Here is a 114872-nt window from a genome sequence, read left to right on the forward strand (position 1 = left end):
CCGCCGAGCCCCGTCCACATGACGTCCCGTCGCACGAAAACCCCTGCCCCACCTCCGCGCCACGCGATGGGTATACTGCGGACAACGGACGGGAGGTCACGATGTTCAGCCCCTTCAAAGACGACCGCGGCGCACCCAAGGCGCTTACCGACATCACCTATGCCGACCTCGAGCAGCTGCGCGATCTCGAAGAGGGCTACGTCCTCGAGTTCAAGCGGAGCTACTCCCCCACTGTTGCCAAGAAGATCCCCAAGATCATCGCCTCGTTCGCCAACTCGTCGGGCGGCTGGCTCGTCATCGGCATCGCCGACGACGATCGCAGCCTGTGTCCGGTGCCGCGCCTCGGCGCCGACTACAGCCAGATGATCGGCGAGCTATGCCGGCGCCACGTGAGCCCGACGCCGCGCTTCGACGTGCGATTCGTGACGGACCCGGCCGCCCCGGATCAGGGCGTCATCGTCGTGCAGGTCTTCGAGGGCGATTTCCCTCCGTACGTTGCCGACGGCGTGGTCGACGTGCGCGAGGGGTCCACATCGGGCCCTGCGGTGGGATCGGCCCTCGTCGAACTGTACGGCAAGGCGACGAGGCGGCGCGCCGAGATCGCCGCGTTCTGCCACCGCTCGGTGTTCTACGCCGCCGCGGATACACCGCTGTTCAACCTCTACATGTTCCGTATGGGAAAGCGCGTCTCGGATACGCCGACGCGCGATACCATCAACGAGCATGCGCAGACCATGCGGGCGGCGTTTCGCCGCATGGGGCTCGCCTGTCGCGTCCACCATGCACACGATTCACTCATCTTCAGCGTTCCCACCCGCGACGACCCGCGCATCCCCCACTCGGCCATCGAGCTGTTCGCCGACGAATCGATGAAGCTCTCCGTCCCCGCCATCCTGCTTACGAACGCCGAGCGAGAGCGCATCGTTGCCCGCTTCGCGTTCGAGGACGTTAAGGCCGACGACACCGAGCGCAACCCACCCCAGCGCGCCACGGAGCTGCGCATCATGAGCTCTGCCGACACACTCGCCCGTGTGACCCGCATGGCGTCGATCCTCGACCGCTACGTACGCGGGCGCACGCTCGCCTGGCAGCAGTACGCCGTCGCCTATGAGCTCGAGAACCTCGCCGGCGTGGTGCTGTGGAGCGAGGAGCCGAGCTACCTGGACTACGTCCGCACGCGCGGGCCGCTGTTCTGCGCGACCACCGACTGCCTGTCGCGCGTGCGCTACCTCGACGACGGCGCTCACGATTCGTTCCGCGCGCGGCAGTTCGCCGGCAGCCACTTCTTCGAGGCGTGCGGCCTTCCGCTGGGCTCACCCGACCCGACCGACAGCGCCCTCGTGGAGGCCCTGCTGCGCAGCGCCCACGGAGCCGCCAAGCCGTAACGGCGCGGAAAACGTCTGACCCGATTTCGCGCCGCAACCTGATTTCGCGCCGACGAACGGGCACGCACATGAAAAAGGGGTCGCGGATGCGACCCCTTCGCGGTTCACCATGTGAAAGTCGTCTGGCGTGCTTTCACGCCGGCCGGTGGGTTAGCGCTTGAGACCGCCGCGCTCGTCGATGGCCTCCCAGAAGGCGTCGCGGAAACGCGGGTCCTCGGCAGCCATCAGGGCGTTCGTGGCCACCCAGCCGGAGGGGGTGCCGGTATCGAAGCCCGAGAGCGGATCGATGACGACGGCGTACATGGCCTCGCGCTCGAGGCTGCGCGCCATGGCGTCGGTCAGCTGGACCTCGCCGCCCTTGCCGGGCTGCTGGTCGCCCAGAAGGTCCATGACGAGCGGGCTCAGCAGGTAGCGGCCCACGATGTAGAGGTTCGAGGGCGCCTCGTCGGCGGCGGGCTTCTCCACCAGGCCGGAGATACGCCACACCGCACCGGGCTCGTCGTCGGCGACGTTGTCGGCACCGGGCAGCGAGCCCACACGCTCGCCCCCGATGATGCCGTAGCGCGACACCTCGTCGGGCGCGCACGGGGCGACCGCGATCACGGAAGCGCCGGCATGGGCGGCCGAGACCTCCATCATCTTGGTGCAGATGTCGCGGCTGGGAACGACGTAGTCGCCGAGCAGCACGAGGAAGCTCTCACCGGCGACGGCGTCGGCGGCCGAACGGATCGCGTGACCTAGGCCGCGTGGCTCGTACTGGTAGCGGAAGTCGACGGGCATGTTGCCGGCGTTGGCGACGGCGTCGGCGTAGGCCGCCTTGCCGCGCTCGCGCAGCAGGCCCTCGAGCGAACGATCGGGCTGGAAGTAGCTGAGGAGCTCGGGCTTGCCCGGAGAGGTGACGATGATGACGTCGTCGATGTCCTCCGGCTCGAGCGCCTCCTCGACCACGTACTGGATGACCGGCTTGTCGAGCACCGGCAGCATCTCCTTGGGCGTGCACTTGGTCGAGGGCAAAAAGCGGGTCCCGAGGCCCGCTGCGGGTATGATGGCCTTCATGGTCGGTAACGATTCCTTTCGAAGCGCGGCACCTCGCGAGAAGCGTGCCGGCCGTCATGACGCCGTGCCTTTTATCTGGCGTCCACGGATTCTTGTGCGAGGGTACCCCAAAACCCCAGCCCCGTGCAGACGACATGGAAAACTGCGCCGGAAATGCGCAGACATCGAGCATTTGCCGAGAATCGGTACACGTTTTGTGCACTGCATACCGAAAACGGGCCAGTCCGCACGCGATGATGGGACGAAACGGACAGGCCGCCTCGCCCCATCTCCCATGCGAACGGATGAAAAGCCGGCGGGTAGCCGCGCGCCATCCCCACGCGCACGCTGCAGCCCACGCGCTAGAGCCCGACGTTGCCGCTATTCACGCCCGCCTGCGCGTCGCCGAGTGGCAGCCACTCGACCACGTGCTCGATATACCGGTTCCAAAACGCCCAGTTGTGACCGCCGGGGCCTTCCTCATACGTCACGTCGTACCCCAACGCGCGCAGGCGGCGCAGGGTCTCGAGATTCGCCTCGTACAGGCCGTCGTCCACGCCGCATGCCAGGTAGATCTTGGGGAGCGGTGCGCTGCTCTCGACGAGCTGCTCGGCAAGCCACGTGGGGTCCTTGTCGCTACCCCGCACGGCGTCGGCATCCCCGTACACCGCCTCCGTGAACGCCCGGGACTCGAAGAAGCGCGACACGTCGTCGGTGCGCTCGGCGAACCCGTCGACCAGAAACGCGCCGGAAAGCGACGCGATGCGCCCGAACGTGCCCGCATAGCGAAAGCCGTTGCGAAACGCCCCGTACCCGCCCATCGACAGGCCGCCGATGAAGGTGTCCTCGCGCCGCGTGGACAGCGGGAACATCGCGCGCGTGAGCGCCACGAGCTCCTCGCCGATGAACCGGCCGTAGTAGTCGTGACTCGCGGGCTGGTCGACATAGGCGCGATTGTCGCCCGACGGCATGACCACGGCCAGGTCGCGCTCCTCCGCCCAGCGCTGGATGCACGAGCCGCTCACCCAGTCGGTGTAGTTGCCGAAGATGCCGTGCAGCAGGTAGAGAGTCTTGAAGCCGCCATCAGGCACGTGCGGCGAAAACGCCCCGGTCGCACCGTCGCGCATCAGGGCGTCGGTCTGCTTGTCGACCGGCAGGATCACGTTGACCGGCACGGTGCGCATCAGCGCGCCGGAAAACAGGTTCACGGTGATGAGCGCCATGGCCCCTCCCCTTCAAACGGACGGCGGGCGGACGCCGATCCTCGACATCCGCCCGCCGGACGACGGCTATCCCAGCAGCTCGCGCACCCGCTCGATCTGCTCCGGCGTCGCCTGGAGCGCCGGATCGGAGATCTTGGTCGAGATGGGCAGGCCCTTGACCATCACCGCCGCCTTGATGGACGAGATGAACAGGTCGCACACATCGTAGACCGCCATGAGCCGCGAGATGCGCTCGGCGCAGGCGATAGCACCGGCAAAGTCGCCCGCTTGGTAGGCGGCGTGCATGCGCGCGAACAGCTCCGGCTCCACGTTGGTGAGACCGCACAGCACGCCGTTGCCACCCGACACGCGGTTGACCAGATAGTACTCGTCGAAGCCCGACAGCACGGAGAAGTCGGGGTTCACCGCGCGCACCGCCGCGATGACCTTACGCGTATGGCTGATGGTGTCCACGGTGTCCTTGATGCCGCAGATGTTGGGATACGCGCGGGCGAGATCGGCCACGAGCTCGGGCGACAGGTCGGTACCCGTGCGCGCCGGGAAGTTGTAGAGGACGATCGGCAGGGAGGTCGCCTGCGCGATGGCGCCGAAGTACTCCTTGGCGGTCGCGTCGGTCGGTCCGAAGTAATAGGGGGACACCGCCACGATGCCGTCGGCGCCCGTCTGCTCGGCGAAGCGCGTGAAGTCGAGCACGCGCGCCATCACCGTGTCGCCCACACCGGCGAGCACCTTCATGCGCCCGGCGACGCGCTCGACGGCGAAGGCGAGCGCGGCCTTCTTGTCCTCGAGCGAATACGCGTAGAACTCGCCGATGCTGCCGAACAGCAGCACGCCGTCGATACCCGCGTCGGCCAGATGGTCGAGATGGGCGCCCCACAGCTCGTAGTCGATCTTCCCCTCGTCGTCGGCGATGGTGATCGACGGGCAGTAGATTCCCTCGAACATGTCGTTTCCTCCCTTGGCTATCCGGGACCGCGCGGCCCCGGCGACGATGGACCTACAGCGAAAGGCCGTAGGCGCGCACCGCGTTGTTCATGAAAAAGTCCTCGTCGTCGCCGAACGTATCGCGCAGCAGGCCGAAATGCTCGGCGAACGTGGAGTACAGCTCGACCACCGGCCAGTTGGACGCGTACAGCAGGCGATCGGCGGCAAACGTCTCGCGCACGAAGGCGAGCAGCTCGGCGACGAAACCCGCATCGGCGGTGGGATAGCCCGACACCTTGACGTAAAGGTTGGGCAGCGACGCCATGCGCTCCATCACCGAACACCACGCATCGCTCAGGCACTCGACGTTGCCCAGGTGGTTGAGGATCACCGTCGCCTCCGGCACCTGGGAGAACGACTCGTAGGCGTCCTCGAGCTCGTCGACGCGGTTGCATGACTCGAACGGCTTGCCGGCGGCGGCGAGCGCGCGCAGACCCTCGATGAAGCTCGGCTCCAGGCAACGCCCGCGCGGCTCGGCATCGATATGCAGCGGCTCGCGGATGCCCGTCGCATGCAGCGGCACGCGCATCCACGGGCTCACCTCGCTGCGCAGCATCGCGGCGAGCACGCGCGGCTCATGCGCCATGAGGTCGAAGACGATGCCGTCCTCGGCGACCGGGTCGGCGCAGTCGACCTCCACGTACACGCCGCCGGTGAACTCCACGCCCGGAAGCTCGGCATAGGCGGCGGCCAAATCGTCGAACCGATACGTGTGCGAGATGGTCCCGTCGGTGCCCGTAAGCCACGGCAGACTTTGGGTGACGAGGTCCCAGACATGGAAATGCGAATCGATGACCTTCAGATCGGACATGGGCTCCCCTTCTTCCCTGCGTTCCGCGCCCGGCGTGCCCGCCGCGCGTGGAATCGCCCATCGTGCCGTGGCGCATGCGCGGGCGCAAGCACCCGCACGGCCACCCTTACGTCAGGGCGCGATCCAGGTCGACGTAGCCGCCGTCGACGTTCAGCCACTGCCCCGTGGTGTGCGACGCGCGGTCGGACAACAGGAAGCACACGGTGTCGGCGATCTCCTCGACCGTGGTCATGCGATGGCCCAGCGGGATCTTGTCGGTGATGAGCCGCAGACGCGCCTCCTGCGCCGCCTCGTCGCCGAACGTCTGGATCCACTTGGCGTACAGCGGCGTCCACGCCTCGGCGACGACGATGGCGTTCACGCGCACCTCGTCTTCGGCGAGGGCGGCCGCCCACTCGCGCGTGAGACCCAGGATGGCGCCTTTCGCCGCGGCGTAGGCGCTCGTCTTGCCCTGGCCGGTGAGCGCCACCTTGGACGAGATGTTCACGATGGAGCCCTTCGACTCCTTGAGATACGGCAACGCCTGGTGGACGAGCTCGTAGTAGTGCGTGAGGTTGCCGTGCAGCGAGGCCTCGAAGTCCCGCCAGCTCGTCGTCTCCACATCGAGGTTGTCGTTGCGCCCGGCGTTGTTCACGATGCCGTCGATGCGACCGTACTTGCGGTAGGTCTCCTCGACGATCGGCGCGATCGCGTCGGTGTCCGATAGGTCGATGAAGTGGATGTCGAACGTATCGGTGATCTGGGAGAGCTCGGCGGTGAACTCGTCCTCCACGCCGTCCTTGCGGTTCAGGACGACCGGGATGGCGCCCTCGCGGGCCAGCTGGAAGACGATGCCCTTGCCGATTCCCTTGAATCCTCCCGTGACGATGACGACGTTGCCCTCAAGATGCAGATTCATGTCCATCCCTTCCATCGGATGCGGTGAGCATGGTTGATATGTCAACTATGACACATCGGCGGCCGCTTCGGGCGCACGGTTACATATAGTTGCAGATGTGCGGCAGCGCGGTCTCGGTGTAGCCGAGCGCCTCGGCGCAGGTGGGCTCGCCGCAGCAGACGTCGATGATCCGGTCGATGAAGCGATCGCGCAGCTCGAGCATGCTGTCGGGACCGTAGATCGTGGCACTCGCGTCGAAGTCGGTGTTGTCGGCCATGGTGGCAGCCGTGCGCGGGTTTGCCGTCAGGCGGTAGACCGGCGCGATGGAATTGCCCGTGGGCGTGCCTAAACCGGTGGAGAAGACGACGAGCTGGCAGCCGCCGGCGACGAGCCCCATGACGGAGGAGGGGTCGTTGCCCGGGGTGTCCATGATGACGAGGCCCTCGTGCGCGGCGAGCTGCGCGGCATATGGGTACACCGCCGTGATGGGGCTGTGGCCGCCCTTGTGGATGCAGCCGAGGGACTTCTCCTCGAGCGTGGTGAGGCCGCCGGCCATGTTGCCGGGGCTGGGGTTGCCCTCGCGCATCTCGGCGCCGAACATCTGCACGTAGGCCTCGTAATCGGCGACGATCTTCAGGATCTGCGCCCCGACCTCGGGCGTCGCGGCCCGGCGCGCGAGGATGTGCTCGCCGCCGAACAGCTCGGGCGTCTCGCACAGAACCGAGGTACCGCCCTGGGCGACCAGCCAATCGGAAACCTCGCCGATGAGCGGGTTGGAGCCAAGGCCGCTCGAGGTGTCGGAGCCGCCGCAGTTGGTCCCGAGGACGAGCTCGGAGATCGGGCACTCGACACGGCGCTCGAGGGCGGCCGCGGCGGCGAGCTCGCGTGCGATGCGCGTGCCCTCCTCGACGGCCTTGATGGAACCGCCGACCTGCTGGATGACGAGCGTGCGGACCGGCTTGTCGGTACGGGCGCGGATCGCGTCGACGACCAGGTCGTTTTGACAGCCCTCGCAGCCGAGCGAGACGGCGAGCACCGAGTGGATGTTGGGGTTCGCGGCCATGCCGGCCATCGTGTCGATGGTCACCTGCTGATCGACGTTCACCTGCGAGCAGCCGTTCTGATTGTGGAAGGACACGCAACCCGCAACCGCGTCGGCGATGCGCTCGGTGGTGTCCGAGGCGCAGATGCTCGTGGGCAGGATGAGCACGTGATTGCGGATGCCCACGCGGCCGTCCGAGCGGCGATAGCCCCAAAAGGTGCGGGTGGCATGCGTCTCCATATCGGCGTGCCCGGCGGAGGCGGTATCCTGCAGCGCGGCGTCGGCGTCCTTGAGCTCGTCGGAGCTCGCGCAGTTGTGCGTATGGACGTGGGCGCCCGCGGCGATGTCGCCCGTGGCCACACCGATGTACTCGCCGTACTTCACGACCTTGTCGCCGCGAGCGATATCGGCGCGCGCGATCTTGTGGAACAGCGGGATGTCCTCGACCACGGCGAGCCTGTGCGTGGCACCGTCGGCGGTCACGTACACCGCCTGCGCGCCCGCCTCGAGCGCCTCGATGGCGATGACGACGTTGTCCTTGGGATCGATGAGCACCGCATTCCTCATGGCGTGCCCCTTTCCGGTCGCGGCTCGTTCGTGCCACCCAGTATACGTGGGACCGCCGCAAAATGGGCCGGCGCACCAAATCCCGGCGTGAAATCCGGCCGCGGGTGCGACCCCACGCCCGCGAAGTAAATAAAAACAGGGGCCCGGTTACCCGGACCCCTGTAAAACAGCGGTTATGCTGCGAACTCGAGCAGACGGATCGCCTGCAGGAAGTTACTTGAGGGAGACGGCAGCGCCAGCAGCCTCGAGCTTCTCCTTGGCGGCCTCGGCGTCCTCCTTCTTGACACCCTCGAGAACGGCCTTGGGAGCGCCCTCGACGACCTCCTTGGCCTCCTTGAGGCCAAGGGAGGTGAGCTCACGGACGACCTTGATGACCTGGATCTTGTTGTCGCCGAAGCCCTCGAGCACGACGTCGAACTCGGTCTTCTCCTCCTCGGCAGCGCCAGCGCCACCAGCGGGGGCGGCCACGACGGCAGCCGGAGCGGCGGCGGACACGCCGAAGGTGTCCTCGATAGCCTTGACGAGCTCGGAAGCCTCGAGCAGGGTCATTTCCTTCAGAGCCTCGATGATCTCATCGGTGGTAAGCTTAGCCATTTTAAGCAATCCTTTCGGTTTCCCTGCTATGCAGGGAGATCTTTCTTGCATGGCGCGGGATGCGCCGGACTGGTGCGGGCGTGTGCCCGCGGGCAGGCGACCTTAGGCCGCCTTCTGCTCGGAAACCTGCTGGATCGAGCGAGCGAGACCGCTGGAGACGCCGTTGACGCAAACAGCGATGTCGCGGGCGAAGCCGGAGATAAGGCCGGCGATCTGGCCCAGGAGCTGGTCCTTGGTCGGCAGCTCGGCGATGGCGTTGACCTCCTCGGCGGAGACGGCCTTGCCCTCGGAGATACCGCCCTTGATCTCGAGCACGCCCTTGGACTTCGTCGCGAAGTCCTTGAGGGCCTTGGCAGCCTCGACGGGCTCGTTCTCATAGAACACGTAGGCGACGGGGCCGACGAGGATGTCGTCGATCTCGGGCTGGCCCTGGTTCTTGAGCGCGATGCGAACGAGGTTGTTCTTGTAGACCTTCATCTCGGCACCGGTCTCGCGCAGCGTGTGACGCAGCGTCTCGGCCTGCTTCACGGTGAGGCCGTTGTAGTTGACGACGAACACACCGTTGTTGCTCTCGATGCGGGACTCGATCTCGGCGACCTTGTCGATCTTGTACTGCTGTGGCATGTGGATTACACCTCCTCCTCTTTTTCTCTCGGCACAAACCCGTGCGAAGACGTGACGGGGGCATGTCTTGAGAAAAAGAAGCCCCCGCGCTGCATAGAGCGACGGGGGCGAGAAGACATATCTGCTCGACCACCTCGGCTGGCGGGTTACCCCTTTGAGCCTCGGGGCGCATGTGCGACCCTGCGGCACCGGCTGTCTCTGGCAGCGGATTCGTGCGTGAACCGTATGTAGTATGCACAACGCCGCAGCGCGCGTCAAGCGTCGCGCCCCGCGCACAAACCCTCCACGCCCCAAGAATGTAATAAAACCCCAGGGGTTATATTACATCCAGGAAAACGTCCGCAGTCCCCTCCCAATGCCGCCAGGTGACTCATGTAATAAAACCCCGGGGGTTTTATTACATGCAGGGGACGTCAGGAGACGAATGCCGCCAGGCGACGGAGCGCCTCGTCGAGGTCCCCGTCCGACACGCAAAACGACAGGCGCACATGGCCGGGGGCGCCGAAGCACGATCCGGGCACGAGCCCCACGCCCGCCTCGACGATCGCGCGCTCGCAGAACTCCTCATCGTCCATACCCGTCGCCGTGATATCGGGAAACGCGTAGAACGCGCCGCGCGGGCGACGCGTCGGCAGCCCCATGGCGCGCAGCCCGTCGACCACACGATCGCGACGTCGCCGGTAGATCTCGACCATCGGCGCGGGGTCGCAACCGAGCGCGACCTCGGCGGGCGCCATGCAGAACATCACGGACGACGAGGCGGCGCTCTGGTGCGCCTTGGCGATCTGGGACACCAGCGGTTCGGCCGCCGCGATCCAGCCCATGCGCCACCCCGTCATGGCCCACGGCTTGGAGAAGCTGTCGATCACGACGGTCCGGTCGCGCAGCTCCGGATGACGCGTCGCGAAGCACTCGCACGCGCCGTCGTACACGAGCCGGTTGTACACGTCGTCGCTGATCACGTAGACGCCGAACTCCCCCGCCACGCGCGCGACCGCGTCGAGCGATGCCGCATCGAGCATGCAGCCGGTCGGGTTGTTGGGCGAGTTGATGACGATGGCCTTCGTGGCGGGCGTGACCAGCGCGCGCAAAGCGTCCTCGTCGATCTGGAAATCCCACGGGGAGGTGTCGAGCCGCACGGGGCGGGCGTGGTTCATGCGCGTGACCGCCTCGTAGGACACGAAGGCGGGCACCGGGATGATGACCTCGTCGCCGGGATTCAGCAACGCGAGCAACGTCGACGAGATCGCCTCGGTCGCGCCGAGCGTCACCACGACCTCCTCCGGCGCGAACGCGAGGCCCTGTTCCGCCATGTACCCGGAGATGGCCTCACGCAGCGCGGGCGTGCCCGCATTGGGCGCGTAGTGGGTCTCACCGCGGTCGAGCGCCGCCTTGGCCTCGGCGCGGATCGCCTTGGGCGTATCGAACTCCGGCTCGCCGAGCGCGAGCGAGATGCAGTCGGGCGTCTGCGCCGCCAACGTGCTGATGCGTCGGATGGCGGAGGGTTGCATGGCGACGATGGCCGAGTTGACGGGGCGAGGTGAAGCTGCCATGGCGGACCTCCGGATGCTGCGTGGATCGAAGTGGTGGCGTCTATTGTCTCATGACAGGCGGCGTTGGGCGCGCGAACGGGTCCCTGGCGCCCCATCGTTTCGGATCGGTTACGCACGCGGACGCGCCTGCGGGCATCCGAGCGGCTACAATGACCAGGATGGCCGAGGTTCACATGATGATGAGGGGGAAGATGGACGACACGCTGCGACACGTCGTGCTCGTCGACGCCGACGGCGACGCCGGGGCGGCGCGCCTGCTGCTCGACGACTTCGCCGACGCCCTGTGCGCATATGCGCGCATGGGCGGGGCCGAACCCCCGACCGTCACATGGGCCGATGACGGAACATGCGAGGACGACGCCCTCGATTGCGGGGTCGTCGCGTTCCGCATCCGGGAGGGAACACCCGCATCGCGGCCGACCGACGCGCTGGATATGGTCGGTGCCCCGAACGGCATGCCTTGTTACCTGCTGTGCTGCACCGACGACTTCGATCCGGCAGATGCCCTTCCCTCCGTCACGGCATATGCTCGGGAATGCGAGGCGGCGGGCCTTATCTGTCGTGGCGGCGTCATCGTGGGCGGCGGCGCCCTCGTGCCACGTACCGCCAAAAGCCCCCGCATGGGAACACTGCGCCGGTGGCGCTCGGAGGCGACGGACGCCCTGATCGCCGCCGTTCGCCTGCAATGCGGTGTCGACGAGGCGGCGGCGATCACGCGCGACACGACGCGCCGGCGCGAGCAGGGCTTCATCCTCGCCCGCTGCCCGATCCCCCGCTGGGCCTATCGCCTCTTCCTCCGCTGACGCGTCCCCCACGTCTCGCATGTCCCAAAAGGGGCATGCGGCAATCGAACATCTGTTTGCGTCTGTGGTATGATGATAGGTCACCTAGAGGTGAGTCGAGACGGGAGAGGAGGACCTATGGCGGACGTGCAGCGCATCATCGAGCAGATCCTGAACGCAGAGCGCCTCAAGCGCAGTTCCCATTTCTCCGAACGCGTCTACACGGACGAGCCGATTCTGACGACCGGTCGCCAGATGGCCTCCTACCTGCCCGACCGCTACCGCGAGATGCGCGCGATCTCACGCTGGCAGCCGGACCCCCAGGGCAACAGGGGACGCTGGCTCACGGAAGCGGAGCTGTTCTACCGCCAAGGCGTCTTCATGGAGGACTTCGAGGACGACTGCCCCTATCACGGCACGTTCAAGTCGTTCTTCCCCACCTACAACGCCATGAGCGACCGACAGCTGCGCGGATACTTCACCTGGCGCGCAGCGGTGCGTAAAGGACACATCGAGGAGACGTCCCTCTCCTTCGCCTACGTCTATATCTACGAGCTGCTGTGCGGTATCGGGGTGACGAGCGCCGAGGAGGGTTTCTCCAAGCTGACGACGTTTTGGGAGGCATACCGCGGCTTTGCCCCCGAGATCGACCGGTACCTGCGCGTATGGACCCAAGACTACGTCGTCTACCACGGTCTCGACCCGCAGCTTTTGGCTGATTGGAAAAGCGTCGCCTTCGACCGCAAACTCATCGAACTCCAGCGCCTCACCGACGAGGCCCTCGCGCGTCTCGGGCGCGCGCAAGGCGGCGGCGCCAAACGAAACCACGCCGGCTCACTGCTGCCCCCCGACACCGCATTCGAGGAGCGGCTGCTCGACGCGATCGACGCGCTGTCGACCTACCGCATCGCCGGCTCCAAGCTCTATCGCCACGACCCTGACGGCGTCCGCCACGTCGCCTGCGCCGTCTACGTGCAACTCGCCGCGTACTACCTGCGACAGCGCAAGCACGGCATCATCGAGAGCCTGTTCGGCACGATGTCGGCACTGCCCTACACCATGTTCGCCTCCGCCGTGTTCTTCGAGCGCGCGCGGCACCCCGACACCGTCTTCGAACTCGACGAGATCCATCGTTTCACCTGCGCAAACGGCCTGTGGACGTGCGAGCGCGTACACGGCAACCGCGGACGCAGCGCCAAGATCGGCGACGCGATGCATGCCGTCGACCGCATGTTTCGCGAAGCGGTCGCCTTCGACGCCCCGCTCAAGGACGAGGGCTCTCCCAAGTACCTCAGGCGCATCGTCGAGCGCGAAATCGAAGGCTGGCTTAGCTGGCACAGCGCGCATGCGCCGCGCGTGATCGACATCGACCTGGCGAAACTCTCCGGCATCCGCAGCGCCGCCGCCCAGACGCGCGAGGCGCTGCTGATCGACGAGGAACGCGAAGAGGCGGATGCCGGTACGGACGCGCATGATGAGGTGATTGTCGACGCGGACGAGACCCCGCACGTAGACGGCACCGCGTCCGCACCCGATGCTACGATGGATGCGGCCGACGTCGGTAAGGTCGAGCAGATGGCCACGGCGGCGCCCGACGAGCCGCGCGCGCCCGTCGAGAAGCCGCCCGTCGCCGAGGCACCCGAGGCGCACGGGCCGCTGTCGCCCACCCAAGCCGCCTACGCGCGCGCCCTGCTCGCAGGAGATGCAGCAGCGGCCCGCACGGCAGCGGAGGCGAGCCGCGCGTCGGAGGACATGCTCGTCGATGCGATCAACGAGGCTCTGTTCGACACCCTCGGCGACACCGCGATCGAATTCGGGGCGGACGGCCCGCAGATCGTCGAGGACTACCGGGAAGATGTGGAGGAGCTGCTCGCATGAGTGATATGAACGCAACCGCGCCGCGTGTACCCAAGCGCGTCGCCGCCGTCATCCTGAACTCCCTGAAGGGCGGCGTGGTGCCCCGCATCGGCCTGCCCTACATCACCGTCGGGCGCGAGGTGGAGATCCGGGCGCTGCTCACCGACCTCGATCTCATCGCCGACGGCGGCGCCTCGTTCCGCTTCCTGGTGGGCCGCTACGGCGCGGGCAAGAGCTTTTTGCTGCAAACCATCCGCACACACGCCATGGGCGAGAATTTCGTCGTCGCCGACGCGGACCTGTCGCCCGAACGCCGCCTGCAAGGCGGCCAGGGACAGGGTCTTGCCACCTACCGCGAGCTCATCCGCAACCTCTCCACCAAAACGCGCCCCGAGGGCGGCGCGCTGGGCCTCGTACTCGACCGTTGGGTCACCCGCCTACAGGACGAGGGAGGCGACGGCATCCTCGAGCGCGCCCGCGCGAGCGTCGCCAACCTCGAGGAGCTCGTCCACGGGTTCGATTTCTCGCGGATGCTCATGCGTTATCTGCAGGCGAGCCTCGAGGGGGACGACGAGGTCAAATCGTGCGTCATGCGGTGGCTGCGCGGCGAGTACCGCACCAAGACCGAGGCCCGCACCGACCTGGGGTGTTCCACGGTCATCACCGACGACGACTGGTACGACTACATCAAGCTCATCGCCGCGTTCCTCACAAACGCCGGCTACCGCGGCCTGCTCGTGCTCATCGACGAGCTCGTCAACCTGTACAAGATCCCCAACGCCATCACCCGCCAGTACAACTACGAGAAGATCCTCACCATGTACAACGACACCCTGCAGGGCAAGGCGCATCACCTGGGGATCATCATGGGCGGCACGCCGACCTCCATCGAGGACCGTCGACGCGGCGTGTTTTCCTACGAGGCGCTGCGCAGCCGCCTCACGCAGGGGCGCTTTGCCCGCGAGGACATGCGCGACATGCTGGCGCCCATCATCCGACTGCATCCGCTCACCTACGAGGAGCTGCTCGTCCTCATCGAGAAGCTCGGGCAGATCCATGCCGGTTACTTCGGGTATGAGAACACGATCGGCGACGAGGACCTCGTGGCGTTTCTGAAGATCGAGTTCGGTCGCGTGGGCGCCGACACGCACCTCACCCCGCGCGAGGTGATCCGCGACTTCATCGAGCTGCTCGACATCGCCTACCAAAACCCCGATACCGACATCTCGGCGCTGCTGCGCGACGAGGGTGCCGTGACGGGTGCAGTCGGGGCCCCCGCGACCGACGACGGCGACGCCCCCTTCGCCGAGTTCACGATCTAAGCGGGGACGAAACAGTCGATTTGGTCTACCCAGATCTCTCGATGTTACGAAGTGCGTGTTTGAATCCGGAACCGCTTTGTATACCGCCCCCGCAGCAATTTCTGTACCTGCACTTATAATGCCGGGGCGAGTGCGTCTACTCGGGATTTCCCAAACGAAGCACTCACTTTGCAAATGCGTGACGGAATATGCCGAATCCCGGCACCGCCACGCCGTCTTGCCCCGTCATTCGGATCAAATCAGTCAGACAGCAGTGCCCAAAAGAAACGCGGCCGCCTCCCGATAGGAAGACGGCCGCGTTCGCATCATATCGAAGCGGATGACCCTTACGCCTCGGTATCAGGCGTCAGAGCCTCGTGGGCCTCGGCGACGGCGTCGGACTTGCCGTCCTCGGGGCGCTCGAGCTCGGGGATCCAGTCGATGTAGGCATCGTCCGGCGCGTTCTTGTGCGGCGAGCGCTTGGCGTAGGCCTTCACCATGGCAGCGGTCTTGGTGATGGACTGCAGCGTGCCGGCACCGGCTACGCAACCGCCCGGGCACGCCATGCCCTCGAGCAGGTAGCCGTCGTACTTGCCCTTGATGGCGTCCTTGAGCATCTTGCGGCAGTTGTCCAGACCCTCGGCGTTGGCGATCTTGACGATGCGCGAGGGATCGTCGCGATGGATGGCGTTGACCACGGCGTTGGCCACGCCACCGGCGACGGCGAAGTTACGGCCGTCGGTGGAAGCGACCTCGAAGTCGCTCGAGCCCTCGCCCGCGAGCTTGGTGTAGTCGATGTTCTTGGCCTCCATCATGCCCGCCATCTCCTCGAAGGTGAGCACGAAATCGACCTCGGACTTGACGGACTTGCGCTGGGCCTCGAGCTTCTTGGCCGAGCACGGTCCGACGAACACGATCTTGGCATCGGGATGCTGCTTGCGGATGAGGCGCGCGGTGAGCGTCATGGGCGTGAGGGCCATCGAGATGCAATCGGCATGCTCGGGGAACTCCATCTTGGCCATGACCGACCACGCGGGGCAGCACGAGGTACCCATGAACGGGATCTTCTCGGGGACCTCCTCGAGGAAGTCGCCGGCCTCCTGCACGGCGCACAGGTCGGCGCCGAGCGCGACCTCCTCCATGCCGGAGAAGCCGAGCTCCTTGAAGGCCTGGCGCAGCTTGTCGACGTTGCCCTTGCCGCCGAACTGGCCGACGAAGGCGGGCGCGACCTCGGCGATGACCTCCTTGCCCTCGCGGATGGCGTGGATGACCTGGAAGATCTGGCTCTTGTCGGCGATGGCGCCGAACGGGCAGTTGACCAGGCACTGGCCGCAGGAGACGCACTTGTCGTAGTCGATCTTGGCACGGCCCTGCTCATCGGAGCCGATGGCGTTCATGCCGCAGGCGGCGGCGCAGGGGCGCTCGTAGTGGTGGATGGCCGAATACGGGCACACGGTCGCGCAGCGGCCGCACTTGATGCACTTGGACTGGTCGATGTGAGCCTTGCCGTCAACGAACGAGATGGCGCCCTTGGGGCAGATCTCGCGGCAGGGGTGCGCCATGCAACCCTGGCAGGCGTCGCTCACGCGGTAGACGTTGTCCTCGCACGCGTTGCAGGCGAAATTGATGACGTTGATCAGCGGCGGCTCATAGTAGGTCTCGGGCTTGGCCGCCTCGGCCACGCCCTCGGAGAGCATGGCGGGCTTGTCCACGCCCTGCAGCGGCAGACCCATCGCCAGACGGATGCGCTCGCCCACGACGGCGCGCTCGATGAAGACGCTCTCGCGGTAGGTGGCCACGTCGCCCGGGATGATCTCGTAGGGCAGGTTGTCGACCCAGCCGTAGTCGTCGGTGTCGACGATACCGTCGCCGTCGACGTCGACGCCGCCCTGGTAGGCGATGCGCGCGACCTCTTTGAAGACGGTGCGCCGGATCTTGGTGAGGTTGGTGTCAACCCCGCGCATGGCGTTGCTCATATCGGATTCCCCTCTCGGAGGTTTTTACAGGCTTCACCATTTTATAATCGCCGGCGGCGATTTGTCCGCACTTTGCCGTCTTAAAAATCGAATTGGTGCACAAGACAAACACGCGCCCTCCGAAAGCCCGCGCGCCATGCGTATAATCGGGGGCAGCGACCCGTCTGCCACCCGCCCGATACCCGATTCGACACGCGCGACAGATGTCCGCCATCGTATGTGCGCGCTGTGCGCTCCGTTTTCTTCCGAAAGAAGGCACGCTCATGAAGCACCTGTCCCACCTCTCCGTCCCTCTGAACCGCCGTGCGCTCATCGCGTCCGCCGGCCTCGGTGCGGCGTCGCTCGGCGCCCTGCTCGCCGGCTGCGGCTCCGCACCCGCCGAGAACGGCTCTGCTACCGGCAGCGCACCTGCCGAGGCCGGCAGCGCCGAGACCTCCGAGGGTGTCGAGGTCCATGTCGCCTCGCTCAAGGGCCCGACCTCCATCGGACTCGTCACGTTCATGGACCAGGCCAAGAACCCCGATATGTTCACCAACAGCTACGACTTCCAGATCATGACCGCCGCCGACGAGATCTTGCCCCTGGTCATCAAGGGCGACATCGACATCGCGCTCATCCCGGCAAACGCCGCCTCCGTGCTGTACAACAAGACCGAGCAGGGCATCACCTGCCTGGACATCAACACGCTCGGCGTGCTGTCCGTGGTGACCGGCGACACGTCGGTGACGAGCTTCGAGGACCTCGAGGGCCGTACCGTCTACCTCACCGGCAAGGGGACGACGCCCGAGTACACCATGAACTACCTGCTCGACGCCGCCGGCATCGCCGATTCCGTGACGCTCGAGTTCAAGAGCGAGGCCGCCGAGGTCGTGAGCGTGCTCGCCGCCGACGCCACCGCCGTGGGCGTGCTGCCGCAGCCCTTCGTGACCGCCGCGCTCACCAAGAACGACGCGCTCGGCGCCCCCGTCGACCTCACCGACGTCTGGGCACGGTATGCCGAGGAGGGCAGCCAGCTCGTGACCGGCGTCACCGTGGTGCGCAACGAGTTTTTGGACGAGCATCCGCAGGCCGTGACGGAGTTCGTGGTCTCGCAGGCCGCCTCCGTCGACACCGTGAACGACGACCCCGCGACCGCCGCCCCGCTCGTGGTGGAAGCCGGCATCATCGATGCCGAGCCCGTGGCCGAGAAGGCCATCCCGGCATGCCATCTGGTGTGCATCACGGGCTCCGAGATGCAGGAGGCGCTGTCCGGCTACCTCAAGGTCCTCTACGATGCCGACCCCGCATCCGTGGGCGGCGCCCTGCCCGAGGACCTGTTCTACACCGCCTACGAGGGATAACGATCGCGGCGGCGGGGCGCCACGCGGACGCTCCGCCGCCGCATGCAAATGCGCAAGCACCGACCGCGGAAGGGCCATGGGGGAAACCGAACCGACAACCAAGACGCGCCATCGCCTGACCGGAGCGCTCGCCGTCCTGTTCTGGATCGGCGTCTGGCAGGTGGCGAGCATGGCGATCGCCAGCGAGTTCATCCTCGCCGGCCCGATCGATGCCGCCTGCGCGCTCATACGGCTCATCCCTTCATCCGCCTTCTGGGAGCACGTCGGCTTTTCCACCCTGCGCATCGTGGGCGGCACGGTCGCTAGCTACATCCTCGCGATCGCACTCGCGTCTCTCGCATGGAGGAGCCGGGTGGCGCGCACCCTCGTCTCGCCGGCGCTCTCGGCCATCAAAAGCACACCGGTCGCCTGCGTGGTCGTCGTGCTGCTCATCTGGTTCGGCTCGGTGAACGTCAGCGCGATCGCCGTGTTCCTCATGGCGCTGCCCGGCGTCTACTTCTCGGTGCTCAAGGGATTGGACGAACTCGACCGGCACCTCGTCGAGCTGTTCGACCTCTTTCGTGCGCGGACGGTCGTGCGTCTGTGCGCGCTGATATGGCCGGGCGTGATGCCCTACCTCATCGCCGCGAGCGAGACCGTGCTCTCCATGAGTTGGAAGGCCGGTATCGCCGCGGAGCTCATCGGCGTGCCCGACGGCTCCATCGGCGAGCGAATCTATCAGGCAAAGCTTCTGCTCGAAACGGCCGATCTGTTCGCATGGACGATCGTCGTGGTGGCGCTCGCCTGGGTCTTCGAACGCGCGGTGCTCGCGCTCATGCGCGGCAGCTGGCCCGCGCTGGGCAGGTGGGCGGCGCGGCGCGGCGACGCGGCAGATGCGTCCGCCCCTCGGGACACCCACCTTGCAGCCGAGCACCTCGTCGTCGGCCATCAGGGGCGTGCGGCGTGCCCTGCGCTCGACATGGATATGCACGCCGGAGAGGTTCTTTGCCTCATGGGTCCGTCCGGCGCGGGAAAGACGACGTTGCTCGATACGATCTGCGGCTTGCTGGCCCCGCTCGACGGCAACCTTCGCATTCCCACCGACACGCGCTATGCCGCGGTCTTCCAAGACATCCGGCTGGTGGACGAGCTTTCCGCCATCGAGAACGTCCGCCTGTTCGCCACGACGGACACCGACGCGCGCGCGATGCTCGCCGAGCTTTTGCCCGACGATGTACTCGACAAGCCCGTGCGCGAGCTGTCGGGCGGTCAGCGCCGCCGCGTGGAGCTTGCGCGCGCGTTCGCGGCGCCTGCCGACATCGTGGCGCTCGATGAGCCGTTCGGCGGCCTCGACCGCGCGACGCACGAGACGGTCCTCGCGTTCATCGCCCGGCATCGCGACGAGCGCATCCTCATCGTGAGCACGCATGACGAAGGCGATGCTCTGGCGCTCGGGGCTCCGATCCTGCGCATCGGATAGCGCCGCCACACGACCGACTAGCCGCGTCGCGCTGCTTGCTCATGCCGACGCGGGTCGTACCGCCAAATCGTGTAGCTTTGCGGATGCGCGTAGACGCGCACGGTGCGCCCGGACGGCAAGCGGTGATCTTGGATGCTCCCCTGCTTGAGCACCTGCCAGCCGCTCCGTCCCAGATAGGCGTAACGCTCGCCGTTATCCGACATGTGCACGACCGTGACCGCTTGGCGCGCTTGGCGCTCGAGCCGGTCCAAGAAGCGCACGAGCACCGCGGTATCGAAGGGATTGAACAGGTAGAAGTGCGTGTACGGCGCAAGCGACTCGTCCAGCACGCTGCCGCATCTGACCTCGAACCGCGGATACGCCGATGCCCATGAGGCGGCCTCGCGGGCAAGCTCCGGATCGAGCTCGAGGCCCGTCACGCGCGCCGGGCAGCCGACGTCCACGCAGTAGGCGAGCACGCGCCCGAGCGCGCACCCGACGTCGAGCAGGTGCGACTGGACATCGAGGCCCATTGCGGGCAACAGCTCCTCGAGCACGAAGTAGGGCGTCGCGGTGGGGTCGTGGGCGCCTGCCGAGGCGAGCGTCGTCGCCGCGTCGCATGCAAGCGACCTGCCGCAGATCGCCCGGTCGCGTTCCACGTCGGCGGCGAACAAGTCCATCTTGGCGCGGTCCCCCTCCATGGGCGCACGCAGATTTCCAGCCATGACCCTCCCTCCACGTTCCGTCACCCATCGACGGAAAAGGCGCCCTACATATAGAACATATGTTCTATATTGTGCTATCATACCTCCATCGAGCGGGCGGTGCCCTCCAAATCTCGCAGGGAGATGGGAGGGATCCCATGCTCAGGAACCTCACCTGGCTGCTGCTTGCGGCAGCCGTGCTGCTGGCGCACATGACGATTCTGATGCTCATCGTCAGATAGCCGTTTGTGGGTGAGCCCTGAAAACGGGAACAGCCGCCTGGTGCAAGGCGGCTGTTCTGTGCGGGCTTAACCCACAAAACCCAACTTGCAGGGGCTTGAAACCTTCTGCTCGTACTGAGTATACCCTTTTCGCATCCCTGCGTGCGTGGGTATCACGAGGTGGGAAAATGGTGCCTGTCCCTATTTTCCCACCCGGGAAAATAGGGACAGGCACCATTTTCCCATGTGAGAGGTGTAGGACGAAGGGAGGAACGACGTGGGGGTTTTCGACCGATACGCACCGTTCGTGCAGGACTTCATCTACAGCCATGATTGGGAGAGCCTGCGGTCCATCCAGGTGGCCGCGGCCGACGCAATCTTCAACACCGATGAGAACGTCCTGCTCACCGCGCAAACCGCGTCGGGCAAGACCGAAGCGGCGTTCTTCCCTATCCTCACCCTGTTCGACAAGGATCCGCCCGCAAGCGTCGGCGCGCTGTACATCGGTCCGCTGAAGGCGCTCATCAACGACCAGTTCTACCGCCTCAACGACCTGTGTGAGGAAGCCCACATCCCCGTGTGGCACTGGCATGGGGACGTGGCGGCGTCGCACAAGCGCAAACTGCTCAAAGAACCCTCGGGTATCCTGCAGATCACGCCGGAATCGCTCGAGGCGTTGCTGCTCCACAAGCACGCCGCCGTCGGACGGCTGTTCGGCGATCTGCGCTTCGTGGTCATCGACGAGGTGCATTCGCTGCTGCGCGGCGACCGCGGCGGGCAGACGCTCTGCCTGATCGAACGCCTGTCGCGCATGGCGGGCGTCAACCCGCGCCGCGTCGGCCTTTCCGCCACCATCGGCGACCCCGAGCGGACCGGCGCGTTCCTGTCGGCAGGCACCGGGCGCGGTTGCATCATCCCCCGCTTCGAGGAGCCGCGCCGCACCTGGCGGCTGTCGATGGAGCATTTCTACATCACCGGGCCGCAGGCGACCGAACGCGCCCGCCAGGATGCGTCACCGCTCGAAGCCGAGGTGGTGAGCTGTGAGCGACTCGGCGCCGGTGCGCCCTCGCTCGACGATCTGCTCGCCAACGCCCAGAACCCGAGCTCCGACGCCATGCTGGCAAAACGCGACGCAACCGCGCAAGGGGCGTCGGATGCGCAGGGAACCGCTGCCGGATCTCCCGACGAGATCGGCATACCTCCCGTCACGGAGACGGAACTCATGGTGGCCACCGACACCGCCCCCGCCGATGCGGATCCCGGCCTCGGCTACATCTTCGAGCACACGCGCGGCCGCAAGTGCCTCGTGTTCGTCAACTCGCGCGAGGAGGCCGAGGGCGTCTGCACCATCCTGCGCCAGTATTGCGAGGCGAACCACGAGCCCGACCGCTTCCTCATCCACCACGGCAACCTCTCCGCCTCGTACCGCGAGACCGCCGAGGAGATCATGCGCGACGAGGAGCTCGCGCTCACGACCGTCACGACCGCCACCCTCGAGCTGGGCATCGACATCGGCCGCCTCGAGCGGGCGTTCCAGATCGACGCGCCGTTCACCGTCTCGTCGTTCTTGCAGCGCATGGGGCGCACGGGCAGGCGCGACCTACCACCCGAGATGCACTTCGTCATGCGCGAGGAGCAGCCAGAACCGCGCTCGATGCTCCCCGAGACCATCCCGTGGAAACTGCTGCAGGGCATCGCGCTCGTGCAGCTCTACCGCGAGGACAAATGGGTCGAGCCCCCGCAGCTCGACCGCCTCCCCTACAGCCTGCTCTACCACCAGGTCATGGCGACGCTTGCGAGCTGCGGCGAGCTCACGCCGGCGGAACTTGCCGGCCGCGTGCTCACCCTGTCGTACTTCCACCGTGTGAGCCCCGACGACCTGCGCGTCCTGCTGCGCCACCTCATCGAGACCGACCATATCGAGCAGACCGAGGGCGGCGGTCTCATCGTCGGCATCGCCGGCGAACGCATCACCAACTCGTTCAAGTTCTATGCGGTGTTCCAGGAAAACGAGGAGTTCACGGTGCGTTCCGAATCCGCCGAACTCGGTACCATCGTGAACCCGCCGCCCGCCGGTGAGCGCATCGCCATCGCCGGCCACTGCTGGATCGTGGAGGAGGTGGACTGGAAGCGCCATCTGGTCTACTGCACGCAGGTCAAGGGGCGCGTGCCGGCCTACTTCGGCGACTGCCCGGGAGACATCGACACCCATGTGCTCGAGCGCATGCGGCAAGCCCTCACCGAGAGCTGCGGCTACCCCTATCTCATGGCCAACGCGCGGGCCCGCCTGCGCCAAGCGCGTCACGTGGCGGCCAACGCCCACCTTACCGATCGCCCGCTCATCAACCTGGGCGGCGACACGTGGGCACTGCTGCCCTGGCTGGGAAGCTACGCGTTCTTGGCGCTCGAGCGCCTGCTCAAGATCAAGTGCGCAGGAGAGCTCGGACTGAAGGGCCTCGATCCCTCGCGCCCCTACTTCATGCAATTCCGCATGAAGGCCGATGAATCGACGTTCTACCAAGTGGTCTGCGCCGAAGCGCAGGTCGACTTCGATCCGCTCGATTTGGTGTATCCCGGCGAGGTGCCCTACTTCGACAAATACGACGAGATGCTTCCCGCCGAGCTCGTGCGCAAGGGATTCGCCGAGGGCGTGCTGGATATCGAAGGCATGCGGGAGCGCGTGCGCGAATGGGAGGCGTTCATCTGACGGCATCGGACAGGACGGTCGCCTCCGCTCTGTCCGCAAGCCGGCGCGTACCTAAAGCGTTCCGCGCAGGATATACGCATCCGGATCGTACGCCTCGCCGAGCACCTCCGCCACCAGGTCCTCGCAGTACGCCACGCTGAAATCCCCGCAGCCGTCGGAATAGCGCACGACGTTTTGCTCGGCGAGCTCGTCGGTGTACTCGGACAGCAGGTAAACCCCCATCGAATCGTCCCAGGCACGATGGGTCACCAAAGGCGTCATCGAATACTCGACGACGCGCGAGCCCGCCGAGGTCTTCTCGAACGTCAGCTTGGCCATACCGCCGACCATGCGCGGCTTGTCGACTTGGCTGGAGATGTAGTTCCCGAGCGACCAGAACACGGGGACCTGTTTGCCATCTGCCCCTTCCAGCACCTCGACGGGTTGGATGACATGCGGATGCGTCCCGATGATCGCATCGACGCCCGCATCGAGCAGCACGCCCGCCCATTTGAGCTCGGTCGGATGAGGTTCATGAACGTACTCCTCGCCCCAATGGGGGCATGCCACCACGATGTCGGCTCCCGCCTCGCGTGCTCGCTCGACATCGCCGTCGATGTCGCTCGTCTCGAACACGTTCAGGCACCACGTTTTATCGGATGGCGGATACAGCTCGTTGGTGTAGGCGGTGTAGGAAAGGATCGCGACCTTGATGCCGTTGCGCTCGATGATCTTCGGCGTCCGAGCGACCTTCTCGGTGTCGGCGATACCCGGTACGAGCACCTCGGGATGGTGCTCGCGCCAATACTCCACCGTCCAGCAGATCCCCTCGTAGCCGTGGTCGAGCGCATGGTTGGTCGCGGACACGGCGACATCGACGCCCGCTTTGACCTCGGCATCGCCCAGCTCCTGTGGGCTGTTGAAATACGGGAAGTCCTCAAGTCCGTGCTCGGTGCCGCCCAAGATGGTCTCCTGGTTGACCATGGCGATATCGGCATCGGCGAACTCATCGGCCATATGGGTGAAGAGATGGTCGTAGTTATAGGTTCCGTCTTCACGCTCGCCGCTTTGCCATACGCTCCGATGTATGAGCATGTCGCCAACCATCATGAGCGTCGCCGTCTTGACCGGAGCGGCACTGTCGTAGATGGTCGGCACGTCCGATTTGACAGAGGCGCGGTCGGCATCACTGCCAGATGGAGCAAGGCCCTCGAGTGCGCATCCCGGCAGTGCGGCGACCCCGGCAATCAGCGAACAGGCGAAGGCACGACGCGAGACGGACGGCAGCCATCGACGTCCATCATCGCGGTGCGTCTTATCGGCTTGTCCTCGCCCCATCGCGCGGCTCCTTACCCCGGATACAGCTGTCACCATGATAGCAGCCACCGACTTGCGACCGAACGCAAAGCGGGCGCACGCCGGTTGCCGGCGCGCGCCCGCTCACGGGGGCGCCTTGTGTGTCCTACAGGGCGATCGCCGTCTCGTAGGCGGTCCAGATCGCCTCCATGACGTTGGCGGGACGGATCGCATCGCCGATCAGATGCAGGTGCGCGGCGTCGACCGTCTTGGCAAGCTGATCGTACAGCTCCTGGTTGGCCGTGTACCCGACGCAGGCGACGATGTGGTCGGCCGGAATCTTGTGCATGAGCTTTTCGCCCTGCGGGCCGAGCGCGAACATGCGCTTGGCGCGATTCGCGCAGTTGGGATAGTTCTTCTCGGTCTCCTCGACGTAGGCCACGCCGTCCTCGTACTTCTGCACGACGGCGTTCTTGATGACGCGGACGTGATAGTAGTCGAGCAAGTCCATGAGCATGTTGTAGTTGGCCGCCGCCAGACCGAAGGTATTCAGGATCGTCTCGGTCATCTCGACGATGGTGACGTGCTTGCCCTTGCGGCCCAGGTCGTAGGCGATCTCGCAGCCAGTCAAGCCGCCGCCCACGATGACGACGTCGTCGCCCTCGAACTCGTCGTGCGCCGACAGCGTATCGATCGCATAGGTGACGTTCGGACTGTCGAACCCGGGCGTGTCGAGGTGGCGCTCGGTGGCACCGGTCGCCACGTAGACCTCATCGTAGCCCGCGACCGTATCGGCCGTGGCCTCGGTGTTCAGGTGCACGTTCACGCCCAGATCGACCATCTGCTTCTTGTACCACGCGAGCAGTCTGCGGTCGTCCTCCTTGAAGTCGAGCAATGCCGCCCAGACGAAGACGCCGCCCAGCTCGCCGGTCTTCTCGAACAGGTCGACCGTGTGCCCGCGCAGGGCGCTCACGCGCGCGGCCTCCATGCCGCCCAGGCCGCCGCCCACCACGGCGACGCGCCTGACGGTCTCGGCGGGCGTGATGGCCATGCTCTTCTCGCGGCCGCACGCGGGGTTGACCGCGCAGCTGATGTCCTTGTGCTGGAAGATGCGCGACAGGCATCCCTGATGGCAGGAGATGCACGGACGGATGTCGTCGAGCCTACCCTCGCGGAACTTGTTGGCGATCTCGGGGTCGGCGAGCTGCGGGCGACCCATGCCCATCATGTCGATCTTGCCCTCGGCGATGACCTTCTCGGCAAGATCGGGGTCGTCGAAGCGGCCGGCGCACACCACGGGGATGTCCACGACCTCCTTGACCTTCATGACGTCGTCCAGGTTGCACGCCTTGGGCATGTAGACCGGCGGATGCGGCCAGTACCAGGAGTCGTAGGAACCGTTGTCGCAGTTGAGCATGGCGTAGCCGTAGCTCTCGAGCAGGCGCGCCATCTCGAGGCTCTCCTCCAGATCGCGGCCGACCTCGACGAACTTTTCGCCGGGCAGCGCGCCGCGGTTGAAGTCCTTGACGTAGCTGCGCACGCTGTAGCGCAGCGACACGGGGAAGTCGTCGCCGCACTGCTCGTGGATGGCCTCGACAATCTCGCGGGCAAAGCGCAGGCGGTTCTCCAAGCTGCCGCCGTACTCGTCGGTGCGGCGGTTGTAGAACGAGATGGCGAACTGGTCGAGCAGATAGCCCTCGTGCACGGCGTGGATCTCGACGCCGTCACCGCCGGCGCGCTTGACGAGCGACGCCGCCGTGGCGAAGTTGCGCACGTAGGCGTGGATCTCGTCCTTGGTGATGCCGCGGTTGGTGATGGTGGGATCCCATACGTTCTGGATGGGTGCGGGCGCGGGCAACGTATCGGTGGGTGCATCGCCCTCGAACCACGCCGCGCGGCCGGTCATAGCCGTGAGTTGGATGAAGATGCGCGAACCCTGCTCGTGGATGCCGTTGGTGAGGTAGCTGAGCTTCTCGACGTACTCCTCCGGGAAGTTCACCGGGTTCATGCCGGGCAGCGGGATGATGGGCACAAGACCCGTGATGATAAGGCCCGTGCCGCCCTTGGCGCGCTCGATGTAGTAGTCGGCGCCGTCCTTGGTGTAGGCGCCCGTCTTGAGGTCCATGAGACGCGGTGAGAACACGCCCATGGGCATCATGGCGATGCGGTTGGGCACCTCGACGTTGCCGATCTTGATGGGGCTGAACAGGTTCGGATAGTGAGCTGACATAGGGTCTCCCTTTCCATGCGATGGAATCCGATACCTCGCATGGTACCCGCGCGGTGTGCGTGCCTCTCACGTTTACCGAATTCGGTTTGGTAAACGTGAGAAGCATGGCGGGGAGCGGCTGTGCTCGGGCAGGCATCATGCCTTGCGACGCGTTCCCGCCGTCGTTGCGCTAGGATTGAAGCGATCGGTCTGGTGGTGACCATGATCGGTACGTAACGGACCCGGCGCGGTACAGTCAGGAGATGCGATGGCAGAGACCGGCAAGCGGGCGCTTCAGGCGCGCGAGACCAAGCGCGCGATCTTCAAATGCGCGCTCAACCTGTTTGCGGAGCACCCCTACGAGCAGGTATCGGTCAAGGACATCTGCGATGCGGCGGGAGTTTCCGTCGGAGCGTTCTACCACCACTTCGAGGGCAAGGATAACCTGCTCGACGAGGGTTATCGCGTGTTTGACCAACAGCTCGAGCAAGATTGGGACGCGCGCCAAACGGCGGGAGCCCTCGAGGACATCCATTTTCTCATCGATCATCAGATGCGCTCCATGGAGGCCATGGGCGGATTCGCCGCGGCGCAGTACTTTAAGAACCAGCTCTCGGTCGACCACAGCTACATGCTCGACGCGCACCGCGTGCTGAACATCAAGCTGATCGAGTCGCTGCGGCGCGCCATCGGGGACGGCGTGCTTGCCGGCGACCCCGACACGATCGCCGAGGAGATCCTCTGCGTGACCCGCGGCATCATCTACGACTGGAACCTGCACGGCCACGACTACGACCTCGTTACCCGCGGACGGCACCTGGTGGATATCCTGCTGGAGCATTATCGGGTGGGGTGACGAAGGCGACACGGAACCAGCGCGTCCGAAAGATGGATGTCGACTGGGCCCGCGGTGGGCAATGAACGCTCGGATCAGGATGCGGCTACAAGCTATAGCGCGCCTTCACATCCGCGATAAAGGAGTCCCCGTCGACGTACTCGCCCGCGTCGTACGCTTTCTCCGCATCGTCGAGTTTGGCGAGAAGGCGCTCCTTCAACAGAGCGCGAACTTCTTCGATGCCAAGCGTTCGCTCGCCGGCACGTCTGCGCGCCTCGGCCTCGAGAACTGCTCTGCGCTGTTCCAAATCGCAGCAACAAGTTTCGAGCGCTTCGACTTCCATGTTTGCCGAATCCCCAACACCATGGTGAGGACGCTTGTCGGGCTGTCCTACGAATCCGTTCATCAATCCTCCAGCACCTCGCCCAAGAACTCCCGGTCAAACGGAACGGCATCGGGCCAGGCGTACGCGGCGTCCGAGGCGACCACCAGGTAGTTGTCCTCGCCGGCGAAAAGCTCCTCGGTCACCGGCAGAACCCACGCGTACGCGAACACCGCGGAGAGCGTGGCCACGACGTCGCGCAGAAACGTCACGTCGGTCCCCTCCCCGCGCGAGACGACGTTGGTGATGTAGATGCCGCCCGGCGTCAGGCACGCGCGCGCGGCACGCATCGCCTCGATCGTGGCGAGGCCGCGTACGGGTTCCGCGCCCGAGAAGGTGTCGTTGACGATGAGGTCGTACGTCGTCCCCTCGGCAGCACCGCGCTCGAGCGTCACCCGCCCGTCATCGCACACGAGCTGCAGGCGTGCGCCCACGATGTGCTCGAGCTCGTCGAGGAAGAACAGGCGCCGCGCTAGGCTCGTCACCTCCGGGTCGATCTCCACGACGGTCATCGCAAGATCCGGATGCTCGGTCAGAGCGTACTTCGGCCATGCGTACCCACCGCCACCGAGTGCGAGCACGCGCGAGATACCGTGACCCGAGGCCGCGCGCATCGCATCCTCGACATCGAAGACGACGCTGAAACCCCGCTGATAGGCAAAGACCGGCTCGAAGCGGCGCTCGTCGAGGTAGGTCGCCGACTGGTACACGCCACGCGTGCGCAGGATGCGAGCCAGGGAGCCGTCAGCCAACCGCCGCGTACGGACGAACGCGAACCCGCCCGCCGTGTGCGCGACATGAGGATCGAAGCGCAGGTACACGATCGCGATAACCGACGAGAGCGCGAACAGCAGCGCCATGGCCCATGCCGCCGCCCCGCTCATGCCGCCCACCGTGAACGCGATCGCGATGAAGAGGATCACCACGACGTCGACGACCTCGGTCGGAAGGCCGCCGCCCGCGCGGCGCCGCTCGGATACCTCGCGCTGCGAGATCTGTCTGCCCATTACAGCTCCCTTTGCTGGTAAAGCCCGTGGTCTGCAAACCCAAGATGCCTGTAGTATTCCCGCGTGCCCACCGCGCTGATCACGTTGATGCGCCGATAGCCCGCATCCTGTGCCAGAGAACATGCGCGCTCGATCAGGCGCTTGCCGAGTCCCAGGTGCTGGGCGGCGCGACCGTCGGCGCCAACGCGCGTCGCCATGCCGTAGACGTGCACCTCGCGGATCATCGCCTCGCCCGCAGCCACGGGAAGCTCGGCGGCATGAGCTTCGACGTAGGCTTGCTCGGGCAGCGAGAGACGCAGGAACCCAGCGATGCGACCGTCCGCGCACACCCACTGCAGGAAATGCTCCGTCGTGTTTTCCGTCTTGTACGAGACGGTGTCCAAACGCAGGTCGTTCACGTCGACCGTCCGCATGCCGATCTCGCGGAAGCGGATTTCCTGCACGTCGGGATGGACCGGGGCGCCATCGTCGGTGCGCGACGAGAGCCGCGCTTCGACGAGCTGGCGCAGGTTAGGCTTCTTGTTGCCCGCCACGATGTCGTCGGAGGAGAAGTCGCGGATCATGCGGGAGATACGGCAGAACGCCGGCGTCGCGAGCACATCCTCGACGAGCACATCGAGCAATTCCTCCTCGGAATAGGGTACCCACAAGCCGTCGCGATACCGCTCGGCCAGGCGCGCGCTACCGATCAGCGCGCAGGGGTAGAGCTTCACCTCGTCAGGCTGGTACGCCGGGTCGCGCATCAGACGCGCGTAGTCGCGCTTGTCGTCGGCCGGCGTCGCGCCGAGCAGGTTGGCCATCGCGTGCGCGTGGATCTTGAACCCGAAGGCGCGCAGCAGCGCGAACGCCTCGGCGATACGTTCGATGGAGATCCCGCGCTCGTTGATATCCAAGATGCGCTGGTCGGTACTTTGCACGCCCATCTGGATCTTGGTCGCGCCCAGCCGGCGGATGAGCGTGAGCGTCTCGGGCGTGATGGCGTCCGGGCGCGTCTCCACAACCAGGCCGACGACGCGATGGCGAGCGGTCTCGTTGATGCGTTGCTGGCGCTCCAGCTCCTCGAGGGTCGCCGTCTGGGCGGATGCCGCCCGCTGCCACGCCCCGCTGTGCCCGTACAGTTGCGCAACCGCCCGGTTGTAGCTGCACGAACCGGCATCGACCGCAGCCTGGGCCTCGGCAGATGCCGCCGCGAGCCCGTGCTCGTCGGCCGTGATACCACAGGAGCGATACCACGCGCGACGCTCGACGACCCCCGCCGGCACGTCGGAGGAGCTCGCGAGCACAGCCCCCTTGTCCTCGCCGGGCGCGGCAAGCATGGGATTTGCCGCCACGCCGGAGATGGCGTCGTCGTTCAAGGCGCGGAACAGCTCGGTCACGAACCATATCTGGTAGTCGCGCGGATAGTCGCTCCACGTGCCGCCCAGGATGATGAGCTCGATCTTGTCGGTGGCGTGCCCCATCTGCGAAAGCGCGGTCAGACGGGTCGACACCTGCAGGTAGGGGTCGAAGCAGTTCTGCTCCGCGCGGGCGCAGGCCGGCTCATCGTGCAGGTAGCTTTTGGGCATGCGCACGTCGTTGGGGCAGTACAGGCAATCGCTGCCGCACGGCCAGGGCTTGGTGATGACCGTGATGGTCGCCACGCCCGAGGCGGAACGGCGCGGCTTCATACGGATGGCGCGCAGCAGGGCGCGCTCCAGCTCCGGCGTCACGTTCCAGCTGCGCCAACGCTCGGGCTCCTCGCGCTTGACGCGCTGGTAGAACGGCAGCAACCGGCGCTTGGCGAAGGCGCGCTTGTCGCCGCCGGTGCGCTTGGCCTGCGCATGCACGAGCTTGACGAGCACGGCGTCGTCGACCGTCTCGCCGCGGCGTAGCATCTCGAGTATGTTCACGATGATGTCTTCCATGTAGCGCATTGTACTATGGCGCAGGCGGCAGGACGGCAGCGGGCGGCACGACAGGACCCGTAAAACGGCCAAACAGGCCAGCGCGGGCCCCTGTTGCGCTTGGCAGAAGCCGACATCGCGTTTACGGTTCGGTTTTAGGCGGCACCTCCGAGTATCCGGAAATGCGGCAATGCGCTTACCAGCATGTTTTCCGGACGAAAGGAAGGGTCTACTCGACCAACCCCTTTCAAACCGAACCCTAAACGGGGGTATGGTCCAAGACGCTACAATGAAGCGAAAACCGACTGGCCGAACGGCCCGCATCGTGCCCGAAAGGAGGCGCCGTGGACGCACAGCTCGCCCGCGAGCTCATCGCATGCAACAACGAGTTCTACCGGCACCACGCCGCATCGTTCTCGGCCACCCGCCAGGCACCCTGGCAGGGCTGGGCGCGCGTTGTCGAAGCGGCGCGGGCGCTCACCGAGCCGTCCGACACCCTTCGTGTGCTCGATGTCGCCTGTGGCAACCTGCGTTTCGAGCGATTCCTCGCCGAGCAGATGCCCGCAACCGAGCTCTCGTGTCTTGCCGTGGACGACACACCCGAGCTCGCCGACGACGCATCCGCGATCCGCGGCGTCCGCACGCGCACCGTCGATGTGCTCGAGGCGCTGCTCGACGGGCGCGATCCGCTCGACGGTGCCGGGACGTTCGACCTAACGGCCTGCTTTGGCTTTTTGCATCATGTGCCGGGCGGGAATCTCCGCCGCGCATTGCTCGACACCCTTGTGCGCCACACCTGCGCCGACGGCATCATCGCGCTTTCCCTCTGGCAGTTCATGGACGACCCGCGCCTGGCGCGCAAAGCGCGTGCTGCCGAAGAAGCGATGCGCGAGCAGGGCTTTCCCGTCGACGCACTCGACGCGGACGACCATTTCCTCGGCTGGCAGGACAGCATCCAGCCCGTCCGCTACTGCCATCATTTCAGCGAGACGGAAATCGATGCGCTTTCGGCCCACCTCTCCCAGCGCGGCGCCCGCGAAATCGACCGCTTCTCGGCGGACGGCCGCTCCGGCACGCTCAACCGCTACCTTATCTGCCGGATAGAAGATCCAAGTCGCCTATGATTGCACGTCTCACCGACCCTGCAACCGCCAGTTCCCTGTTCGATGGCTGGAACGAAACCGTAATATGGTCCTGCCTCCAAGGAATCATGGGATGCGTGCTCGCCGACGATCCGACACGGCCACAATCCGCCGCGGCCGTTCTTGGCGACTTCGCCTTTCTCGCTGGAGCCGCGAATCCTGAGCTCATCCGCACCGTCCGCTCACACGGCGAACCCCGCCCCTTGATCCTCGTTCCCCGCGATGCGGCATGGTCCGCGTGCATCGAAGCGGAAATTAAAGGCAACGCCACGCGCATCACCCGGTTTGCCACACGCAAGGATCCGGCGGACCTCGATCGCACCCGCCTGCTCGACCTTGCGCGCGACATCCCTCACGGCATCGTGCTCTCCCCCATCGACGCGCATCTGCATCGGGCATGCGCCGGTGCCGACTGGAGCTGTGACCTCGTGTCGCAGTTTCCCAAGTACGAGGACTTTCAGCACCTCGCCCTGGGTATCGTCGCGGTCGAGAGCGGCGTGCCGGTGGCAGGCGCCTCAACCTACGCACGCTTTCGCGACGGCATCGAAATCGAGGCCGACACGCACCCCGACAGACGACGCCAGGGTCTCGCGCGGGCATGTGCCGCCGCGCTCATCGTCGCCGCGCTGGATCAGGGTCTCTACCCGAGCTGGGACGCCCACACGCGCGCGTCCCTCGCATTGGCCGAGCAGCTCGGATATCGCTTCGACTATGCATACGACGCGTATCTTGTCAGCTCAAGCCGTTAATCGTATACAATCCACGAGCACGAACATCCGATAGCAGGGAACGCCATGGGCCTCACGCATATCCGCACGCCGAAGAACTTCGACCTCGACGAGCGCATCGAGCGCTACGCCGACGCCATCGAACGCAACGCACCCGCCTATGCCGGACGCTGGGCCGAGGCGTGCTGGCAGCTCGATACGGACGCCGCCTGCGGCACCGGCTTTACGCGCGTCCACCTCGACTTGGGCTGCGGCAAGGGTACGTTCATCGCGCAGTGTGCGCGTCGCGATCCCGACACGCTGTTCATCGGCATGGACGTCGAACCCATCTGCATCGCCTACGCCGCACAGCGCATCGTCGAAGAGGGCCTGCGAAACGCCGTCGTCGTGCCGCTCGGGGCACAGGCGCTGCCGCGCATCTTCGGCACGGGCGAGCTCGCGGCCATCACGCTCAACTTCCCCACGCCCCACCCCAAGCGCCACCACGCCGCCAAGCGCTTGGTGAACGTCGACCACCTGCTGCTCTACCGTCCCCTGCTCGCGGCGTCAGGCACCGTGACGCTGCGCACCGACAGCCTGCCGCTCTGGGAGTATGCCAAGGGCCAGTTCGACGCCGCCGGCTACGATACACAGTGGGTGTCGGCGGACGTCCGCCACGAGCACCCCGGCTTTCCCGAAACCGAGTACGAGCAGCGCCTGACCGAGCGCGGCGCCGCCGTGTACGGCATCTGCGCCACGCCGGGGCAAGAGCCCGACGAGACGCGCATCGAGGCGGGACGTGCCGCCGAGCAGAGCCTGATGTGCTACCTGCCCGACGACCTGTCGTCCCTCGACTACGTGCCCCTCGGCATGGAGGCGGCCGTCGAGAACTTCCGCAACCGCGAGCGCAAGGGCAAGGCGCGTATCCCCGGATCGCGCAGCTAGGACATAAAGCCCACGATAGGCCATAATGGGGAGCGGAAACGACAAGACGAGGAGCGTACCCAACGTGACGCAGACACACACCGCACCCATCACCGCATCCGCCAGCTCGTTTGCCGGCGGCACCGGCGAGCTCCAGACGGGCTCGCTCGGAGCCCTCGTCCCCTGCTGGTGGGAGCCCGAGGACGGCAGCGAGCCTGAGCCGTGGCTCACGCCCGACCAGGCCTTCGAGCGCTTCTTCGTATGGGCGGCCGATCAGGGCATCGAGCTGTGGGCGCATCAGGAGGAGGCCCTCATGGACCTCGCCGCCGGCGACCACGTGATCTTGGGCACGCCGACCGGCTCGGGCAAGTCGCTCGTCGCGCTCGGCATGCTGTACATGGCCATCGCGCAGGGCAAACGCGCCTACTACACCGCGCCGATCAAGGCGCTCGTCTCCGAGAAGTTCTTCGACCTGGTCGAGGTGCTCGGCCGCGACAACGTGGGCATGATCACCGGCGACACGCACATCAACACCGCCGCGCCCGTCATCTGCTGCACGGCCGAGATCCTCGCCAACCAGGCCCTGCGCGAAGGCGAGGACTCCGACGTGGGCAGCGTCGCGATGGACGAGTTCCACTACTTCGCCGACCCCGACCGCGGTTGGGCGTGGCAGGTCCCCCTGCTCACCCTGCCGCACGCGCAGTTCATGCTCATGAGCGCCACGCTCGGAGACGTCACCCAGATCGCGGAGGCCCTGCGCGAGCGCACGGGCGCCGAGGTCGACGTCGTCGCCGACGCGCCGCGCCCGGTGCCGCTGTCCTACGAATACGTCAAGACCTCCCTCGAGGGCACCGTGGAGCTCGCATTGCGCCGCGGCGAGGCCCCGCTCTACATCGTCCACTTCTCGCAGGATGCGGCGCTTTCCACGGCAAGCTCGCTGGCGAACTTCGGCGTGGCGAGCAAGGAGCAGCGCGAGGCCATCAAGGAGGCGGCGAAGGGCACCCGCTTCACCACCGCCTTCGGCAAGATCTTGAAGCGCCTGCTCTCGTGCGGTGTGGGCGTGCACCACGCCGGCATGCTGCCGCGCTACCGCCTGCTCGTCGAGAAGCTCGCCCAGCAGGGCCTGCTGCCCGTCATCTGCGGCACCGACACGCTCGGCGTCGGCATCAACGTGCCCATCCACACCGTCGTGCTCACCGCGCTCACCAAGTTCGACGGCCATCGCATGCGCCGCCTGCGCGCCCGCGAGTTCCACCAGATCGCGGGACGTGCCGGCCGCGCGGGCTTCGACACCGAGGGCTGCGTCATCGCCGAGGCACCGGAGCACGAGATCGAGAACGCCAAGCTCGTCGCCAAGGCCGGCGACGACCCCAAGAAGCTGCGCAAGCTCAAGAAGAAAAAGCCGCCCGAGGGCTTCGTCACCTGGAACGAGGGCACCTTCACCAAGCTCATCGAGACGGCGCCCGAGACCCTCAAGCCGCGGTTGCGCATCACACACTCCATGGTGCTCGCCCAGGTGGAACAAGGCGGGGATGCACGTGCCCACGTGGGCGAACTGATCGAGCGCTCCCTGCAGACGCCCGAGGAAAAGCTCGCGCTCGCCACCCGAGCCGACGAGATCTTCGCCACCCTCATCGACAGCGGGGTCGTCGTGCGCGATGAGCTCGAGGACGGCACGCCCGACTACGCGCTCACCGTCGACCTGCCCGACGACTTCGCCTTGGACCAGCCGCTCTCGCCGTTCCTGCTCGCCGCGCTCGAGCTGCTCGATCCGGACAGCGAGACCTACACCTACGACCTGATCTCCATGGTGGAGGCCACGCTCGAGGACCCCAAGCAGGTGCTCCGAGCCCAGGAGCGCGCCGCGCGCGACCGCGCCATGGCCGAGATGAAGGCCGATGGCATCGATTACGAGGAGCGCCTGGAGAAGATCGCCGACGTCACCTACCCCAAGCCGCTCGAGGATCTGCTCGATACCGCCTTTGCCGAGTACTGCACGAAGGTCCCCTGGGCCGCCGACTACGCGCTGTCGCCCAAGTCGGTCCTGCGCGACATGCTCGAGAGCGCCGCGGACTTCAAGGGCTATATCCAAAAGCTGGGCATCGCCCGCTCGGAGGGCATCCTGCTGCGCTACCTTGCCGAGGCGTTCCGCTCGCTCGATCGCACCGTGCCGCTCGAGAAGCGCAACGAGCAGCTCTCGGACATCATCTCATGGCTCGGCTTCATGGTCCGCTCCGTGGACTCGAGCCTCGTGGACGAATGGGAGGCCGCCGGCGACCCCGCCGCGCTGGACGTCGCGCCGCCCACCGCGGCCGACGCCGTGGTGGCCGATCGCCGCGGCTGCACCCTGCTCGTGCGCAACGCCCTGTTCCGTCGCGTGCGTCTGGCTGCCGAGGGCAAGACCGACGAGCTCGGCGCGCTCGACGGCGACTGGGGCATGACCGAGATGCGCTGGGCGCGGGCACTCGAGGCCTACCATGCCGAGCATGAGGAGATCCTGCTCGACGCCGACGCGCGCTCGGCGGCCTTCCTCTCGATCGACGAAGCCGATGAGCAGGCGGAGCATGTCTGGCACGTCCACCAGATCTTCTCGGACGAACAGGGCGACCACGACTTCGGCATCATGGCCGACGTCGACCTCGATGCCACCGCCGAGGAGGGCGAGGCGGTGTTTTGCAACTACCGCGTGGGATTTATCGAGGACCTGCTGGACTCGTAGGTACTCGTCGCCCCGCGCGGGTGGGGATCTGCCGAACGCGTCCGCCCTGCTGGTAGCACGTGCCAGCAGGGCGGACGTTCATGTAGCAGGTGTGAGGACTATCGCCCGAGCTCGACGGTGTAGAGCGGCTTATACGTCGCGCCCGACTGGTCGAGCGTGCTTTTGAACAGCGTAGCGCGCGTAAGCTCGCATGGCTCGGGAAACACCAGCCCGTCGAGTCCGGAGCGCGGGATGCGCGCACGACGCGCGAGCGTGACATGGGGCATAAACGGCTTGTCGTCGAACGAAAGTCCCTGGTCGCGCAGGCGATCGCGCACGCAGGCGGCCGCCTCCATGAGCGCGGGGGCCTGCGCGATACCGAGCCACAGCGTCGCATCGCTCGCGCGACCGAACTTGCCCAGCCCGGTCGCCGCACACGGTATCGGGCAAAGGCCCGAGCACGCCTCATCGAGCGCGTCGATGGCGCGGCGTGCGTCATCCTCGCCGATATCGCCTAAAAACGCGATGGTGATGTGGTAGTTTTCCGCCGGCATAAAGCGCCCGGGCACCGCGGCGGACAGCTGTCGAGCCAACCGAACGGTATCATCGATGAACCGATCCGGCAGCTCGAACGCGACGAACGCCCTCACCGTATCTCCTTGTCCTTTGCGCCCTGTCGTGCGGCACAAAATGGGTTGAAACGAACACGTCCCGATTCAACCCGTTACTCCGCCGCGGCCTCCGCCTTCATCGACTTCGCCTGTCGAAACGCCAGAACATCGGCGAGTTTCACGCTGCGATGATGATTGAGGCCCAAACGGATGCCGGGAAGCTCCCCGCGATCGAGCATGCGCGTCACCGTGCGACGCGAGACGCCGAGGATCTCGGCGGCCTGACCGGTGGTGATCACCGTCTCGCCCGAGGCGTCAGCCGCCGGGGCGACATCATATCCAAGGCCTGCGGCCAGGGTCACGATGAAATCGTATTCTTTGCGACTGAGCTCATGACGTCCACCCTCGGGATCGATTAGGGCGGGTCCCAGATTCTCGGGCATAGCTCCTCCTCGCTCACAAAGCCGACGTCTCGATTGTATGACGCACGACCCTACCGAACAGGTAGACTTCTGCCAACGGGGCAAAGCGGCCACGTGAGCGCGACGAATGTCCCAAAAGGGGCCAGGAGAAAATTGGGACACGGCAGCCAGGCCGCCGTGTCCCCAATCCCATGCGGGAGGCCTTACTCCATGTCGAGGGGCATCTTGTAAGACGGAGCCGGGAAGGCGCGGCTGATGAGCGCGAGATCCTCGTCGGTCAGCTCAATCCGGTCGGCGGCGGCGTTCTCGAGCGTGTGCTCGGGACGCGAACTGCGCGGAATGGCGATCGTGTCACCACCGCGGATGTCCCACGCGAGCACGACCTGCGGAATCGTCGCGTTGTGACGGCGCGCCACCTCGGCGAGCTCCGGCGAGTCGAACAGGCGACCGCGCAGCGTGCCGGCCTGCGCGAGCGGGCAATACGCCATGAGTGCGACGTCGTGGTCGCGCATCCACGGCAGCAGATCGTACTCGATGCCGCGGGACGCGGGATGGTAGAGCACCTGGTTGACCTGGCAGTTGCTACCGCCCGGCACGCGCCAGAGCTCCTCCATCTCGTCGGTGTCCAGGTTCGAGACGCCCCAGGCGCGGATCTTGCCCTCCGCGACGAGCTCCTCCATGCAGGCGACCGTCTCGGCGAGCGGCACGGGGCCCATCCAGTGCAGCAGGTACAGGTCGAGGTAGTCGACCCCCAGGTTATCGAGGGTGTTGTCGCAGCTCTCGAAGATGTCGGGGCGCCCGGCGTTGCTCGGAAGCACCTTGGAGACGATGAACAGCTCCTCGCGGTCGAGCGTCTTGGCAAGCGAGCCGTCCTCGTCGCGCAGCGGGCCGCCCGCAACCGAGGTGCCGTCGAGCGCGTCGCAGATCAGGCGCTCGCTCCGGCCGTTGCCGTACATCTCGGCCGTATCGATGAGCGTCATGCCCGCGCGCACGCCGGCGCGCAGCGCGAGCGCCTCGCGATCGTGCGTGGCACGGCTGTCGCCCAGATACCACGTCCCCTGCCCCAGCGCCGGCACTCGATCGCCGTTCGCCAAGGTGACGGTATGACGCTGCGTGGTAACGAAATCGGACATGGTGGCACTCCTCATCTACCCGGTCGTCCCGTGTGGTTTCCATGCCACAACGTAGCACGGAACGCAACCGCGCACCATGGTTCGCGGAACAGGAGTGCCCGCACCCGCACGCGGGGCTTACGCGAGATAGTCCATGAGCGCCGCAAGCTCCCGCTCGGCATCCGTGCGGCCGATCCGATACGCATGCTCGAGTATCTCGGGGTCGCGCACCACCATGGGCATCTGGACCGACTCGCTCGGACGGATCACGAAGACCTTGCCCGCGCGCTCGAGCCCGGCGAGCTCCTCCTCGCACTTGTTATAGCGAACATGCCGATCGGCAAGGAGCTCCACGAGCTTGGGATAACGGCGAAGCCACACGCGCAGCAGCGGCATCAGGCTGTTGGGCTGCTTGACGAAGCCCGCCGGTTGGGTGAGCACCACGACCGTGCGGTCGTAGCCCTGCTCGAGCATCCAACGGAACGGCACGGAATCGGCCACGCCGCCGTCGAGCAGGCGCCTGCCCTCGAGCTCGACGGGATGCGACACCATGGGGATGGAGGCTGAGGCGCGGATCCACTCGATATCGCCCACATCGCCCGGACCGAGGTCGTGGTAGACCGCCTCGCCGGTGTCGATGTCGGTGGCGACCACCGTGAAGCGCATGGGGTTGGCGGCAAACGTCTCGCTGTCGAACACGTCGAGTTTCCAGGGCAGCTCCCCGTAGGCGAAGTCGCGGCTGAACAGGTCGCCTTTGAAGATCCAGTTGCGCAAGCTGCAGTAACGCGGATCGGCGCAGTACTTCTTGTTGTAGCGCAGCGTGCGCCCGATCTGCAGGGACTTGAAGTTGCAGCCGAACGTGGCGCCCGCCGACACGCCCACGGTCGCATCGGCCGTGATGCCGTGCTCCATCCACACGTCGAGCACGCCCGCCGTGTAGATGCCGCGAAACCCGCCGCCCTCGAGCACCACGCCGACGGTCGGCGTCTCGCCTGCCTTCCGATACCCCATCTGTCCGTCCTTTCCGATATCACGAAGGACAGTATAGCCCCGTGGCGGGCCGGGAGCGCAAAGGGGTGGCCACCGCATCGGCGACCACCCCATGGAAAGCATCTTCGACAAGTCTGCGACAGGTTTGCACCCGGCCCCATCTTGTCGCGACAAGTTTGTACCTGGCACCATCTTGTCGCATTTGGCTATATATTCGCGCGAAGGCGGGCGCGTATGATGGGCTGTATCGTCGGGGCCGCCCGGCGACACCCGCTCGCTTTGCCGGAGGTCCCCATGCCCTTGGAATACGCATCGATCGCGCTCGGCGTCGTCGCCATCCTGCTCGGATTCAGCCCGATCATCCCCACGCAGGTGCTGGGCGTCGTGCTCGGCATCGCGGGCATCGTCGCCTCGCGGCGCGCCCGCAAGGCGGACTACCGCAAGGACCTGCCCGCAACCGTCGGGTTCGTCTGTTCGATCGCCGGCATCGTGGTCAGCGCCGTCACGCCGCTGTTCGCCCTTATCATCGCCGCGGCGCAGGGTGCCATCGGCTAACCCGGGCGACAAGTTTGTACCTGGCACCATCTTGTCGGGGCGAGTTTGCGACAAGTTTGAACCCGGCCCCATCTTGTCCCATCTTGTCGCGACAAGTTTGCACCTGGCACCATCTTGTCGCTTAGCGCGGCAAGACGATGCAGTCGTAGCGGACCGCCTTGCCGGCGACCGTGTGGCTCGGCTTGACGCCGGCGAGCTGTGGGCCCTTCACCGGCCGCTTGATGACGACCTTGCGCGGGCGGGCGGCACGGGCGGCCTCGAGCAAAAGCTCCGGGTCCGCGCACGGTCGCTCCAGGTGATGCAGAAGCTGGAACTTCTTCTTGACGGCGGCGCTTTTGGTCCGCTCGGGAAACATCGGATCGAGATAGACGACGTCGGGGTTCTCCCCCGCTTGCGCCATGCGACGTAGGCCCTCGATGCTGTCGCCCTCCACCAGCCACATGCGGCAGACGATGCCGGCAAGATCCGAGTCGTCCTCGGCACGGCGCAGCGCATCGGCGAGCAGCGCCGCGATCACGCGGTCGCGCTCGAACAGCGTCACGGTAAAACCCGCCGCCGCCAGCAAAAGCGCATCGGCACCCAGACCCGCCGTGGCATCCACCGCCGTCGGCGCGTCGACACCCTTGACCTTGGCCGCACGCACCAGCAGCTCACGGGAGAGGTTCGCGGGCTTCAGGCGCGGCAGCATGTCGCGCAGATCGGCGCACAGCGCCATGGACCCGTCGGTGAGGGTCAGCCCGTCGCCGCCCAGCTCCAAGCGCAGCGGATACGCGGATAGATCGTCGCCCTCGTCCAGCAGCGACACCCCGAGATGCTCGGCAAGCCGCACCGCCGCCCCTCCGTCGGCATCGGCACGCACGACGACCGCGAGCTTGTCGCGAAGCGCGTCTTCCGTCCTGTCGTCCATCGATGCCTCCCGTTCGGTCCTCCACTCCGCAACCATGCGGCCTCCCAGCAAGCATACGACGTGTTTCGCCGCCAACGACGCACCGCATCCATTTTCCACCCCGTTTCCGAGTGGACACTCGTTGGAGTTCGACCGGCCGCACGCTCCTCGCCTATCGCACTGCGGCACAATGGAAGCATCGGGCCGGCGCCCGAGCGCACGCGATCGCGTCAATGCGAGCCGCCCGCGACGAAGCCACCCGGCCCGTCGCACATCATGGACACGAGGAGCAGCTATGTCGAGCAGGAAGCCATCGGCCAAGACCAAGCAGATCGCCGCCTTCAAGGCGCAGTCCGGCGGGCTCGACGACCTGTTCGCGCGCGAGGAACAGCACCGCGAGGACCTCGCCGCCAAACGCGACGAGGCCCTCTATCGCAAAGCGTGTGCGTCCAAGAACCGCTACGCGACCCGCGCCGAGGCCGAGGAGACGATCCGCCTGTGCGAGGCGCACGGCACGCGCGGTCTGCACTGCTACAAATGCGACTACTGCGGCGGTTGGCACCTGACGTCCAAGCCGCAGCGGCGATAACGCGAACGCCGGGGCGGACCGCAAAGCGTCCCGTCCCGGCGTCCTACCGACATCGGCAACCCTGCTCGCCGACGACCGGTCTTCTCGGCACCGACGCCGGCCCCCTGCCGGACGGCATCGGTTCACCTGCTATCGGGTATCAGCCCTCCTGCTTGCCAAACGTCCTGATCGCCGGCGTGGTCGCCAAACCGAGCAGCACGATCACCGCACCCACGGCGTAGGCGATGCGTGTGGACTCGAAGCGGGCCTGAGCTTGGGCCTTGACGAGCGCCTGGCGCTCGACGGGCGACATGGGTATGTCCTTGATCTGCGACTCGAACTCGGCATCGCTGCCCAGATCGATCGTCATGCCTGCGAGCTCCCGCTTGACCGCGGACGACACCGACGGATCCGCATCGACCTTGGCGCGGACCGAGCTCGTGATACCGAACAGCAGGATCGCGCCGAGCAGCGCCACGCCGATCGCCTGGCCGACGTTGCGCATGGTGGTCTGGATGCCGCCGGACTGCGACGCCTCGCGCTCGGGCAGGGCGAGCGCCACGATGTTGCTCGCGTGCGACGACACAGTACCCGCGCCGACGCCCGCCATGAACGCACCGAGGTAGACGCCGAGCGTGCTGCACCCGTCGATGGTGACCGCTAACGCCATGATGCCGAGCGCGAGCGCCATGGCCACATAGCCCGTCTGGATCACGCGGCGCGGGTTGGCGCGCGGCAGCAGCTTGGGGATGCCGAGCGCGAGCGCGAAGGTCGGCACGCCGGTCACGATCGAAATGGTGCCCACGTCGATGGGCGACCAGCCCGCCACGAGCTGCAGGTACGGTGCCATGAGGATGGACTGCGCGCCCATGAAGAAAAACGTGAGGGCATTTGCCACCAGGCCCGCAAGGACTTGAGGCGTCTTGAGGAACGCGCTCGGCAACAGCGCGATGCCGTTTTTACGCTCGACCTCGCCCTCGACGTGCACGAGCAGCGCGAGCACCACCAGGCCGCACGCGATGAGCGGCAGGGCCGGCGAAATGCCGAAGATCGTGAACGGGCAGCCGGACAGCGGGGTGACGAGGCCCCACGACGAGATGCCGGACATGCCGATGAGGAACATGAACAGGCCGGAGGCGGCAAGCGCCACACCCATGCCGTCGAATTTGAGCTTCTCGTCGACCTGATGCGTATCGGGCAGGGTGAGCGAGATGACGAACACCGTCACGAAGTAGACGCCGAGCGTGAGGAAGGTCGCCCGCATGCCCGCGGTCTCCATGACGACGCCCAGGATGAGCGGCAGCACCGCCGACAGGCCGGACGCCGCGCCGATGCAGCCGAACGCCACCATGCGGTTGCGCCCGCGGTAGAGCAGCGGGATCAAACCGAGCACGGACGGGATCATGAAGCTCGCGCCGAATCCGACGAGCACGCGCCCGACCCAGATGAACATCGTCATGTTGGGCGCGAAGGCCAAGGAGACCTCGCCCGCCGCGCACAATAGCGTGCCGATACGGAAGCTCTTCTTCCATCCGATGATGGTGCCGGCAAGGCCGCCGGCGATCATGAACGCGCCGCCGACAAGCGGATAGACCATGTTGGCGAGCTGGATCTCGGAGGTCGTGGCGCCCAGCTCATGCGTGAGCGCCGACGTGGCGAGCGACAGCGCGCCGTTGTCGCCCGTGGCGCCCATCTGGGCGAGGATGAGGATGACGATGGGAAGCACGAGGAACTTCTCGGCTCCCGCCGGCTTGGTATGGCCGGGATGCGCGATGGTTGCTGAATGCATGATCGCTCCTTTGTTCGGTATGCGGCCACCTCCCCCAGCAGGGGCGACATAGCATCTGGCCGGGGGTTCGGCGGCATCGGGATCGAGGGGATGGGGGTATGGTGGGAGGTGGCTAGGCCGCAGGCTCCGCGATGATGGGCGCGGAACCGGAAAGGTCGCAGGCAGCCAACGGGTAGGCGCGGATCTGCGGGTCGTCATAGGTGGCGTGGTAGTACGTGAGGGTCTTCGCGGCAAAGCAGCTCGTGTAGAGTGTCTTTTCGTACGAACCGTCGGCCATGCGGGCACATCCTTCGGGCACGGCCACCGAGCCGAGCGTGCGGAACAGGCGCGTGACGTTGTCCGCCTCGTCCTCCTGCTTGGGATAGTGGCTGTTCACGAAGGCAACCTTGACGAAGCGCGACGGACCGCTGTAGTCGCCCGGCGTCCCTTGCATCCCCAAGCCCGAACCGAAGGGCGTGAGGTCGGCGGCGTCCCACGCGGTATGCGCCGGCGCATCGTCGGACAGCACGAGGTAGTTGCGCAGGTTCTGGCGTTGCCAGCCGAAATCCGGCTCGTTGGTGAGCACGTCGACGTCGTCTTCCCACACGCGCAGACCATCTTCCATGCACTCCACGACGACGCTGCCGGTGGCATCGCCGACGATCCAATGGAGGTTGGCGACCGGCAGCTGCTCGTTGACCGGCTTGGCGACGACCGTCACATCCGCGAGCGCGCGACGGACCTCATCGAGGGTCGAGAAGTTACGGGCGACCCAATACGGGAACTCGTAGGCGGCGACGTTGACGGAACCCTCCACGGGCTCTGCCGCATAGCGCGCCGACTGGGGGAAGTTCAGGCCCGCCACGGCAAGCCCCGCGTCGTTGCCGCAGTCGAAGTACAGCGGGATACCGGCGACGACGATACCCATGCCGATCACGGCATGACCGCGCGCAGGGTCGCCCGGGCGATCGAACGCCGACGGCACGGTCGCGGCAGGGGGCGTCACCACCACCCGCTCGCCATAGCCCTGCGTCCAATCGAGGTTACGGCCAAAGAACATGTTGCCTGCCGTGTCGGTGAAGCGGATGCCCGTGCACATGGGGCGACCCCTTTCCTGCCCGCGCGGCACGTTGCCGCCGACCGGGCACCTGGGTGATAGATACCGCTCTATTACCCATCGGTGTTATAGGGATTTATGAAGGCAGGCTTAAGACCTCTTACGCTTTACAAAAGCGGTCAGTTGGGGACGTGTTCGTTTCAACCCCTCATGGGTCAGTTGGGGACGTGTTCGTTTCAACCCTTTTGACTGTATCCGTTTCGTCCGTCTTACGCACCTTGGCGGCGACAAATGGGCTCTCACTGCACATGCGGGCTTGCAGGCGCGCGCTACGGAGGGGCTCCGAGGCGCCCGTCGCGTTTATGGTTCGGTTTTAGACGGGTCTGTTAAGTATACAAACCTATTCGTACAAGTTTTACCTGCGGTTTTCTCGGTTCAAGACGACTAGCTACTCTGAGATGCCCACCAAAACCGAACCATAAACAGGACTATCGTTTTTCTCACCCTTGAATTGGTGAGAATTGTCCGCTTTGTCCGTCTATCAAACGGGTCCGTTGGGGACGTACGTTGGGGACGTGTTCGTTTCAACCCCTCATGGGTCCGTTGGGGACGTGTTCGTTTCAACCCATTCTTTCGGCTTGCGTATGCGCCGCCGAAAAAGACGGCGGCGATGCCCGCTTTGGACATCGCCGCCGCACCGTTACTTGCCCTTCACCATGGTGAGCGAGATCTTTCCGCGCTCGCGGTCCACGCGCTCGACCCACACCTTCACCGTATCGCCCACGGCCACCACATCGCTCGGATGCTTGACGAAGCGCGTCGAGAGCTTGGAGATGTGCACGAGGCCGTCCTGGTGCACGCCCACGTCCACGAACGCACCGAAGTCGACCACGTTGCGCACGGTACCGGTGAGCTCCATGCCGGGCTGCAGATCGTCGATGGAAAGCGCCGCGCGGCTGAACACGACCTCCGGCGCATCGTCACGCGGGTCGCGGCCGGGCTTTTTAAGCTCGTCGAGGATATCGAACAATGTGAGCAGGCCGCACCCCAGCTCGCCGGCGAGTGCGGAGACGCTGCCCACGCGCTGCTCGATGTCGGGAACACCGCCTGCGGCAAGATCCGTCGGCGCCACGTCGGCGCGGCGCAGCACCTCGCGCGCCACGGCGTAGCTCTCCGGATGCACCGCGGTCGCATCGAGCGGATTGGCGCCACCGGCGATGCGCAAAAAGCCCGCCGCGTTCTGGAACGCCTTGGGACCGAGCTTGGGCACCTCCTTGAGCTGACGGCGGTCGGTAAACGCGCCGTGCTCCTCGCGATAGGCCACGATGTTGTGGGCGACCGTCGGCGTGATGCCCGAGACGTACGCGAGCAGGCTCGCGCTCGCGGTGTTCACGTCCACGCCCACGCGGTTCACGACGTCCTCCACCACGTGCCCGAGCGTGCGCGAAAGCTCCGTCTGGTCAAGGTCGTGCTGATACTGTCCCACACCGATGGACTGCGGCGGGATCTTGACGAGCTCGGCGAGCGGATCCTGCAGACGCCGGCCCAGGCTCATGGCACCGCGCGTGGTCACGTCCAGGTCCGGATACTCGCGGCTTGCGAGCTCGCTCGCGGAATACACGGAGGCACCGGCTTCGTTCACGATGGTGTAGCGCAGCTCAGGCGCCGTTTCCGCGATGAAGCCCGAGACGACCTCTTCCGTCTCGCGGCTCGCCGTGCCGTTGCCGATCACGATGGTGTTGATGCCGTAGCGCTTCACCAGACGCGCCAGCTCGCGCTTCGTACCGGCAACATCGCGGCGCGGCGGCGTGGGGTACACGACACCGTGGTCGAGCAACTTGCCCGTCTCGTCGAGCACGGCCACCTTGCAGCCGGTGCGGTAGCCGGGATCGAGCGAGATGATGCGCGCCCCGCGCACCGGACGGGCGGACAGCAGGCTCTCGAGGTTCTTGGCAAAGACGCGGATCGCCTCGGTCTGCGCACGCACGGTCAGACGGGCACGCAGCTCGCGCTCGAGCGAGGGGGCCATGAGGCGCCTGTAGCCGTCGGCGACCGCGGCGTCGAGCACCGGCGCGAACCCTCCCTGGCGGCGCGGCCACCGGCTTCCCAGACGAGCGACCGCCTCCTGCGCGTCCACGCCCACGCGCACGCGAAGCTTGCCCTCACGCTCGCCGCGGTCGATCGCGAGGATGCGGTGGTTGGGGATCTTTCGCGCCGGCTCGGAGAAGTCGTAGTAGGGCTCGTAGGGCGTCTTCTCGTCGGCATCAACCGCGACGGCGACGATCTCACCCGTATTCTCGGTGAACGAGCGCAGGTCGGCGACGTTCTCCGGGTCCTCGGCCACGGTCTCGGCGACGATGTCCTGCGCGCCGGCGAGCGCCTTCTCCGGCGTGTCGTAGCCGGCTTCCGCCGCCTCGGGCGTCACGAAGGGAGCCGCCGCCTCGAGCGGCGAGCCCTTGGAGGTAACCTGCATGATGATCATGTTCGCGAGCGGCTCGAGCCCCGCCTCGCGCGCCTTCTGCGCGCGCGTCTGGCGCTTCTTGCGGTAGGGTTTGTAGAGGTCCTCCACGCGCTGCAGCTGCGCGGCGGCGCGGATCTCGGCTTCGAGCTCCGGCGTGAGCTTGCCCTGCGCGCCGATGAGCAGGATGACATCCTCTTTGCGCTGCTCGAGATTCCGCAGGTAGGTAAGACGATCGTCGAGCGTGCGCAGCGCGACGTCGTCCATGCCGCCCGTGGCCTCCTTGCGGTAGCGCGCGATGAACGGGATGGTGTTCCCCTCGTCGATGAGCGCGACGGCGGCCTCGACGGCAGCGGGCTTGAGGTTCAGCTCTTGCGCGAGCGCGGCGATGATATCCATGGACGGACTCCGGTTCGGTCGGGTGCAGAAGCCGAATAAGGATACCCGCCCGCCCGGACAAGAGCAAACCCGCATGACGGAACAAATGTAAAATAACCCCAGGGGTTATTTTACATTCCAACCACGCAGAAGGCAGAGGTCCACCGTGAACATCACCTGGAACGCCGCGGACTACGCGAAGAATTTCTCGTTCGTGCCCTCCTATGGCGCGTCGGTCATCGACCTCATCGACATAAAGCCCGGCGCGCGCTGCCTTGATCTGGGCTGCGGCAACGGAACGCTTACCCACGAGCTCGCACAGCGCGGCCTCGATGCGTTCGGCATGGACGCGTCGCCCGACATGGTCGAGCTGGCGCGCCGCAACCATCCCGACCTGAGGTTCATACTCGGCGATGCCACATCCTTCGTGCTCGAGAGTCCGGTCGACGTGGTATTCTCGAACGCAGTGCTCCACTGGATCGACCGTGAACGGCAAGGTGAGGCGCTGGAGCACATCGCATCCGCGTTGGTGCCGGAGGGTCAGTTCGTGTTCGAATGCGGCGGCCGCGGCTGCGGTGGGCGCGTCCATGCCGCACTGGCACAGGCCTTCGAGCGGCACGGCCTTGCCTACGAGCTGCCGTTTTTCTTCCCCACCATCGGCGAATACGCATCGCTCGTCGAGGCAGCGGGCATGCGCATCACCGATGCGGTCCTCTTTGACCGGCCGACCGCACTCGAGGGGACCGACGGCATGGCCGACTGGATCCGCATGTTCGTCAAGCGACCGTTCGAGGGCGTGCCGGCGCCACTCGGCGACGAGATCATCGCCGAGGCGGTCGAGACACTGCGTCCGAACATGCTCCACGGCGACACGTGGTATGTCGACTACGTCCGCCTTCGCATGCGCGCCGTCAAGCACGCCGGCTAAAACAGGCGAACGCACAGAGCAGACCCAGCTGTCGCAGCTCCGCGTCCGAACGCAACTACGGCCCCGCACGCTGCAACACCACAGCAAACCGTCGTCCCGCACGTCGGCGCTATAATGAACGCGTCATCTCGGCATACGACGGGAGGCCGCCACATGTTCCGTATGACCAACCCGCTGCCCTCTTCCGCGATTCCCGCAACGCGCGCAACGGATCATTCGAGCCGGCCCTTCCCCTTTCTTACTACCGCATGCGTGCTGTTCATCTGCGCGGCAGTGGTCGCCCTCACCGGTTGCTCGAACCTCGGCGAGTTCAACGAGCGCGCCATCGTCCGACAAGCGGAGAGCTATTACGCCGAAAAGTATGGCGAGCACGTTGGAGTGGCAGATCTTTGGGAAGACCGCTCCTACCAGCTGTTCGGCTATCGGTCGAGCGGCCAAGCATTCTGCACCATGGAGGACGGTGCCTGCGTGCTCGTGGATTTCGAGGAGGGCGTGGTCGGCGACAACCGGCAGCAGGACGAAATCGTGGCGGCCTATGAAGATCGCTTCCGCAACGCCCTCATGCGCGGAAAACAAGGGCTCGAAGACGCCGGTTGCGATGTCGCGCTCGTACTCGTAAACGGCATCTCGCCCGAAAACGAGGGCTTTTTCGAAGAGAGCATCTCGGTGGAAACCTGGCGGCAGCATGAGGACGCCCCCGAGCAAACAGGCTCGTTCTTCTATGCGCGCTATACGGGCGACGAGCGCTTCTTTGAACAGGAGTCGTCCCGTGTCCATCTGGGAATACCCTCGGTCGAATTCGAGATATCGGGCACGGACGCCGACTACGAGCACGCCTTCCCCACGAACGTCCCCGCCCGTCCGGCCTGGGTCGACCCCATCGACGAGGCGTGCCGATCCCTGCTTCCGCTCACGAACGGCACCCCCGAGACGAAGGTGACCGTCTACCAGAAAGGGTATCGCGATTATGCCCGCATGGAACGTGGGCAGAGCGGGATCCTCGGCGAGCTGAGTCCCTTCGATAACGTCGATGCAGCGGGCAATTGGCTCATCGTCGACTGGGTCTCCTTGGGCAAGGGTATCTACGTCACCTCCGACGAGGCCGGCGTGCGCCTGCGCGCAGACGATGCGACGCTGCATGTAGCCGACAGCTCCTACACCCTCGATGAACTGGTTGAATGCGGCCGCCTTGATGAGCGGGAAAGCCGCACGTACCTGCCCGAGGCCTTTGAAACGTATCGGGTCGAGACCCGTTCCGGCTATTTCGCCTCGCTGCCGGCGCACATCCGTGACAAGGGCTGGTTCAGCGTGAATATCGCTTACGACAACACCGATCCCGAAACGGAACTTGCGCAGCTCGGTATCGATGCCGACGCGCTTACGCCCTCGCTTTATACCGTCAAGATCAACCCCGACGCAGAGGATTCCGAGGACGAGCCTCCCCTCGAGGTGGGCATCATGCGTACCGAGACGTTCCCGAACGGCTTCCAGTACACGAGCACGGCGTTGTTTGAGGATGAACAGCTGATGCTAGCGAGGGCGTAGGCATCGCTGCGCCAACGCCGCAACACCCATGCACATGTAATAAAACCCCTGGGGTTATTTTACACATGGCATGTGTAAAATAACCCCAGGGGTTTTATTACATCATCTGCTATCCAGTGCGAAATCCATTCCGCGGTACACGCGTACGGGATTGCCGCGCTCGAGGTCGGCGTGCGCACGCCATGCAGCATCGCGCTGTCGAGCAGACGCCTCATCCATACGAGCTTGCAAAAGCGGTGCAAGGCGGTGCATGGCCTCCCGCCGGTTCGCGCCCTGCGTGCGCTCGCTCGTGCACGTTACCGTGATCCCACTCGGCTCGTGAATAAGACGCACCCCTGTCTCAACCTTATTGACGTTCTGCCCGCCCGGCCCTCCAGAGTGAAAGCGCTCGAAACGTACATCCTTGGAATCGACTATGATCTCGGGCTTTTCGACCTCGGGAAGGGCACTGCAACCAATGAACCAATTCTTGCGCCTATGGTTTGGCCGAAACGGGCTCTCGCACACCCAAAGGATCGTGCCGCAAAACGCAGAAAGATCCTGCTTGGAAGAAAACGTTATCGACGTAAAACAGTCTTCGTGGCGGGCAGGGTGCGCGTCGACAACCTCTATATCTGGAAACTTCGCTTGCAGAGCCTGGAACACGCCACCAACCGCATAAGCACACTCAAGCGGCCCGCCAATTCCTGACGTTAATTGAAGAATCATGCTTCATCCCGTCACATCCTGTAGTTGTACATCGGCTTTAAGGTATCGATAACATCTACCGTTTCCCCAATAGCGCTACGGATCTGTCCAAGCTCTCGATATGCAAAGGGAGCTTCGTCGAGTGTTTCGGCGGACATCGTGCTACTCCAAATACCACGCATCTCGCGCTTGAATTCAGAAAGCGTATGGCAATCTGCCGCATCGCTCCGCTTGAGAATGCGCCCCGCACCATGAGGGGCGGAGTAGTTCCATGCCTCGTTACCGCGCCCCACGCCCAGAATGATGCCATCGCGCATGTTCGCAGGTATAAGTACGGTTTCTCCCGAGCGCGCAGAAATGGCGCCCTTGCGCAAGATACCGTCGCTTCCAATGAAATTATGGGCGCACGTTATCGTCGTCGAGCCATTCGCCTGAGGCGCCGCCTTCCACTTCATACCCCTCATAATCCGTCGTAACATGGCACGACGGCTCGGCTCGGCGAAGCGACACACAAGGCGCATGTCGGCCAGATACTCGTCGAGCAGATCGCCTTCAAGCCAGACCATCTCTCGCGGCACTTGTACGCCCGCGGCGAAGAGCTTCACCCGTCCCGCCAGCATGTACCAATCGTAGACCTGCGTACCCAAAATGCGACTTCCACTGTGGACCACAAGAAAGACCCTGCCGTCCTGCCCGCGATTCAGTTCGACAAAGTGATTGCCGCCGCCAAGCGTCCCCACAGCGCGAAGTACGCGCTTAACTTGCACATGTTCGCGGCAACATAGACCCTCAAGCAGCTCTTTCGTTTCCAAAATCTCTGTATCGGCGCCCTCTCTCCGCGAATTGCCGGGCAACAGACGCACGTTTTCGCGCACGACCTTATCGAGCCTTGCGAAATCGATACCTCGCTTAACCTTAACCTCGACGGCGGAAATCCCGCAGCCGATGTCGTTGCCCACAAGCGCGGGCAGCACCCTATCTCCTACGGTCATCGTGAGCCCGATCGGCCCCACCTTGCCCGCATGCACATCGGGCATGATGCGAATCCTCGAGCCGGAGCACGCTTCTGTATCGCATATCATCTGGATTTGCGCACGTGCATGGTCGTCGATGACATGCGCGTCACCGCTTACGGTATACACAGTCGCCGCCGCATGGGCGCCCTCTATCTGAATCATCGGCATCCTTTCCAAACTCCGACTTCGCCGCACACGCCCAGCATGCGCCCAAGCAACTCGATATCCACATCCCCGAGGTAAGGCCTCATGCTTATAAAGCCCCTTTCGGAGCGTCTTTCGCAACATGCGTGCATCTGATAGGCGTAGCTTATGGAAGAACATGGGTAAAATTCGTCCCATCAGCTGAGTAAGATGAGGCGTAACGACCTAAACGACATGCCAAGAAATGGAGGCGAGATGTTCGGAATCAAGGGAGCGAACGCCACCGCCACCTGCTACGCCACGCAGATAGAAGATGCCGCCATCGAGCAGATCCGCACCATGTGCGATCAAGAATTCGTGCGCGGCTCGCGTATCGCCATCATGCCCGACGCGCATCCAGGCGCAGGCTGCACCATCGGCACCACCATGACCATCGTCGACAAGGTGGTTCCCAACTTGGTGGGCGTGGACATTGGCTGCGGCATGTACACGGTGAGCCTGGGACGCGAACAACTTGACCTCGCGCGCATCGATGAAGCGTGTCATTTCGTGCCATCGGGCAGGAACATCTGGGACGGGCGCCAGGAGCGCTTCCCTCTTACCGACTTTCGCTGCTACCGGTCACTCAAGGACGCAAAGCGCTTGGGTCGAGCCTTGGGTACACTCGGCGGCGGCAACCACTTCATCGAAATCGACCGAGCACCAGATGGCGAGCAGTTCCTCGTCGTGCATTCCGGCAGCCGAAACCTCGGAACGCAAGTCGCCACGCTGTACCAAAACATCGCCATCGACCTCAACCGCGGCAAAGGCGAGCTCTTCAAGCAGCGCGAAGCGTTGATCGTGCGCTACAAGGCAGAAGGTCGCCGCAGCGAAATCCAACCAGCGCTCAAAGAGCTGAACCGCTCGTTCGAGGCGAAGGAGCTCACCGCACCGGCGGAACTCTGCTGGCTCTACGGCGAATGGCTCGACGACTACCTGCACGACATGGAACTCTGCCAGCAGTTCGCGCGACGCAACCGTGAGCTCATCGCGCGCGTGGTGCTCGAGTGCGCAGGAATCACGCCGGGCGAGTCGTTCCACACCACACACAACTACATCGATACGTCCGAGCGCATCCTGCGCAAGGGCGCTATTGCCGCACACAAGGGCGAGCGCGTGCTCATCCCCATCAACATGCGCGATGGCAGCATCATCGCCACGGGGCGCGGCAATGCGGACTGGAACTGGTCCGCGCCGCACGGTGCGGGACGTCTGTTCTCGCGCACCGAGGCAAAACGGCGGCTGAACATGGAGGACTTCAAAGCCGCCATGGAGGGCATCTACACCACCTCAGTGCGTGAGGGCACACTCGACGAGGCGCCCATGGCGTACAAATCCATCGACGACATCATCGGCCCCATCGCGGATTCCGTGGACATCGAGGCGATCATCAAGCCGATCTACAACTTCAAGGCGTAGGCACCGGAGCTCCCGTGATTCGGCGGCGTACGAGGAAAGCTATAATGCGGCGTAACGGTATCGCTCTAGAGAGGTTGCGTCGCATGAACCCTAAGCAGCCCAAGAAGATGCTCATCCTCGATATCCTCGAGGTGCTGCGCAAGCACTCGGATGCCGATCATCGGCTGAGCCAGCGAGATGTTATCGATCTGCTCGAGCGCGACTTCGGCATGAAAGCAGACCGCAAGGCCATCGCGCGCAACATAGCCGATCTCATCGACGATGGGTACCCGATTGGCTACCGCGAGGTGCCACGTACAACGCGCAATTCCAAGACGGGCGAGGAGCGCACCGCGAATATCGTGACCGATTACTATCTTGAGCACGACTTTACCGATGCGGAACTTCGCCTGCTCATCGACGGCCTTATCTTCTCGCGGCATATCTCCCCCGCCCAACGGCGCGGCCTCATCGATAAGCTTGAGAATCTTTCCAGCAAGTACTTCAAGTCGCACATGACGCACGTGAACGCCATGCCCAAGGACCGCACGGACAACAAGCAGCTCTTCTATACCATCGAGCTGCTCGACGAGGCCATCAGTCGCAAGCGGAAGGTCTCCTTCAAGTACCTCTCCATCGGCACGGACAAGAAGGCGCACCCGCGCTGCCGCCCCGACGGAACCGAGCGCGTCTACGTGTGCACGCCCTACCAGATGGCCGTCAACGAGGGAAAGTACTACCTCATCTGCAACTACGACAAGTACGACGACATCACCAACTACCGGATCGACCGCATCATGGACCTGGAGATCCTTGACGAGCGCGGCAAGCCGTTCAGCTCCCTTGGCAAGGCTGGCGGCAAGAACCTCGACCTCGGCAAGTACATGCGCGAGCACATCCACATGTACGCCGGCGGCACCGCGCGCGTGACGTTTAGGATCGTGCGTCGCATGGCAGGCGACATCGTCGACATCTTTGGCGACGGCGTGCGCTTCTTCAACGAGACGGACGACCACGTGGACGTCGAGGCCTACGTGAACGAGAGCGCCATGGTCCGCTTTGGCCGCAGCAACGCCCCGGACGTGGTGGTGCTGTCGCCGCAGCACCTGGCGGACGAGATTGGCCGGCAACTACATGCGGCTGCGGAGGCGTATGAATTAGAAAAGGAACTGGAGTAGGAGCCATCGTGCTGTGAATCAATTCTCCGCCGCAGCACTATTCTCTTTCTTTATGCAGTCGTGCTATTCTCCGCTTCATCACATACCAATTCAGGGCGGAGAGCGACTTACACGCGTGCCTCTCGAGACCAATGAGGAATTCATCAACGAACTCATCATCACAGAGATCGCGGTGCTCTTTAAAGAAAGTAAGTAACTTGCTGTATGGGATCAAGGTATACTTCGTCCCGCTCACGTGCTCTGAAATAGTAGTTTTTTCATAGTCGGGAACAAACAGGAAAAAGCCAGCATTCTTCGGATGTTCTTTAGACTCATTCTCTACTATTTTTATATAGTTATCGAGCTGTGACTTTGAACCATCAGCACTCAATCCGTTTATTCCGGATCGTATTTTATTTTCAATAACAATGATATTTGTACTGTTTTCGAGCCATAAATCGATATGCTTGTACTCTCTCCTTACTACCCACTCTCCTCCATCTTGCGAGATGCTAGGTCCAAGTACTTCTTTGGCAAACTGGTCAACTACTCCCGTGAAACGAAAGTAATGTGCAAGCAGATTAGAGAACACCAACTCGTCGTACTCCTTGTGAATCACTTCAAGAAACGATTTTCGCGTTAACAGCTCGTCGCCTCCCTTAGCATTGCCTACAGGAAGCATCGATTCATATTGCGGCTTCTCCCAGTTATCCTCGTTTTCGATTATGGAGCGAAGCGTTTCATACCAGTTATTCTGACAAGACGCTAAACCAGTTTCGAGATTGGATTTCGAATAATATCGACGCACTCTTTGAACAAGCTCATGGTTATCAACTTTCCTAGGAAGAGTAAATTCTTCCTTTTTTGGAACGAAATAGTTATCTTCGTCAACAACCCAGATGCGGCCTAGTGATTTGTCAGCTTCGCTTCGATAGGTGTTCCTGCTGAACAAATCTCCGAATGTAATATCTCCAGCTTCAATATTATCGGCAAGAGGAATGGGAAGGATAGGGCCTTTTGCACAGGCAAGCACCTCATACCCCCACTTCCCGAGATAGCGGACAAATAGCACTGCATCTATCTCCTTGTAGCGGGAAATGTCACTCCCATTTGGTATAAACAGATATTTTTTGCCATTAAATGCAGGAAGATAGTTAATCGCTTCATGACCGACGTTTTCGCCTTCATTTAAATATCCGCCTGCAAATAGTTTGCTGACCAAAATTGTTCCATTCGCACTCATAGACCCTCTATTTCTCCTGAGCTGATTCTGGATTCTATTTCCTTAGCGACTCTCACCTGAGCAGCTCGTCATGCGAGCCCGTTCGAGTGAGTACGAGCTGAAGCTCATCCTCGTTGATGCGGTAAATCAAAAGCCAATCGCCCGAGATGTGTAACTCTCGATACCCGTTCCACTCACCCTTGAGTGCGTGATCGCGGTATCGGGTTCTCAGCGCATCCGCATCTTGGGCGACAAGCGTCTGTACCGCTGCCTCGAAGAGGCTCATGTTGTAATGCTTCTTGACCAGCGCCTTGTAGTCGCGCTTGAAGCGCGGGGTACGGAGGATGGACTTAATCATTGAGATCCGCCATGAGGTCTTCGACACTCTCGAACTTCTCGCCTATCCCATGTTCCGCCTCATAGCGCGCCTCGAGGTTCGCCAGACGCTTCTCCGCCTCGCAGAACTCGCGGTAATCGTGAACGCTGATGATGAAGTACGTCGGCTCGCTGTTCTTCAGCACGGTGACGGGGACACCGTCGGCGACCTTCGCAAACTCGGCGCTGGCTCCTCCCCTGCTGAACTTGCTGATGGGAACCATGGTGTCGAGAGGGACGGTAATCTGGCTCATCTGATGCCTCCTATTCACATGTATCTTTTCATGTGAATAGTATACCCAGAGCAGCGCGACATGAGCCATAGATGCTCTCATCAAAATGCGACTCCTCTAGCGTCATACGTCACTCGCCTTGATTACTCAGTAAACAAAGGATTTGAGTCCTTCATCGCAGCCTCGATTCCAAACCTTTCCATGCATGCATCGGAAACAAGAGAGAGGTCATCTCGGAGAATCCGCTGTGTCTCCGCCGGATACCTCACCACTTCATCGCAAAACCTCTTGAAACCCAGCGAACACATTGCCGCAGGCGAAATACTCAGCCCAAAATCCATCTTCCCGCTATCGAAGAACGAATGCTTGAGCTTACACATTTCTCGCTCCATATGCACCCTGGCATCAGAGAACTTCAGTTCAGAGAAAAGGAAGTCGATGTTTGCCTCGGACAGCTGAATCCAATACGGAATCCTAACCGTATCGATGTGCAGGTGCCTGAATAGCGCATCCTGCTCTTCATCCTTAACAATCTTAAACGGCTTTGTGTAGTGGCTGATGTCATCAACCTCAACAATGATTCGCAAGCTCTCTGAGAATGCTGCCGGCTTGACATGCTTTCTTATTTTAAGCACGCCTCCAGCCGACAGCTCTTCTTGGATGGTCTCGGGAATTGGAATGCAGTATCTCCAATCTTTGACGTCTGGAAAGATCGCATATAGGTATTGCGACAGAGGCGAGTGCCGGCGAGAGTCAAAGAATTCGCCACAGAACTTGCGCAGATACTTCCAACGAGCGCTTTCTGCATCTTCGCGAGCGCTCTTCCTTATGTCCTCAAACTTACCCATATCACTTCAGTCCGTCACGTTCGATCAGCCAATCTCTGGCCTGCCAACCAGCGTGAACACGTACACCTCGAGGCTCGGGTTAAGCTTGCCGAGCATGCGGAGAATCTCGTTCAGCGTCGAGCCGGACGTGTTGACGTCATCGACCACCAACACGCTGGCGCCATGCATGTCGCGCAGCTTCTCGTACTGTATAACCTGCTCTTTGTTGAACCCGAGGAAGTTCATGATGTAGGGGCGATACTTCGTCTTGACCGCCTTTGATAGCGAGAAGTACTCCCCTGCGCGGATCGACGGAAGAAGCACTCTCCTTATGTAGCACCTCATCTGGTGATACCTGCTGTCAAAGCCGTGATCGCTCTTGAACGCGTACCGCCGGTCGAACTTCTCCCAATCAAAACCAACCTCCGAAGGCGGTTGCTTCACAAGCTCCAGAGAGACGCCCTCGATCTCATGCGATGTCCATTCGTCAATCTGCTCGACCATCTTATTTACGAGTGGGCTTCGCCCCGAAACGGGATACACGAAGAAGTCGATCGTCGCTAGGTTTACTTGCTCGTTCAGGAGAGCAAGCGGCGCGTTGATGAACTTCCTGAGATAACCCTCTGGGATGACGTTCTGCCCCAATCCCTTGATGTCCTCAAGAAACGCCCGACGGTCCGATGGGCGCGCGTCTGGCTTGAACTCATAGCCAAACCAGTAGGCTCTTCCCTTGAACGTGCCGCGAACGAGCGTCGGCGCTCGAAGGTCAACGACGCTCATGAGGCTCTCGGTGTCCCAATGGTACTGTTTGACACCGTTTTCCACCGTCATGTGCGCAGCGCCGTGATGGCTTCCCGCATCAGCCATAAGTTCACCTTTCACCTGTCTCTTGCCGTACAAAACCGAGCAACTCCCGATAGCCCTTTGACCCGGAGGCGACACCCAAGATGGTGTCGAGAAGATCTCTCGCGGCGGGCCTGAATGCATGCCCTTCCCTACGAAGAAGCACGCCAAGAAGAAGCGCACCGGCACGCTTGTTGCCATCAGTGAACGGATGCTGGGTCACGATCTCAAAACAAAGGCGTGCGATCTTCTCCTCTGGGGTCGGGTAGAGCCCGACGCCGCCGAAGGTCTGCCAGGGTTGTGCGAGCGCTGCGTCAAGCAAGCCTGCATCCCTCAGGCCCATCGAGCCACCAAACCGTTCGATAGCACGCCTATGCAGGGCAAAGGCAATCTCTCTGGAGAACGGCCCCGTCATCTAGCAAGCTCCTCGAAAACGTCCGCATACTCGTCCATGAACTCGTCTGCGTCCTCGATGTAGCCGAAGCCCTTCCCGGCGTCTACGTCGCTCATCGCCCGTCCTTCCCGCAAGTTAAATGAACTCCAAATAGAAAGCTACTGAGGGCTATGGGACAGAAACGACTCATGCTAATCCATACCCTGAGATGTAGTCAGGAAGCCCCCGTACAAAGGAGCAGACATGGATCCGTTCAACCCGGCAACTTTTGCAGAGGGCGTACAGCCCCTCGACGTCCTCGACTTTGTCGACTCCCCCGCTATTCGCACCCACTGGGAGAAAATCGGTTGGAACCCATCTCCCATCGAAGCGTCTTTTATCATCTGGTACAGCCGCAATCGCACGATTGCCGAGAAGCACGCCGCATGGCGCAACCTCATCGAGACCACACCGGACGTCATCTTCCCTAGGCACATGTCGCATCTCAAAGGTGAGAACCTCCATGCGTTCCTTGAGACATACATGCGAGCCCAAGAGCAGCTCCTAAACGACCTTCGCTCGTCGGAGCCTGGAGAGGCGTGTTGTTGGTTCTTCCAAAAGCGCAGGATCAGCAATAGGTACGACGCATACTTGCACCCGTCATTCGAGAGGGCGATCCGCGAGTTGCGCGACTGTATCAACGATAAGGACTGGGGGCTCGACTACGACCGGTTCTTCATCACTAAGCGGCGCTTTGCCGACGACTTCAACGATTGGAGCTGCGACCGCGACGTGAGCGTACTGGTCTCGCCGAATCTGGAGCCCATTGCCTTTGTCTACGAGAACACGTGCCCTCTGACCCAAGAGGAGCATCACATATTTTGGCTTGGTTTTCAGGAGATGTGGTTCAACTTTCCGCTTCCGTTCAAACGGGGCGACATTCTTGTGCGCCGCTCCGGCATCTACTGTGACGAGCGCCGCTTTACCCTGAATCAGGATGCGACGCTCGACCCGACACGGGATGACGATGCGAAGATTCTCAGGCTCCGGAAGGGACACAGCGACCACAGGGACATGCTGGTCCGCGGGCACACGGTTGACGAGAAGAGCGGCGTCGTGCGGTTCCACAACTTCTTTCAAGACCTTCTCTCGCTGGAGCCGTGCGACGGAGAGCTCGAAGGCTTTGAACGGAAGCTTGAGCCGCTGAGTCGCTTTTTCCGTGGGGAGATCGACCTCAAGCGCTGCCTACAGGAGTGCGAGGCGTTGCACGCCCAGGTGCGTGAGGAGCTCGAAGCTAAGCGCAGGAAGGCCCAGCTCAAGGAGGTCCGCCGCATGTACGAGACGCAGTCAGACGAGCTGTGTTATGCCATGTTACCGCTCGAGCTTCTCAACCTTCTCAGATGATTGCCAAGGCGTGGTTGGTCAGGAGACAGACTGAACCAGCCACGCCTCGTACGCCCGCTGCATGACGCGAGCCTTGTCCGTCTTGGAACGCTCATCCTCCTGTTGGGCCAGCGCAAGCTCGTAGAGCTCGCTTTGCTCGAAGGCGCTCGTGTCCCACTGCCCCGCCTGGATGCGCGCCCACACGACGTCAGCGAGCCTTTCAAGGGTGCGCACCTCCTCGTCCGACGCCGTAACGGAGAGCGGAGGATGAAGTTCGCCGGTGTCCTTCTCGGGCTCCACGTAGAAGTCGCCCATGGAGACGACCTCGTAGCCCTCGAACTGGGGCGAGGACTCCACGAGCAGCTTGTAGAACCTCAACTGGCGCTCATAATCATCGGAGACCTTGTAGCTAAAACCGGTCTTGTAGTCGACGATGCGCACCGTCCTTGCGGCATCATCAATGAGCAGCAGGTCAAGGTAGCCAAAGAGCAGGGTTCCTGCAGCGGTTGGAGCAGACAGCTTGGCTTCCGTGACCCTCCTATAGCCCCTTGCGTTCTCAAGGAGCCAGGGTACAAAGCTCGTACAGATTCGCTCGAAGCGCTGCTCGTAGCGAGAGACGTCCGCGGCGGGGAAGTCCATCCAGCGGACCCTCTGGCGATGAGTTGCCATGACCTCGTCCAGTGAGGCTCCCTTTGGTACCATGACCCGATTTACTATGTCCTCCATCATCGCGTGCACGATGTTGCCGAACTCAAGCTGGATCTGAGGAGCCTCAGGCAACCGCAAGACCTGGCGCTCGGGGAACGAAAGACTGTTCGCGCAACCTTCCTTGTAGCAGACAAAGCCATTGAGGGCAGAGGCCGAGAGATGCTTCACATCCTTGTTGGCGTCAAGCAGGGCAACGAGCTCGGGCGTGTCCAGCCGGTAGCTGTCGTGCCACTCGGTTGCGATTGCCACGTCAAGGGCGTGAGGATCCGGGTCGACCTCGCGAGCCTCGACCACGCCTGAGAGCTCACGCACGGTTGACCCGGCGGCGCGATAGAGCTCCAGATGGCGCTTCGCGCGCGTCAGGGCTACGAAGAGAAGGCGCCGTGCATCATCCTCGTCCTTCTCGTCACCAATAAGCAGGTTGGAGGGGTAGAGGCTCCCTCTGTTGGCCCCCTTGTGCCAGGTAGCGTCATCGGCGTCGACAAGATAGACGCAATCGAACTCAAGGCCCTTGGAGCTGTGAGCAGACGTCAGCCGCACAGCTCCGGGGGCATCGAGGCTGACGCTCGCTTCGATGGTCACGCCGTACTTCTGGGCCGATTCGAGCAGAGCCTCAACGTCGGGCAAGCGGAGCGTCCGGCCAAGCCCGCCTGCCTGCGCGAGCTCTCCCTCCACAAAGTCGAGCAGGGCCCGCATGCCGGCGTTGAACTCCGCTGCCGCAAGCGGGTCCTTCTCGCCCAGGCGTCGGTAGTACGCCATCGGGCGCGCTGCCATCCTGAAAAGCAGCTCACGCACCGGTGAGCTCGGTGCTTCCGCTGCCCAAGTCATGAGGCTTTCGTATAGGCCACGGATGCGCTCGTTTTGCGTGTGCTCCATGGCGAGCAGCCAGTCGCCGTGGTGCTCCCTGCGCGCGTTGAGGGCAAAGCGCACCGAGCTCGGGTGGTCGCCACCCAGCTCGGGCGCGCACACGATCTGGGGCAGACAGCTCGCGGCAACCTGCGTCCGCCCCTGCGAGAGCGCGCAGACACAGCGGACCAGTGCGAGCATGGTCTGCATGCGCTCGGATGCAAAGAGGTCCTGCGTCTGACGGTACGAGAAGGGCACATCCTCCGCAACAAGATACGGGATGAGCGCCTTCAGAACGGCATGCTTGGGCGAGATCACCGCGATCGCCTTATCGGGATCATCGCAGGTATTGAGGTAGCCGCCATCGAAGCGCTCGCGGATGTCACGCGCCAGGGCGGCATACTCCTCCGCCTTACTCTGAAAGACGGTCTCGGAGAACTCGGTCTGGTCTCCCCGGGGGCAGTTGGCCCGAATCGCTTTGTCCTCGCTTGCGGCGAGACGGCGCTCAACCTGCACCGCCACCCGCTGGCCAAGTTCGACGATGTCCGGAGTGGAGCGGTAGTTGGTCATGAGCACGACACTCTGCGGGTAGTAGCGATCGACGAACTGGTTGATGCACTCGATGGTCGCGCCCTGGAAGCGCATGATAGCCTGGTCGTCATCGCCCACCGCCATGACGTTGGGGCACGCGAGGCCCTCGCAGAGGAGCTCGACGATTCTCATCTGAGCGCCGTTGGTGTCCTGAAACTCGTCCACCTGGATATAGGTATAGGTGTCCTGAAGCTCCTGACGCAGGTTGTCGTCTTCCTCGACTGCCTTTACAAAGTCGGCGATCATGTCGTCAAAGTCGTAGAGGTGCTGGCTGTCGAGGATTTCCTGGTAGCGCTGGGCAACCGAGCAGGCAGCAAGAAGCCGCTCGCTCTCCTTCCGAATGCGGAGGCGCCTCCCCTCTCTGTTGCTTCCCTCGAAGAACGTCTTCCGGACGCTTGTGTAGCCCGTGGTCTTCCCGTTCTCGTCCACGAGCTCGGTACGTCGCACGGTGTTGCGCAGACTTGTGGTAAAGGGCACGTAGATTCCAGGAGTGATGACTACGGGACGCTTGAGCTCGTCAGGAGCATCCCCGCAGGCACGCTCGATCTCTGCCTCAAAGCGCTCCGCGACGCGCACGCTCGCCGTCATAGCGGCGATGTCGCAAAGCGAGGAGTTTTGCTCAAGCCAATCCACGGCATGGATGTTCTGCTCGGCAATCTTGGAAAGCGTCTCGTAGGAAATACCGCTGCGCTTGACCTTTGAGACAAAGGCGAGCATCTCCCGCGAGAAGTGCGCAACGCCGCCCCTACCGATGCTTGAGAGCGGAGACCCAAACGGCAGCGTCTTGAGCAGTTCGTCCATGACCTCCGCTTGTCGAAGGTTCGTGACGAGCTGGTCGGAGGCGGGACGGGGAAAGCTTTCCGGATGAGCCACACGGATGCTGCTGGCAAACCCGTGGAAGGTGCTCACCTGAATGCCGTACGCGTCTCTGCCGATAAGCTCGATCAGGCGGGAGCGCATGGCATCGGCGCCAGCCTCGGTATACGTGAGGCAGAGGATGTTCTTGGGAGCGGCGTCGCGCTTGATGAGGATGTTGGCCGCCCTCAGGCTCAGAAGCTGCGTCTTGCCCGTACCGGGGCCGGCTATCACCAACAGCGGACCATCCAAGTACTCGACCGCCCGCCGTTGCTCGTCATTCAATCTATCGAGCGCCGTTCGGAGCTCCCGCGTCATCTTCATATGCGCCCCATCCTTCACATGAGCGAACTAGACCACCCGCGCGTCAAGCGACGAAAACGAACAAGCTTGCATCAGCTATCTGGACCATCGAATTATCTCATGAACAACCCGCTTACGAATATGCAAGCTCAGGCCCTGCGCACGGACAGTCTAAGGTTAAGCATGCACCTTATTTGACCCACACCCATGGCTACAGCAGATTAGGTATTACGTCGTGTTGTAATAAAACCCCTGGGGTTATTTTACATGCAAAAGCGGGCGTCCCCGTGCAGGACGCCCGCCCATGGGATGCGATGCTACGTCTAGCGTTTTTCACCTGTTACTTGCGACGCTTTAGGAGCACGCCGGCGCCCAGGGCCAGCACACCGACGAGGGCGACACCGATCACGCCCACCATGACCATGTCGCCGGTGGCGGGAAGGATCTCCTTGTCCTTCGCCCACTTGACGTAGTCGGGATCCTTCTTTCCGCAGACGGTGCAGACGCCGTCCTCGAAATCGTGGCCGGTCGCGGCGATCGTTCCCGTCGCCTTCGCGGAATACTCGACGCCGTCGAGCTTCACCGTTCCCTTATAGAGGCGCTCGCCCGTCTTGGTGCAGGTCGGCTTCGTCTTCACGGTCACCTTCGGCGTCGCCGTCAGCACCTTGGTATGGTCGGCATCGCGCTCGCATGTGAAGGTCGCCACGAACTTCTCGCCGTCCTCGGACCAGCACCACGTCGGCTCGCCCCACTCGTGACCGGAAGCGTCGACCGCCTTGCCCTTCTCGAGCACCTTGTCGCAAAGCTCGCAGACCTTGTCGCCCGTATAGCCCTTCTCGGTGCACGTCGGATCCACCGCGCCCACGGTCGTCACCTTGTGGTCGAGTTTGGAGCCCTTATCGGTACGCGTATCGGTCGCACCGCAACCGTTGTCGCAGGTCGCCGTCTCCGTGCCGTCCTTCGTACACGTCGCATCGTCGTTGGACACGTAAGTCGTGAAGCTGTGCTCCAGCGCGCGGACGACCTTGCCCGTGGCGATCTCGTATCCGCAGATGGAGCACGTCGTATCGCCCGTGTAGCCATCCTTGGTGCACGTGGCGTCCTTCTTGCCTTCGACCACAGTTGTATGCTCGGCATAGTTCAGCTTGGCACCGCACCCGTTTTCACACGCATGCCAATGGCCGTGCTCGTCGCTCGACCATGTGGCCGCGGGAACGTGATCGGTCGCGGGATCGACGGTCTGTTCCTCCGCGATCTCGTCCGTGCCGGCGGCGTCGCGGTAATAGCACCCACAGCCGTCGCAGTACCAGTACGCGATGTTGCCGTCATCGGTGCACGTGGGCGCCTTGGCCTCGACTTCGATCAGCTGGTGGTCGTGTGTCACGGTCAAGGTGGCGACCTCGCTCGTCACGGAACCGCCCTCGCCCGTCACCACGCAACGGAACACGTATCCGTCCATGTCGACGGTCACGCCGGAATACGTGCAGCTCTCGGCGGTGGCACCGTCCAGATTTACCCACGTCGTACCGCCATCGGCACTGTACTGCCACTGATAGCTCAAGCCGGTACCACTGGCCACGATCGAGGCGGTGGCATCCCCGCCAGCCGCGACGGTAACGTCATCCGGCTGCTCCTCGATCGCCGTCGGGACAACGCTCACAGGATCGGGCGTATCGATGCGCTCGGCACCGACGACAGTGCCCGCGCCGGCAATGGTACCCGCAGCGGTCACTGAACCGAGAACCTCCAAGGTCCCTTCGTTCGTCAACGTCACACCCTCGGGAATCGTGAGGATCGTATCTTCCGGCACGGTGAGGGTCTGCCCCTCGCCAACGACCAGATCGCCCGTCAAGGTCGCGTCACCGTGGACGGCACCCGCATCGCCATTGAAAACGATAAGGCCGGAGCCATCTTCATCCGAAGGCGCGATTCCCAGCTCATCCACGATGGCCTGCAGCGCATCGTCGGGCACGGCATCCCGGATAACGAGAAGCCCCTCGCCGTTGTAATGCACGTCGCACTCTTCTTCGCCGGCAGGAATCAACGCACCGGCATCGTCAATCGTCCAGTAGCCGCCCGCCGGTTCCACCGTATCGGTAACCGGAGGATTTCCGGGCTCGTCCCCCACCGCGACCGCCGTCGCGGGTGCACATACGCCGACAGCGAACGCAACCAACGCGAATACCAAGAACCTGCGGAGCTTCACATCCATCTTCATGGTGAACTCCTTCCAGCCTCAGCACCGGACGGCGCACCTTACCCGCTTGTATTGTTCCCCGGAACCCGCATTCCACGCATCGCCCCAGCTTGAGCGGTAGAAGCAGTAGGGCGAACGCATCGCTGCGCACGATACGAAGCTCAAGGCGCGAGCATACCGATTTCGAGCCGACCTCTCGACATCTTGCCGAAGCAGCACGAGTCTCAACGTTATATGGTGCTAAATATTGAAATGTATTTCAATTTCAGTGATACTATCGACTATAATTAAAATGCATTTCAAATTGGAGCTTCCATGCCGTACATCGATCGCCCAACTTACCTCGCAAAGCTCCGCCGATGGCGCGATAGAGACGTCATCAAAGTAATCTCAGGCATCCGCAGGTGCGGCAAGTCGACCCTTATGGAGCTCTGGAAAGAGGAGCTCATCTCGTCAGGCGTGGCTCCGCAACGCATCGTGCACCTCAACCTCGAGCTCTTGGAAAACGAGCACCTGCTTGAGTACCACGCACTGCACGCCGAGGTACTCCAACATATAGTACCTGGTCAAACAACCTATGTCATCATCGATGAGGTCCAAAACGTCCCCTCATTCGAGAAAGCCGTCGACAGTCTCTATGCACGACCGGGAATTGACCTCTACATCACAGGCTCGAATTCCAAGCTCCTTCGAGGGACACTTGCCACACTCCTCTCCGGCCGTTATATAGAAATCGAGATGCTTCCCCTTTCATTTGCCGAGTATCGATTCGCCTTCGGCGATGATGGGCGCAGCCTTATGCGGAGCTGGTCCGATTACCTTCACGACGGCTCGCTCCCCGCTGTAACCGCAATCGCCGGAAACGATGCCCTCGTGCATGACTACCTATCGGGAATCCTCAATACCGTACTGCTAAAGGACGTCGCCGAACGGCTCAACGTTGCCAATGCCGCCAACCTAAACGCCGTCACCGATTTCCTGTTCGATAACATCGGCAACCTCTCCACGCCCAAAGGCATAGCCGACGCCATGACCTCCGCTGGAAACAAGATATCGTCTGCTACCGTCTCCGACTACGTGCAAGGCCTGTGCGCAAGCTACTTATTTTACGAAGTCGCACGTTTCGATCTGCGCGGAAAACGAATCCTCAAGCAAGAGAGGAAATACTATGCTACCGACCTGGGCATGCGTCGTTTATCCTGCTCGGACACGGTACGGGATACAGGACGGATACTCGAGAATGTCGTATATCTCGAACTTCGCAGACGCGAAGGTGAGGTATACGTCGGAAAACTACCGGGGAGCGAAATCGACTTTGTAACGAACGGCCCCTCGGGTAAGGCCTACTACCAGGTGGCAGAATCCGTCGCTGACTCTCGCACGCTCGAGCGCGAGATAGCGCCCCTCGCCGCGCTGCGAGACAACCATCCAAAGTACCTCATCACCCTGGACGACGTGCGGCCCGTCTCGCACGAGGGCATACGCCAGGTATACGCCCTCGACTGGCTGCTCGATCGGTAGGGCTTTCACGGCAAAGGGCGGGCGCCCGTCTCCGAGCGCCCGCCCCGTCGTCAATCGGTTGTACCGCCCTAGCGCCTGCGCCTCATGAGCACGCCCGCGGCGAGCACGGCGGCACCGCCGAGGGCGGGCACTGCCGCGAGGAGCGCGGACGCGTCCCCCGTCGCGGGGATGAGGGAGCCGCCCCCGTCGGCAGCTCCGGGCTGCTCGGGAGTCTCAGGCTCGGCGGGCTGCTCGGGTTCCTCGGACTCGCCAGGATCACCGGGCTCCTCAGGCTCGCCGGGCCGCTCGGGTTCGCCAGGATCACCGGGCTGATCGGGCTCCTCGGGCTCCTCGGTCCCTCCAGGCTGCTCGGGCTCCTGATAGTCCGGGTCCTCCGCTCCGCAGTCGACGCACGTGCCGTCCTCGTAAGTGTGACCGGCGGCGGGAATCTCCACGTACGTCGTGTAGTCGCAGCCCTCACAGGTAACGTACGCCTCCCAGCCGGGCTCGGTGCAGGTGGGCGCCTTGGCGTCGTGGCGCACCAGTTCATGATCCTCGTAACCCGCGACGACGTTCGTGTCATTTGCCGGCATCGTGAAGGTTGTCGTGGCGTCGTGCCGATCCTCGAACTTGCCGCCGCCCGTGTCCACCACGTACCAACCGGTGAAGTGTCCGTAGTCGTCATACTCCTCGGTGGAGATGGTCACCTCGGCACCCTCGGCATACATACCGCCACCCGTGCCGCCCTGGACGCGAAGCTCGTAGAGGGGTGTGGCGGGCTCGATCCGCAGGTAGGTGCTCTTATCCTCAGCGTAGGAATACGAATCGTCCTCAGCGCGTACAACCTCACCTGTCGGCGATGTCGCCCACTGATACCACGCGGGATTGCTGCCGAAGCTGACGCTGCCGCCGTTCTTGGACACGTAGATGGCGCCGTCACCGCCCTTAAGCGTGGTGGTGCCGCCCGTGAACTCGGCCACGCCGTTGGTCATGAGGGCATAGGTGATGTCGGCGTCGTCAGACTGGGAAACGGTCGCGTCCACGGTGCCGCCGCTGATGCGGACGGCGTTGTTGCCGTAGAGTGCACCCATGACGCTCTCATCCGGGTCGGTGGTCACATCGACCGTAACCTTGCCGCCGGAGATGACGAGCTCGTCGCTGGCACCGATATACCAGCCACCCGTGGCATCGATATCGGTCGTTTCACCGGAGATGGTCACGGAGCCGCCAGCGATAGGACGCCCGGTTGCGATGACCTCGATCTGCGAATCCGTGATGGAGAGGTCCTGCTTCGCGTAGATCGCATCGGTACCGGAAACGTTGAGATCGGACTCGCTAATCGAGATACCGCCCCTTTGAGCATTAACGGTCATCTTGCCCGAAAGCACGAGATCCGAGCAGTTCTCGATAACCACGTCCTTGCCGTCGGAGTACAACGCGGCGTTGCCCGCTGTAACCGTCCCCGTCGCGTTATCGAGCTCGACGGTGCCGGCAGCGGCGAGACCGTGCGCCACATTCGTCAACGTGAGCTGGGCACCATCTTTAACCGTAAGGTCACCGGTGGTGTAGGTCGCATAGCTCTCCGGCGCGTTGAGGGTAAGCGAGCCGCCGCTCACCTCGATACCGCCGGCAAGCGCATAGAGCGCATAGCTGTTAGCAGAGGTCGTGGTGACGGTGCTGTTCGTAAACGTCATCGGGCTATCGTTGTCCCAAATGTAGACAGCGATCGTTCCGTCACACGTGGCATTGAGGGTCGAGTTGGTCGCGGTGATCGGCCCCTGCGCGTCGATGGCAAAGTAGTCGCCGATCGAATTGACCGTGAGCGAACTGTCCGTGACGGAGATGCCGTTCTTGCCATAGAACCGCCCCGTCGCCTCCACCTTCGCGCCGTCCTCGATGGAAACCGTCGCTTGACCGCTCACGGCGGTTCGGCCTGCTGCCGTCCCCACGACATCGAGTACGGTACCGTTCCCCGTCACCGTGAGCTGCTGCTGGGAATACACGGTGGCCCCGGCTTCCACGTAAGCGCCCGAACCGATCGTCACCGTACCCGTGTCGGCATGGATGGCGTAATGCCCTTCATCGCCTACCGGCGCATCCGTATCGTTTGTCGTGGCCTCGAGCTTCGTGTTCTCGTCCATCACCTCGACATTCTTCTGTGCCCATACGGCATAGTAGGCATCGACGCCCTCGACCTTCACGTTCACCTGCGCACCGTTCCCGATGGCAACGCTCCCGCCGTTGCTATGGATACCGCCCTCGCCGGAAGTCACGACGAGCTCCGCCCCATCGATGGTGATATCTTCCTGGGACTGCACCGCAGCACAACCCAAAGCGGTTTCCTTGACGGTCAGAGAGCCCTCACCGGTTATGGTAAGCGGAGACCCCCAACGAGCCCAGATGGAGCCACACGAATTTTCCCCCACAAGCTCTATGGTGATCGGACCGACATCGACAGTCTGATCGGTCTCGATGGCAAGTCCAGCTTGATCGGTACCCGTGATCTTCGCGCCGTTAAGTGTGAGTGTCTGCGTCTTCGGGTCGTAAGACACCGTGTTGTCGCCGAGCACATCCGCCGCGTTCTCGCTCGTCACGTCAACACCGCCGACGGACAGACCGTACTCGACCACCGGAGTCTTCCAAGCCGCGCTCGCCGCGCTCTTCGCGCTGGTTTCGCTCGCACGATACTCGTAGTTTTCCTCGGGACCCCAGGCGCGAACGTCGAAGGCGTAGGTAGCGCCGTTTTTCGGCGCGGTAACGACGGACGTGAGCTCGCAGCTGGTATCCGCGATGGTAGTAGAACCCACCTGGCTCGTGCTGCCGTCTGCGGTCGTCTCGTAGAAGGTGACCCGGTACTCCGCAGCGTTCGCGACGGCGTCCCACGAAGCGGTGAACCCGCCGCCCGTCCAGGTGAGGTTGGAGGGCGTAGCGAGCTGCACGAGCTGCCCGGTCGTGTAGAGGTAGCTATAGGTGCCCTCCGCGCGGCCGACCTCCTTCATGGTGTCGTCTTGCTGCTTCTCGTAGTACACGAACGTAACGGGATGGTATCCGTTAAGACCTTCGACACTTCCCGCGATGGCGTAGAACTGCTCCGCAGCCTGGAAGAGGTTCTCGATATCGTAGGAGTACTCCCCGTTCACGGGGGGCATGCACGAATCGTCGCTATTCGGCCCGAACATCAGAGGATAAAGGTCGATCCCGCTGTAATACTCCCCCTCTGCATCCCAGTGCAGCACGCCGTCATCGTCAAGCCACGCATTCGGCGTGAAGTCTTGCGCGAACGCCGTCGCCGGAAGCAACAGTATCGCCGCCAGCAAGCAGGTCAGCACCGCCACGACCCTCTTTCCCATAACCTACCGTCCTTTTCGCCAATCCATTCCGAACGACGGAATACACAGAAACATGTCTGATTTTCAGCGAGAACGGTACCGAGCGCATCACCCTCCCGAAGGGAAAAACGGGCGAGCTCCCTCGTCAGGACAGCATGAATTTGCCCAGATCTTGCCGTCGTGAGATGCCGAGCTTGGTGAGCGAGCGCGAGATGTAGCTCTTCACGGTGTTCACCGAGACGCCCATATGCTGTGCGATCTCTTGGTTCGTCCAGCCGCGCGCGGCGAGCATGGACGCGGCGAACTCCGTGGTGGTGAGGCCGTCTGCCACGTCGTCGCCGGTCGCAGGGTTATGAATGCGGCGCCAGCCGGCGGAAAAGCAATACGTGATCTCGATGATGCGCCTGAAATCCTCCGGCCACCCGGGCTTGATTGCGGCCTCGAGCATGCCGCCGAGAAGCCCGTGATGTTCGCCGAAAGGCTCGATGAGGTCATCCGGCCGCGCGAGCTCCCACGCTGCGAGCAGGTGCTCACGGGCACGTTCGACCTCGCGCAGGCTCATGAGATCCATGACGGCGATGAGGTGCAGGTAGATGGAGGGAATGGGATAGACGTCCTCCTGCGTCATGAGCACGGTCTGGGCGATGCCGAGGCTCTGCGCGTAGTCGCCCGCGAGGTACACGGCATGCGCCTGCACATAGCACGCGAACGCCCGCAGCCCGGGCGGCAGGAGCGGCAGCACGTCCTGCGCATGAGGCAGCCCCTCGGGTGCGGGCAGATGCAGAAGCACGCTCGCAGCCTGGGCGATGAACGCCTCCGCGGCGCGCAGCTGCGGATTCTCGGCGAATGCCGCCACGATCGCGCCGCGCGCCTTCTCGAGCGCATCTCGCGCCCGCTCGATACGGCCGAGCGGCAGGTTCGCGTAGGCGCAGATAAGGCAAGCCGAAAGTCGAGAGTCGAAGTCCTCGCTCTCCAGATAACGCTCCGCCACGGCAACGGCCTTATCGGGCATGCCGCTAAAGTAAGCGTACTCCGCACGAGCGATGTCGCGACGCGACCCTTCCTCGAAGGATTCCACGAACTCCCTGCAATGACCCAACTCGAACGCCGTGTTCATGAGCGGCATGAGGTTCGCGTGCGCACCCCGCGCGCGTCGCGGTCGCTGAGGGGCGGCGGGCCCGACACCGGCGCGGCGCGGATCGTCGGGTTTGCGCGCGTTCACGGGAATCCCCCATGAACCGCCGAACTTCCCGGCGCCCTCGATGCGACCCTCCGCGCACAGCCTCTGTACCAGACGCTCCGTCACGTTCCAGCGGCGCGCGGCCTCCTTCACGCTTATGTACTCCATGCCAGCCCTCGACCCTGCGCAGTTGCGCGCTCCAGCACGATTCCATTCGTTTCGACGAACACTATGGCACAAGACCGGCATCGAGTTCTATTCGTCGGTGCGAACAGTTTCGCACTGATTGGCGTAAGGAAACGTGGGCTCCCACAGGCATGCTCTCACCTATGTAGTGCACTTTTGGCGATCGCGGACGCCCCGTACTTTCGTCTGCTATTTGGCATCCACAGATGCGAAAAGACGTCCACCCTCATTTCACCAATCACATTTGAGCCATTGCAAGCTGCCTGCAGATGTAGCATCCGTTGACATACTCATAATGAATTCTCGCAACAAGGCATCCGATAGAGCCAAGGGACGTTATTTGGCTGTTAACGCACCAATCTTCGCTTTTTTACGAAAATTGGCGCGTTAATAATCTACTCCCTAGCTGCTCTTGGAGCTGCTGGTTCTGAACGACTAGGTTGGCTATCGACTGGTTGAGGGCGGCAACGTCCCTGTCGTGCTTTGTCTCAAGCTCGCCAATCTCGTTCTGCAGCTGGACGGCTACATCTTCGTCCAAGAGTTCCCGCATATCCGTATACCAAGATTCGAAGCTGGAAACTATGGCGTCCAAGTCGAAGCGTAGGTTTATCCAAGGGCAATCGGTAGTTCCCCGCAAGTCCTCACCATTTCGTCGGTGAGGTACTGGGCGTTGGCGGGAACGGTGATCTTTGCCAAGAGCAGGTCGAAGAGTGAGCCTGAGCGGGCGTATAAGGGACTTCCCCGCCCCTCAGCGCCCTCTAGGTACTCAAATAGACGCCGCGCTTCTCGGAGTCGAAGCGGAGGGCTATGTAGTCCACCCGCTCCTCTGCGTTACCGTTGGAAAGGGTGAACTGCTTATTCTCTGTGCTCTGGTAGAAGCGCCCCTTGATAAAAGCGTCACCCGGATTCACGACCACCGCGAATGAGTTCTCGATAGGCTCAACCAGAAGGGCGGTTGAGACGTTCGGGATAATCCCATCACCCCAGAACCCCGAGAACATAGCGGCGAAATCGTCAGAGCTGTAAACCCTGCCTGGGGTTCCGTCCTCGTTCTGCTGCGCGTCCTATAATAACCCCAGCGACTTTTTTACATCGAGAACCGCGACGCGCAGTCGCTTGGCTACCTCGCCACAGGCGTTTTATTCGAAGCCGTATAGGGATACCCGCCCACCCGGACAAGGACAAACCCGCAGGATGGAGGGGCGAGCCATTGGAGTCGGGTCCGTGTGACTCAAACCCCCCTAACGACGCGACGGCCTCCTACGACGTACCGCCCCTCGACGTGCGCATCTTGCGCACGAACACGCTCGAAAACGGCTTTCAGTACATGAACACCACGCCGGACGAAGGTGGGCAGCTGCTGTCGGCAAGGGTAAAAGCGCCCACCCAGCACAACGTTAAATCCAGCCTCGGCCGGCCCATCGAGCCGATCGGACGGTGCCAGCGACCCGTCGTGTCACTTTTCGTAGCACGTCGCGATATCGATGAGGTGGACGTACACGCCGCACACCTTACCTTGGGCGTCGTAGCCGAAGTAGACCGGGTAGACCCCGTCGCCCCAACCGGCGGTAAACGCGGCGAGGTTGCACTCCGTCCCCGGCACGGTCCAGTTGACCCAGTCGCCACCCTCGCGCTGGTAGCGGGGGTGCTCGCGCGCGCTCTCGTCGAGCAAGTCGAAGAACAGGTCGTTGTAGGGATCGATGCTCTCGTCTTCCTCCAAACGCTTCGCCCAATACGCCCGGAACGCCTCCTGGGTGCGGACGTCCGCAATGCACCCCATGCCTGCATCCACGAAGAAGCCGAAGAACGTATCGTCCTCAAGGTCTTCAAGATCCTCGTCGCCCACCGTACCCAGATCGTAGCGAACCGGCCGCTCGTCGCTAATCGCCATCTTGACGCAAGCATAGCGGTCGCCATAGAGCTCGCTCGACACGACGCAGATCGTTACCGTATAGGTTCCGGCGGGAACGGTCTGGAGATACGGGCGGGCATCTTCTAGCTCGACAAGCGGGTCGCAAGCGATGAGCTCTCCCGTGGGAATGGAAACGGAACCGATGTTTAGCACGTCGACCGTCATGCCCCCGATAGCCGTTTCCGTGAAATAGGCTTCGAGGTCGATTGTGCAGGCAAGCCGTTCTTTAACGGATTCGTAGCGGTGCAGCCATTCCGACGTGGGCATAGCAGGCTCCCTTCCATCCCAAGACACAAGCGCTGTACGGGCAAGCTCAAAGCGCGTCTTGATCGCTCGCCCTCGCATGCCCTTTGGTGATGATTCTACCCGGATCGACGTTGCGTTCGATGTACGTCCAGAACGCTTCGCTTCCCCGCATGAGCGCCTCGACGGACACGCGGCGACGCCCCGCCCACACGGTCATCTTGGCGAGCGCGCCCGTGCTGCTGTTCGGGTTCACGCGACGCACGACCCTCGTGATGTCGGCAACTTCGAACTGCCACGCGCGGCCGAAGCACGGACGGACGGTCACCACACCCTGGCGCACGACGACCCGGAACCGCGGCCACAACACTCCGGCGATGATAAAAGGTGCGATAAGGAGCGCGAATATAACCGCTCCGGCAGGCGGCAGTTCGCCGGCAAGCGCAAACCCCGCGGGAACGAGGCAGAGCAGCGCTGCGCCACCGAGCATGAGCCGGGCGAAACCCTTTGGCACCGTGACGATGATGCTGTCTTCCATGTTGAGCGACGCCCTTGACCTGCGACCTTCGATACGTCCAGCGCTTCCCCGTGCTGATGTAAAAATACCCCAGGGGTTTTTTAACATTCGTCTCCAGCGACTCAACGTCTCGCCCAAATGGGTTGGATTGAACCCGTCCCCAACCAACCCATCCCGCCAAAGACTCAGGGGCGACCGCGAAATCGCAGGACGCCCCGTGTAAAAAAGTCGCTGGGGTTATTTTACATGGGGGTTATTTTACATGCGCTATTCCCACTCGATACTAGCAGTTGGTTGAGCTTGAATTTCGCAGCTCCGTTTGGGCAGGTCAGGGCTTTGTTGATTCGGTTGTCAGATTTCTTGCGGGCTTGCATGGAAGAATCTTGGAAGAATCGGGACGCTGGTTCTCAGGATGGAGAGACGCGTCCCTCCCCGACTCAGAACACCTTCGACACCGCGGCCACCGCCTCCTTCTTTGCGTCGAGGTTAACGTGCGTATAGATGTCCATCGTGATCTGGGAGCTGTAATGGCCCGCGAGCTCCTGCATGACCTTCGGGTGCACGCCGTTGAGCGCGAGCAGGGTGAGGTAGGAGTGCCTCAGCTCGTGGAAGCTCCAGCCGTCGAGCCCAAAGCGCTCGCGGTCGATCGACCACCAGCGGCTGAGGGAGCCAGGCGTCACGCGTTCGCCGTAGTGCGTGGCGATGACGGGGGTCTCCTCGGTCTGCTCCAGGTAGCCCTCCTCCGGCTTGCGCCACTGGTTCGTCTTCGCGAACTGCTCTGCCTGGGCGGCCTTCTGTCTGAGCAGCGCCTCGCGCGTCACCTCGGGCAGGGGTAGCAGGCGCATGCCGGCCTTGGTCTTGGTCTCCTTGAGGTTGCCGAGCCCGTCGAAGCTGTGGCTCACGTCGACGATCCCGTTCTCGAAGTCGATGTCCTTCCATGACAGGCCGCAGACCTCACCGCGCCTGAGCCCCATCGTGATGGCGACGAGATAGGCGCACTCGCGCGGCACCTCGGGGTCGAGCCCCTCGATGAGCTCCTGGATCTGCTCGGGCTTCATGGCGCGCTTCTCGCGCGTGTCCATCTTGGGAGGGTTGGCTGCGTCGCACGGGTTCTTCACGAGGATCCCCTCCTTGATGGCGTGCTCGAACACGAGCGTTATGTTGTCGTGGATCTGGTTGACGTAGGATCCGCTCGAAGGTCTTCCGGAAAGCGTGTCGCCCTTGAGCATCGCGATGTACATGTCGTCGAGCATTGCGGGCGTGACGGCGGCTAGGTTGACCTTCCCGATGTGGCGGATGGCGGCCCTGAACTGCCACTCCTGCCGCACCTGCGTGGTGGGGGCGACCTCCTTCTTGGCGGCGCGGATCTCGAGGTAGCGCATGCAGTACTCTTCGAAGGTGTAGGACGTACGGCCCTGCACCTCGTCGTGCTCGATCTCCTTGATGAACTCGCGCAGGTCGGCCTTTGCCTTGGTGAAGGTCCCCTCGACCACACGCGTCTTCTGCTGGTACTTCCCCGTGCGCGGGTTGAGCCCGATGGGCACGCGGAGCTGCCACTTGCGGCACTTGGACTTTGGCTTGTCCTTCTCCATCTGGATGATGGAGCCCTCGCCGGTGACCTTTGCCATGGCTACTCACCGTCCCCGACGACGACGTAGGGCGGGCGGTAGTGCCACTCGAGGTCGCGGGCGAGCTCGCGCTGCCAGGGCTCGTCGAGGTGCAGGGCCTCGCCCGGGGCGGCGACGAGGGCGACGACGGGGACCTCGTTCCCGGAGCCGTCCGTGAGGGAGAAGGAGACGACGCTGAGGTTCTTCTCTTCCTTGGCCATGGCGCTCACCGCCTTCCCTGGGAGCGGGCGGCGCGCTCGCCGAGCTCCACGTAGGAGAGGTAGCTGTCCACGAGGGCGCGGCCCTCGGGGCTGAGGGCTTCGTAGCGGGGCTGGATGCCCTCGGGCTCGGGCGCGTCGATGTCCTCGCGGCCGATGACGAGGTCGATGGAGCAGCCCAGCTTGTCCGCGATTTGCCACGCGGCGGGCAGCGGGATGCCGCAGTCGGCGCCGTCGCCGGCGCGCTCGTAGCGCGCGTAGGTGGAGCCGGGGATGCCGAGCGCCTCGGCGAACTCCTTCGCGGAGCGGTAGCCCGCCTCGCGGCGCAGGCGCTGGAGTGTTCTTTTGCCGCTGATGGGCTTGTAGGGGGTTTGGGAGGTTGCAGTCAGTGACATATACTTGTCACCGTCCCTTCTGGATTTGCCTCTGGACCGGACGCCGGGCCCGTGGGAGTGCCAGCTCCCGCGGGCCCACCTGTTTCTGGGCCTCTACTCCCTCGCGTCACCTCCCCTCGCGCTCTCCGCGGAGTCGTACTCGACCATGACGCCGTGGTCGACGGAGCCCCACAGCACATGCATGCCGTCGAGCTCGAACTCGCCGTGGGTGCGGTCGTAGGCCGCCATGATCTTCTCGATGGTCCTGTTGTCGATGAGCTCCTGCGCCTTGAGCGGGTGCTTGCCGCGCTTCTTCGCCGCCTGCTCCCGGAGGAAGGACTCGAAGGCGGCGCGCGCCGCCTCGGCGCTGTCGAACGCGACGAGCTCGCCGAAGGCGGCGCCGTCGCGCATCTGGGAGAGCATCTGCTGCTCGTACTGGTAGCAGAGCGCCTCGTAGGGGCGCTCCTCCTCGCGGCGCCTGCGCTCTCGGATCTTGGCGTCCTTCATGAGCACGAACTCGCGGAGCTCGTCGGCGAGCTGCCGCGCCTCGGGCGTGAGCCCGTCGTATTCGAGCTGCACCTCGCCGCGCATGCACGCGGGGTCGGGCGCCTCGCGGTCGACGATGGCGTCGATGGTGGTGCCGAAGATGTCCGCGAGCTGCCGGGCCGCGCCCATGGGGATCTTGTCGGGGTTGGACTCGTAGCGCGCGTAGGTGGAGGTCGGTATCTCGTACTCCACCGCGAACTCGTTGGAGTTCTTGTAGCCCGCCGCCTTGCGGAGCTTCAGAAGGTTGCTCGCCATGCCCTCCGCCTCTCTCGGATGTGTTCGTCCTGTGGAGGGGTGCCCTCGGTCCCTCCGTCTCGTTGTTACGCTTCGCAACAGATTCTATCACTCGCTGACAATCCGTTCAATCGTATAGGGTCATTCTACCTCAAAACTTGCAAAGAATCTCACTTGTTGACAATTCCTGTGATATTCTACCGCTGCACGGCGACGAAACGTGCCACTTCGTGACAGACGGGGCGGAGCCGAGCGTGCGGTCCAGAGGCAAATCGGATGAGAGGGAGCGAGAGATGAGTTTCGAGGAGCTGCCGTACTTCATGACCCCCAAGCAGCTCGCCGACGTGACGGGCGAGCACGAGGGATCCATCACGCGCGGAATACGCGAGGGGCGGATCCCCGCCGACAAGGTGAACGGTCGCTGGCGGATCTGCCGCGACGTGATCTTCAAGAACGCGAAGAAAGGGGCCTCGCATGACGGAGAGGGCCGCGAGTAGCCCACGCGGGGCGGGCTCCGTCGCCGACGCGCTGGCACGCGTCCCTGCGGAGCTCAAGGCCGAGGCGCGCTGGGTGTGCTGGCGGCGCGAGGAGCGCGGCGGCAAGACGACGAAGCTGCCGGTGTGCGCGGCGAACGGGCGCATGGCCAAGAGCACCGACCCGGCGACCTGGGCGACATTCGAGGAGGCCGTGGCGGCCGTCAGCCGCTGGCGCTGCGACGGCGTGGGGTTCGTCTTCGGGCCCGACCGCGCCTTCACGGGGCTCGACCTCGACCACGTGATCGAGGACGGGGTTTTGGATGCCGCGTACCGCTGGGTGGTCGAGGAGGCAGGCACCTACACGGAGGTCTCGCCCTCCGGCGACGGCCTGCACCTGATCTTCCGGGGCGCGAAGCCCGACTGGGCTCAGCGCTCGAGGAAGGGGCAGCCCGGCGGGCGCGTGGTGGAGATGTACGACCACGACCGCTACTTCACGGTGACGGGGGACGTCTTCGAGGGTCGCGGTGCGCTGGGCTCCAACCCCGAGGTCGTCGAGAGGGCGTACCGCACCTGGATCGAGCCGGAGCGGGCCGCCGCGCAGCCGACGCTCTCGGAGGCGCCCACGGCCGGCGCGGACATGGACGACGAGGCGCTGCTGGGGCGCATGTACGCCTCCCGCAGCGGTGACGCGATCCGCGCCCTCATGGCCGGCGACTGCTCGGCGCAGGGCGGCGACCGATCGGCGGCCGACATGGCGCTGTGCTCGCACCTCGCCTTCTGGTGCGCGGGCGACGCCGCGCGCATGGACCGGATCTTCCGCAGGAGCGGCCTCATGCGCGACAAGTGGGACAGCCGCCGGGGCGGCACCACGTACGGCGCGCAGACGATAGAGCGGGCCGTGGAGGGCTGCACGGAGTTCTACCGGCCGAGGGAGCGGCGGGCCGACCGTCCTTCTCGCCAAGCGCGTCCTTCTCGCGCCAATGACAAGAACATGTGTTCGACCGCTGTGCCGGGCACGGACGGAGGAGCCTCCCCCGACGAGGAGGCGCCGGACTTCGAGAGCGCGCCCTCGGTGGAGGGGTGGTTCGTCGACGCGCGCGGGCGGCTGTGGGTGCGCGGGCGCGACGGGGAGCTCGCGCGCTCGGTGACGTCGACGGCGCCCTGGGTCGCGGCCGACCTCGTGGACGTGGACACCGGAGACGTGCGCGCCCTCGTGCGCGTGACGGTCCCCGGCGGCGTGTGCGAGCGGGCGCTCGACCGCGAGGTGCTGCTCAACCAGAGCAAGGTGATCGGCGCGCTCGCGCCGCTCGGGGCCAACGTCTCGTCCGCGAACGCGAAGGACGTCGTGCGCTACCTGACCGACGTGGAGCGCCGCTTCGGCTGGGCGCGGCCGCGCGCGAGGAGCGTCGTGCACCTGGGGTGGGCGGACGGCCCTCTATCCGCCTTCATGCCCTACGACCTGGGCGAGGGCGGCGTGCGCTTCGACCCCAGCCCGGACGAGGCGGTGAAGGCACGACCCTTCATGGAGCCGGCGGGCACGCTCGCGGCGTGGGTGGAGGGCGTGGCGCCGGCGCGGGCGGCCTCCATGGCGTTCCGCTGCGTGCTGGCGGCGAGCTTCGCCTCGCCCCTGGTGTCGCTCCTGGGCGTGCAGACCTTCATCGTCTACCTCTGGGGGCGCTCGCGCTCCGGCAAGACGCCGACGCTCAAGGCGGCGGGCTCGGTGTGGGGCGACCCCACCGAGGGCGCGGACAGCTACTTCCGCACCTTCGCGGACACGCCCAAGAGCATCGTGCGCGCGGCGGCGCTGCTCCACGACATACCCGTGATCATCGACGAGCTGCAGAGCAAGGGCGCCGTGGGCGGCCAGGCGGGCAAGCGCCAGGTCGTGGAGGACCTGCTCTACTCGCTCTCGCTCGGGCACGAGCGCGGCGCGCTGAACAGCGACCGGACGATGATGAGGGCGGGCTCGTGGCGCTGCCTGACGATAGCCACGGGCGAGATCCCCATCGTGGGCTCCTCCACGCAGCAGGGCGCGGCGAACCGCACCCTCGAGCTCTGCGCCGAGCCCTTCGGGGACGTGCGCGCCGCCCAGGCCATGCACCACCTCGTCTCCGCGCAGCACGGAACCGCGGGGCGGGCATACGTGGCGGCGCTGAGGCGAAACGACGCGGCCTTCTACGCGGGGCAGTTCTCCTCCGTGCGCGACGCCGTGTGCGCCGCCGCCGGCGGGCACCCGCAGGCCGACAACGTGGCGCTGCTCGCGCTCGCGGACGCCCTCGCGCAGTTCTACGTGTTCGCGCCGGGCAGCGACTGGGCGGCGTGCCTGGAGGGCGCGATGCTGATGGCACGCTGGGCGCTCGTGAACGCCACGGGCGCCGACGGCGGCGACACCGACGTGAAGGCGATCCAGTTCGTGGCCGAGTGGCTGGTGCGCAACCGCCTGCACTTCGAGAGCTCGGCGGAGATGGACCGGCTCGAGCGCTGGGGCTCGGTGGAACAGTACCGGGACCGCCCCGGCTTCTGCTGGTGGGTCTTCTCGTCCGTGCTCGACCAGGCGCTCGCGGGCGCCAACTTCGACCGGCAGAAGACGCTCAGGCGCATGGCCGACGAGGGCGTGCTGCTGCCGGGCTCCGGGCGCGGGTTCACGCGGCAGAAGCGCTTCGGCGACTCGCGGGTGTACTGCGTGTGCGTGGACAACGCGGCGCTGGAGGCCATGCTCGAGCGCTCGGCGGGCGCGCCGCCCTCGGTGGCGCCGTCTCAAGGGGGCGGGCCATGCTGAGACACGGGTCGAGACGCCCCTGGCGGCTGGTGAGGGCGCGCGTCCCCTCCTCATGTCTCAACGTCTTGACGGGGACGAGACATGGGGGGCTCTCGCGCGCGGGCGGGCGCACGCGCGCGCATGCGCGCGCGGGGGCCTTGGGTGCTGTTTCGGTCGAGACGTTGAGACGGGCGGCGTTCTCGCTGGTGGCGGGGGTGTTCTGCGTCTCAGGCGGGCGCGAGACGGGGGCGCGGCGCGGCTTGAGACGCGGCGGGAGGTGGATGCCGTGAGCTGGTGGACGGAGGAGCAGGACGACGTCCTGCGCGAGGTGAGCTTCCGGGGCGCGGCCTACGCGGCCGCCGAGATCGAGCGCAGGTGCGGCGTTGCCCACTCCGTGCGGGCGGTGGAGATGCGCGCGTCGCGGATCCACTGCTCGCTCGCCGTGCAGACGGTGTGCCCTCAGTGCGGGGCCGTGGGCGTAAAGATCAACCGGCAGACCGGGATGTGCCCGCTCTGCACCGAGCGCTACCACCTGGAGCAGGAGCGCGCCTTCAACGAGCAGCTGGAGCGCGAGCGGGCGCACGCCGAGGAGTCCGCCGAGCTCGAGGAGGTTCGGCGCGAGCGGGACATGATGCGACAGCGCAACTCGCGGCTGTGCAGGAAGTACGGGCTCAAGGGACGAAGGGAGCGGAAGAAGTAAGGCTGGACGGGTAAAATGGCCTTGATCGCGGCGCGCTGTTTGACTCACCTGCGAGACATGCAGGCGCCACGTCTGAAGCTCCCCCTCGGGGTGCCTGAGGCGCGTGAGAACGCAACAGGGGCGGAAGGCGGATCAAGAGGGGCTGGCGCGGGTGAGACCCCCGCGCAAGCGCCTCAAGCGGGGCATCTCGATTGAGCCTTTACGGTCCCTTCGGGGTGCCCTTTTTCGTCGCCTTTGTGACGCGCCTGGAGAATCCACCGTGAGAGGCTCTATCGACTTCCACGGGGGTGATTCGCATGGCGAGGCGTCCGAAGCTGACGCAGGAGATGGTGGACGAGGCTATTGCGCTCAAGGCGGACGGCCTCTCCAACGGCGACATCATCTGCGCGCTGGGCATCCACGAGTCGACGTTCTACCGCTGGATCGGAGATCCCAAGAACAAGCTGCAGCGCGCGTTAAGCGAGGGGCTAAAAAAGGAGGAGTCGGCGTTCAAGCGGACGCTACTCACCACGATCCGCTCGGCGGCACTGGCGCGCAACCAGTACTGGACGGCGGCGGCGTGGCTGCTGGAGCGCAAGTACCCCGACGAGTTCGGCAAGGCGGAGCGCAAGGGCGACGAGGGCCGCGAGGACGCGGCGCCGAGGATCGTGCTCGGCGTGGTGGCCCAGCCGGTGCAGCAGACGCTGCCGCTGGACGGGCTCGGCGAGGGGCGCGCCGATGATTGACGCCTCCTCGCTCGTGATCCCGGCCTTCCACGACGTGCTCGGCGACGTGATGGCCCACGGGCACACGCACTACTGGCTGCACGGCGGACGCGGCTCCACGAAGAGCTCGTTCATCAGCGTGTGCATCGTCCTTCTCCTCCTGGCGCGACCGGAGGCGAACGCCGTGGTGGTGCGGCGCTTCTCGAACACGCTGCGCGACTCGGTGTTCCAGCAGGTGACGTGGGCCATCGCGGAGCTGGGGCTCGAGCGGTGGTTCCGGGCCCGCATCTCGCCGATGGAGATCACGTACCTGCCCACGGGGCAGCGCGTCGTGTTCCGCGGGGCCGACGACCCCTTGAAGCTCAAGGGCGTGAAGTTCACGCGCGGGTACTGCGCGGTGACGTGGTTCGAGGAGCTGGACCAGTTCGACGGAATCGACGCGGTGCGCTCCATCCTGAACTCGCTCAGGCGCGGCGGCGAGGACTTCTGGATCTTCTACAGCTACAACCCGCCGAGGACGCTCTGGAGCTGGGTGAACCGCGAGAAGCTGGAGCGGGAGCGGCGGGCGGACACGCTCGTGCGGCAGAGCTCGTACCTCGACGTCGTCGAGAGCCACCCGGAGTGGCTGGGCGGGCCCTTCGTGGAGGAGGCGGAGTACCTGCGCGAGGTCGACGAGCAGGCGTGGCGCTCGGAGTACCTAGGCGAGGTCACGGGGACCGGGGGCTCTGTCTTCAACAACGTGGTCTCGGTGCGCCTGTCCGACGCGGCGTGCCGGGGCTTCTCGCGCACGCGGTGCGGCGTGGACTGGGGCTGGTTTCCGGATCCCTGGCGGTTCGTGCGCTGCGGGTGGGAGCCCGGAGAGCGCAGGCTCACGATCTTCGGCGAGCTGTCGGCGAACCGCAAGACGCCTACCGAGACGGCGGCGCTGGTGGCGGGCGCGCTCACCTACGCGGACGCTCCGGGCGAGGACGCCTACCTCCACGACGAGCTAATCTGGTGCGACGACACGCCGGACGGCAAGCAGAGCATGGCCGTGTGGCGGCGCGAGGCGGGGCTGCGGGTGCGCCCTGCGAGGAAGAGCAACATGCGCAGGCTCTCCTACGAGTGGCTGGCGGGGCTCCGCGAGATCGTGATCGACCCGGAGCGGGCGCCCCTGGCTTACGAGGAGTTCAGACTCAAGGAGTACGACCGCGACCGCGACGGGACGTGGCTGGACGACATTCCCGATGGCAACGACCACTCGATCGACGCGGTGCGCTACGCGATGATGGACGACGTGCTGAGGGGGTAGCGGCGCGGGCGTTCTTCTCGGCAGCTAAATGATGGTGCATGTATGTATGGACGTGCGATAGCCGGAAATGGTCGCCGCGCGTTCTTCTCGCCTAAAATGAACTAGTAAATTGCAGCTATGCGGGCAGGTGTGCCATGAACATCCCTCTGAACAGCATCCTCAACCTCACGGAAGAGCGGATTGAGAACAGCAAGATCGAGCTGAACATGAACGACGGAAAGACCAAGGAGCCGTTCATCGACCGATGGCTCGACCGTCCGGAGGACGAAAGAGCGGCCGGCCTGGCCAAGAGGTGCTCGTACTGGACCTGGTACAGGCCGGACCGAAGGAACTTCCGGGAGGGCAACTGGGTGTTCAGCTTCATGCGCCTCTACCGCCAGGACGAGTGGCTTTTCGTGTCTGCCGCCGAGATTGTGGACACACCTGAGTACGGGAGCGAGAACGGATATGCGACGGTACGGATTCTCGAGACCTACGCGCCCCTGTTCGGGAGACTCATCATCAACCTCCACAAGGGCAACAAGTTCTCGCTCTACGTGTTCAGGCTCGACAAGTTCCTCGGCGAGGCGACGGTGAAGGAGATCCTGCCTGCGCTCTACAGCGGCGACACGTTTAGCGGTTACGACCGCGTGCACCTGCCCTACGCGAAGCTCGATCGCATATTCAGGCGCGAGATCATGCCCTCGTACTACGACGCCCTGGAGAGCGTGACGGGGGTGTACTGCCTCACGGACACCAAGACCGGCAAGCTCTACGTTGGCTCCGCCACCGGCGAGGGCGGCGTGGCGGCGCGCTGGGGCAGCTACCTGGACTCCAAGCACGGCGGCAACAAGAAGCTGAGAGAGCTCTACGAGCGCGAGGGCGAGGGGTACTTCCGAGAGAACTTCGAGTTCACGCTGCTCGAGTACTTCGGCATGAGCTACGACCCGCAGAAGGTGCTGGAACGGGAGCAGTGGTGGAAGGACTGCCTCGGCACGCGTGCCCACGGATACAACGATAACTAGACGGGCGTTCTTCTCGACAAATTGAAATAGTGCCTGGACGCATGGGGTGTGCGGCAGCCGGAAGTGGGTGCCGCACGTTCTTCTCGCCATATTAAGCCGGCGAATTCAGTTGGCTACTGAATTTCGGGGGGGTGCTTCTCGCCTGCGTTGTTTTGCCCTTGTGACTGACGCTTGTAATGGGGGCGTTCGGGCGAGAGGAGGATGGGCATGGACGCTCACGATAACGAGTACTGGGTGCCGAAGCACGTGAGGGAGTGGCTGAGGTCGCTCGGGTTTACGCTGCCGCTGGAGGACATGGAGCCGCACATACGCGCCTGGGACAGGTGGATGCGGGCGCTCGGGGACTTCTACGACTATCGGGACACCGACGGCGTGGGGCGGGTGTACGAGGTGCACCGGCGTTCCATTCATCCCGCCATGCGGGTGTGCCGGGAGTGGGGCTCGCTGCTCCTCAACGACAGGACGCAGGTGGCGTGCGACGACCAGGTATGCACGGACTGGCTCGCGGCGTGGATGGCGCGCACGGGCTTTCTCGCCTCGGCGCAGGAGTGCGTGGTGCGGGCGTTCGGCCTGGGGACGGGCGCCTGGGCGCTCTGGGTGGACGCCGGCGCGGGCGAGGTTCGCGTGCGGCGCTACGACGCGCGGATGGTGGTGCCGCTCACGTGGGACGAGGAGGGCGTGACGGAGTGCGCGTTCGTCACGCGGGCGTTCTGGCGGGGCAAGGCCATCGACCAGGTGCAGCTGCATCTAAAAGGTGCTGACAGCACGTTCTTCTCGCCAAGCGAAAAACTGGGACGCGTGTCTGCGGCGGCTCGTTCTTCTCGTCCAGGTTCTTCTCCCCTTGAAAACGGCGGAACTGAGGGAACGTACCGGATCGTGACGGCCTGCTTCGACCGCGACGGGAACCGCGTCGAGCCGGAGGGCGTTTGCCCGGTGTACGATACGGGCTCGTCGTGGCCGACCTTCTCGATCGTCAAGCCGGCCATCGACAACACGCGCGTGGACATGTCGCCGTACGGGCAGTCGGTGTTCGCGGACGCGGTGGACGCGATCCAGGCGGTCGACCTCTGCTACGACGCGATGATGTCGGAGATCGACAACGGCAAGATGCGCGTGTTCCTCTCGGACGTGATGTTCGATACGGAGCGCGACGGCAAGGGCGGGCGCGTCTCCATCCCGTTCGGCAAGGCGGACTGCACGGTGTTCCGGAAGGTCATGTCGACCGAGGACACGATCCACGAGTTCGCGCCGACGCTGCGCACGGAGGCGCAGGCGCGGGCGTTCAGGGTCGCGCTGCAGACGCTCGGCGACCTGTGCGGGTTCGGCATCAACTACTTCGACCTGGAGAACGTCGGCTACGTGAAGACGGCCACGGAGGTGTCGGCCGACAACTCGGCGCTGATGAGGAACATCCGACGGCACGAGCGCGCGCTCGAGGGCGCCGTCGCGGGGATCTGCCGGGCGCTGCTCGCGGCCGAGCGCAGGCTCGGGGTGGAGCTGCCCGACGAGGGGCTCGTGCGGGTGACGTTCGACGACAGCATCATCACGGACACGACGGCCGAGAAGCGCCAGGACATGGACGAGGTGGCCGCGGGGCTCATGGAGCCGTGGGAGTACCGGGCGAAGTGGTACGGCGAGGACGAGGCCACGGCGAGGCGCAGAGGGGCTGCTGCCGGATCTGGCGCGGGCGATGGCGGGTCGGAGCACGTTGACGCAGCCCAGGCAGGGGTGCCGGGGCGCGGGCGCCGCCGCGAGGAGCAGGCGACGGCCGCGCCGGCGCGATGAGAGGGCGCCCAAGGCGAGGGGCGCTGACGCTCCGGCGCACGCGCACGCGGGCGTGGGAGCGGCCGCGCCCCGACCCTTGGGGTGAGGGCTGCGGCGCCGGCGCGGACGGCGGCTGCGACCCGGCGCACGCGTTCCGGCTCCCCGGACTGGGCGGACGGGATCGTCTCGGGTCAGGAAGGCCCCGATGTCGCCGCAGGCGGCTTCGGGGCCGTCGCGGGCTCTGATTCCCTCGAGGATCCGGAGCGCCGCTCACGAGCGCGTGACGGCCGTGCGGGAGTCTGGGGGCGACGTCGCCACGGAGTCGCACTCGCTGCTCCTCGGTAAGGCCGCAAGGACATCCACACCCCACCACCACCCGCGAACGAGAGCGAGAGAGCAGCAGCCCATCTGCCGTAGCGGAGTGCGCGCCGCCGCGAGGAACCGACCCGACCTGCGCACGTCAACCTCCCGGCAGGCCATGCCCAGAGCGGAGGCTGTGTATGCGCAGCGCCGCGAGGGACAGACGGCGCAGCCGGAGTGTGCGACCGCCGCGAAGGGCAGACGGCGCAGCCGGCTGACCTGAGCCGGGAGCGACACGCAGGCGGAGCCGGCTGGCCCGAGCCGCGGAGCGATACACAGCCGGAGCGGCGGGCATGGCCGTGAGCGGAGTCTTCCGCGCAGGGCGGGGCGGTTTCCGAGCCGTGCGCGCAACGGAGCGGAGGCAGGTGGGCTGCGGACGGCACTCGACGGGCAGCGGGTGGTGGTGGGGTGTGGCACTGGGGATCGTCGGTTGAAGGCGCGCTGTTCTTCTCGTTCTTCTCGTTCTTCTCGTTCTTCTCGTTCTTCTCGTTCTTCTCGTTCTTCTCGTTCTTCTCGTTCGGCTTGTTTACAAGGGGCAGGTGCTCCAGCGGGAGCCTCTGTTCCGGTCCGGTCTCTGGTTCGTTACGCCTGAAACCGTTTACCAAAGGATTGCTGAGCGGCTTGGTGGCGAGAGCAACATGGCTTTCGGCTATGTCCCGCAGCCGGGGGGCTTTGCATTTCCTTCGCTACGAATACGAGGACATCGCTTCTACTCCAAAAGGGTCTTCCGCCCCTCTTCATGTAACTGGTTAGGGCTGCACTACCGTCGAGCAGGTCCAGGCTGCGTTTAGTCGTGTAAGACTCCCAGAACCTGGAGTGTATGGGAACGCGCTTCGCGAGGCGCTGTATGGCTAAGCGCAGTGAACGCAAAACAACAAAATGTCCCTCGAATGCCAACATGCGAAACGGAAGTTTGGCCGAGAAGCAGGTTTGCCGCATGCTGGTAATATGATGTCAGACGATGGGTTATATCGAGCCGTCCAGTCCACCCTGCTGCCACTTCTCCAGCGCCTGCTCAACAATCGACCATTCACCCTCGGTCAGGGGACTCATCTTCAACGCAACCTTTTCATCGTCCGATTCAAGCAGCTCTTCCTGGTCTACATTGCAGGCAGAAGCGTACACACTCGTTGCCCCCTCCCCATCTATCGACCCGTCAGTGAATACAATTATTGTGCGCGGGCTTGTCTCGTTCGCCCTAAGCGTAAACAGTATCTTGCACAGCATCGCTTCATTGTTCTCTGACAGTGCAACAAAGGTAGGCTCAGAATTAGCCTTATTCATTTCCGTCTCCAAAACCACGTCTTTCTCCTAAACGTCAAATGAAGCCTACTGTTCGATCTTTTCCGGAGTCTTGGATCAGTGTTTCGACGCCCTCGTCTACGTCACTTAGGTAGAGTTCCCTCTTATCTGGGTGTTTCTGTGCGGCGGTAATGACGGACAAATCGAACAGTTTGCGAACCGTTCGAGCCGCAGCAAATCCGCGAGTTCCCCTAAGCCTCCCCATGCGTGCCGGAAGTCGCTCGATAACTTCTGGCTCAATAGAAAAATGCTTCGCATTCCCGAACTGGCAATAAATCATCGCGAGCTCTTCATCCGAGTAGCCATCGAAACGAACGGTGAACTCGAATCGACTTTCCAATCCTGGATTTGACATCAGAAATTCATTCATCTCCGGTTCATAACCGGCCGCAATAACCACAACACGATCGCGAAGCCTGTCCATTGCCTCAGTAATGGCGGAGATAGCCTCTTGCCCGAAGTCGTTTCCGTCCCCGAGAGCTATGGAGTAGGCCTCGTCGAGAAACAGGACTCCGCCGTCGGCCCTGTCGAACGCTTGTCTGACAAACTTGGGCGTCTCGCCTACGTGGTTAGAAATCATCTCAGCCGCAGACACTTGAACAAGTCTTCCTGTCCGTGTGATGCCTTGCTGCCCACAGTACTGAGCAAACCTACTTGCCAGCTCGGTCTTCCCAGTGCCCGGCGCTCCAACAAAGCACATATTCTTGCACTCTAGGACGTTCTCGCCGTAAACGGCAATCGTGTCCGCAACGCGCTGAATCAGGCGACGCTGCTTAGTGAGGCCCACGAGCCCTTCGAAAGCGTCCGCCTTGTCAGACGGGAGCACACTGCTAGAGCTTATGGGCTCCTTCGAGCCAACACTAGCATCAACTAGCCTAGCCATCGAAATCGATTTTGGATTAGAGGCTCGTGGCGAAAAGGAAGTCCATCTGATTATCCCGATGTCAAGAATCGATGCTAGCTGATCCGCCGCTTCAGTCATGCCCTTGTACATGAGTGGGACAACGTAGCCGTCTCCTTCTGCAGCTTTTGCCCTTGAGCAAGATATGCGAGTACCTGCATCACGTAGATAATTAATTGCATCAACGACATCTTTGACTTGTTCGAAGGTGCAGCTCAACGTTCCAAGCATATAGGTACTCATCCTCATTCCAATCTATCGAGTGGCCGTATCGAGTGGCCGTATTGCTGATTGCATACGTATGATGCTCGGCATGGTTCCACGGCAACTCGCTAAAGATCGTCGATATCAAAGATGTCAAGTAGCTTGTCCAGCTTCATCGCATCGTTAAATCCGTCGTTTGGGCCTCCGAGGAACTGCTCGAGTTCCTCATGGTTGCACTCCAAAAAGTCCCTAGCTGCCCCAAGAAAACGATCAAGCGCCTCAGAGCTCAGATCGCAGTTGAAGGTAGCGGAGTAAAGCGTCTCGCCATCGCGGGGGTCAACACACAGCGGTGCCCATTCCGAGCTCTCGATACCCTTGCGAGCCACCTCGTAAAAAGCCTCCCTGCGTCGACCATCATCTTCAATTCCTTGGCAAACGATGACCCTTGCCCATACTCGCTTCCCCCTCTCGAGGTTTACCTTGACCCTGTACCTCTCATCTCCCGCCGAAAGGGTCCCCTCTGCCTCGGACAGTCCGCACGGAAAGAGGTCGAGCACATTACTTGTTAGGTTCATCCTTGGGAGCCTGGTTCCGTTCATGTAATCACCATCCTTAGCCACATCATTTGGAGGGTTAAAGTGAGTCTCGTATTTGCTGCAAGATGGTGCTCCGCCTCTGGAGAGTAGAGCCATCGTTGACGACTTCCTCGAAAGCGTTAGTTTCCCCAAGCGCAATACGAATGAGGGGCCCGCGCAAGTCGAACGCCGTTTTGATAGGCATCTGCAAAATCGTGGGCATGGACCATGCACCTATTCGACTAGTAATTTGGTAGTGGATGGACTCTCCCCGGTTCCAGGCCCAATCTGAAGCGGTCTGCCCGACGGGTACCGTGGTAAAGCCCCCATGCTTGATCTTGAACGTCTCGCAGTAATTGGCGAACGCCCACAGCTCAATCTCGTTCTCCTCCGTTACCGTGATACCAAGATCGACTCCAACCCGAATCGTTCCGCAGGAGAAATCAGGTGCAACGTAGACTTCGTGGTTGCCAACGCAAGATACAGCCATGTAGTCGGACCCACCAATTCGCTCCAAGTCAACATCCTCAAAGATTTCTCTGAACCTATCTTCAGCCGCATCCGCTTGATGCTCGTTATGCTTCGGCGGCAGCTCGAACTGTCGAACGTGCATAGCTCAACCTCCTCAGGACAACTTGGACTCAGGATTCACTGGTAAGAAAGTCCACGGATCAACTGCAATCCGAGCTGGCTTGCCCTCCTCAAGGTATTCGGACTTCACAACGGAAACTTCAGCAAGCTCCCGCCCGAACGAATCCCCAACCGAACAGAGTCGGACAATGGAAGTTGCCGGGAAAAATGGCAGCACGTCCCTATTCTCTGGATAGGATGCTGTTGAAACTATCGTCACCTGCTGATCGGTAAAGCTCCTGAGAGCTCGCACGACGCTTATCAGATCACCCTTTGAAGACTCGACCAGCTCAATCGAGTCAATCACGACGAGAAGGTCCTCATCGGATGAGTCTCGTTCCTGCTCAATGATTTCCCAAAGCATCGTTGTAGAAACCAGATCTGTCGTCCAAAGACTAATCGGCAACTTTCGGATTCGGTCGACACCCTCCAGCGCCCTAATACGTCCCTCGGTCGATGAAACGACTTCATGGGTTGTGATTCCCATCTCGATGCTCACCAAGCGCTCGACTGCGGAAGCGGCGCCTCTTAAGGGGATGAAAAGAGTCCTTTGACCGTGCTTGGCGGCGCACAAGACAGTATGCGCCGCAACCGCACCGGTAATCTTATCGGCAGCAGCAACAGTAAGACTTCCCGGCTTGAGTCCCCCAACGGCGGAAAAGATGCCGATAGTCTTCAGGTCGAAGCCGCAATAGCGTGGCATGTCCGTAATGTACGAAGTGAGCTCGGTTTCGAGCAACGAATGGAAGTCATGCATTGTTTCGTCCTTGCGATTACAAGCAATAAGTTACACAAAAGGTGACCTGGGGATTCAAGAGGCTATAAGCTAACATCCCTTCCGAGCTTTGTTGCGGTTGGAATTAGTATGCTTTCCCTGGTCAACCCAGTTGGGGTTACCATTCATCTTCTTCTGAGAACGTCCCTTATCTCGATTCGTGTGCTTGTCCCACGTTGAGGGGCGAGCGTTCTTCGTGTGCTCCGATGACATGTGTCTCTCCTATAAAACAAAATCGGAAAATGAATTAATGAGTCCGCCGCCAACCATTCTGGTCTCTGTCATAGCGGTCATGGCCTCTAGGGCTATCGGACTTGACAAATGCGACTCCAGGGCCGTCCTGGCGCACTTTGATAACGCTGGTATCATCCGCCGCGACATCGTAGCCATTTACCATATCGCGAAGCTGGCTCTCCAGCGTGTAGGCCGCCGGATCGAAAGGCTTCCTCTTGCTCATGTTTCCTCCAATTCCTTCTGTCTTAGCCGCAAATGCGGAGGCTGGTGCTTCGCCCATAAAAATAGACGGTTGCAACCAAATTCTTCGACAGCTCTGGTTGATACCGTGAGCAATCGGTTGATAATTGGGATAGTTTTCAGGTTAGTTTTGCATTGGGGTAGAGGCGAACCATGGTTGAGCTCAATTCGATGGAGACGGCAGAATTACTCGAATCTTGCCTTCACGTGTCTGCAAACAAAATAGAGATTTCGTCGGGACACACCATTAGGGCGAGCACTCTCAAGAGTTGGCGCGGAAAGATTATTAAAATCCAATCATCAAACCAGGAAAAGATTCGAAAGTATCTCATTAAACAAATTACGGGCCCACACGGCTATCTGATTATCCTTGACATATGCTTGTGGTTAGTTCGAAACGGAAGACGGTCTGACTGCAGCTGCCTTATCAGTTCCATTGCATCATACCTAAAGAACGCCGGTCTTGAGGATTCGGCTCTAGACCTGAGCAGTGTAGCTTTGTCACTAGATTTGTCCCTTCTTCGAGGGATACTTCTGCCGTTGGTTGAAGATGAGGCAACGAGCTACATTCGTCCTTTGGCCGAACTCACGGTTGACTTCTTTTCGTTTGGCACTGTGGAAACCGATAGCGAGCTTAGGACTCCGGATAAAGCAGGGGCTCTGATGACGAAAAGCAACTTCACTCCCGATGCTAAGCAACAGAAAGGCAATCGAGTTATCGGATTGACAGTCTATAGCCCCGTCAGCGTAAAAGTCTATCTAGAAGACAAGATGCACCTTGTCATGATTCTTGATCGCAACAGAACCCATTTCGGAACTGCGCACACTCATGAAGGTAGTAAGGGGATGAAGAATTGGTCAACCGAAGAGTCCTTGCGAGCCAGCTTCGATTATCAAAGCTGCACCATAGTGGTTCCCGAGGAGTTCACGCTCATATTTAAGGCAAAGGGGTTCGAAAAGATCGTTCATATGTTAGCGCCCGAAGGTGATTTTATTGACTTCAAACTGAGACCTCTGCTTGAGGACAAAGAGATTATTGCGTCTTTTGATAGACAGGATGCAATAAAGATTCTTACAACAACTCCCTTTCGCCCCACGACTCTATATGAGTACGCTTTCCAACAGCTTTCTTATGTTGGAACCGAGGAAGATATTGCCCTCTTGCAGGATACTTTAGAATTTCTCAGCAGCCACTGCCGTAGCGCCAATTCGATGCTCGCATATCCGACAGCATGCTGTGCAGAGGCCCTTTCAAACGTTACTATTAATTGCGGCGTTAACGCGCAGGAATCGTTTGAGCAGATTAGTTCGGCATATGAACAATACCCAGCTAAAGAGACGTTCGGACGAATCTTTGATAAGGCTCTCACCAACTTGAAGGATTTTCTTTAGCAGGACGGTTCGGGATACCCGAGTAGAAATCATCTTTCGCTTAGCGCCAACGTCATATATCGCCAAGCATTCATGTGCATAGACCAAAGGTCGAGCAAGAAGTGGCCCCCTCTGAAGGGGGCCAAAGGTTAGTTGTCGCTACCCATGCACGCGTAACCGCACTCTTGTCCGTAGTCGCCGGCGCAGGTCTCTACTCCATAATCAATTCGGTCTTCCTCGACCACAGGAGAATAGATGAGTTCCATTTCAACCTCCTCTCCTCGCTGCATCTAACAGATTCGTTACCTGCCATTTTACGATATTATCCATCTCAGAGCATTCAGGGCTATCTATACCGAGAACATTTTTTACCCTGCACCCACCTTGGCAAATCGGGACATAGGGACATTCAATACATCGATCTGAAAGCTCTCCCAAAAACGCCTCGTCAAATGTGTTGCCCGAATCGTATCCCGAATGGATTGTTCCAACAGCGTGCTCACTGTGCCCCAAACAGTGTTCGCATCTATACAAGTTTAAATCGGGGCCAATACAGGCAAACGTACGACGCATTGCTCCGCAAGATGCCTTGCGGAGCTCTGGATATCGTCCCTGTATGAGAGCTCCCTCTGACATATGCGCCAATTCGTCAGAAATCTTCCTGAATTCTCTAGGCGTATACACCGCTTCAACGCTACACGAAGAACAGTTTGTGATTGGGGCGAAATATATTTTAGCGTTTTTTGCCACTGCCTCATTTGAAAGAAGCTCGAGGTACAGTGCTTTTGCATCTGTTTCGTTGTCCTTATGGATATTGATTCTTACCGTAACCTCAATCAGCTCAGCAATGCTGTTTAGATTCCTTAGCACTTTATCGTACGCTGACGGTGAGACTCCCTTATCTTTAGCATATCTCTCTCTGGTGCCATCCATACTAATCTGGCAACGAATCAAGTTTGTTGACTCCACTAATTCCTTCACAGCATTTTGAGTCAGGAGAATGCCATTAGATACTATTGCTGACTCTAATCTTATGCCCATTGTCGAGCAAAAGGCATTTACCTTTCCTCCGATGAGCGCTATCTGCTCAAGCGCTAGGGTCGGCTCTCCACCAAACCAAGTGAGGTGAAGCACTTCACAACAATCATTTTGCGAAACCTGAGATTCAATATAATGAACAACCGCCTCGCACTCTTCGGTAGTCATCGTGTGCGCGCTTCGCTTGTCTTCGAAGCAATACCAGCAGTTGCAGTTGCATCGCATCGTTGGAGCTATTACATATTGCATATGCTTGGGACACTTGTTTTCTATAAAAGCTCGTCGCTGTAAACAGAAATCGGCGCTTTCGTCAAAGCCAGAGCCAACAATGAACTGATGGCTGATTAACCGACGACACTCCTCATCATTCTCAAAATCTTGAGCAAGCATAGCGCCGTCTAGAAATCTGTTATCTATCCATGCAATATGCAGATTGCGCAAGTTACAAATAAGCGATCTGTCGCCATCAACATCGAGCAGAATGTTGTATTTGGAAGGGACGAGCGAAACCTTTCCTGCCATGTTTACCACATCCCAAGAATCCCACAATTGATGGCGCTTACATAATCATACTAAACACTCGCAACAACCCGTAGTCTGTTTGTGACGCCCTCATAGCCTGTACCCAATACAGCCGGGTGCAGGCTATTTCTTTACCTGCCGCGAGATGGGAGGCACGCCTATGGGTGGCGAGGACGATGGCAAGGCCGCGCAGGCGCAGGTCGCGGGTGAGCCGCAGGCACAGGGCGTTGAGGCGGCGGCGCAGCAGGCGCAGGTGACGGGCGGCGCCGGCAGCGCCGGTGGTGACGACGCCGACAAGGCCCGCGCGGACTACGAGGCGGCGCTGAGGGAGCGCGACGAGCGGATCGCGGCACTCGAGGGCGAGATCGCGGAGGCGGCCAAGACGGCGGAGTCTGCCGAGAAACTGCGCAAGGAGATGGACGAGCTGCGACGCCAGGGCGAGGAGCAGCGCGTCGGGTTCGAGCTGCAGATGGCCGGAGCGCGGAACGTGAAGGCGGCGAGGGCGCTTCTCGCCGACTACGAGGGCGACGTCGAGAAGCTCAAGGCTGGCGAGCCGTGGCTCTTCGGCGCGGGGGCGACCGCCCCGGTGCCAGCGGGCGCCACGGGGCTGCCGAACGCGGGCGTGGCCACGGACGAGGGCGCGACCATGAGACGCTGGCGCGGCATCGCCGGCCTTCCCGAGGACAAGGAGTAGCGAACCATGGCAAACAGCATCGCATACGTAAGGAACTACACGAACGTCCTGGACGAGGTATACAAGCGAGCGGCGTGCTCGGCGTGCCTGAACAGCCCCCGCCGCATGGCGCGCGCGGGGCGCAACGCCAAGGAGATCATGGTCCCCAAGATCGAGGTCTCGGGGCTCGGCGACTACACGCGAAACGTCGGGTACAAGACGGGCTCGATCACCTACGAGTTCGAGACGAAGACGTTCAACTACGACCGAGGGATCAGGCTGCTCGCCGACGTGATGGACGTGGAGGAGGCGGGCGTCCTCGACTGCTTCGTGGCGGCGGGCTCCGAGCTGCAGCGCACGCAGGTGGCGCCGGAGGCCGACGCGTTCACGTTCTCAGAGATCGCGGGGCACGAGGGCGTCACGCCCGCCGTCGAGGACTTCGCGGACGCGGACGCCGAGGACGTGCTGGCGTCGCTCCGCGCGGCCACGAACGAGATGGACGAGGCGGAGGTGACGACCGGCTCGCGCATCCTCTTCATCACGCCGACGCTCAAGGGCACGCTGGACGACTTCTCGCTCGCGAACCCCGCGCGCTCGAACCGCGTGCTCGAGCGCTTCAGCCGCGTGGTGGAGGTGCCGCAGACGCGGTTCTTCTCGGCCATCGCGCTGAACTCGGGCGAGGAGGACCAGTTCGGGTACTCCCGCGCCGAGGGCGAGTACGTGCAGACCGAGGACTCCTCGATCGTGAGCGGCAAGACGTACTACACGCTCTCGGGGAGCACGTACACGCCGGTGGCCTCGCCCGCCTCGGGCAGCCTGTCCTCGTACTACGAGCTCGTGGGCGCGGGCGCGCCGATCAACTACATGGTGGTGGAGAAGTCCGCCGTCATCAAGTTCGACAAGCACGTGGCGTCGAGGGTTTTCTCGCCGGACGAGCTGGAGAACCTGGACAGCTACATGATGAAGTACCGCAAGTACGGCATCGTGGAGCTTCTGGACAACAAGCTGGACGGCGTGCACGTCTCCTGCGCGCCGCTGGCGTGAGCGAGGGGCTGACGGGCGCGGCCGGCTGCGGCCCCGCGCCCGTCTCCTACGACTTCTACCTCGACGGATACGGCGGGGCTCTGACCGCCGAGGCCCTCGCGGATGCGCTGCCGGCGGCGGTTCGCTGCGTGGGCGGCCTGACCGGGCGGCGCGAGCCCGATCCCAGCTGGGGAGAGGGCGACGCGGACGCCTGGCGGCGCGCCGTGTGCGCGGCGGCCGACGCCCTCGCCGAGTACGGCGAGGGGCGTGTGGGCGGCTTCTCCATCGGGTCCTTCTCGGTGACGAACTACCGCGACGAGGGCACGACGGGCGCCGAGGTGGCGCGCGAGGCCGCGCTCGCGGAGCTGGCGGGGACGGGGCTCGCGTTCGCGGGGGTGAGGTAGGTGCGCTACCTGCGGCCGATACCGAGGCGGCTCCTGCCCGACGACATGATTGTGCGCCTCACCACCGAGGACGGAGGGCGCGGCGAGAGTCGGCTCGTGCGGCACGTGAGGTTCGAGCGCTCCGAGGAGACCGTCTCCGACGCGCACCGCTCCGCCGACGCGGGGCGCGGCACGGTCTACGTGGACGCGGTGAACTCCGAGGGCGCCTTCGAGGTACCCGCCGGGTCGCGCGTGCTCGTGGGCGCCGGGCCGTCGATGCTCGTCAAGGCGTGCAGGAGGTGCTGCGTGGTGCGCGGCCAGGTGCACCACTGGGAGCTGGAGGTGGGCTGATGGCATGCTCCGACCCTCTGGGCGCGTACGTGCCCTCCGACTGGGACGCCGAGGGCGGCGGGGTCGCCGACGTCGTGGCGACGCTGCTGGGGGCGCTGGGCTACGGCAACGTGTTCTGCTCGCCGCCGCCGGCGCGGGTGTGCTGCGAGCCGATCGTGCTGACCCAGGGCGCCTTCGAGCGCGACGCGCGGCTCGCGGACGGAGCGGAGCGCGGGCGGGTGCCCGTGGGCGTGCTCGTGTGCTGCGAGGACCCGCGCGACTCCGAGGCGACCTGCCGCGCGGTGGAGCGCGACCTGAGGCGCGAGTCCTGGACGGGCGCCGGAGACGGGTGGCACTGCAGGGTCTGCGCGGCGGACTCCGGCGGCTCCGCGCCGAGGGGGCGCGACGGCTCCGGGCGCTGGCTCTGGGGGTTCGATCTGATTCTGACGTTGGAGGTCGACCATGGCTGACAGGGTTAGGGCCGGTCGCGGCGTGGACGACCGCGACGTGGTGCGCAAGAGCAACCCGCTCCAGCGGGCGGCGCAGGGCGCGCGGGAGCGGGCCGCCTCCGCGGAGACCGACCGCATGGGGCGCGAGCAGCAGCGGCGCGCGACGGCCTACGGGCGGGCGCGGGGTCGGCTGTGAGCTCGATCGTCTACAACGGTCACGACTTCTCGCCGTACGTGACGGCCGAGCTGGTGGAGCCGGCGGGGCACGCGCTCTCGCCGCGCACGCTCCCGGTGCCGGGGCGGCCGGGCGCGGTCCTTCTGGGCTGCGAGCTGCCGCCGAGGGCGCTGCGCGTGCGCCTCTTCCTGGACGCCGGGGTCTCTCTCGGCGCGGACGAGCGCTCGGAGATTCGGCACGAGCTGTACGGGTGGCTCTGCGCTCCCGACGGCGCGGAGCTGGAGCTGCCCGGCGAGCCGGGGCTGACGTGGCGCGACGCGGTGGTGACGGGGGTGTCCGACTGGGACTCGCTCTTCGAGGACGGCTCCTGCGAGGTCGAGTTCACGTGCCTCGACCCGGTTGCCTACGGCGACGAGGTGACGAGCGCGGGGACGGCGCTCACCGTGGACGGCACGTGGGCGACGTGGCCGGTGGTTACGCTGACGGCGCTGGCGGGCGACTCCGTGAAGGTTGCCGACGAGCTGGGACGCTATGTGCTGGTGGAGCGCGACTTCTCCGCCGGAGACGTGGTGGTGATGGACTTCGCCGCCGAGGCCGTGGCGGTGGAGGGCGCCGACGCCTCGGCCGACGTGGCCGTGGAGAGCACGTTCTTCTCGCTTGACCCCGGCGCGCACACGCTGACCTTCTCCGGGTGCTCCGCCCACACGGTGAGCTGGACGGAGAGGTGGCTCTGATGGTGCCGACGCTGTACCTCTTCGACCGCTTCGACGAGCGGCTGGGTATCCTGCCCGCCGTGGGCGGGATTACGCACGTCGAGGAGGTCGGCGGCGAGGACACGATCGAGTTCGACTGCCTGGCCGCCCCCGAGAAGGGCGAGCGGCTGCTGTGGCGCGACCCGCAGGACGGTTGCTGGCGCGAGCACGTGGTCGTGCGCACCGACGAGCCGCTGGGAGCGCCCGCGCACGTCTACGCGGAGTCCTCGCTCTGCGAGCTGCTGGGCGACTTCGTGGAGGAGGCGCAGCTGGTGGGCAAGACGGCCACGCAGGCGCTGGCGGCTGTTCTCGCGCACACGCGCTGGACGGTCGGCGACGTGGGCGTGGGCGCGACGGAGCGCGGGTGCCTGATCTACCACGTGAACGCGCTCGCGGCGCTGCGCCGCGTCGAGGAGGTGTGGGGCGGCGAGGCCGAGGCCGTGATCGCGGTTTCCGGCGGGCGCGTGAGCTCGCGGACGGTGGACCTCCCGGCGCGGCGGGGCACGTGGCGCGGGGCGCGCTTCTCCTATGGAAAGACGCTCGCCGCGTGCACGCGCACGGTGCTCGAGGACGAGGTGTTCACGGCGCTCTACGGCTACGGGAAGGGCCTGCCGATCTACGACGAGCAGGGCGTGGCGACGGGCGGGTTCACGCGGCGGCTGACCTTCGGGTCCGTGAACGACGGCGCGAACTGGGTCGGCGACGAGGACGCGCGGCTCGTGTGGGGGCGCTGGGACGCGGCGCGCGAGGCCAAGGTGCACCGGTTCGGGCACGTGGTGTTCCCCGACTGCGAGGACGCCTCCGAGCTGAAGGCGCTGACGCTGGCGGCGCTCGCGGCGGCGTGCGAGCCGCGCGTCTCCTACGAGGTGGACGTCGCGGCCGTTGACGGCGGCGCGGGCGTGCGCCTGGGCGACGACGTGGCGGTCATCGACTCGTCGCGCTCTCCCGCGTGGCACCTGCGCGCCCGCTGCGTGCGGCGCGTGCGCGAGCTCGGCGAGGGCGCACCCTCGGTGCGGCTCACGCTGGGCACGGTCGAGCGCACTACGTGGGCGGCCTCGGCCGACGTGGCCGCGCGCGTGACGGCCGTCGAGGAGACGGCGGCGACGGCGTCCGACACGGTGGCCTCTTATGAGGATCTTGGCAGCGAGGAGTTCTGACATGAGTGACGAGAGCACGTTCCCGCTGGACGGCGACGGGCTGCGCGAGGTCGTATGGGACGAGTGCGACGCGCCCTTCGCGGGGCCGTTCGTCGCCTCGCCCGCGGACGCGGTGGGGCGCGGGATCGCGCTCGCGGTCACGCGCGGCGGCGAGGCGGTGGACCTCACGGGTGCCTCCCTGTACCTGCTTTGGCGCCACCGCGAGCTGCGCGTGCGCGGCTGCGAGCCCCTCGAGGAGGTCGACGCCGAGGCAGGCAAGTTCCGCGTGTTCTGGCCGGCGGCGATGGCGGCCGCCGAGGGGACCGTCGACGCGCAGGTCATGGTCTCCTGGGACGAGCGGGCGCTCTCCTCGCTCTCCTTCACGGTGCTGGTGGGGCCCGCGCTCGTCGGCGGCGAGGGCGGGGGCTCCGACGGCTACTCGATGTTCCTCGACGCCATACAGAAGTACGAGAACGCCGACGCCCTCATCTCCGAGGCCGTAGCCAGGGCACAGGAGGCCGTGACGACCGCGCAGGGAGCCGTGGCCACGGCCGGACAGGCGGTCGAGGCGGCGCAGGGAGCCTCCGGGGCGGTCGCCGCCGCGAACGCCGCCGCCGCTGCCGCGACGCAGGCCAGGGAGGAGCTGCTTGCGGCGGCGGGGCGCGGGGACTTCGACGGGGCGGACGGCCTGCCGGGCGCCGACGGCGAGGACGGGGCTCCCGGTGCCGACGGGCAGGACGGCACCGACGGCGTGAGCCCCACGGCCAAGGTGGAGCAGACCGAGGCGGGCGCGGTGGTGACCATCACGGACGCCACGGGCACCACCACGGCGACCCTCACGCACGGCCCCAAGGGAGACAAGGGCGACAACGGGGAGAAGGGCGACAAGGGCGACCCCTTCGAGTACTCCGACTTCACCGCGGAGCAACTGGAGGCCCTGCGCGGCCCCAAGGGCGACAAGATGACGCTCGACGACCTCACCGAGGAGGAGATCGAATCCCTGCGCGGAGAGAAGGGTGACAAGGGCGACCCGTTCACCTACGAGGACTTCACACCCGAGCAGCTGGAGGCGCTGCGCGGTCCCCGGGGCGTGCAGGGGTCCCCAGGCCCACAGGGCGAGCCCGGCGAGGCGTTCACCTATGCGGACTTCACCGAGGAGCAGTTGGCGGCGCTGCAGGGGCCTCAGGGCGTCCAGGGGCCTCCCGGAACCGACGGCAGCGACGGTGCCCCAGGGGCGAATGGCGCCGACGGCGTGAGCTGCACGCACTCGTGGGCCGGGTCGGTGCTCACCGTGACGAGCGCAAGCGGAACGAGCTCCGCCGACCTGCGCGGCCCAAAGGGCGACGCGTTTACCTACGCGGACTTCACCGCCGAGCAGCTCGAGGGGCTGCGTGGCGAGGACGGGGTCGACGGCGCACCCGGCGCCGACGGCCAGGACGGTGCACCGGGGACGGACGGCCAGGACGGGGCCGACGCCGAGATCTTGGGCGCGACCGCCACGGTGGACGCCTCCACGGGCACTCCCTCCGTAACCGTGACGCTCGGCGGCACTCCCGGGGCGCGCACGTTCGCCTTCGCCTTCTCCGGCCTCAAGGGCGAAACCGGCGAGCAGGGGCCGCAGGGCGCGCCCGGCCAGGACGGCTCCGACGGCGCGCCGGGCACGACGCCCGACCTCTCGGCCTACGCGACGAAGCAGTACGTCGACCAGGCGATCGCCGACCTTGACGACCTGAGCGGGGTGGAGTTCTGATGGCCGTGGGGACGATCCAGAAGTCCGTCTTCACCGACATCGCCAACGCGATACGGGTGCAGAACGGCGGTACGGGCACCTACCTGCCCTCGGAGATGGCGGCGGCGGTGCTCGCGCTCGACGGGATCCAGGCGGGGACGCCGTACCAGGCGGTGGCGGCGACGGGCACGGGCGTGATCTCCGACTCCGTGTTCGACGCGATAGCCGACGCGATCCGCGCGCAAAACGGGCTTGCCGAGACGTACAAGCCGAGCGAGATGGCGCCGGCGATCCTCGCGCTCTCCTGGGACACCGGCGTCAAGATCCGCGCGCTGCTGCTCTCGGACGGGACGCTCGAGTTCAACTACCGCGACGGGCGGTCCTCGTCGGTGCCCGGCGCGGTCATCCTCAAGGCATGGGAGGTCGACCCGGAGGGCTACTCTTCGGCGGGCTCGAGGCCCTGGGACGACGACAAGCTCTCCGTCACGCGGGCGGTCATCGACGAGGACATGGGGGGCAGCGCCCTCGCCAGCGCCGCCTACCTCTTCCACGGCTGCGAGAACCTCGTGGAGGTGGAGGGGTTCGGCCACCTCACCTCGCCAACCAACATGAACCAGATGTTCGTGAGCTGCGCCTCGCTCGAGACGATATGGGCCGACAGCTTCTACGGGTCCGTCGAGAGCGGAACCCTCATGTTCAGCGGGTGCCGGCGCCTCGTCGGGGAGAGGGGCTACGTCCCGGAGCAGACAGACGACCACCTGAACCTGCACTTCGAGTCGAGCGGCGTGCTGACCCACCCCGACGAGTCGGAGGACGAGCGCGAGTGGTTCCGCTGCTTCCTCTACGCGGACGGCGAGCTCGTGCTGACGGCGGCGACCGCGCCCGAGACGGGGCGGGAGCTGGTCTCGTCGGGGCGCCTGTGCGCGAACGCCCGGTACAACTCGGTGGGCTACCAGCCCTGGTACGACCACCGCGACGACGTGGAGGCGGTGGAGATCGCCGCCGACATGGCGACCTACGGCCACGTGAACACGAACTACTGGTTCTACGGGCACCAGTCGATCACCGACGTGACGGGGGTGGGGAACCTCCACGGCGTGCGCGAGATGCAGCACACCTTCAACAGCTGCACGGGGCTCACGGAGATCGACCTCTCCGGGCTCGACCCGTCCTCGCTCGAGGACCTCGCCTACACCTTCGGCGGGTGCGCCTCGCTCGTGACGATTTGGGCGGACGCTGACTGGGCGCTGCCGACCTCCGGGGTGTCGGGCTTCCAGACCTTCTACCAGTGCACGTCGCTCGTGGGCGGGGCGGGCACGACCTACGCTAGCTCGCGCGCGGGCTACCAGTACATGAGGATCGACGGCGTGGGCGGCGCGGGGTACCTCACGGCGAAGAGCTCTTGACAGGCACCCCTCCGGCGCGTGCGGCGCCTGCGCCGCATGTGCCGGAGGGGTGGACGCGCCGCCGCAGGGGCTCGGGACGAACCCGCCATGCGGGCGGCGCGAGGGGCGGGGCGTCACAGCTCCCTCTACCTTACTTGCGTTACTACAACCTTTGCTGTCACCAACACGAGCGCCAGGGCAAAGAACTGCCAACTTTTCTGCATCGTCCTATTTGCCTGTCCAATCGCCGCGTTCCTAATCTCCCCGCTCTCCTCCATTAGCATCTTTCGCTCGTCCTGTGTCAACTCCGGCCTTGCAAGCCGTGCCTCGTTCTCGTCGGCCTGCAGGCTGATGATCTCCATGGAGCGCTTCGACGCGGCCGCCTCCGCATCCACGATCTTAGCCATGATGGTTTGGGCGAGCTCGTATACGTTGTTAGGCGTTTCGAGCTCCTCCTGCTCCTTCTCTTCCTTCAGATACCACATTGCGTTACCTTTCTTTTGCATATAGGGCGACTATGCCCTATATTCTAACTGGACATTCGGCAGCTGCTGTGTTGGATTCTATGACGTTCTGTAAGAAAGGGATAGGAACTATCTTTTCCGAAAAATGCCCTATATGAGAAGGAGGCCAAATGCCTAAGACTGAGATGAAGATTCCCATTCAGGGGAAATGGATGAAGAGCGTAATTAAGCGGCGTGGTTTCACTATCTATTCGCTCGGTAGATCCGTCGAACGGGGCGGAATTGGCAAAGATATCAGGACGATTCGGCGCGCCGTCTCTGAGAACAAAATCACTCCCCAGCTTCTCGACCTCATTGCCCGCGCAATAGACGTCCATCCCGACTTCCTTGCCGGCAAGTACTGCTGGACCCTTGAGCTTCCCGTCATGGACTACGAGGGCGTTAGGGACTACTGGCTCGAGAACTACCTGAATCCTGATCACTTTCCCTATATCCTTGCCGAGCAGCAGAAGCTCGGGTCCTATCGACAGCTGCTCAACACGCTGCTCATGCACGGTGTGACCAAGGAAGACTTCCTTGAGAAAAGTCGACCCGATCGCGACAAGATGGCAGACCAGCTGGACCTCGCCGTCACTAGGGTTCTGAAGCAGTGGTTCCCCTCTTGCTACCGAGGCGACACCGTCGACTACGCCGAAGCGATGGAGTGGCGTGACGAAAGGGATGTCTACGAGGCCATGCTGGAATACCTCGAAGAGAGGGGCATCGTGAAGGTCGATTACCCCGGCGAGAACTAGGCTCCCAACAGGTGCCCCAACCCAAGCGCGGCGTCACATCTCCGACGCCGCGCTTTTTTGTTACCCCGAGTCCCTACTGTGAACTCTTTTGTGAAGTGACGGAAGGCGACGCTTCTCAACATATCAGCAGCTAAACATGACCGTTTGTGACCACGGTCGACACTTCTCCCAGAAGGGCGGGGCGCTCCCGTCCAGGGAGGAGGCGCGCATGGAGTCGGTTATCGCGGCGCTCGTGACGGGGATGCTGACCCTCGCCGGGGTGCTCGTGTCCAACTCGCGCAGCCGCGCGGTCATGGAGGTCAAGATCGACAACCTGACGCGGCAGGTCGAGAAGCACAACCGCATGGTCGAGCGCACTTACGCCCTGGAGCAGGACGTCGCCGTCGTGAAGGCGGAGATCGAGAATCTGCGGAAGGGGCAATGATGGAGGCTTTCCTGACATCCAACGAGTGGCCATGGAGACTCGCGCGAACCGTCGTGCAGGGCGTGCTCGGCGTGGTCGTGGCCAACGTGGACATGCTCGTGGGCTGCGCGGTGCTGGAGCCCGAGTGGCGCGCGATCGTGGTGGCGCTCGTGATGGCCGTGCTGTCGCCGGTGATGGCAGAGCTCGGCGCGGCGCTGCCTTCGGGCGGTGGTCCCGATGAGTGACGGGCGCGAGTTCGCGAGCGAGGAGGAGCGCTGGGAGGCGCTGCGCGGCGAGGGCGTCGAGGCAGCCGCGCCCGACGGCTGGGAGCCCGACGAGGGCGAGGACGGCGGCTTCGAGGAGGTGCCCGATGGCGTATAGCATCCTCTTCAAGCAGTGCGGCTCTGACCACATGACGCGCGGGCGCTCCCGCGCGATCGACCGCATCGTGGTCCACTTCACGGCGACGCTCGCCTCCGCGCGCAACAACGCGACGTACTTCGCCCGGAACGAGGGCCAGGGCGCCTCCGCGCACTACTTCGTCGACGACATCACGCCCGAGATCTACCAGAGCGTGGCCGAGGGCGACACCGCCTGGCACGCCGGCGACTGGCAGATGAACTGCCGCGCGATCGGCATCGAGGTCGTGTCGGCCGGCGAGGACTTCAGCGCGACCGAGGTCGAGAAGCTGGGCTGGCTCGTGAGGAAGCTCATGGCCAAGTACGGCATCGGCGCCTCCGGGGTCATCCGCCACTACGACGTGACGGGCAAGCTGTGCCCCGCGCCCTACGTGGACGCTGGTAGGTGGGCGGTGCTGCGTGCGGCGATCACGGGTGGCAGCTCAAGCGCTGCTGTCAGCGGTGGGAGCGGCGGCACGCCGTCCGGGACCACGGCGGAGCTCGCGCAGGCGGTTATCCGGGGCGAGTACGGCAACGGGGACGCGCGCCGCGACGCCCTGGGCAGCCGCTACGGCGAGGTGCAGGAGGAGGTGAACCGCATCCTCGCTGGGGGCGGCTCCGTGTCGGCGCCGCAGGCTTCCGGCGACAGCGTTGACGACCTCGCTCGCCGCGTGATCGCGGGCGAGTTCGGGAACGGGAAGGCGCGGAGGGCCGCGCTGGGTGACCGCTACGCCGAGGTCCAGGCGCGCGTGAACGAGATGCTGGGCGCTGGGGGCTCCGGCGAGCAGTCTGGCGGCGCGGACGTCGAGGCGCTCGCTCAGGCCGTCATACGCGGCGAGTACGGCAACGGCGAGGAGCGAAAGCGCCGACTGGGCTCGCTCTACGACGCCGTGCAGGCCCGCGTGAACGAGATCCTGCTGTGACGCGGGAGGACGTGGGCTGGGGGCTCGCCGTGGCGCTCTCGGTCGTGCTCATCGTCGCCGTGCTGCCGCTCGTGCCGGTCATGTGGCTGGCGGGCAGGCTGGGCGACCGGATCGGGTGAGCCGGGGCCCCGCGAGGGGCCCCTTCGTCACGGGTTGCAGTTGCCGCAGGGGTCGTAGCCCTGGGCGATGACGTCGTCTCGCGTGTCGGTTACGGTCTGCTTGTTCTTCTCGCTCATGCGGTCTACGGACGAGCACTCGGGATAGTGGAACTTCCTCGTGTTGGTGTTGAGGACGTAGGTGCGCTCCTCCCCCTGCGTCGTGGCCTCGGGGGCCTGGGCCTCCGGGGCCTCCTCGCGCCAGCTCTCGCCCGTGGCGTAGTCGATGCCGACGCCCGGCTGGACGTTGTAGCAGAAGACGTTGAAGGCGACGCCCATGCCGGCGTCGTCGAGCGAGCGCGCCTCCATGTGGACGCCCCGGCAGACGAGCTCGTCTCCGACGAAGACGGGCTCGACGCGGTAGAGGACGTGGCCTCCCGTGCGGTCCACGTAGTCGGCGACCTCGTTCTCGAAGGGGAGCATGCCCTCCGTGTTCATGTAGCGGGTGCCGGTGACGAGGTTCTCCTCGTTAGCGTTCTCGGCGGTGAGCTGCCAGCCGATGAGGTGGCAGCGGTTGTAGAGGTAGCGTCCGTCCACGAGGTCGTCGTAGCGCACGGTGTGCCAGCCGGTGGGCTTGACCATGCCAATGCTGCCGCGCTCCTCGCCCTCGGCGGGCATGGTGGACGGACTCACCACGGCGACGGCGGCGCCGCAGCGGCCGAGCTCGTCGAGCGGGGCATAGGACTCGCTCTGGGCGGGGATGTCATCCTCGCCGATGGTGGGGACGTTGTCGTTGATCGCGGCGTAGGGGCTGCCGTCGTAGGCGGGGACCTGGGAGAGGTCGAAGACGACGGGCTCCGCCAGCTGCCCGCCATCGGACGGCGCCGGCTCTGGTGCCCCCGGTTCCTCAGGGTCCTCCGTCGCCTGGGCGGGTTGCTCCTGGCTTGCCGGTGCCTCGGCCGAGCCGGTGGCGGGGGCCTCGTCCCCCGAGCATGCCGGGAGCACGAGGAGAGCGAGCACGAGGAGCGCGGTGAGAAGGATGCCGCGCGCTTTCTCAATCCGCTCGGTGAATTCGCTCGCCGCGTTTCTCATCTTCTGCTCCCTTCGTTGCTGCATAGGGTAATTATCCTCCCGCTCGGGGCATTCTTCGAGCGGAGCGTCACTTCTCGGCACTTCACAAAGCTATACACAGGGACGCCCCCGCATCCCGTTGGTTGGATGCGGGGGCGCCAGTCGCTAGAAGGTCGGCCTGTCGCGGTGCCGCGGGCCGTCCATGAGCATGCGGTACCACCAGTCGCGGTCTTTGTACCCGCTTTGACCGAGGCTGTCGAGGAGCTTCGTCTGTTCGACTTCCCCAAGCTCCGCAAAGCTGTCCCTCATGTCGTTTTCCATGGCGACCTTGCTTCTGATCATGTCGTCCAAGATCTCCCTGAGTTCATCGATGTCGAAGCTCTGCGGGGAGATCTCGACGAGCTCCGCACGAAAGTGTGCGTAGTCCTCGAGTTCCATCATTTCCTTAAGTTCTTTCTCACTCATCATGGGCTCCTCCGTTTCCGTATTGATTGGCTTTAACCTTGCCCCCACCTCTCCGAAGCCCTCTTCCATGGAAGAATTCATGGAAGAATCATCCCGAACGGAGCGTTTTGAAGTGAGAGAAAGGGTTTTCCTCCTTCGGAGAAAAACCCTTTCTTACCTGCGAAAATGTTGGTTTCTGGTTCAGAGCGTTGCGAAGCGTCAGACCTCGAAAATCACTCCCACTCGATCGTGCCGACGGGCTTCGGTGTGAGATCGTAAGTAACGCGGCAGATGCTCGGCACCTCGGCGAGAATGCAGTCGGTGATCTTCTTGAGCAGCGCCCAATCGAGCTCCGGCACCGTTGCGGTCATGGCATCCACCGTGTTCACGGCACGGATGATCGCCGGCCACGCATAGAGGCGCTTGCCATCGCGCACGCCCGTGGCGCGCATGTCCGGCACCACCACGAAGTACTGCCACACCTTACCGGCGAGCCCGGCGTTGGCGAACTCCTCGCGCAGGATGGCATCTGCCTCGCGCAGGGCTGCCAAGCGGTCGCGCGTGATGGCGCCGAGGCACCGCACGCCCAGGCCGGGGCCGGGGAACGGCTGGCGCTCGACCATGGACTCGGGCAGTCCGAGCTCGCGGCCGACGACGCGCACCTCATCCTTGAAGAGCAGGCGCACGGGCTCCACGAGCTCGAACTGCAGGTCGTCGGGCAGGCCGCCCACGTTGTGGTGGGCCTTCACGCCGTCGGACTCGAGGATGTCGGGGTAGATGGTGCCCTGCGCCAGGAAGCTCACCTGGTCGCCGACCTTGCGGGCCTCCTCCTCGAACACGCGGATGAACTCGGCGCCGATGATCTTACGCTTCTTCTCGGGCTCCTCCACGCCGGCGAGCAAATCGAGGAAGCGGTCCGTGGCATCCACGTAGACGAGATTCGCGTCCATCTGGTTCTTGAACACGTCGATGACCTGCTCGGACTCGCCCTTGCGCATGAGGCCATGGTTCACGTGCACGCAGATGAGCTGCTTGCCCACCGCCTTGATGAGCAGTGCCGCGACCACGGAGGAGTCGACGCCGCCCGAGAGCGCCAACAGCACGTTCTTGTCGCCGATCTGCTCACGGCACGCCGCCACCTGCTCGTCGATGAACGCCTGCGCGAGCTCGGGCGTGGTGATGCGGACCATGTCGTCGGGACGCTTGTTGGGATCCATGGGCTCCTCCTTTGCCGAAAATGACCGTTACCGCGCATTGTATCCGAGACGAGGGTTCGCATCACCGCCGCGTCCGGCAGCCGCACGGTCCTTTCTGCCAGCGGAGACGCGCATATCGCAGGTGCATGCGACACCGTGCGAGCTGGTACCATGACAGCAGACGATCACACCGGACGCCCCGCACCACCGAAGGGAAATCCCATGCTCGACGTATGCCGCGTGCTCAAAAGCGCCGTTGCGCCCAAGCCAGGCGAGCTGACACCGCTGATCACCCCTTGGGGCGAGCAGCTCGATCGCGCCCACCCTCTACCGGAGCATCCCCGCCCCACCCTCGTGCGCGACCGATGGGCATCGCTCAACGGCCCGTGGGAATACGCATTCGCCACACTCGATCATGCCGAGCGCGATCGCACCCTCACCGCCCGCGAGGCGACCGAGACGGTCCGCACGGCGCGCATGCCGCATGCATTCGATGGCACCATCACCGTGCCGTTCTCCCCCGAGGCGCCCTTGTCCGGTGTCGGCCGTGTGCTTTCGCCACGCGAGCTGCTTTGGTACCGACGCAGCTTCGAGATGCCCGCGCTCAGCTCACACGAGCGCCTCATCGTGCACTTCGAAGCGGTCGACTGGATCTGCGCGCTGTTCGTGAACGGTCGACTCGCGGCGACGCACCAAGGCGGCTATCTCCCCTTCTCCCTCGACATCACGCCGTTTCTCGCCGGCGCCGATACCGACATCGAGCTTGCGCTCTGCGTCTACGATCCCAGCGACGCCGGCACGCAACCGCGCGGCAAACAGCGCCTCGAGTCGAACGGCATCTGGTACACGCCGCAAAGTGGAATCTGGCAAAGCGTATGGTACGAGGTCGTTCCCGACGCTTACGTAGCATCGCTCACACTCGACGGCGCAGCAGACGGAACGCTGCGCATAGACGCCCTCATTTGCGATCCGGATGCTCGGCTCGATGACGATTCGCAGCTCGTCGTATCCGTCAGCGACCACACGGGCACCGCAGTCGCCCGCGGCATCCTCGCGCTCGTGCGGACTGACCGCACGCATGATGCGTGGGAAGTGCACGGAAACATCCTTGTGGAGCGCCCGCACCTGTGGCGCCCCGACGACCCGTACCTCTACGATGTCCGAGCAGCACTCATCCCGAAGGCAGACGAAGCCCCCGTGGATTCCGCGAGCAGCTACTGCGGCCTTCGCTCCGTCGAGATACGACGCGACCGCGAGGGCATCCCCCGCTTCTTCCTCAACGGTGAGCCGCTGTTCCTCAAAGGGGTGCTCGACCAGGGTTACTGGCCCGACGGCCTCATGACCGCCCCGTCCGATGCGGCCCTTGTCCACGATATCGAGCAGCTCAAAGATGCCGGTTTCAACATGCTTCGCAAGCACATCAAGGTCGAGGTGGCGCGCTGGTACTATCACTGCGATCGCATAGGCATGCTCGTATGGCAAGACGCGGTATCTGGTGGAAGCTCCTATAGCCCGTGGTACTCAAGCCGCAGGCCCACGCTGTTCTCCGCATCCTGGGGCGCCTTCCGTGACGACACGCCCAGACACCGCCGCGCGCTTGCCGCAGATGACGAAGAATATCGCACCGAATGGCGCGAGACCTGCACCGGTATGGTCAACCTGCTTGCCGGCCATCCGTCGATCGTCACCTGGGTGCTGTTCAACGAAGGCTGGGGCCAGTTCGACGCGAACAAGGCCGCCGAGCAGGTTCACCAACTCGACCCGTCACGCCCCATCGACGCTGTGAGCGGCTGGTATGACCAACATTGCGGAGACTACCTTTCGCACCACAACTACTTCCGTCCACTCACCGTCGGCCGGGATCGTCATGCACTTCAAGGTTACGCCGCCGACCGTGGATGCCGGGCATTCGTGATATCGGAGTTCGGCGGTTGGACGCAGCGCATCGAGGGACATGCCGCCACGGCGAGCAGCTACGGCTATGGCAACTTCGGTGCCGTGGACGCTTGGCGTGAGGCGGTGCACCAAACGCTCGCACAGGCCGAAGCGCTCGCACCTCGCGGCCTTGCCGGCTACGTCTACACGCAGCTTTCAGACGTGGAGGGCGAGCTCAACGGCATCCTCACCTACGACCGGCGCGTCAACAAGCTCCTCGGCTAGCCTATTCGTCCTCGCCGTGAGCCTCGACCTCGGCACTATCCGCAGCATCCGCATCCTCCGTGCCCGCCGCGCCACGCGCTTCGTCGAACTTCGCCTTCATCGTGGGATTTCCCCACGTGAGCTTGCGAATCGTGAGCCCCTGGGCCTTGTCGTTGGCCAGACGCAGGTTGTTCTCGGACGAGATCAGGTTGTCCTTCACCTTCTGCAGGTGCTTGATGGTGGTGTCGATCTCGTCGATCGCGGTCTGGAACTTACGGCTCGCCAGCTCGAAATTCTTGGAGAATCCATCCTGGAACTTGCCGAGCTTCTCCTCGAACTTCGTCACATCGATGTTCTGCTGGCGCACGATGGCGAGCTCCTGCTTGTACTTCAGCGAGTTCAGGGCGGCATTGCGCAGCAGCGTGATGATGGGGATGAAGAACTGGGGACGGATCACGTACATCTTGGGATACCGGTAGCCCACGTCGACGATACCCGCGTTGTACAGCTCGCTTTCGGGTTCGAGCAGGCTCACGAGGATCGCGTATTCGCAGCCCTTCTTAGTGCGATCCGTATCGAGCTTCTTGAAGAAGTCCTCGTTTTTGTGCTTGGTCGCCGTGGCGTCGTTCTCGTTTTTCATCTCGAACATGATCGAGATGATCTCGTTACCGTCCTCGTCAGTCTCACGGAAGATGAAGTCGCCCTTGGTGCCCTCGGACGCATCGTTATCTTTCTCGAAATAGGCGTGGGGAAACGCCGTCATGCGCAGGCGGTTGAACTCGGTCTCGCAGTGCTGCTCGAGCGACTCCCCCACCATCTTGGTGGACAGGCGGACCTTCATGTCCTTCAGGCGCTCGATCTCGTCGTCCTTGTAGCGCAGCAGCTCCTCGGTGTTCTTGCGAACCTGGGCGAGCTCGAGGCTATGCGCCGTCTCCATCTGCTGCTTTTCGGCGTCGCGCACCGCCAGCTCGCGGGCAAGCTCGGCACGTGCCTCATCGCGCTCGCGCTCCGATGCGGCGACCGCCTGCGTCACCGCGAGCTCACGCTCGGCGGAACCGGCGGCAAGCTGCTGCTTGAGCTCGGCGATCTGGGCATCGCGGTCGGACAGGCTGCGCTGGTACTCCTCGCGCGCGGCGTTCTCCGCCGCCCGCGCCTCCTCACGCGCCTGCGAGCCGGCCTGCTGCACCGCCATGCTCTGCGCATCGGCGGCCGCGGCCAGTTTCGCGTTCAGCTCCGCGATCTGCGCGTCGCGCGCGGCGATGTCGCGCTCGAGTTCCTGACGTGCGCTCGCCTGCTCCAAGGCCGATGCGTCCTGCTGCTGCTTGAGCTGCGCCTGGAGTTGGTCGATCGTGCGCTGAAGCTCGGCCGACGTCTTACCCGCCTGCTCGCGCGCCTCCGCTGCCGCCTTGTCGCTCGCAAGGGCACGCTCCTGCTCTGCCGAGGTGAGCTTGGCGGTCAGCTCGGCGATCTTCGCGTCACGTTCGGACAGGCTGTCGGCAAGCTGACCGGCGGCAGTCGCCTTGAGCTCGGCGACTTGCGCGTCATGCTCAGCCTGGATGCTCTGGATGCGCTTGTCGGCCTCGGAGCGCTCCAGCTGGAGCGCCTGCTCGTGCTCGCGGTGCATGATCGCCTCGCGCTCATGGAGGTCATGCGAAAACTGCTCGTCGCGTACCTGACGCACGATGTCCGCATAGCTGTTCTCATCGACCGTAAAGACGGCACCGCACTTCGGGCACTTGATCTCGTTCATATCCGCACTCCTCGTCTGCACGTCGCGCTTCTCATCCGAATGCTACTACACCCATACCGCATACCAAAGCCGGCAGCTCGCTTGCGCGCTCGGCGATCAGCGGGCGTCCGTCACGTACAGGCCGGCGCGCACCTGATGCCACGGGCTCCGCTCGGGTGCCACCTGCTGCACGCGGCACTCGAACGCATCGCCGTGCCCGAAGAACAACATGGTCGAGAGGAACTCGTTGTGATCTGCCGGCACGTATCCCAGCTTGACGCCGTCGAATCGCACCGCGACCGCCGCGGGATCATGCGGGCTGTCCGTCTCGGGCACGAGCGTGAGCTTTGCGCCCGGCTTCAGCTGGTCGAGCACGGTCGCACCATCCCAGTACTGGAATCCCGCGACATGGAACGAAAAGAGATTGCGTGACGGTTCGTACATGATGGCCTCCTTGGCTCGTAAGTGCCCCGCATGCGTGGGCATTTCCCCATGCCATCAATCTACAACCCCGCGTGGACATATAATCGCCCATCGCCTATGTGCAACGGAAACGGGCCCGACCGCACGCCACACGTGTGCAGTCGGACCCGTCCCCGTTGTCGCCCGGCAAGGCGGTGCGCTGTCATCGTCACGCACAGTGGCAAGCGTTCTTACTCCTCGTCCGCGCGCAGGTCGTCGGCGTCGATCGCCTGTATCCAGGCGATGTAGACGTTGGGATAGTGACCGTAGAGGACCTGCATGGGGTCGACGTCGGCCAACAGGTCGTGCACGAGCGAGGCGATGCCGCCCACCGTGGTGATGTCGTCGGCCGTCGGCACCTCGCGCGCGATGTCCTCGATCAGCTTGTCCACGCGCTCGCGGTCCTCGGGCACATACGGGCTCTCAGTGCCCACGTTGGCCTTGAACGCCGCGCGCATCTCGTCGTAATGCTCGTTGAACGCCTCGTCGCCGTAGCCGGGCAGCCACAGGTCGTGGCCGTAGCGGGCGTATCCCCAGGCCGCCAGCGGCAGACGCGGCACCATGTCGCTCGGGTTCATGATGTTGAAGATGTTGTCGTACAGCTCGTCGTGCACGTTGCCGAACTCCGTGACCTCCGGCGTGGCGAACGTGTAGCAGTAGATGTTCTCCAGCGGCGCGAGCACGCGCAGGCCGGTGGTCATGTCGTCGGCGTACGACGCGGCGAGGTTCGCCGTCGCGGCGCCGCGGGAGTGACCCGTGAACAGCAGGGCGACGTCATCGCCGCCACCGTCCTCGGACAGACGCTCGGCCAGATCGTTTACGATCTCGTCGGCGGCGCGCATGAAGCCCTCGTGATCGATGGCGTCCATCTCGTAGTCGGCCGCGTCGCCCATGTTGAAGTCGCTCAACCACTCGGACCCGTAGCTGCCGCGCACGGAGACCAGGTAGAGGGTCTTCTCGGCGCCGTCGGTGTTCTTCACGCGCTTGGTGGCGACCGAGTACGCCACGACGTCGTCCGTGCCGGCGAAGAAGTCGACGATCTCGTCGAACACCTCGCTGCGATACTGGTAGGACGCGGTCGAGATGTCATCGAAGCCGAGCGCGGCGAGGGCCTGTTCCATGTAGGCGGGTGCGTTGGATCCGGCCTGGTAGTAGCCCGATTCCGAGTTGGCGATGGCCGAGAGCACCGAGCACGTGGTGGCGAGCTCGTGGTTGTAGACGGTCGGATCCTCGAAGAACCACGCGTCATCCCATGCTATGTCGGTCGCCACCTGGTGGCCGTCGGTCTCGGCCATGCTCGTGTACTCCACGTGCGCCGTGAAGGCGCCGGTACGGCCGGAGGAATCCTCGAGGGCTTCGGGCGCACTCGGGGCCTGAACCGCGCCGAGACCCAAGCGCTCCTGCTCCTGGCGATGGTGGACGGCCACGTTGACGGCGATGGCCGATCCGATCACCAGCACGGCGAGCACCGCCATGATGCGGACGAGCCATGTGTGGCGGCGGTAGAACGAGGGACGCTTCGCGGGCGACTCCGACTCCTTGACGTCCGTCTTGGGCGCCTGCTCGTCTTGGATGCGCTGCTTGTCCTCTGCGGTCGATGCCATGATCCGTCGCCTTCCCGTCGGCGGTTTTCCTGCAATGCACGGGACATCCCATGCCCTCGTGCGCTGTAACCTTACAGCATATCGGAACGGTGCGTCCGCCTTGGAGTGGACGGACGATCATCAACCTTTGTTTGTCACTGCCGTGACCGGCTAGCATGAAAAGCGGGTGGCGGACTCTTCTATCCGATGACGTAGGACTCGACACGCGGCGCCAGACGCTCGGCAAAGGCAGCGCGCGTTGCCGCAAGGTCATCGCCACCCGTAAGCGCCCGTGCCCCAACAGGACAGTCCACGATACAGCGCATGCAGGTGATGCACGCATCGGCGTCGGTGTGCGCGGGGGCCGCGGGGTCGATGGCACCTGCCGGACACGAACGTGCGCAAAGGCCGCAGCTGGTGCATGCATCGGCGTCCGCCTGCGCTCGGAACGGAGAGCCGGCAAAGTCGCGGTACGGGCGGTTGCCGGGGATGTCGACCAGCTCGGCATCGCGGGGGTTGGAGGCACGGGCGAGCCTGTCGAGCGCCGTGCGGGCCAACACATCGACCGCGTCAAGGTCCGCCGCATCGGGGCGCCCCTGCGCCACATCGATCATCAGGGAATGGTGCGCGACGATCGCGCCCAGCGCGATGGGGATAAAGCCCTGCCCGCGCACGGTGTCCGCCAGCTCGAGGAAGGTGTCGTCCACCGCGCGGTTGCCAAAGGTGACGATGAGCACGGCGGGCGTATCGTGACCCTGGCAGCGCGCAAACTGCGCAAGCGCCGGCGCCGGCACGCGCCCGCCGAAAGACGGCACCGCGAAAACGGCAAGATCATTGGCGCCGAAGGCGGGGACATCGGAACCGTGCGGCGTGATATCGACCGCGCGGGCGGGAATGCCCGCGGCCTCGATCGCGGCGATGAAGCGATCGATGATGGCACGGGTCGTCCCCACTCCGGTGAAGTATGCGGCGGTGCAGGCGGTAGTGTTCATGTTGTCTCCCCATCCCTTGCTCATCGGCAGTCGCTGGCAAGCCATTCGAGCGCGATAAAGCCCGAGCGAAGCGCCCTCTATGCATAACCATAATAGGGCGAAGCAGCGCCGAAAAACCGATATCGCCGACGCACTACGACAGCACAGTTTTCATCCTATTGGAAGCCCGGATGCGGAATCCGGCGCTCAGCGAACGACGCTTATCGTTGCGCCCATTCCCATTACCATATAATCTAACTTACTTGGTATTGTTCTTTATTGTTTATTTACTTTTTTAATTTTTGGTCTATTATTTAATATTGTGTATGCCATGTTTCGAAAGGGGCTCGCCATGCCTGCAGGTTTCTTGTTTTCCATCAACAGCGATACCGAAAAGGCAGTCGTCGATACCGTCCGGCGCTACATCGATAAAGGAATGTATTCCACACTCATCAGTACCCAATGGAACTTACCCGCGATGTCGACCCTAGGCGACTACATCAACATGAGCGTCGGGGATAACGTTTACTTCTTTGGCAAGCGGATGATATTCGGTATTGGAGAAATCGTTGACGTCTTAGGCACAGGCGATGCCGCTTTTGAGGTTTATAAGGGCGCATCATCCCCGCAGTTCAATCCTCCCAAAGATGCGATAGTGACTCTGAAGGAACGAGAGAGGACGGAACGGTGGGGCATTGTATTCAAACCTTCACCCCATTTTTTCTTGCAGCCCATCGACATGGACGACCTCCTGAATTCCAAGCCCTCGGCTTTTCGCTCACTTCGCACGTTCCAAAAACGCTCTTTCATACAGCTTGACGACGAGGAGAATGCAGCATTTAAAGCAGCTCTAATCAGAAAGAACGAAGAGGTGCTTAACGGTACGAAACCAATAGAAGACTCGGTTTTTCC

At 63.8% G+C, this 114872-nt stretch carries 103 protein-coding genes (1 of these 103 running past the window's edge); 45 read left to right on the forward strand and 58 right to left on the reverse strand.

All coding sequences use genetic code 11. The features are described 5' to 3' along the window. The first annotated feature begins 101 nt into the window (after nt 1–101). Complete coding sequence (locus I6E04_RS08110) at nt 102–1385, forward strand: AlbA family DNA-binding domain-containing protein (protein WP_235422688.1); 1284 nt, start codon at nt 102–104, stop codon at nt 1383–1385. 150 nt (nt 1386–1535) lie between these two features. Here I6E04_RS08110 and I6E04_RS08115 read toward each other — a convergent pair whose 3' ends face one another. The 9 genes from I6E04_RS08115 to I6E04_RS08155 form a co-directional block, all read right to left on the reverse strand. Further along, entirely contained in the window at nt 1536–2441 is a 906-nt protein-coding gene (locus I6E04_RS08115; RefSeq protein ID WP_235422689.1) for a UTP--glucose-1-phosphate uridylyltransferase, read from the reverse strand. Between the two features lie 341 nt (nt 2442–2782). Further along, complete coding sequence (locus tag I6E04_RS08120; protein ID WP_235422690.1) at nt 2783–3643, reverse strand: alpha/beta hydrolase; 861 nt, start codon at nt 3641–3643, stop codon at nt 2783–2785. A gap of 66 nt (nt 3644–3709) precedes the next feature. Beyond that, complete coding sequence (locus I6E04_RS08125; RefSeq protein WP_235422691.1) at nt 3710–4588, reverse strand: dihydrodipicolinate synthase family protein; 879 nt, start codon at nt 4586–4588, stop codon at nt 3710–3712. Between the two features lie 52 nt (nt 4589–4640). Continuing rightward, on the reverse strand, nt 4641–5438 hold the full coding sequence (locus I6E04_RS08130) for an amidohydrolase family protein (RefSeq protein WP_235422692.1): 798 nt from the start codon (nt 5436–5438) through the stop codon (nt 4641–4643). Nucleotides 5439–5544: 106 nt separating this feature from the next. Then, nucleotides 5545–6336: an SDR family oxidoreductase gene (locus tag I6E04_RS08135; RefSeq protein WP_235422693.1), complete on the reverse strand. Its 792-nt coding sequence runs from the start codon at nt 6334–6336 to the stop codon at nt 5545–5547. A gap of 79 nt (nt 6337–6415) precedes the next feature. Then, the gene (locus I6E04_RS08140) at nt 6416–7924 is read right to left on the reverse strand and encodes a UxaA family hydrolase (RefSeq protein ID WP_235422694.1); all 1509 of its coding nucleotides are present in this window, start codon (nt 7922–7924) and stop codon (nt 6416–6418) included. A gap of 213 nt (nt 7925–8137) precedes the next feature. After that, nucleotides 8138–8518, reverse strand: coding sequence for a 50S ribosomal protein L7/L12 (gene rplL / locus I6E04_RS08145; RefSeq protein ID WP_235422695.1), 381 nt, complete (start codon nt 8516–8518; stop codon nt 8138–8140). 102 nt (nt 8519–8620) lie between these two features. Beyond that, complete coding sequence (rplJ, locus tag I6E04_RS08150) at nt 8621–9142, reverse strand: 50S ribosomal protein L10 (protein ID WP_235422696.1); 522 nt, start codon at nt 9140–9142, stop codon at nt 8621–8623. 413 nt (nt 9143–9555) lie between these two features. After that, nucleotides 9556–10695, reverse strand: a complete 1140-nt coding sequence (locus I6E04_RS08155; protein WP_235422697.1) for a pyridoxal phosphate-dependent aminotransferase — start codon at nt 10693–10695, stop codon at nt 9556–9558. A 191-nt stretch (nt 10696–10886) separates the two neighbouring features. On the opposite strand from I6E04_RS08155, the gene I6E04_RS08160 reads away from it, so the two are divergent. The 3 genes from I6E04_RS08160 (at nt 10887) to I6E04_RS08170 (ending at nt 14656) form a co-directional block, all read left to right on the forward strand. Further along, nucleotides 10887–11498 (forward strand): hypothetical protein, encoded by a 612-nt coding sequence (locus I6E04_RS08160; RefSeq protein ID WP_235422698.1) that lies wholly within the window; start codon nt 10887–10889, stop codon nt 11496–11498. Nucleotides 11499–11615: 117 nt separating this feature from the next. After that, entirely contained in the window at nt 11616–13355 is a 1740-nt protein-coding gene (locus I6E04_RS08165) for a TerB N-terminal domain-containing protein (RefSeq protein ID WP_235422699.1), read from the forward strand. Then, a complete protein-coding gene (locus tag I6E04_RS08170) occupies nt 13352–14656 on the forward strand; it encodes an ATP-binding protein (RefSeq protein ID WP_235422700.1) in 1305 nt (434 codons plus the stop codon). The genes I6E04_RS08165 and I6E04_RS08170 overlap by 4 nt, the downstream gene beginning before the upstream one ends. Nucleotides 14657–14982: 326 nt before the next feature. Here the strand turns inward: I6E04_RS08170 and I6E04_RS08175 are convergent, their stop codons facing one another. Then, nucleotides 14983–16611 (reverse strand): 4Fe-4S dicluster domain-containing protein, encoded by a 1629-nt coding sequence (locus tag I6E04_RS08175; protein ID WP_235422701.1) that lies wholly within the window; start codon nt 16609–16611, stop codon nt 14983–14985. Between the two features lie 263 nt (nt 16612–16874). On the opposite strand from I6E04_RS08175, the gene I6E04_RS08180 reads away from it, so the two are divergent. Further along, on the forward strand, nt 16875–17951 hold the full coding sequence (locus I6E04_RS08180) for an ABC transporter substrate-binding protein (RefSeq protein ID WP_235422702.1): 1077 nt from the start codon (nt 16875–16877) through the stop codon (nt 17949–17951). 76 nt (nt 17952–18027) lie between these two features. Continuing rightward, the gene (locus I6E04_RS08185; protein WP_235422703.1) at nt 18028–19410 is read left to right on the forward strand and encodes an ATP-binding cassette domain-containing protein; all 1383 of its coding nucleotides are present in this window, start codon (nt 18028–18030) and stop codon (nt 19408–19410) included. A gap of 17 nt (nt 19411–19427) precedes the next feature. Here the strand turns inward: I6E04_RS08185 and I6E04_RS08190 are convergent, their stop codons facing one another. Continuing rightward, nucleotides 19428–20114, reverse strand: coding sequence for a class I SAM-dependent methyltransferase (locus I6E04_RS08190; protein ID WP_235422704.1), 687 nt, complete (start codon nt 20112–20114; stop codon nt 19428–19430). Between the two features lie 477 nt (nt 20115–20591). On the opposite strand from I6E04_RS08190, the gene I6E04_RS08195 reads away from it, so the two are divergent. After that, a complete protein-coding gene (locus I6E04_RS08195) occupies nt 20592–23021 on the forward strand; it encodes a DEAD/DEAH box helicase (protein ID WP_235422705.1) in 2430 nt (809 codons plus the stop codon). Between the two features lie 51 nt (nt 23022–23072). Here I6E04_RS08195 and I6E04_RS08200 read toward each other — a convergent pair whose 3' ends face one another. Together I6E04_RS08200 and I6E04_RS08205 are read right to left on the reverse strand one after the other, a co-directional pair. Beyond that, nucleotides 23073–24338 carry a CapA family protein gene (locus I6E04_RS08200; RefSeq protein WP_235422706.1) on the reverse strand — a complete coding sequence of 422 codons (1266 nt, stop codon included), beginning with the start codon at nt 24336–24338 and terminating at the stop codon, nt 23073–23075. 124 nt (nt 24339–24462) lie between these two features. Next, nucleotides 24463–26526, reverse strand: a complete 2064-nt coding sequence (locus I6E04_RS08205) for an FAD-dependent oxidoreductase (protein ID WP_235422707.1) — start codon at nt 26524–26526, stop codon at nt 24463–24465. Nucleotides 26527–26773: 247 nt separating this feature from the next. Here I6E04_RS08205 and I6E04_RS08210 point away from each other — a divergent pair, with 247 nt between their 5' ends. Then, nucleotides 26774–27361: a TetR/AcrR family transcriptional regulator gene (locus tag I6E04_RS08210; protein ID WP_235422708.1), complete on the forward strand. Its 588-nt coding sequence runs from the start codon at nt 26774–26776 to the stop codon at nt 27359–27361. A gap of 85 nt (nt 27362–27446) precedes the next feature. Here I6E04_RS08210 and I6E04_RS08215 read toward each other — a convergent pair whose 3' ends face one another. From I6E04_RS08215 to I6E04_RS08225, 3 genes are all read right to left on the reverse strand, one after another. Then, nucleotides 27447–27683, reverse strand: coding sequence for a hypothetical protein (locus tag I6E04_RS08215; RefSeq protein ID WP_235422709.1), 237 nt, complete (start codon nt 27681–27683; stop codon nt 27447–27449). A gap of 62 nt (nt 27684–27745) precedes the next feature. Beyond that, nucleotides 27746–28729 carry a spermidine synthase gene (locus I6E04_RS08220; protein WP_235422710.1) on the reverse strand — a complete coding sequence of 328 codons (984 nt, stop codon included), beginning with the start codon at nt 28727–28729 and terminating at the stop codon, nt 27746–27748. Further along, a complete protein-coding gene (locus I6E04_RS08225; protein WP_235422711.1) occupies nt 28729–30633 on the reverse strand; it encodes an elongator complex protein 3 in 1905 nt (634 codons plus the stop codon). The genes I6E04_RS08220 and I6E04_RS08225 overlap by 1 nt, the downstream gene beginning before the upstream one ends. A 323-nt stretch (nt 30634–30956) precedes the next feature. Here I6E04_RS08225 and I6E04_RS08230 point away from each other — a divergent pair, with 323 nt between their 5' ends. The 4 genes from I6E04_RS08230 to I6E04_RS08245 are packed head-to-tail and all read left to right on the forward strand — an operon-like array spanning nt 30957 to nt 36104. After that, nucleotides 30957–31736 carry a methyltransferase domain-containing protein gene (locus I6E04_RS08230; RefSeq protein WP_235422712.1) on the forward strand — a complete coding sequence of 260 codons (780 nt, stop codon included), beginning with the start codon at nt 30957–30959 and terminating at the stop codon, nt 31734–31736. Beyond that, on the forward strand, nt 31733–32503 hold the full coding sequence (locus tag I6E04_RS08235; RefSeq protein ID WP_235422713.1) for a GNAT family N-acetyltransferase: 771 nt from the start codon (nt 31733–31735) through the stop codon (nt 32501–32503). The genes I6E04_RS08230 and I6E04_RS08235 overlap by 4 nt, the downstream gene beginning before the upstream one ends. A gap of 45 nt (nt 32504–32548) precedes the next feature. Continuing rightward, on the forward strand, nt 32549–33406 hold the full coding sequence (trmB, locus tag I6E04_RS08240) for a tRNA (guanine(46)-N(7))-methyltransferase TrmB (RefSeq protein WP_235422714.1): 858 nt from the start codon (nt 32549–32551) through the stop codon (nt 33404–33406). A gap of 25 nt (nt 33407–33431) precedes the next feature. Then, nucleotides 33432–36104 carry a DEAD/DEAH box helicase gene (locus I6E04_RS08245; RefSeq protein ID WP_235422715.1) on the forward strand — a complete coding sequence of 891 codons (2673 nt, stop codon included), beginning with the start codon at nt 33432–33434 and terminating at the stop codon, nt 36102–36104. Nucleotides 36105–36202: 98 nt separating this feature from the next. On the opposite strand, the gene thpR is transcribed toward I6E04_RS08245, so the two are convergent. The 4 genes from thpR to I6E04_RS08265 form a co-directional block, all read right to left on the reverse strand. Continuing rightward, the gene (gene thpR, locus I6E04_RS08250; RefSeq protein ID WP_235422716.1) at nt 36203–36733 is read right to left on the reverse strand and encodes an RNA 2',3'-cyclic phosphodiesterase; all 531 of its coding nucleotides are present in this window, start codon (nt 36731–36733) and stop codon (nt 36203–36205) included. A 74-nt stretch (nt 36734–36807) separates the two neighbouring features. Then, entirely contained in the window at nt 36808–37137 is a 330-nt protein-coding gene (locus I6E04_RS08255) for a helix-turn-helix domain-containing protein (RefSeq protein ID WP_235422717.1), read from the reverse strand. Nucleotides 37138–37319: 182 nt separating this feature from the next. Continuing rightward, a complete protein-coding gene (locus I6E04_RS08260; RefSeq protein ID WP_235422718.1) occupies nt 37320–38249 on the reverse strand; it encodes an aldo/keto reductase in 930 nt (309 codons plus the stop codon). Nucleotides 38250–38366: 117 nt separating this feature from the next. Continuing rightward, nucleotides 38367–39239 (reverse strand): patatin-like phospholipase family protein, encoded by an 873-nt coding sequence (locus tag I6E04_RS08265; RefSeq protein ID WP_235422719.1) that lies wholly within the window; start codon nt 39237–39239, stop codon nt 38367–38369. 273 nt (nt 39240–39512) lie between these two features. Between I6E04_RS08265 and I6E04_RS08270 the strand changes: the two genes are divergently transcribed. Beyond that, the gene (locus I6E04_RS08270; RefSeq protein WP_235422720.1) at nt 39513–39773 is read left to right on the forward strand and encodes a hypothetical protein; all 261 of its coding nucleotides are present in this window, start codon (nt 39513–39515) and stop codon (nt 39771–39773) included. Nucleotides 39774–39894: 121 nt separating this feature from the next. Here I6E04_RS08270 and I6E04_RS08275 read toward each other — a convergent pair whose 3' ends face one another. Continuing rightward, on the reverse strand, nt 39895–40680 hold the full coding sequence (locus tag I6E04_RS08275) for a class I SAM-dependent methyltransferase (protein ID WP_235422721.1): 786 nt from the start codon (nt 40678–40680) through the stop codon (nt 39895–39897). A gap of 274 nt (nt 40681–40954) precedes the next feature. Here I6E04_RS08275 and I6E04_RS08280 point away from each other — a divergent pair, with 274 nt between their 5' ends. Continuing rightward, on the forward strand, nt 40955–41248 hold the full coding sequence (locus I6E04_RS08280) for a hypothetical protein (protein WP_235422722.1): 294 nt from the start codon (nt 40955–40957) through the stop codon (nt 41246–41248). Between the two features lie 139 nt (nt 41249–41387). Here the strand turns inward: I6E04_RS08280 and I6E04_RS08285 are convergent, their stop codons facing one another. From I6E04_RS08285 to I6E04_RS08295, 3 genes are all read right to left on the reverse strand, one after another. Beyond that, nucleotides 41388–43016, reverse strand: coding sequence for an MFS transporter (locus tag I6E04_RS08285; RefSeq protein ID WP_235422723.1), 1629 nt, complete (start codon nt 43014–43016; stop codon nt 41388–41390). Nucleotides 43017–43128: 112 nt separating this feature from the next. Then, entirely contained in the window at nt 43129–44094 is a 966-nt protein-coding gene (gene bsh, locus I6E04_RS08290; protein ID WP_235422724.1) for a choloylglycine hydrolase, read from the reverse strand. A 658-nt stretch (nt 44095–44752) separates the two neighbouring features. Beyond that, the gene (locus I6E04_RS08295; RefSeq protein ID WP_235422725.1) at nt 44753–46909 is read right to left on the reverse strand and encodes a Tex family protein; all 2157 of its coding nucleotides are present in this window, start codon (nt 46907–46909) and stop codon (nt 44753–44755) included. 145 nt (nt 46910–47054) lie between these two features. Between I6E04_RS08295 and I6E04_RS08300 the strand changes: the two genes are divergently transcribed. Together I6E04_RS08300 and I6E04_RS08305 are read left to right on the forward strand one after the other, a co-directional pair. Further along, entirely contained in the window at nt 47055–47816 is a 762-nt protein-coding gene (locus tag I6E04_RS08300; RefSeq protein ID WP_235422726.1) for a class I SAM-dependent methyltransferase, read from the forward strand. Between the two features lie 153 nt (nt 47817–47969). After that, complete coding sequence (locus I6E04_RS08305) at nt 47970–49361, forward strand: hypothetical protein (protein ID WP_235422727.1); 1392 nt, start codon at nt 47970–47972, stop codon at nt 49359–49361. Nucleotides 49362–49463: 102 nt separating this feature from the next. Here the strand turns inward: I6E04_RS08305 and prfH are convergent, their stop codons facing one another. Together prfH and I6E04_RS08315 are read right to left on the reverse strand one after the other, a co-directional pair. Next, complete coding sequence (prfH, locus tag I6E04_RS08310) at nt 49464–50069, reverse strand: peptide chain release factor H (protein ID WP_235422728.1); 606 nt, start codon at nt 50067–50069, stop codon at nt 49464–49466. Between the two features lie 11 nt (nt 50070–50080). Beyond that, complete coding sequence (locus tag I6E04_RS08315) at nt 50081–51226, reverse strand: RtcB family protein (protein WP_235422729.1); 1146 nt, start codon at nt 51224–51226, stop codon at nt 50081–50083. 237 nt (nt 51227–51463) lie between these two features. Between I6E04_RS08315 and I6E04_RS08320 the strand changes: the two genes are divergently transcribed. Beyond that, nucleotides 51464–52666 carry an RtcB family protein gene (locus I6E04_RS08320; protein ID WP_235422730.1) on the forward strand — a complete coding sequence of 401 codons (1203 nt, stop codon included), beginning with the start codon at nt 51464–51466 and terminating at the stop codon, nt 52664–52666. A gap of 83 nt (nt 52667–52749) precedes the next feature. Next, nucleotides 52750–53823, forward strand: a complete 1074-nt coding sequence (locus tag I6E04_RS08325; RefSeq protein ID WP_235422731.1) for a helix-turn-helix transcriptional regulator — start codon at nt 52750–52752, stop codon at nt 53821–53823. Between the two features lie 37 nt (nt 53824–53860). On the opposite strand, the gene I6E04_RS08330 is transcribed toward I6E04_RS08325, so the two are convergent. The 6 genes from I6E04_RS08330 to I6E04_RS08355 all read right to left on the reverse strand — a co-directional run bounded on the left by I6E04_RS08330 (nt 53861) and on the right by I6E04_RS08355 (nt 57717). Further along, on the reverse strand, nt 53861–55045 hold the full coding sequence (locus I6E04_RS08330) for a PD-(D/E)XK nuclease family protein (RefSeq protein ID WP_235422732.1): 1185 nt from the start codon (nt 55043–55045) through the stop codon (nt 53861–53863). A gap of 52 nt (nt 55046–55097) precedes the next feature. Continuing rightward, a complete protein-coding gene (locus tag I6E04_RS08335) occupies nt 55098–55382 on the reverse strand; it encodes a type II toxin-antitoxin system RelE/ParE family toxin (RefSeq protein ID WP_235422733.1) in 285 nt (94 codons plus the stop codon). After that, entirely contained in the window at nt 55375–55653 is a 279-nt protein-coding gene (locus tag I6E04_RS08340) for a hypothetical protein (protein WP_204813539.1), read from the reverse strand. Before I6E04_RS08340 ends, I6E04_RS08335 begins: the two co-directional genes overlap by 8 nt. Before the next feature lie 122 nt (nt 55654–55775). Continuing rightward, complete coding sequence (locus I6E04_RS08345; RefSeq protein WP_235422734.1) at nt 55776–56480, reverse strand: hypothetical protein; 705 nt, start codon at nt 56478–56480, stop codon at nt 55776–55778. A gap of 24 nt (nt 56481–56504) precedes the next feature. Beyond that, nucleotides 56505–57326, reverse strand: coding sequence for a phosphoribosyltransferase (locus I6E04_RS08350; protein ID WP_235422735.1), 822 nt, complete (start codon nt 57324–57326; stop codon nt 56505–56507). Between the two features lie 4 nt (nt 57327–57330). Next, nucleotides 57331–57717: a type II toxin-antitoxin system death-on-curing family toxin gene (locus tag I6E04_RS08355; protein WP_235422736.1), complete on the reverse strand. Its 387-nt coding sequence runs from the start codon at nt 57715–57717 to the stop codon at nt 57331–57333. Nucleotides 57718–57939: 222 nt separating this feature from the next. Between I6E04_RS08355 and I6E04_RS08360 the strand changes: the two genes are divergently transcribed. Further along, nucleotides 57940–59079 carry a hypothetical protein gene (locus I6E04_RS08360; RefSeq protein WP_235422737.1) on the forward strand — a complete coding sequence of 380 codons (1140 nt, stop codon included), beginning with the start codon at nt 57940–57942 and terminating at the stop codon, nt 59077–59079. 18 nt (nt 59080–59097) lie between these two features. Here the strand turns inward: I6E04_RS08360 and I6E04_RS08365 are convergent, their stop codons facing one another. Further along, nucleotides 59098–62382, reverse strand: coding sequence for an ATP-dependent DNA helicase (locus I6E04_RS08365; protein WP_235422738.1), 3285 nt, complete (start codon nt 62380–62382; stop codon nt 59098–59100). 319 nt (nt 62383–62701) lie between these two features. Next, entirely contained in the window at nt 62702–64579 is a 1878-nt protein-coding gene (locus tag I6E04_RS08370; protein WP_235422739.1) for an LPXTG cell wall anchor domain-containing protein, read from the reverse strand. A 294-nt stretch (nt 64580–64873) separates the two neighbouring features. Here I6E04_RS08370 and I6E04_RS08375 point away from each other — a divergent pair, with 294 nt between their 5' ends. After that, on the forward strand, nt 64874–66079 hold the full coding sequence (locus I6E04_RS08375) for an ATP-binding protein (protein ID WP_235422740.1): 1206 nt from the start codon (nt 64874–64876) through the stop codon (nt 66077–66079). Nucleotides 66080–66147: 68 nt separating this feature from the next. On the opposite strand, the gene I6E04_RS08380 is transcribed toward I6E04_RS08375, so the two are convergent. From I6E04_RS08380 to I6E04_RS08420, 9 genes are all read right to left on the reverse strand, one after another. Beyond that, nucleotides 66148–69408, reverse strand: a complete 3261-nt coding sequence (locus tag I6E04_RS08380) for an InlB B-repeat-containing protein (protein WP_235422741.1) — start codon at nt 69406–69408, stop codon at nt 66148–66150. A 124-nt stretch (nt 69409–69532) separates the two neighbouring features. Continuing rightward, nucleotides 69533–70735 carry a sigma factor-like helix-turn-helix DNA-binding protein gene (locus I6E04_RS08385; RefSeq protein ID WP_235422742.1) on the reverse strand — a complete coding sequence of 401 codons (1203 nt, stop codon included), beginning with the start codon at nt 70733–70735 and terminating at the stop codon, nt 69533–69535. Between the two features lie 776 nt (nt 70736–71511). Further along, nucleotides 71512–71754 (reverse strand): hypothetical protein, encoded by a 243-nt coding sequence (locus tag I6E04_RS08390; RefSeq protein WP_235422743.1) that lies wholly within the window; start codon nt 71752–71754, stop codon nt 71512–71514. 455 nt (nt 71755–72209) lie between these two features. Then, the gene (locus I6E04_RS08395; RefSeq protein ID WP_235422744.1) at nt 72210–72932 is read right to left on the reverse strand and encodes a DUF4241 domain-containing protein; all 723 of its coding nucleotides are present in this window, start codon (nt 72930–72932) and stop codon (nt 72210–72212) included. 46 nt (nt 72933–72978) lie between these two features. After that, on the reverse strand, nt 72979–73446 hold the full coding sequence (locus I6E04_RS08400; RefSeq protein WP_235422745.1) for a hypothetical protein: 468 nt from the start codon (nt 73444–73446) through the stop codon (nt 72979–72981). 416 nt (nt 73447–73862) lie between these two features. Beyond that, a complete protein-coding gene (locus I6E04_RS08405; protein ID WP_235422746.1) occupies nt 73863–75053 on the reverse strand; it encodes a tyrosine-type recombinase/integrase in 1191 nt (396 codons plus the stop codon). A 2-nt stretch (nt 75054–75055) separates the two neighbouring features. Beyond that, complete coding sequence (locus I6E04_RS08410; protein WP_235422747.1) at nt 75056–75253, reverse strand: hypothetical protein; 198 nt, start codon at nt 75251–75253, stop codon at nt 75056–75058. Nucleotides 75254–75258: 5 nt separating this feature from the next. Then, on the reverse strand, nt 75259–75645 hold the full coding sequence (locus tag I6E04_RS08415) for a helix-turn-helix domain-containing protein (protein WP_235422748.1): 387 nt from the start codon (nt 75643–75645) through the stop codon (nt 75259–75261). A 93-nt stretch (nt 75646–75738) separates the two neighbouring features. Beyond that, on the reverse strand, nt 75739–76425 hold the full coding sequence (locus tag I6E04_RS08420) for a helix-turn-helix domain-containing protein (RefSeq protein ID WP_235422749.1): 687 nt from the start codon (nt 76423–76425) through the stop codon (nt 75739–75741). Between the two features lie 272 nt (nt 76426–76697). Between I6E04_RS08420 and I6E04_RS08425 the strand changes: the two genes are divergently transcribed. From I6E04_RS08425 to I6E04_RS08455, 7 genes are all read left to right on the forward strand, one after another. Beyond that, nucleotides 76698–76901, forward strand: coding sequence for a helix-turn-helix domain-containing protein (locus I6E04_RS08425; protein WP_235422750.1), 204 nt, complete (start codon nt 76698–76700; stop codon nt 76899–76901). After that, entirely contained in the window at nt 76879–79659 is a 2781-nt protein-coding gene (locus I6E04_RS08430; RefSeq protein ID WP_235422751.1) for a phage NrS-1 polymerase family protein, read from the forward strand. Before I6E04_RS08425 ends, I6E04_RS08430 begins: the two co-directional genes overlap by 23 nt. 265 nt (nt 79660–79924) lie before the next feature. Continuing rightward, entirely contained in the window at nt 79925–80338 is a 414-nt protein-coding gene (locus I6E04_RS08435) for a hypothetical protein (protein WP_235422752.1), read from the forward strand. Between the two features lie 296 nt (nt 80339–80634). Next, entirely contained in the window at nt 80635–81063 is a 429-nt protein-coding gene (locus I6E04_RS08440) for a hypothetical protein (protein ID WP_235422753.1), read from the forward strand. Next, nucleotides 81056–82333 carry a PBSX family phage terminase large subunit gene (locus I6E04_RS08445; RefSeq protein WP_235422754.1) on the forward strand — a complete coding sequence of 426 codons (1278 nt, stop codon included), beginning with the start codon at nt 81056–81058 and terminating at the stop codon, nt 82331–82333. The genes I6E04_RS08440 and I6E04_RS08445 overlap by 8 nt, the downstream gene beginning before the upstream one ends. 134 nt (nt 82334–82467) lie before the next feature. Further along, complete coding sequence (locus I6E04_RS08450; RefSeq protein ID WP_235422755.1) at nt 82468–83337, forward strand: GIY-YIG nuclease family protein; 870 nt, start codon at nt 82468–82470, stop codon at nt 83335–83337. A gap of 207 nt (nt 83338–83544) precedes the next feature. After that, nucleotides 83545–85122 (forward strand): hypothetical protein, encoded by a 1578-nt coding sequence (locus tag I6E04_RS08455; protein WP_235422756.1) that lies wholly within the window; start codon nt 83545–83547, stop codon nt 85120–85122. Nucleotides 85123–86427: 1305 nt separating this feature from the next. Here I6E04_RS08455 and I6E04_RS08460 read toward each other — a convergent pair. From I6E04_RS08460 to I6E04_RS08485, 6 genes are all read right to left on the reverse strand, one after another. After that, nucleotides 86428–86763, reverse strand: coding sequence for a hypothetical protein (locus tag I6E04_RS08460; protein WP_235422757.1), 336 nt, complete (start codon nt 86761–86763; stop codon nt 86428–86430). A gap of 16 nt (nt 86764–86779) precedes the next feature. Beyond that, on the reverse strand, nt 86780–87907 hold the full coding sequence (locus tag I6E04_RS08465; protein ID WP_235422758.1) for an ATP-binding protein: 1128 nt from the start codon (nt 87905–87907) through the stop codon (nt 86780–86782). Nucleotides 87908–87996: 89 nt separating this feature from the next. Next, entirely contained in the window at nt 87997–88467 is a 471-nt protein-coding gene (locus I6E04_RS08470) for a hypothetical protein (protein WP_235422759.1), read from the reverse strand. A 34-nt stretch (nt 88468–88501) separates the two neighbouring features. Beyond that, nucleotides 88502–89056, reverse strand: a complete 555-nt coding sequence (locus tag I6E04_RS08475) for a hypothetical protein (protein ID WP_235422760.1) — start codon at nt 89054–89056, stop codon at nt 88502–88504. A gap of 12 nt (nt 89057–89068) precedes the next feature. Then, on the reverse strand, nt 89069–89830 hold the full coding sequence (locus I6E04_RS08480) for a DnaB helicase C-terminal domain-containing protein (protein WP_235422761.1): 762 nt from the start codon (nt 89828–89830) through the stop codon (nt 89069–89071). Nucleotides 89831–90095: 265 nt separating this feature from the next. Then, nucleotides 90096–90305 (reverse strand): hypothetical protein, encoded by a 210-nt coding sequence (locus I6E04_RS08485; RefSeq protein WP_235422762.1) that lies wholly within the window; start codon nt 90303–90305, stop codon nt 90096–90098. A 557-nt stretch (nt 90306–90862) separates the two neighbouring features. Here I6E04_RS08485 and I6E04_RS08490 point away from each other — a divergent pair. After that, on the forward strand, nt 90863–91714 hold the full coding sequence (locus I6E04_RS08490; protein ID WP_235422763.1) for a hypothetical protein: 852 nt from the start codon (nt 90863–90865) through the stop codon (nt 91712–91714). Between the two features lie 246 nt (nt 91715–91960). Here the strand turns inward: I6E04_RS08490 and I6E04_RS08495 are convergent, their stop codons facing one another. After that, nucleotides 91961–93253, reverse strand: a complete 1293-nt coding sequence (locus I6E04_RS08495; protein WP_235422764.1) for a radical SAM/SPASM domain-containing protein — start codon at nt 93251–93253, stop codon at nt 91961–91963. A 160-nt stretch (nt 93254–93413) separates the two neighbouring features. Here I6E04_RS08495 and I6E04_RS08500 point away from each other — a divergent pair, with 160 nt between their 5' ends. The 9 genes from I6E04_RS08500 (at nt 93414) to I6E04_RS08540 (ending at nt 101309) form a co-directional block, all read left to right on the forward strand. Continuing rightward, a complete protein-coding gene (locus I6E04_RS08500; protein ID WP_235422765.1) occupies nt 93414–93947 on the forward strand; it encodes a coiled-coil domain-containing protein in 534 nt (177 codons plus the stop codon). A gap of 6 nt (nt 93948–93953) precedes the next feature. After that, entirely contained in the window at nt 93954–94970 is a 1017-nt protein-coding gene (locus I6E04_RS08505; RefSeq protein ID WP_235422766.1) for a hypothetical protein, read from the forward strand. Then, the gene (locus I6E04_RS08510; protein ID WP_235422767.1) at nt 94967–95353 is read left to right on the forward strand and encodes a hypothetical protein; all 387 of its coding nucleotides are present in this window, start codon (nt 94967–94969) and stop codon (nt 95351–95353) included. Before I6E04_RS08505 ends, I6E04_RS08510 begins: the two co-directional genes overlap by 4 nt. After that, nucleotides 95354–95683, forward strand: a complete 330-nt coding sequence (locus tag I6E04_RS08515) for a putative minor capsid protein (protein ID WP_235422768.1) — start codon at nt 95354–95356, stop codon at nt 95681–95683. Continuing rightward, nucleotides 95683–96132 (forward strand): hypothetical protein, encoded by a 450-nt coding sequence (locus I6E04_RS08520; RefSeq protein ID WP_235422769.1) that lies wholly within the window; start codon nt 95683–95685, stop codon nt 96130–96132. The genes I6E04_RS08515 and I6E04_RS08520 overlap by 1 nt, the downstream gene beginning before the upstream one ends. A 171-nt stretch (nt 96133–96303) precedes the next feature. Beyond that, nucleotides 96304–97020 carry a distal tail protein Dit gene (locus tag I6E04_RS08525; RefSeq protein ID WP_235422770.1) on the forward strand — a complete coding sequence of 239 codons (717 nt, stop codon included), beginning with the start codon at nt 96304–96306 and terminating at the stop codon, nt 97018–97020. Then, nucleotides 97020–98195 (forward strand): phage tail spike protein, encoded by a 1176-nt coding sequence (locus I6E04_RS08530; protein WP_235422771.1) that lies wholly within the window; start codon nt 97020–97022, stop codon nt 98193–98195. The genes I6E04_RS08525 and I6E04_RS08530 overlap by 1 nt, the downstream gene beginning before the upstream one ends. A gap of 1 nt (nt 98196) precedes the next feature. Beyond that, the gene (locus tag I6E04_RS08535; protein ID WP_235422772.1) at nt 98197–99924 is read left to right on the forward strand and encodes a collagen-like protein; all 1728 of its coding nucleotides are present in this window, start codon (nt 98197–98199) and stop codon (nt 99922–99924) included. Further along, on the forward strand, nt 99924–101309 hold the full coding sequence (locus I6E04_RS08540) for a leucine-rich repeat domain-containing protein (protein WP_235422773.1): 1386 nt from the start codon (nt 99924–99926) through the stop codon (nt 101307–101309). Before I6E04_RS08535 ends, I6E04_RS08540 begins: the two co-directional genes overlap by 1 nt. Nucleotides 101310–101434: 125 nt before the next feature. Here the strand turns inward: I6E04_RS08540 and I6E04_RS08545 are convergent, their stop codons facing one another. Beyond that, nucleotides 101435–101773: a hypothetical protein gene (locus I6E04_RS08545; protein ID WP_087316679.1), complete on the reverse strand. Its 339-nt coding sequence runs from the start codon at nt 101771–101773 to the stop codon at nt 101435–101437. Between the two features lie 149 nt (nt 101774–101922). On the opposite strand from I6E04_RS08545, the gene I6E04_RS08550 reads away from it, so the two are divergent. From I6E04_RS08550 to I6E04_RS09830, 6 genes are all read left to right on the forward strand, one after another. Then, nucleotides 101923–102546 carry a hypothetical protein gene (locus I6E04_RS08550; RefSeq protein ID WP_087316681.1) on the forward strand — a complete coding sequence of 208 codons (624 nt, stop codon included), beginning with the start codon at nt 101923–101925 and terminating at the stop codon, nt 102544–102546. 208 nt (nt 102547–102754) lie between these two features. Then, nucleotides 102755–102970 carry a hypothetical protein gene (locus I6E04_RS08555; RefSeq protein ID WP_235422774.1) on the forward strand — a complete coding sequence of 72 codons (216 nt, stop codon included), beginning with the start codon at nt 102755–102757 and terminating at the stop codon, nt 102968–102970. Next, a complete protein-coding gene (locus I6E04_RS08560; RefSeq protein ID WP_235422775.1) occupies nt 102970–103194 on the forward strand; it encodes a hypothetical protein in 225 nt (74 codons plus the stop codon). The genes I6E04_RS08555 and I6E04_RS08560 overlap by 1 nt, the downstream gene beginning before the upstream one ends. Beyond that, entirely contained in the window at nt 103187–103330 is a 144-nt protein-coding gene (locus tag I6E04_RS08565; RefSeq protein ID WP_204541780.1) for a hypothetical protein, read from the forward strand. The genes I6E04_RS08560 and I6E04_RS08565 overlap by 8 nt, the downstream gene beginning before the upstream one ends. Then, complete coding sequence (locus tag I6E04_RS08570) at nt 103320–104270, forward strand: N-acetylmuramoyl-L-alanine amidase (RefSeq protein WP_235422776.1); 951 nt, start codon at nt 103320–103322, stop codon at nt 104268–104270. Before I6E04_RS08565 ends, I6E04_RS08570 begins: the two co-directional genes overlap by 11 nt. Further along, the gene (locus tag I6E04_RS09830; RefSeq protein WP_268830398.1) at nt 104267–104389 is read left to right on the forward strand and encodes a hypothetical protein; all 123 of its coding nucleotides are present in this window, start codon (nt 104267–104269) and stop codon (nt 104387–104389) included. Before I6E04_RS08570 ends, I6E04_RS09830 begins: the two co-directional genes overlap by 4 nt. Nucleotides 104390–104416: 27 nt before the next feature. Here the strand turns inward: I6E04_RS09830 and I6E04_RS08575 are convergent, their stop codons facing one another. The 3 genes from I6E04_RS08575 to guaA all read right to left on the reverse strand — a co-directional run bounded on the left by I6E04_RS08575 (nt 104417) and on the right by guaA (nt 107097). Beyond that, a complete protein-coding gene (locus tag I6E04_RS08575) occupies nt 104417–105457 on the reverse strand; it encodes a DNA/RNA non-specific endonuclease (protein WP_235422777.1) in 1041 nt (346 codons plus the stop codon). A 144-nt stretch (nt 105458–105601) separates the two neighbouring features. Continuing rightward, complete coding sequence (locus tag I6E04_RS08580; RefSeq protein ID WP_235422778.1) at nt 105602–105970, reverse strand: hypothetical protein; 369 nt, start codon at nt 105968–105970, stop codon at nt 105602–105604. Nucleotides 105971–106113: 143 nt separating this feature from the next. After that, nucleotides 106114–107097 (reverse strand): glutamine-hydrolyzing GMP synthase, encoded by a 984-nt coding sequence (guaA, locus tag I6E04_RS08585; protein WP_235422779.1) that lies wholly within the window; start codon nt 107095–107097, stop codon nt 106114–106116. 201 nt (nt 107098–107298) lie between these two features. Between guaA and I6E04_RS08590 the strand changes: the two genes are divergently transcribed. Further along, on the forward strand, nt 107299–109236 hold the full coding sequence (locus I6E04_RS08590; protein WP_235422780.1) for a glycoside hydrolase family 2 protein: 1938 nt from the start codon (nt 107299–107301) through the stop codon (nt 109234–109236). 1 nt (nt 109237) lies between these two features. Here the strand turns inward: I6E04_RS08590 and I6E04_RS08595 are convergent, their stop codons facing one another. The 4 genes from I6E04_RS08595 to I6E04_RS08610 all read right to left on the reverse strand — a co-directional run bounded on the left by I6E04_RS08595 (nt 109238) and on the right by I6E04_RS08610 (nt 113981). Then, a complete protein-coding gene (locus I6E04_RS08595) occupies nt 109238–110965 on the reverse strand; it encodes a DUF2130 domain-containing protein (RefSeq protein WP_235422781.1) in 1728 nt (575 codons plus the stop codon). Between the two features lie 96 nt (nt 110966–111061). After that, nucleotides 111062–111388, reverse strand: coding sequence for an HIRAN domain-containing protein (locus I6E04_RS08600; RefSeq protein WP_235422782.1), 327 nt, complete (start codon nt 111386–111388; stop codon nt 111062–111064). A 209-nt stretch (nt 111389–111597) separates the two neighbouring features. Further along, nucleotides 111598–113010: a lipase family protein gene (locus I6E04_RS08605; RefSeq protein ID WP_235422783.1), complete on the reverse strand. Its 1413-nt coding sequence runs from the start codon at nt 113008–113010 to the stop codon at nt 111598–111600. A gap of 179 nt (nt 113011–113189) precedes the next feature. Then, on the reverse strand, nt 113190–113981 hold the full coding sequence (locus tag I6E04_RS08610; RefSeq protein WP_235422784.1) for a 4Fe-4S binding protein: 792 nt from the start codon (nt 113979–113981) through the stop codon (nt 113190–113192). A 331-nt stretch (nt 113982–114312) separates the two neighbouring features. Here I6E04_RS08610 and I6E04_RS08615 point away from each other — a divergent pair, with 331 nt between their 5' ends. Further along, nucleotides 114313–114872: the 5' end (the start) of a hypothetical protein gene (locus I6E04_RS08615; protein ID WP_235422785.1), read on the forward strand. Its footprint extends 622 nt past the window's final position; the window shows 560 of its 1182 coding nt (coding positions 1–560); it begins with the start codon at nt 114313–114315; its stop codon lies off the right edge, out of view.

Source organism: Collinsella tanakaei, assembly GCF_021531055.1.
Taxonomy (GTDB): Bacteria; Actinomycetota; Coriobacteriia; order Coriobacteriales; family Coriobacteriaceae; genus Collinsella; species Collinsella tanakaei_B.

Bases quoted from the DNA above. Each gene is read 5' to 3' on its own strand.
- I6E04_RS08110 (WP_235422688.1), top strand. From the start codon at position 102: ATGTTCAGCCCCTTCAAAGACGACCGCGGCGCACCCAAGGCGCTTACC.
- I6E04_RS08115 (WP_235422689.1), bottom strand. From the start codon at position 2,441: ATGAAGGCCATCATACCCGCAGCGGGCCTCGGGACCCGCTTTTTGCCC.
- I6E04_RS08120 (WP_235422690.1), bottom strand. From the start codon at position 3,643: ATGGCGCTCATCACCGTGAACCTGTTTTCCGGCGCGCTGATGCGCACC.
- I6E04_RS08125 (WP_235422691.1), bottom strand. From the start codon at position 4,588: ATGTTCGAGGGAATCTACTGCCCGTCGATCACCATCGCCGACGACGAG.
- I6E04_RS08130 (WP_235422692.1), bottom strand. From the start codon at position 5,438: ATGTCCGATCTGAAGGTCATCGATTCGCATTTCCATGTCTGGGACCTC.
- I6E04_RS08135 (WP_235422693.1), bottom strand. From the start codon at position 6,336: ATGAATCTGCATCTTGAGGGCAACGTCGTCATCGTCACGGGAGGATTC.
- I6E04_RS08140 (WP_235422694.1), bottom strand. From the start codon at position 7,924: ATGAGGAATGCGGTGCTCATCGATCCCAAGGACAACGTCGTCATCGCC.
- rplL (WP_235422695.1), bottom strand. From the start codon at position 8,518: ATGGCTAAGCTTACCACCGATGAGATCATCGAGGCTCTGAAGGAAATG.
- rplJ (WP_235422696.1), bottom strand. From the start codon at position 9,142: ATGCCACAGCAGTACAAGATCGACAAGGTCGCCGAGATCGAGTCCCGC.
- I6E04_RS08155 (WP_235422697.1), bottom strand. From the start codon at position 10,695: ATGGCAGCTTCACCTCGCCCCGTCAACTCGGCCATCGTCGCCATGCAA.
- I6E04_RS08160 (WP_235422698.1), top strand. From the start codon at position 10,887: ATGGACGACACGCTGCGACACGTCGTGCTCGTCGACGCCGACGGCGAC.
- I6E04_RS08165 (WP_235422699.1), top strand. From the start codon at position 11,616: ATGGCGGACGTGCAGCGCATCATCGAGCAGATCCTGAACGCAGAGCGC.
- I6E04_RS08170 (WP_235422700.1), top strand. From the start codon at position 13,352: ATGAGTGATATGAACGCAACCGCGCCGCGTGTACCCAAGCGCGTCGCC.
- I6E04_RS08175 (WP_235422701.1), bottom strand. From the start codon at position 16,611: ATGAGCAACGCCATGCGCGGGGTTGACACCAACCTCACCAAGATCCGG.
- I6E04_RS08180 (WP_235422702.1), top strand. From the start codon at position 16,875: ATGAAGCACCTGTCCCACCTCTCCGTCCCTCTGAACCGCCGTGCGCTC.
- I6E04_RS08185 (WP_235422703.1), top strand. From the start codon at position 18,028: ATGGGGGAAACCGAACCGACAACCAAGACGCGCCATCGCCTGACCGGA.
- I6E04_RS08190 (WP_235422704.1), bottom strand. From the start codon at position 20,114: ATGGCTGGAAATCTGCGTGCGCCCATGGAGGGGGACCGCGCCAAGATG.
- I6E04_RS08200 (WP_235422706.1), bottom strand. From the start codon at position 24,338: ATGGGGCGAGGACAAGCCGATAAGACGCACCGCGATGATGGACGTCGA.
- I6E04_RS08205 (WP_235422707.1), bottom strand. From the start codon at position 26,526: ATGTCAGCTCACTATCCGAACCTGTTCAGCCCCATCAAGATCGGCAAC.
- I6E04_RS08210 (WP_235422708.1), top strand. From the start codon at position 26,774: ATGGCAGAGACCGGCAAGCGGGCGCTTCAGGCGCGCGAGACCAAGCGC.
- I6E04_RS08215 (WP_235422709.1), bottom strand. From the start codon at position 27,683: ATGGAAGTCGAAGCGCTCGAAACTTGTTGCTGCGATTTGGAACAGCGC.
- I6E04_RS08220 (WP_235422710.1), bottom strand. From the start codon at position 28,729: ATGGGCAGACAGATCTCGCAGCGCGAGGTATCCGAGCGGCGCCGCGCG.
- I6E04_RS08225 (WP_235422711.1), bottom strand. From the start codon at position 30,633: ATGGAAGACATCATCGTGAACATACTCGAGATGCTACGCCGCGGCGAG.
- I6E04_RS08235 (WP_235422713.1), top strand. From the start codon at position 31,733: ATGATTGCACGTCTCACCGACCCTGCAACCGCCAGTTCCCTGTTCGAT.
- trmB (WP_235422714.1), top strand. From the start codon at position 32,549: ATGGGCCTCACGCATATCCGCACGCCGAAGAACTTCGACCTCGACGAG.
- I6E04_RS08245 (WP_235422715.1), top strand. From the start codon at position 33,432: ATGGGGAGCGGAAACGACAAGACGAGGAGCGTACCCAACGTGACGCAG.
- I6E04_RS08255 (WP_235422717.1), bottom strand. From the start codon at position 37,137: ATGCCCGAGAATCTGGGACCCGCCCTAATCGATCCCGAGGGTGGACGT.
- I6E04_RS08260 (WP_235422718.1), bottom strand. From the start codon at position 38,249: ATGTCCGATTTCGTTACCACGCAGCGTCATACCGTCACCTTGGCGAAC.
- I6E04_RS08265 (WP_235422719.1), bottom strand. From the start codon at position 39,239: ATGGGGTATCGGAAGGCAGGCGAGACGCCGACCGTCGGCGTGGTGCTC.
- I6E04_RS08270 (WP_235422720.1), top strand. From the start codon at position 39,513: ATGCCCTTGGAATACGCATCGATCGCGCTCGGCGTCGTCGCCATCCTG.
- I6E04_RS08275 (WP_235422721.1), bottom strand. From the start codon at position 40,680: ATGGACGACAGGACGGAAGACGCGCTTCGCGACAAGCTCGCGGTCGTC.
- I6E04_RS08280 (WP_235422722.1), top strand. From the start codon at position 40,955: ATGTCGAGCAGGAAGCCATCGGCCAAGACCAAGCAGATCGCCGCCTTC.
- I6E04_RS08285 (WP_235422723.1), bottom strand. From the start codon at position 43,016: ATGCATTCAGCAACCATCGCGCATCCCGGCCATACCAAGCCGGCGGGA.
- bsh (WP_235422724.1), bottom strand. From the start codon at position 44,094: ATGTGCACGGGCATCCGCTTCACCGACACGGCAGGCAACATGTTCTTT.
- I6E04_RS08295 (WP_235422725.1), bottom strand. From the start codon at position 46,909: ATGGATATCATCGCCGCGCTCGCGCAAGAGCTGAACCTCAAGCCCGCT.
- I6E04_RS08305 (WP_235422727.1), top strand. From the start codon at position 47,970: ATGTTCCGTATGACCAACCCGCTGCCCTCTTCCGCGATTCCCGCAACG.
- prfH (WP_235422728.1), bottom strand. From the start codon at position 50,069: ATGATTCTTCAATTAACGTCAGGAATTGGCGGGCCGCTTGAGTGTGCT.
- I6E04_RS08315 (WP_235422729.1), bottom strand. From the start codon at position 51,226: ATGATTCAGATAGAGGGCGCCCATGCGGCGGCGACTGTGTATACCGTA.
- I6E04_RS08320 (WP_235422730.1), top strand. From the start codon at position 51,464: ATGTTCGGAATCAAGGGAGCGAACGCCACCGCCACCTGCTACGCCACG.
- I6E04_RS08325 (WP_235422731.1), top strand. From the start codon at position 52,750: ATGAACCCTAAGCAGCCCAAGAAGATGCTCATCCTCGATATCCTCGAG.
- I6E04_RS08330 (WP_235422732.1), bottom strand. From the start codon at position 55,045: ATGAGTGCGAATGGAACAATTTTGGTCAGCAAACTATTTGCAGGCGGA.
- I6E04_RS08335 (WP_235422733.1), bottom strand. From the start codon at position 55,382: ATGATTAAGTCCATCCTCCGTACCCCGCGCTTCAAGCGCGACTACAAG.
- I6E04_RS08340 (WP_204813539.1), bottom strand. From the start codon at position 55,653: ATGAGCCAGATTACCGTCCCTCTCGACACCATGGTTCCCATCAGCAAG.
- I6E04_RS08345 (WP_235422734.1), bottom strand. From the start codon at position 56,480: ATGGGTAAGTTTGAGGACATAAGGAAGAGCGCTCGCGAAGATGCAGAA.
- I6E04_RS08350 (WP_235422735.1), bottom strand. From the start codon at position 57,326: ATGGCTGATGCGGGAAGCCATCACGGCGCTGCGCACATGACGGTGGAA.
- I6E04_RS08355 (WP_235422736.1), bottom strand. From the start codon at position 57,717: ATGACGGGGCCGTTCTCCAGAGAGATTGCCTTTGCCCTGCATAGGCGT.
- I6E04_RS08360 (WP_235422737.1), top strand. From the start codon at position 57,940: ATGGATCCGTTCAACCCGGCAACTTTTGCAGAGGGCGTACAGCCCCTC.
- I6E04_RS08365 (WP_235422738.1), bottom strand. From the start codon at position 62,382: ATGAAGATGACGCGGGAGCTCCGAACGGCGCTCGATAGATTGAATGAC.
- I6E04_RS08370 (WP_235422739.1), bottom strand. From the start codon at position 64,579: ATGAAGATGGATGTGAAGCTCCGCAGGTTCTTGGTATTCGCGTTGGTT.
- I6E04_RS08375 (WP_235422740.1), top strand. From the start codon at position 64,874: ATGCCGTACATCGATCGCCCAACTTACCTCGCAAAGCTCCGCCGATGG.
- I6E04_RS08380 (WP_235422741.1), bottom strand. From the start codon at position 69,408: ATGGGAAAGAGGGTCGTGGCGGTGCTGACCTGCTTGCTGGCGGCGATA.
- I6E04_RS08385 (WP_235422742.1), bottom strand. From the start codon at position 70,735: ATGGAGTACATAAGCGTGAAGGAGGCCGCGCGCCGCTGGAACGTGACG.
- I6E04_RS08390 (WP_235422743.1), bottom strand. From the start codon at position 71,754: ATGTTCTCGGGGTTCTGGGGTGATGGGATTATCCCGAACGTCTCAACC.
- I6E04_RS08395 (WP_235422744.1), bottom strand. From the start codon at position 72,932: ATGCCCACGTCGGAATGGCTGCACCGCTACGAATCCGTTAAAGAACGG.
- I6E04_RS08400 (WP_235422745.1), bottom strand. From the start codon at position 73,446: ATGGAAGACAGCATCATCGTCACGGTGCCAAAGGGTTTCGCCCGGCTC.
- I6E04_RS08405 (WP_235422746.1), bottom strand. From the start codon at position 75,053: ATGGCAAAGGTCACCGGCGAGGGCTCCATCATCCAGATGGAGAAGGAC.
- I6E04_RS08410 (WP_235422747.1), bottom strand. From the start codon at position 75,253: ATGGCCAAGGAAGAGAAGAACCTCAGCGTCGTCTCCTTCTCCCTCACG.
- I6E04_RS08415 (WP_235422748.1), bottom strand. From the start codon at position 75,645: ATGTCACTGACTGCAACCTCCCAAACCCCCTACAAGCCCATCAGCGGC.
- I6E04_RS08420 (WP_235422749.1), bottom strand. From the start codon at position 76,425: ATGGCGAGCAACCTTCTGAAGCTCCGCAAGGCGGCGGGCTACAAGAAC.
- I6E04_RS08425 (WP_235422750.1), top strand. From the start codon at position 76,698: ATGAGTTTCGAGGAGCTGCCGTACTTCATGACCCCCAAGCAGCTCGCC.
- I6E04_RS08430 (WP_235422751.1), top strand. From the start codon at position 76,879: ATGACGGAGAGGGCCGCGAGTAGCCCACGCGGGGCGGGCTCCGTCGCC.
- I6E04_RS08440 (WP_235422753.1), top strand. From the start codon at position 80,635: ATGGCGAGGCGTCCGAAGCTGACGCAGGAGATGGTGGACGAGGCTATT.
- I6E04_RS08445 (WP_235422754.1), top strand. From the start codon at position 81,056: ATGATTGACGCCTCCTCGCTCGTGATCCCGGCCTTCCACGACGTGCTC.
- I6E04_RS08450 (WP_235422755.1), top strand. From the start codon at position 82,468: ATGAACATCCCTCTGAACAGCATCCTCAACCTCACGGAAGAGCGGATT.
- I6E04_RS08455 (WP_235422756.1), top strand. From the start codon at position 83,545: ATGGACGCTCACGATAACGAGTACTGGGTGCCGAAGCACGTGAGGGAG.
- I6E04_RS08465 (WP_235422758.1), bottom strand. From the start codon at position 87,907: ATGAGTACCTATATGCTTGGAACGTTGAGCTGCACCTTCGAACAAGTC.
- I6E04_RS08470 (WP_235422759.1), bottom strand. From the start codon at position 88,467: ATGAACGGAACCAGGCTCCCAAGGATGAACCTAACAAGTAATGTGCTC.
- I6E04_RS08475 (WP_235422760.1), bottom strand. From the start codon at position 89,056: ATGCACGTTCGACAGTTCGAGCTGCCGCCGAAGCATAACGAGCATCAA.
- I6E04_RS08480 (WP_235422761.1), bottom strand. From the start codon at position 89,830: ATGCATGACTTCCATTCGTTGCTCGAAACCGAGCTCACTTCGTACATT.
- I6E04_RS08485 (WP_235422762.1), bottom strand. From the start codon at position 90,305: ATGAGCAAGAGGAAGCCTTTCGATCCGGCGGCCTACACGCTGGAGAGC.
- I6E04_RS08495 (WP_235422764.1), bottom strand. From the start codon at position 93,253: ATGGCAGGAAAGGTTTCGCTCGTCCCTTCCAAATACAACATTCTGCTC.
- I6E04_RS08500 (WP_235422765.1), top strand. From the start codon at position 93,414: ATGGGTGGCGAGGACGATGGCAAGGCCGCGCAGGCGCAGGTCGCGGGT.
- I6E04_RS08505 (WP_235422766.1), top strand. From the start codon at position 93,954: ATGGCAAACAGCATCGCATACGTAAGGAACTACACGAACGTCCTGGAC.
- I6E04_RS08520 (WP_235422769.1), top strand. From the start codon at position 95,683: ATGGCATGCTCCGACCCTCTGGGCGCGTACGTGCCCTCCGACTGGGAC.
- I6E04_RS08530 (WP_235422771.1), top strand. From the start codon at position 97,020: ATGGTGCCGACGCTGTACCTCTTCGACCGCTTCGACGAGCGGCTGGGT.
- I6E04_RS08535 (WP_235422772.1), top strand. From the start codon at position 98,197: ATGAGTGACGAGAGCACGTTCCCGCTGGACGGCGACGGGCTGCGCGAG.
- I6E04_RS08540 (WP_235422773.1), top strand. From the start codon at position 99,924: ATGGCCGTGGGGACGATCCAGAAGTCCGTCTTCACCGACATCGCCAAC.
- I6E04_RS08545 (WP_087316679.1), bottom strand. From the start codon at position 101,773: ATGTGGTATCTGAAGGAAGAGAAGGAGCAGGAGGAGCTCGAAACGCCT.
- I6E04_RS08550 (WP_087316681.1), top strand. From the start codon at position 101,923: ATGCCTAAGACTGAGATGAAGATTCCCATTCAGGGGAAATGGATGAAG.
- I6E04_RS08555 (WP_235422774.1), top strand. From the start codon at position 102,755: ATGGAGTCGGTTATCGCGGCGCTCGTGACGGGGATGCTGACCCTCGCC.
- I6E04_RS08560 (WP_235422775.1), top strand. From the start codon at position 102,970: ATGGAGGCTTTCCTGACATCCAACGAGTGGCCATGGAGACTCGCGCGA.
- I6E04_RS08565 (WP_204541780.1), top strand. From the start codon at position 103,187: ATGAGTGACGGGCGCGAGTTCGCGAGCGAGGAGGAGCGCTGGGAGGCG.
- I6E04_RS08570 (WP_235422776.1), top strand. From the start codon at position 103,320: ATGGCGTATAGCATCCTCTTCAAGCAGTGCGGCTCTGACCACATGACG.
- I6E04_RS08575 (WP_235422777.1), bottom strand. From the start codon at position 105,457: ATGAGAAACGCGGCGAGCGAATTCACCGAGCGGATTGAGAAAGCGCGC.
- I6E04_RS08580 (WP_235422778.1), bottom strand. From the start codon at position 105,970: ATGGAAGAGGGCTTCGGAGAGGTGGGGGCAAGGTTAAAGCCAATCAAT.
- guaA (WP_235422779.1), bottom strand. From the start codon at position 107,097: ATGGATCCCAACAAGCGTCCCGACGACATGGTCCGCATCACCACGCCC.
- I6E04_RS08590 (WP_235422780.1), top strand. From the start codon at position 107,299: ATGCTCGACGTATGCCGCGTGCTCAAAAGCGCCGTTGCGCCCAAGCCA.
- I6E04_RS08595 (WP_235422781.1), bottom strand. From the start codon at position 110,965: ATGAACGAGATCAAGTGCCCGAAGTGCGGTGCCGTCTTTACGGTCGAT.
- I6E04_RS08600 (WP_235422782.1), bottom strand. From the start codon at position 111,388: ATGTACGAACCGTCACGCAATCTCTTTTCGTTCCATGTCGCGGGATTC.
- I6E04_RS08605 (WP_235422783.1), bottom strand. From the start codon at position 113,010: ATGGCATCGACCGCAGAGGACAAGCAGCGCATCCAAGACGAGCAGGCG.
- I6E04_RS08610 (WP_235422784.1), bottom strand. From the start codon at position 113,981: ATGAACACTACCGCCTGCACCGCCGCATACTTCACCGGAGTGGGGACG.